The sequence below is a fragment of the Aliivibrio sp. SR45-2 genome, assembly GCF_963890165.1.
Taxonomy (GTDB): Bacteria; Pseudomonadota; Gammaproteobacteria; order Enterobacterales; family Vibrionaceae; genus Aliivibrio; species Aliivibrio salmonicida.
Window position 1 is genome coordinate 115,343 of sequence record NZ_CAWPRC010000111.1, and the last position, 115,343, is coordinate 230,685.

Annotated in this window: 97 protein-coding genes (1 of these 97 cut by a window edge); 47 read left to right on the plus strand and 50 right to left on the minus strand. The window is 39.8% G+C overall.

Annotated features, from left to right (window positions below):
- From proV to AACV33_RS05555, 4 genes are all read left to right on the plus strand, one after another.
- Positions 1-189: the 3' end of a glycine betaine/L-proline ABC transporter ATP-binding protein ProV gene (proV, locus tag AACV33_RS05540; RefSeq protein ID WP_017022608.1), read on the plus strand. 999 nt of this gene lie to the left of the window's left edge; the window shows 189 of its 1,188 coding nt (coding positions 1,000-1,188); its start codon lies beyond the left edge, outside the window; its stop codon occupies positions 187-189.
- A 4-nt stretch (positions 190-193) separates the two neighbouring features.
- On the plus strand, positions 194-1,279 hold the full coding sequence (gene proW / locus AACV33_RS05545; protein WP_023602667.1) for a glycine betaine/L-proline ABC transporter permease ProW: 1,086 nt from the start codon (positions 194-196) through the stop codon (positions 1,277-1,279).
- Between the two features lie 2 nt (positions 1,280-1,281).
- Positions 1,282-2,289 (plus strand): glycine betaine/L-proline ABC transporter substrate-binding protein ProX, encoded by a 1,008-nt coding sequence (gene proX / locus AACV33_RS05550; protein ID WP_023602668.1) that lies wholly within the window; start codon positions 1,282-1,284, stop codon positions 2,287-2,289.
- Positions 2,290-2,626: 337 nt separating this feature from the next.
- Entirely contained in the window at positions 2,627-3,286 is a 660-nt protein-coding gene (locus AACV33_RS05555) for a nitroreductase family protein (protein ID WP_182699152.1), read from the plus strand.
- 100 nt (positions 3,287-3,386) lie between these two features.
- On the opposite strand, the gene AACV33_RS05560 is transcribed toward AACV33_RS05555, so the two are convergent.
- Positions 3,387-4,316, minus strand: a complete 930-nt coding sequence (locus AACV33_RS05560; protein WP_182699153.1) for a Gfo/Idh/MocA family protein — start codon at positions 4,314-4,316, stop codon at positions 3,387-3,389.
- A gap of 162 nt (positions 4,317-4,478) precedes the next feature.
- On the opposite strand from AACV33_RS05560, the gene AACV33_RS05565 reads away from it, so the two are divergent.
- Complete coding sequence (locus AACV33_RS05565) at positions 4,479-5,165, plus strand: DNA-3-methyladenine glycosylase I (RefSeq protein ID WP_017022602.1); 687 nt, start codon at positions 4,479-4,481, stop codon at positions 5,163-5,165.
- A gap of 165 nt (positions 5,166-5,330) precedes the next feature.
- Here the strand turns inward: AACV33_RS05565 and dtpA are convergent, their stop codons facing one another.
- Positions 5,331-6,815 carry a dipeptide/tripeptide permease DtpA gene (dtpA, locus tag AACV33_RS05570; protein WP_023602671.1) on the minus strand — a complete coding sequence of 495 codons (1,485 nt, stop codon included), beginning with the start codon at positions 6,813-6,815 and terminating at the stop codon, positions 5,331-5,333.
- Positions 6,816-7,180: 365 nt separating this feature from the next.
- Positions 7,181-8,647 carry a peptide MFS transporter gene (locus tag AACV33_RS05575; RefSeq protein ID WP_182699154.1) on the minus strand — a complete coding sequence of 489 codons (1,467 nt, stop codon included), beginning with the start codon at positions 8,645-8,647 and terminating at the stop codon, positions 7,181-7,183.
- A 260-nt stretch (positions 8,648-8,907) separates the two neighbouring features.
- Here AACV33_RS05575 and AACV33_RS05580 point away from each other — a divergent pair, with 260 nt between their 5' ends.
- Both AACV33_RS05580 and AACV33_RS05585 read left to right on the plus strand, forming a co-directional pair.
- Positions 8,908-9,795, plus strand: a complete 888-nt coding sequence (locus tag AACV33_RS05580) for a LysR family transcriptional regulator (protein ID WP_182699155.1) — start codon at positions 8,908-8,910, stop codon at positions 9,793-9,795.
- 627 nt (positions 9,796-10,422) lie between these two features.
- Positions 10,423-10,908, plus strand: coding sequence for a hypothetical protein (locus AACV33_RS05585; protein WP_017022597.1), 486 nt, complete (start codon positions 10,423-10,425; stop codon positions 10,906-10,908).
- Here the strand turns inward: AACV33_RS05585 and AACV33_RS05590 are convergent.
- The 8 genes from AACV33_RS05590 to AACV33_RS05625 all read right to left on the minus strand — a co-directional run bounded on the left by AACV33_RS05590 (position 10,868) and on the right by AACV33_RS05625 (position 20,223).
- On the minus strand, positions 10,868-11,041 hold the full coding sequence (locus AACV33_RS05590) for a hypothetical protein (RefSeq protein WP_158007229.1): 174 nt from the start codon (positions 11,039-11,041) through the stop codon (positions 10,868-10,870). The two genes, AACV33_RS05585 and AACV33_RS05590, sit on opposite strands and share 41 nt — an antisense overlap.
- Positions 11,042-11,108: 67 nt before the next feature.
- Entirely contained in the window at positions 11,109-11,396 is a 288-nt protein-coding gene (locus tag AACV33_RS05595; protein WP_017022596.1) for a hypothetical protein, read from the minus strand.
- Positions 11,397-11,660: 264 nt separating this feature from the next.
- Complete coding sequence (locus AACV33_RS05600; protein WP_182699156.1) at positions 11,661-12,761, minus strand: ABC transporter permease; 1,101 nt, start codon at positions 12,759-12,761, stop codon at positions 11,661-11,663.
- Positions 12,758-13,684, minus strand: coding sequence for an ABC transporter ATP-binding protein (locus AACV33_RS05605; protein WP_023602675.1), 927 nt, complete (start codon positions 13,682-13,684; stop codon positions 12,758-12,760). The genes AACV33_RS05600 and AACV33_RS05605 overlap by 4 nt, the downstream gene beginning before the upstream one ends.
- Positions 13,677-14,639 carry an HlyD family secretion protein gene (locus AACV33_RS05610; RefSeq protein ID WP_017022593.1) on the minus strand — a complete coding sequence of 321 codons (963 nt, stop codon included), beginning with the start codon at positions 14,637-14,639 and terminating at the stop codon, positions 13,677-13,679. The genes AACV33_RS05605 and AACV33_RS05610 overlap by 8 nt, the downstream gene beginning before the upstream one ends.
- Before the next feature lie 160 nt (positions 14,640-14,799).
- The gene (locus AACV33_RS05615; RefSeq protein ID WP_023602677.1) at positions 14,800-16,686 is read right to left on the minus strand and encodes a methyl-accepting chemotaxis protein; all 1,887 of its coding nucleotides are present in this window, start codon (positions 16,684-16,686) and stop codon (positions 14,800-14,802) included.
- Positions 16,687-17,201: 515 nt separating this feature from the next.
- Positions 17,202-19,169 (minus strand): alkyl/aryl-sulfatase, encoded by a 1,968-nt coding sequence (locus AACV33_RS05620; RefSeq protein WP_023602678.1) that lies wholly within the window; start codon positions 19,167-19,169, stop codon positions 17,202-17,204.
- Positions 19,170-19,311: 142 nt separating this feature from the next.
- Positions 19,312-20,223, minus strand: a complete 912-nt coding sequence (locus tag AACV33_RS05625; RefSeq protein ID WP_017022591.1) for a LysR family transcriptional regulator — start codon at positions 20,221-20,223, stop codon at positions 19,312-19,314.
- 259 nt (positions 20,224-20,482) lie between these two features.
- Here AACV33_RS05625 and AACV33_RS05630 point away from each other — a divergent pair, with 259 nt between their 5' ends.
- The 3 genes from AACV33_RS05630 (at position 20,483) to AACV33_RS05640 (ending at position 24,963) form a co-directional block, all read left to right on the plus strand.
- Complete coding sequence (locus AACV33_RS05630) at positions 20,483-21,124, plus strand: hypothetical protein (protein ID WP_182699157.1); 642 nt, start codon at positions 20,483-20,485, stop codon at positions 21,122-21,124.
- Positions 21,125-21,290: 166 nt separating this feature from the next.
- Positions 21,291-23,699, plus strand: coding sequence for a beta-mannosidase (locus AACV33_RS05635; RefSeq protein WP_182699158.1), 2,409 nt, complete (start codon positions 21,291-21,293; stop codon positions 23,697-23,699).
- Between the two features lie 166 nt (positions 23,700-23,865).
- Positions 23,866-24,963, plus strand: a complete 1,098-nt coding sequence (locus AACV33_RS05640) for an alkene reductase (RefSeq protein ID WP_182699159.1) — start codon at positions 23,866-23,868, stop codon at positions 24,961-24,963.
- A gap of 59 nt (positions 24,964-25,022) precedes the next feature.
- On the opposite strand, the gene AACV33_RS05645 is transcribed toward AACV33_RS05640, so the two are convergent.
- The 6 genes from AACV33_RS05645 to AACV33_RS05670 form a co-directional block, all read right to left on the minus strand.
- On the minus strand, positions 25,023-25,961 hold the full coding sequence (locus AACV33_RS05645) for a LysR family transcriptional regulator (protein ID WP_182699160.1): 939 nt from the start codon (positions 25,959-25,961) through the stop codon (positions 25,023-25,025).
- A gap of 143 nt (positions 25,962-26,104) precedes the next feature.
- The gene (locus AACV33_RS05650; protein ID WP_017022586.1) at positions 26,105-26,779 is read right to left on the minus strand and encodes a hypothetical protein; all 675 of its coding nucleotides are present in this window, start codon (positions 26,777-26,779) and stop codon (positions 26,105-26,107) included.
- Positions 26,780-26,815: 36 nt separating this feature from the next.
- On the minus strand, positions 26,816-27,199 hold the full coding sequence (locus AACV33_RS05655; protein ID WP_017022585.1) for a DUF4345 domain-containing protein: 384 nt from the start codon (positions 27,197-27,199) through the stop codon (positions 26,816-26,818).
- A 120-nt stretch (positions 27,200-27,319) separates the two neighbouring features.
- Positions 27,320-28,816 carry an arylsulfatase gene (locus AACV33_RS05660; RefSeq protein ID WP_026025530.1) on the minus strand — a complete coding sequence of 499 codons (1,497 nt, stop codon included), beginning with the start codon at positions 28,814-28,816 and terminating at the stop codon, positions 27,320-27,322.
- Between the two features lie 203 nt (positions 28,817-29,019).
- Positions 29,020-30,390 (minus strand): NCS2 family permease, encoded by a 1,371-nt coding sequence (locus tag AACV33_RS05665; RefSeq protein ID WP_017022583.1) that lies wholly within the window; start codon positions 30,388-30,390, stop codon positions 29,020-29,022.
- Positions 30,391-30,637: 247 nt separating this feature from the next.
- Positions 30,638-31,558, minus strand: a complete 921-nt coding sequence (locus tag AACV33_RS05670) for a LysR family transcriptional regulator (RefSeq protein WP_182699161.1) — start codon at positions 31,556-31,558, stop codon at positions 30,638-30,640.
- A gap of 142 nt (positions 31,559-31,700) precedes the next feature.
- On the opposite strand from AACV33_RS05670, the gene AACV33_RS05675 reads away from it, so the two are divergent.
- From AACV33_RS05675 to AACV33_RS05685, 3 genes are all read left to right on the plus strand, one after another.
- Entirely contained in the window at positions 31,701-32,390 is a 690-nt protein-coding gene (locus tag AACV33_RS05675) for a type 1 glutamine amidotransferase domain-containing protein (RefSeq protein WP_182699162.1), read from the plus strand.
- Positions 32,391-32,429: 39 nt separating this feature from the next.
- Positions 32,430-33,041, plus strand: coding sequence for a glutathione S-transferase family protein (locus AACV33_RS05680; protein ID WP_182699163.1), 612 nt, complete (start codon positions 32,430-32,432; stop codon positions 33,039-33,041).
- Positions 33,042-33,160: 119 nt separating this feature from the next.
- Positions 33,161-35,008, plus strand: coding sequence for a M3 family metallopeptidase (locus tag AACV33_RS05685; RefSeq protein ID WP_182699164.1), 1,848 nt, complete (start codon positions 33,161-33,163; stop codon positions 35,006-35,008).
- Between the two features lie 77 nt (positions 35,009-35,085).
- Here the strand turns inward: AACV33_RS05685 and AACV33_RS05690 are convergent, their stop codons facing one another.
- The 6 genes from AACV33_RS05690 to AACV33_RS05715 all read right to left on the minus strand — a co-directional run bounded on the left by AACV33_RS05690 (position 35,086) and on the right by AACV33_RS05715 (position 41,385).
- A complete protein-coding gene (locus tag AACV33_RS05690; protein WP_182699165.1) occupies positions 35,086-35,682 on the minus strand; it encodes a nucleotidyltransferase family protein in 597 nt (198 codons plus the stop codon).
- A 4-nt stretch (positions 35,683-35,686) separates the two neighbouring features.
- Positions 35,687-35,908, minus strand: coding sequence for an XdhC family protein (locus AACV33_RS05695; protein WP_255458454.1), 222 nt, complete (start codon positions 35,906-35,908; stop codon positions 35,687-35,689).
- Positions 35,908-36,669, minus strand: coding sequence for an XdhC family protein (locus tag AACV33_RS05700; RefSeq protein WP_255458455.1), 762 nt, complete (start codon positions 36,667-36,669; stop codon positions 35,908-35,910). Before AACV33_RS05700 ends, AACV33_RS05695 begins: the two co-directional genes overlap by 1 nt.
- A 78-nt stretch (positions 36,670-36,747) precedes the next feature.
- Complete coding sequence (locus AACV33_RS05705) at positions 36,748-38,004, minus strand: cytochrome c (protein WP_017022576.1); 1,257 nt, start codon at positions 38,002-38,004, stop codon at positions 36,748-36,750.
- Positions 38,004-38,537: a (2Fe-2S)-binding protein gene (locus tag AACV33_RS05710; RefSeq protein WP_017022575.1), complete on the minus strand. Its 534-nt coding sequence runs from the start codon at positions 38,535-38,537 to the stop codon at positions 38,004-38,006. Before AACV33_RS05710 ends, AACV33_RS05705 begins: the two co-directional genes overlap by 1 nt.
- On the minus strand, positions 38,527-41,385 hold the full coding sequence (locus AACV33_RS05715) for a xanthine dehydrogenase family protein molybdopterin-binding subunit (protein ID WP_182699166.1): 2,859 nt from the start codon (positions 41,383-41,385) through the stop codon (positions 38,527-38,529). The genes AACV33_RS05710 and AACV33_RS05715 overlap by 11 nt, the downstream gene beginning before the upstream one ends.
- A gap of 550 nt (positions 41,386-41,935) precedes the next feature.
- Here AACV33_RS05715 and ggt point away from each other — a divergent pair.
- Complete coding sequence (gene ggt / locus AACV33_RS05720) at positions 41,936-43,690, plus strand: gamma-glutamyltransferase (RefSeq protein WP_182699167.1); 1,755 nt, start codon at positions 41,936-41,938, stop codon at positions 43,688-43,690.
- 189 nt (positions 43,691-43,879) lie between these two features.
- Entirely contained in the window at positions 43,880-44,974 is a 1,095-nt protein-coding gene (locus AACV33_RS05725; RefSeq protein WP_065611180.1) for a YdcF family protein, read from the plus strand.
- 113 nt (positions 44,975-45,087) lie between these two features.
- On the opposite strand, the gene napF is transcribed toward AACV33_RS05725, so the two are convergent.
- Both napF and AACV33_RS05735 read right to left on the minus strand, forming a co-directional pair.
- Entirely contained in the window at positions 45,088-45,642 is a 555-nt protein-coding gene (napF, locus tag AACV33_RS05730; protein WP_182699168.1) for a ferredoxin-type protein NapF, read from the minus strand.
- The gene (locus tag AACV33_RS05735) at positions 45,642-46,226 is read right to left on the minus strand and encodes a molecular chaperone TorD family protein (protein ID WP_182699169.1); all 585 of its coding nucleotides are present in this window, start codon (positions 46,224-46,226) and stop codon (positions 45,642-45,644) included. Before AACV33_RS05735 ends, napF begins: the two co-directional genes overlap by 1 nt.
- A gap of 342 nt (positions 46,227-46,568) precedes the next feature.
- On the opposite strand from AACV33_RS05735, the gene AACV33_RS05740 reads away from it, so the two are divergent.
- The 10 genes from AACV33_RS05740 to AACV33_RS05785 all read left to right on the plus strand — a co-directional run bounded on the left by AACV33_RS05740 (position 46,569) and on the right by AACV33_RS05785 (position 60,278).
- Positions 46,569-49,013 (plus strand): DmsA/YnfE/YnfF family dimethyl sulfoxide reductase, encoded by a 2,445-nt coding sequence (locus tag AACV33_RS05740; protein ID WP_023602699.1) that lies wholly within the window; start codon positions 46,569-46,571, stop codon positions 49,011-49,013.
- Between the two features lie 10 nt (positions 49,014-49,023).
- The gene (locus tag AACV33_RS05745) at positions 49,024-49,638 is read left to right on the plus strand and encodes a DMSO/selenate family reductase complex B subunit (protein WP_017022568.1); all 615 of its coding nucleotides are present in this window, start codon (positions 49,024-49,026) and stop codon (positions 49,636-49,638) included.
- A 1-nt stretch (position 49,639) separates the two neighbouring features.
- Positions 49,640-50,485: a dimethyl sulfoxide reductase anchor subunit family protein gene (locus AACV33_RS05750; RefSeq protein ID WP_017022567.1), complete on the plus strand. Its 846-nt coding sequence runs from the start codon at positions 49,640-49,642 to the stop codon at positions 50,483-50,485.
- A gap of 351 nt (positions 50,486-50,836) precedes the next feature.
- Positions 50,837-51,364 carry a pilus assembly FimT family protein gene (locus tag AACV33_RS05755; protein WP_182699170.1) on the plus strand — a complete coding sequence of 176 codons (528 nt, stop codon included), beginning with the start codon at positions 50,837-50,839 and terminating at the stop codon, positions 51,362-51,364.
- Positions 51,354-51,956: a type II secretion system protein gene (locus AACV33_RS05760; protein WP_182699171.1), complete on the plus strand. Its 603-nt coding sequence runs from the start codon at positions 51,354-51,356 to the stop codon at positions 51,954-51,956. The genes AACV33_RS05755 and AACV33_RS05760 overlap by 11 nt, the downstream gene beginning before the upstream one ends.
- Positions 51,956-52,753, plus strand: coding sequence for a PulJ/GspJ family protein (locus tag AACV33_RS05765; RefSeq protein WP_182699172.1), 798 nt, complete (start codon positions 51,956-51,958; stop codon positions 52,751-52,753). The genes AACV33_RS05760 and AACV33_RS05765 overlap by 1 nt, the downstream gene beginning before the upstream one ends.
- Entirely contained in the window at positions 52,725-53,156 is a 432-nt protein-coding gene (locus AACV33_RS05770; RefSeq protein WP_023602703.1) for a hypothetical protein, read from the plus strand. Before AACV33_RS05765 ends, AACV33_RS05770 begins: the two co-directional genes overlap by 29 nt.
- Positions 53,146-57,561 carry a DUF6701 domain-containing protein gene (locus AACV33_RS05775; RefSeq protein ID WP_182699173.1) on the plus strand — a complete coding sequence of 1,472 codons (4,416 nt, stop codon included), beginning with the start codon at positions 53,146-53,148 and terminating at the stop codon, positions 57,559-57,561. Before AACV33_RS05770 ends, AACV33_RS05775 begins: the two co-directional genes overlap by 11 nt.
- Before the next feature lie 61 nt (positions 57,562-57,622).
- A complete protein-coding gene (locus AACV33_RS05780) occupies positions 57,623-58,543 on the plus strand; it encodes a M14 family metallopeptidase (protein WP_182699174.1) in 921 nt (306 codons plus the stop codon).
- Between the two features lie 262 nt (positions 58,544-58,805).
- Positions 58,806-60,278 carry a peptide MFS transporter gene (locus AACV33_RS05785; protein ID WP_017022560.1) on the plus strand — a complete coding sequence of 491 codons (1,473 nt, stop codon included), beginning with the start codon at positions 58,806-58,808 and terminating at the stop codon, positions 60,276-60,278.
- Between the two features lie 72 nt (positions 60,279-60,350).
- Here AACV33_RS05785 and AACV33_RS05790 read toward each other — a convergent pair whose 3' ends face one another.
- Both AACV33_RS05790 and AACV33_RS05795 read right to left on the minus strand, forming a co-directional pair.
- A complete protein-coding gene (locus AACV33_RS05790) occupies positions 60,351-62,087 on the minus strand; it encodes an ATP-binding protein (protein ID WP_182699175.1) in 1,737 nt (578 codons plus the stop codon).
- Positions 62,088-62,103: 16 nt separating this feature from the next.
- Entirely contained in the window at positions 62,104-62,637 is a 534-nt protein-coding gene (locus AACV33_RS05795) for a heme NO-binding domain-containing protein (protein WP_017022558.1), read from the minus strand.
- Between the two features lie 206 nt (positions 62,638-62,843).
- On the opposite strand from AACV33_RS05795, the gene AACV33_RS05800 reads away from it, so the two are divergent.
- Both AACV33_RS05800 and AACV33_RS05805 read left to right on the plus strand, forming a co-directional pair.
- On the plus strand, positions 62,844-63,380 hold the full coding sequence (locus AACV33_RS05800) for a DUF924 family protein (protein ID WP_182699219.1): 537 nt from the start codon (positions 62,844-62,846) through the stop codon (positions 63,378-63,380).
- A gap of 121 nt (positions 63,381-63,501) precedes the next feature.
- Positions 63,502-65,622, plus strand: a complete 2,121-nt coding sequence (locus AACV33_RS05805; RefSeq protein ID WP_182699176.1) for a sensor domain-containing diguanylate cyclase — start codon at positions 63,502-63,504, stop codon at positions 65,620-65,622.
- A gap of 63 nt (positions 65,623-65,685) precedes the next feature.
- Here the strand turns inward: AACV33_RS05805 and AACV33_RS05810 are convergent, their stop codons facing one another.
- Entirely contained in the window at positions 65,686-67,659 is a 1,974-nt protein-coding gene (locus AACV33_RS05810; RefSeq protein WP_182699220.1) for an LTA synthase family protein, read from the minus strand.
- Between the two features lie 527 nt (positions 67,660-68,186).
- Between AACV33_RS05810 and AACV33_RS05815 the strand changes: the two genes are divergently transcribed.
- Entirely contained in the window at positions 68,187-68,474 is a 288-nt protein-coding gene (locus AACV33_RS05815) for a hypothetical protein (RefSeq protein ID WP_017022554.1), read from the plus strand.
- A gap of 108 nt (positions 68,475-68,582) precedes the next feature.
- Here the strand turns inward: AACV33_RS05815 and AACV33_RS05820 are convergent, their stop codons facing one another.
- From AACV33_RS05820 to AACV33_RS05835, 4 genes are all read right to left on the minus strand, one after another.
- Positions 68,583-69,209, minus strand: coding sequence for a porin family protein (locus tag AACV33_RS05820; protein ID WP_023602710.1), 627 nt, complete (start codon positions 69,207-69,209; stop codon positions 68,583-68,585).
- Between the two features lie 232 nt (positions 69,210-69,441).
- Positions 69,442-70,422, minus strand: coding sequence for a trypsin-like serine protease (locus tag AACV33_RS05825; RefSeq protein ID WP_182699177.1), 981 nt, complete (start codon positions 70,420-70,422; stop codon positions 69,442-69,444).
- 365 nt (positions 70,423-70,787) lie between these two features.
- Positions 70,788-71,582 carry an AraC family transcriptional regulator gene (locus AACV33_RS05830; RefSeq protein ID WP_023602711.1) on the minus strand — a complete coding sequence of 265 codons (795 nt, stop codon included), beginning with the start codon at positions 71,580-71,582 and terminating at the stop codon, positions 70,788-70,790.
- An 88-nt stretch (positions 71,583-71,670) separates the two neighbouring features.
- Positions 71,671-71,988 carry a DUF6506 family protein gene (locus AACV33_RS05835; protein ID WP_017022550.1) on the minus strand — a complete coding sequence of 106 codons (318 nt, stop codon included), beginning with the start codon at positions 71,986-71,988 and terminating at the stop codon, positions 71,671-71,673.
- Between the two features lie 302 nt (positions 71,989-72,290).
- On the opposite strand from AACV33_RS05835, the gene AACV33_RS05840 reads away from it, so the two are divergent.
- The 3 genes from AACV33_RS05840 (at position 72,291) to AACV33_RS05850 (ending at position 74,301) form a co-directional block, all read left to right on the plus strand.
- The gene (locus tag AACV33_RS05840) at positions 72,291-72,752 is read left to right on the plus strand and encodes a hypothetical protein (protein WP_096325288.1); all 462 of its coding nucleotides are present in this window, start codon (positions 72,291-72,293) and stop codon (positions 72,750-72,752) included.
- A gap of 151 nt (positions 72,753-72,903) precedes the next feature.
- Positions 72,904-73,083: a hypothetical protein gene (locus AACV33_RS05845; protein WP_083198970.1), complete on the plus strand. Its 180-nt coding sequence runs from the start codon at positions 72,904-72,906 to the stop codon at positions 73,081-73,083.
- A gap of 9 nt (positions 73,084-73,092) precedes the next feature.
- Positions 73,093-74,301, plus strand: a complete 1,209-nt coding sequence (locus AACV33_RS05850) for an MFS transporter (RefSeq protein ID WP_023602713.1) — start codon at positions 73,093-73,095, stop codon at positions 74,299-74,301.
- 63 nt (positions 74,302-74,364) lie between these two features.
- On the opposite strand, the gene AACV33_RS05855 is transcribed toward AACV33_RS05850, so the two are convergent.
- The 6 genes from AACV33_RS05855 to AACV33_RS05880 are packed head-to-tail and all read right to left on the minus strand — an operon-like array spanning position 74,365 to position 79,636.
- Entirely contained in the window at positions 74,365-75,111 is a 747-nt protein-coding gene (locus tag AACV33_RS05855) for a phosphatase (protein ID WP_182699178.1), read from the minus strand.
- 9 nt (positions 75,112-75,120) lie between these two features.
- Positions 75,121-75,855, minus strand: coding sequence for a nucleoside/nucleotide kinase family protein (locus tag AACV33_RS05860; protein ID WP_182699179.1), 735 nt, complete (start codon positions 75,853-75,855; stop codon positions 75,121-75,123).
- A 9-nt stretch (positions 75,856-75,864) separates the two neighbouring features.
- The gene (locus tag AACV33_RS05865) at positions 75,865-76,383 is read right to left on the minus strand and encodes an MltR family transcriptional regulator (RefSeq protein WP_023602716.1); all 519 of its coding nucleotides are present in this window, start codon (positions 76,381-76,383) and stop codon (positions 75,865-75,867) included.
- Between the two features lie 59 nt (positions 76,384-76,442).
- Entirely contained in the window at positions 76,443-77,714 is a 1,272-nt protein-coding gene (locus AACV33_RS05870) for a zinc-binding dehydrogenase (RefSeq protein WP_017021118.1), read from the minus strand.
- A 53-nt stretch (positions 77,715-77,767) separates the two neighbouring features.
- Positions 77,768-79,177 carry a PTS mannitol transporter subunit IICB gene (locus AACV33_RS05875; protein ID WP_017021119.1) on the minus strand — a complete coding sequence of 470 codons (1,410 nt, stop codon included), beginning with the start codon at positions 79,175-79,177 and terminating at the stop codon, positions 77,768-77,770.
- Between the two features lie 15 nt (positions 79,178-79,192).
- Positions 79,193-79,636, minus strand: coding sequence for a PTS sugar transporter subunit IIA (locus AACV33_RS05880; RefSeq protein ID WP_017021120.1), 444 nt, complete (start codon positions 79,634-79,636; stop codon positions 79,193-79,195).
- Positions 79,637-80,338: 702 nt separating this feature from the next.
- Here AACV33_RS05880 and AACV33_RS05885 point away from each other — a divergent pair.
- From AACV33_RS05885 to AACV33_RS05895, 3 genes are read left to right on the plus strand one after another with little or no spacing between them, the layout of a single operon-like run.
- Positions 80,339-82,522 carry a TonB-dependent receptor plug domain-containing protein gene (locus AACV33_RS05885; RefSeq protein WP_182699180.1) on the plus strand — a complete coding sequence of 728 codons (2,184 nt, stop codon included), beginning with the start codon at positions 80,339-80,341 and terminating at the stop codon, positions 82,520-82,522.
- A gap of 2 nt (positions 82,523-82,524) precedes the next feature.
- The gene (locus tag AACV33_RS05890; protein WP_017021123.1) at positions 82,525-83,112 is read left to right on the plus strand and encodes a YfiR family protein; all 588 of its coding nucleotides are present in this window, start codon (positions 82,525-82,527) and stop codon (positions 83,110-83,112) included.
- Positions 83,109-85,091 (plus strand): diguanylate cyclase domain-containing protein, encoded by a 1,983-nt coding sequence (locus AACV33_RS05895; RefSeq protein WP_182699181.1) that lies wholly within the window; start codon positions 83,109-83,111, stop codon positions 85,089-85,091. Before AACV33_RS05890 ends, AACV33_RS05895 begins: the two co-directional genes overlap by 4 nt.
- Before the next feature lie 114 nt (positions 85,092-85,205).
- Here AACV33_RS05895 and AACV33_RS05900 read toward each other — a convergent pair whose 3' ends face one another.
- Both AACV33_RS05900 and AACV33_RS05905 read right to left on the minus strand, forming a co-directional pair.
- Entirely contained in the window at positions 85,206-86,507 is a 1,302-nt protein-coding gene (locus AACV33_RS05900; protein WP_182699182.1) for a diguanylate cyclase domain-containing protein, read from the minus strand.
- A 104-nt stretch (positions 86,508-86,611) separates the two neighbouring features.
- The gene (locus tag AACV33_RS05905) at positions 86,612-87,502 is read right to left on the minus strand and encodes a LysR family transcriptional regulator (protein WP_182699183.1); all 891 of its coding nucleotides are present in this window, start codon (positions 87,500-87,502) and stop codon (positions 86,612-86,614) included.
- A gap of 162 nt (positions 87,503-87,664) precedes the next feature.
- On the opposite strand from AACV33_RS05905, the gene AACV33_RS05910 reads away from it, so the two are divergent.
- Entirely contained in the window at positions 87,665-88,384 is a 720-nt protein-coding gene (locus tag AACV33_RS05910; protein ID WP_017021128.1) for an SDR family oxidoreductase, read from the plus strand.
- A gap of 143 nt (positions 88,385-88,527) precedes the next feature.
- Here AACV33_RS05910 and AACV33_RS05915 read toward each other — a convergent pair whose 3' ends face one another.
- The 5 genes from AACV33_RS05915 to mngA form a co-directional block, all read right to left on the minus strand.
- A complete protein-coding gene (locus AACV33_RS05915; RefSeq protein WP_023602720.1) occupies positions 88,528-88,941 on the minus strand; it encodes a VF530 family protein in 414 nt (137 codons plus the stop codon).
- Between the two features lie 297 nt (positions 88,942-89,238).
- Positions 89,239-89,781, minus strand: a complete 543-nt coding sequence (locus AACV33_RS05920; protein ID WP_017021130.1) for a carboxymuconolactone decarboxylase family protein — start codon at positions 89,779-89,781, stop codon at positions 89,239-89,241.
- Between the two features lie 234 nt (positions 89,782-90,015).
- Positions 90,016-91,209, minus strand: coding sequence for a mannose-6-phosphate isomerase, class I (gene manA / locus AACV33_RS05925; protein ID WP_182699184.1), 1,194 nt, complete (start codon positions 91,207-91,209; stop codon positions 90,016-90,018).
- Between the two features lie 95 nt (positions 91,210-91,304).
- Complete coding sequence (gene mngB / locus AACV33_RS05930; protein WP_182699185.1) at positions 91,305-93,944, minus strand: mannosylglycerate hydrolase; 2,640 nt, start codon at positions 93,942-93,944, stop codon at positions 91,305-91,307.
- A gap of 184 nt (positions 93,945-94,128) precedes the next feature.
- The gene (mngA, locus tag AACV33_RS05935) at positions 94,129-96,087 is read right to left on the minus strand and encodes a PTS 2-O-a-mannosyl-D-glycerate transporter subunit IIABC (RefSeq protein ID WP_182699186.1); all 1,959 of its coding nucleotides are present in this window, start codon (positions 96,085-96,087) and stop codon (positions 94,129-94,131) included.
- Positions 96,088-96,314: 227 nt separating this feature from the next.
- On the opposite strand from mngA, the gene AACV33_RS05940 reads away from it, so the two are divergent.
- From AACV33_RS05940 to manA (AACV33_RS05980), 9 genes are all read left to right on the plus strand, one after another.
- Positions 96,315-97,028 (plus strand): GntR family transcriptional regulator, encoded by a 714-nt coding sequence (locus tag AACV33_RS05940; protein ID WP_060991947.1) that lies wholly within the window; start codon positions 96,315-96,317, stop codon positions 97,026-97,028.
- Positions 97,029-97,042: 14 nt separating this feature from the next.
- Positions 97,043-97,921 carry an AraC family transcriptional regulator gene (locus AACV33_RS05945; RefSeq protein WP_065611219.1) on the plus strand — a complete coding sequence of 293 codons (879 nt, stop codon included), beginning with the start codon at positions 97,043-97,045 and terminating at the stop codon, positions 97,919-97,921.
- 111 nt (positions 97,922-98,032) lie between these two features.
- Positions 98,033-98,887: a nuclear transport factor 2 family protein gene (locus AACV33_RS05950; protein ID WP_217491213.1), complete on the plus strand. Its 855-nt coding sequence runs from the start codon at positions 98,033-98,035 to the stop codon at positions 98,885-98,887.
- Positions 98,888-99,083: 196 nt separating this feature from the next.
- Entirely contained in the window at positions 99,084-99,236 is a 153-nt protein-coding gene (locus AACV33_RS05955) for a hypothetical protein (RefSeq protein ID WP_175365422.1), read from the plus strand.
- A gap of 360 nt (positions 99,237-99,596) precedes the next feature.
- On the plus strand, positions 99,597-100,991 hold the full coding sequence (gene uhpT / locus AACV33_RS05960; protein ID WP_065611223.1) for a hexose-6-phosphate:phosphate antiporter: 1,395 nt from the start codon (positions 99,597-99,599) through the stop codon (positions 100,989-100,991).
- 153 nt (positions 100,992-101,144) lie between these two features.
- Entirely contained in the window at positions 101,145-101,753 is a 609-nt protein-coding gene (gene uhpA, locus AACV33_RS05965) for a transcriptional regulator UhpA (protein ID WP_065611225.1), read from the plus strand.
- Positions 101,753-103,249, plus strand: coding sequence for a signal transduction histidine-protein kinase/phosphatase UhpB (uhpB, locus tag AACV33_RS05970; protein WP_182699187.1), 1,497 nt, complete (start codon positions 101,753-101,755; stop codon positions 103,247-103,249). Before uhpA ends, uhpB begins: the two co-directional genes overlap by 1 nt.
- Before the next feature lie 8 nt (positions 103,250-103,257).
- On the plus strand, positions 103,258-104,598 hold the full coding sequence (locus AACV33_RS05975; protein ID WP_182699188.1) for an MFS transporter: 1,341 nt from the start codon (positions 103,258-103,260) through the stop codon (positions 104,596-104,598).
- A 293-nt stretch (positions 104,599-104,891) separates the two neighbouring features.
- Positions 104,892-106,097, plus strand: a complete 1,206-nt coding sequence (gene manA, locus AACV33_RS05980; protein WP_182699189.1) for a mannose-6-phosphate isomerase, class I — start codon at positions 104,892-104,894, stop codon at positions 106,095-106,097.
- A 76-nt stretch (positions 106,098-106,173) separates the two neighbouring features.
- On the opposite strand, the gene AACV33_RS05985 is transcribed toward manA (AACV33_RS05980), so the two are convergent.
- Positions 106,174-107,238, minus strand: coding sequence for a DUF1254 domain-containing protein (locus AACV33_RS05985; RefSeq protein WP_182699190.1), 1,065 nt, complete (start codon positions 107,236-107,238; stop codon positions 106,174-106,176).
- 145 nt (positions 107,239-107,383) lie between these two features.
- Between AACV33_RS05985 and AACV33_RS05990 the strand changes: the two genes are divergently transcribed.
- Positions 107,384-108,334 carry a LysR family transcriptional regulator gene (locus tag AACV33_RS05990; RefSeq protein WP_182699191.1) on the plus strand — a complete coding sequence of 317 codons (951 nt, stop codon included), beginning with the start codon at positions 107,384-107,386 and terminating at the stop codon, positions 108,332-108,334.
- Between the two features lie 35 nt (positions 108,335-108,369).
- Here the strand turns inward: AACV33_RS05990 and AACV33_RS05995 are convergent, their stop codons facing one another.
- Positions 108,370-109,260, minus strand: a complete 891-nt coding sequence (locus AACV33_RS05995; RefSeq protein WP_182699192.1) for a helix-turn-helix domain-containing protein — start codon at positions 109,258-109,260, stop codon at positions 108,370-108,372.
- 190 nt (positions 109,261-109,450) lie between these two features.
- Between AACV33_RS05995 and AACV33_RS06000 the strand changes: the two genes are divergently transcribed.
- Positions 109,451-110,650: a sugar efflux transporter gene (locus tag AACV33_RS06000; RefSeq protein ID WP_182699193.1), complete on the plus strand. Its 1,200-nt coding sequence runs from the start codon at positions 109,451-109,453 to the stop codon at positions 110,648-110,650.
- Between the two features lie 57 nt (positions 110,651-110,707).
- On the opposite strand, the gene AACV33_RS06005 is transcribed toward AACV33_RS06000, so the two are convergent.
- Entirely contained in the window at positions 110,708-111,619 is a 912-nt protein-coding gene (locus AACV33_RS06005; protein ID WP_182699194.1) for a DMT family transporter, read from the minus strand.
- Between the two features lie 185 nt (positions 111,620-111,804).
- On the opposite strand from AACV33_RS06005, the gene AACV33_RS06010 reads away from it, so the two are divergent.
- A complete protein-coding gene (locus AACV33_RS06010) occupies positions 111,805-113,049 on the plus strand; it encodes an NADH:flavin oxidoreductase/NADH oxidase family protein (RefSeq protein WP_182699195.1) in 1,245 nt (414 codons plus the stop codon).
- Positions 113,050-113,554: 505 nt separating this feature from the next.
- On the opposite strand, the gene AACV33_RS06015 is transcribed toward AACV33_RS06010, so the two are convergent.
- Both AACV33_RS06015 and AACV33_RS06020 read right to left on the minus strand, forming a co-directional pair.
- Positions 113,555-114,064 carry a GNAT family N-acetyltransferase gene (locus AACV33_RS06015; RefSeq protein WP_017021149.1) on the minus strand — a complete coding sequence of 170 codons (510 nt, stop codon included), beginning with the start codon at positions 114,062-114,064 and terminating at the stop codon, positions 113,555-113,557.
- Between the two features lie 3 nt (positions 114,065-114,067).
- Positions 114,068-115,240, minus strand: coding sequence for a MerR family transcriptional regulator (locus AACV33_RS06020; protein ID WP_017021150.1), 1,173 nt, complete (start codon positions 115,238-115,240; stop codon positions 114,068-114,070).
- Positions 115,241-115,343 lie beyond the last annotated feature (103 nt).

Sequence of the window (115,343 nt, forward strand, 5' to 3'; positions counted from 1 at the left end):
AAACAGAAATCGTCTCTTGTTAGCGCACAATTGTCTGATGGTATAACACTGACACCAAATCAACCGATCAACGATATTTTAGGACAGGTGGCAAATGTGCCTTATTCCGTGCCTGTTGTTGACGAAAACGGCAATTATTTTGGTGTTGTGACGAAATCACGACTACTTCAGACGTTAGATAAGGGGTAGAACGATGTCATCTGAGCAAACAAACAGTGATCCATGGGCACAAACAGAGGCTCCACAAAGTGACCCTTGGGGTCAAACTGCAGACGCAACCTCAACAACGGCTGATTGGTTAAACAGTGAAACCGTTGATTCCATTCCTTTTGATCCTTTAAATCCCTTTGTAGAAGCGGTTCTTCCCGTCGATCACTGGGTTGAGTCAGGGCTAAATTGGATGGTAGAGCATGGACGTCCGCTGTTTCAAGCCATCCGTATTCCAATCGATTTTATTCTCAGCACATTTGAAACCGCATTAACCTCAACACCCGCGCCATTTATGCTCATTATCTTGTTCTTATTGGCATGGCAATTTTCGAATCTCAAGTTGGGTATATCAACCGCCGTGTCCTTAGTCTTTATTGGCCTTATCGGTGCTTGGTCGGAGGCAATGACGACTCTATCTCTGGTGATGACTTCTGTCTTCTTCTGTTTACTTATCGGATTACCGCTGGGGATTTGGCTCGCCAGAAGCAAAACGGCTGCGAAATTTATTCGCCCACTTTTAGATGCCATGCAAACCACACCCGCGTTCGTCTATCTGGTGCCAATTGTTATGTTATTTGGTATTGGTAACGTGCCAGGGGTTGTCGTTACGATAATCTTTGCATTGCCGCCCGTCGTTCGACTCACCATTCTAGGTATTCAACAAGTACCCGAAGAGTTAATTGAAGCGGGTCACTCTTTTGGTGCCAATAAAAAACAAATGTTGTATCGAATTCAGCTTCCTCTTGCCCTACCAACCATAATGGCCGGCGTTAACCAAACCTTGATGTTATCTCTGTCGATGGTGGTTATTGCATCAATGATTGCCGTTGGTGGCTTAGGACAAATGGTATTAAGAGGGATTGGTCGTTTAGACATGGGACTTGCCGCTGTCGGTGGTTTAGGTATTGTCATTCTCGCCATATTACTGGATAGAATCACTCAAGTACTTGGTGTGAATGCGGGTAATACGAAACTGCGTTGGTATCACATGGGGCCAGTCTCTATCGTATTGAAATTTTTTGCTCAAAAGAAAAAACCAGAACCAGAACTAAAACTTAAGGAGAAATAAGAATGATTAATTCATGGAAGAAAGCGCTAACGGTGGGTATCGTTTCTACACTCGCTTTATCAACCAACGTTTGGGCTGAAAAACTTCCTGGCGAAGGTGTGACGGTTCAAGCTCTTCAATCAACGGTTGCTGAAGAGACGTTCCAAACCTCGATTGTAAATCGCGCACTTGAAGAACTCGGCTATGATGTAAAACCAACAAAAGAGGTTGATTACAACGTTGCCTATACATCAATCGCAAAAGGCGACGCCACATTTTTAGCGGTTGGTTGGTTCCCACTTCATGCCGATAAATACAAGATGTCTGGTGGCGATGATAAATTCTATCGCCAAGGCCAATACGTTAGCGGTGCCGCTCAAGGTTACTTAATTGATAAGAAAACCGCTGAGAAATATGGCATCACAAACATTGGTCAATTAAAAGATCCTAAAATCGCTAAGTTGTTTGATGCTGATGGTGACGGCAAAGCCGATTTAACCGGTTGTAACCCGGGTTGGGGTTGTGAACTGGTTATTGAAAATCAGTTATCTGCCTACAAACTGAACGACACCGTAACGCATAATCAAGGTAATTACGCGGCAATCATTGCCGATACTATCTCTCGTTATAAAAACGGTGAATCCATTCTTTATTACACGTGGACACCTTACTGGGTAAGTGGCGTTCTTGTTCCGAATAAAGATGTAGTCTGGTTAGAAGTGCCTTTCTCTGCCCTACCTGGTGATCGTAAAGATATTGATACTACGTTGTCTAACGGCAAGAACTACGGTTTTGAAATGAACTCTATGCGTATTATTGCAAACAAAGAGTTTGCTGCTGAAAACCCATCAGCCGCTAAACTATTTGAAATCATGAAATTGAATATCAATGACGTGAGTGCTCAGAATATGATGATGAGCAAAGGCAAAAACAGCTCGGCTGATATCCAATCTCATGTGAACGGTTGGATAAAAGCAAATCAGAAACTGTTTGATTCTTGGATAGCCGAAGCGAAAAAAGCCGCAATGTAATCAATGGCTAGATCGTAACAGTAAGTGGTTACCTAGCATCAAACATTAAGTCACTAAACATTAAGTCATTAAACAAAGGCCATTAGCACACGCTACTGGCCTTTTTGATCTCTGAACCTTGAATATTCACCGCACCACAGAAGCAAACATCAAATTCGGCGATCTTTTTATACTGCACAATAAATAAACGAAACGTTATTATGGTATTTTTATTCCATAGTCATTGGATAAATACGCTATTTTTATCTTAACTAACATTGCTTATATTACTCCCATCAACAACGCGTTGGACGGATGTTCTGCCTTTCGCTTTTGTTTACAAATTTAGGAAGTAGATATGACTCACCCAATTATTGCCGATTTGAACTCTCGTTACACCGCTAAAAAATACGACGCAACTAAACGTATTTCAGCAGAAGACATGGATGTGATTAAAGAAGCGATTCGCTTATCTGCGTCTTCAATTAACTCTCAACCTTGGAAATTCATCGTTCTTGAAAGTGACGAAGCAAAAGAGCGTTTCCACGGTACGTTTGCGAACATGTTCCAGTTTAACCAACCGCATGCGAAAGAAGCGTCACACACTATTTTATTCGCACACAACCCTAAGTTCGATAAAGAACAATACCGTAAAGTGGTTGATGCTGAAGTAAGTTCTGGCCACCTTCCTGCTGAGCGTTACAACGACATGCTTGATGGTGCGTATGGTTTTGTTGAGCTGAATACAGATGAGTCTGGCTTTAACGGCAACTGGACTAAAGCTCAATCTTACATTGCTTTAGGTAACACACTGCATACGCTTGCTCGTATGGGTATTGCTTCAACGTCTATGGAAGGGGTTGATGCCGCACTAATTGGTGAAACATTCAAAGACGAGCTTAATGGCTATGTTTGTGATTTTGCCCTTGCTTTGGGCTACCACAAAGACGTTGAAGATTATAACTACGGTCTTCCAAAAGCACGTTTACCAATGGAAGATGTAATTACTGTTCTATAAGAATAGAAACAATAATTATAGAGAAGGTCAGACAGATGTCTGGCCTTTTTTGTATCTATCAATAACAGAACATTAGGCAATCATTACGAGCGCCCTCTTTCTATTTTATCTTATCTCGTATTTTTTGATAAATACACTCAGCTAATTGATGAGTCGCAATATTGCGATCTATCGTCTTACTCGCTAATGCCCCTTTCTCTACCACTTGAATCCAATCTTGGATCATGCGATCAAATCCTTTACTGCTCAGCATCGGCGTCCAATCTTGTAGTGTGAGTTTTTGCTCTGTACTGTTTTGCCATATTTTGCCTTCCACAAAAGAAGAAAATTCGTAAGCTTGATTTTCATAACTGGCAGAGACACGTTCTGTGGTAATACCAAAATGACGATCCATTGAGGCATGCAATAGGGTATTCCCTGCTTGCCATTGCACGTCCAATCTCGCCAATTTATTGCCCTGCATTTGATGGGTAATACTGAGATCATCAATACTCGATTGAGCATTTAAATTGATACTATCTAGAGGATGGATAAAATCATCAAAAATGAAAGTACGAAGTTCACCAGGCAATGCATGGCGATGTTTCTCCCAACGCAGCGAACGTAAATGACCTAGCTCACCTTTTGCTAGTTCAGGCAAATGTTGGTTATACAGTGGAATATGGCGACGGTTAAACCCAACATACAACGGTTGATTGTGCTTACCTGCCATAGCATAAAGTTTCTCAACGTCTTCTGCTGAGTCAGCAAGTGGCTTATCAACAAACGTAGGTACACCGTTTTTCAGGAAAAAAGACGCAATATCAGCATGCACTTTGGTTGCCGCGTGGATCATAACGGCATCTACCCCCATCGTTAACAGTTGTGGGTAATCTTCACAGATCTGATCAACTCGGTATTTTGAGGCCAACTGTTTTAATGTCTCAGAGTTTCGAGTGCAGAAGACAGGCTCTACCCCTTCGAGCTGAGTAATGATAGGCAAGTAGGCTTTTTGAGCTATATCCCCTAAACCGATGATTCCAATTTTCATTCTTATCCTTGTTTATATTAATCGCCTCTTTTCAGTATAATTTAAATTATTTTAACATTCTTAAGATGTTCACGTTATTAAGACAATATTCATCATAAGTCATACAAAAACACGCTTATTTATGCTTCAATCTATCCATTGTCTCCTCTACCTGAGAAAACCATGACGATTGAAAAGTTTGATTCTATTTATCAACGAGCGGCACAACGTAAAGGTGGAAAAGATCAACTGGAGTTACGACTTCATAAACCTCTTTCCCGTGAAGAACTTGCTGATATTCCCAATGACCGTTGGTTAGCCGCGTTTACTGAAAAGGTATTTCAGTGTGGTATCTCATGGGACGTCGTTCGTAAAAAGTGGCCTAATTTTGAAGAGGTCTTTTTCCAATTTCGCATTCAACCCTTATTACTTCAACCAGAAGAAACTTGGGAAGAAAAAGCCAGTGACCCACGAATTATTCGCCATTTAACCAAGGTGATGACTGTGCCAGCCAATGCCATGATGATTAACATTGCGAGTCTGAAAAATGGTTCATTTGGTAAGATGGTTGCAGAATGGCCAAGTGATGACATCATCGGACTTTGGGCCTATTTAAAGAAAAATGGAAAACGACTCGGAGGGAACACAGGAGCCTATGCGCTGCGTCAGATGGGTGTTGATACATTTATCATGTCATCGGACGTAGAAGGTTACTTACGCAGCTGTGACATCGTTGACAGCGGCCGTGATACGAAACGTGCACAGCAAGCGGCGAATAACGCGTTCAATCAATGGCAAAAAGAGTCTGGACGCAGCTTATCGGAGATCAGTCAAATTATAGCGTATAGCTGTGGTGATAATCGTATTTAACGGCTTATTAACGAGTACCTTATCCACTGGCCTACTTTTCTATTACTGATTTTCATCATAAAAAAAGCCAATTTGAATCACGCTTTTAAAGCGTTCTCAAATTGGCTTTTACTTTATTAGCCTAAATACATTAAGCCAATAATATCTTATACATTGTTCGCTTTATTATGCGTTGGCAGTATCTGATTGCTCAGTGGTTTCACCACGAATAATGCGAGTCAGTTTTGGTGCAATCAACAACGTAATCACTGCAACAACTGCTGTCGCGTAACCAATCTTACCAAATACATCACTGTAGATAGCCAGAGTTTGATTTGCATCCGTTAAACCTGCAGGTGCCGTTGTTAGTGTCGCAACCCAACCCGCAATAACGGCCGCAGTAGCAGAGGTTAAGAACCACATACCCATTGCAAAACCCATCATGCGTTGTGGAACAAGTTGTGCCACCATCGCAAGACCCAAGCCAGAAACAAGTAGCTCACCAACGGATTGGAACGCATAACAAACCACTAACCAGTTAGAGCTCATGATGCCATCTGCGTTAGCAAAGCTTGCACCGAATTTAAGAACAAGGAAAGACAATGCACACAGCACCATACCGAAAGCGAACTTGTAAGGCATGGCGAAACGCTCACCTAAGTTATTATAAGCAATGGCAAGTACTGGGCTAGCAATCATGATCCAGAATGGATTCAATGCTTGGAACTGTTCCGGAGCAACTGAAATACCAAACAAATTATGCTCGATATTATGAATCGCAAAGAAGTTTAATGAGGTTGGCATTTGGAAATAAAGAACAAAGAACACAACGCCTTGTAACATTAGGGCAAATGCCACCAACATTTTTGCACGTTCCAAACCTTGAATTTTAAACGCTTCCTTCATATAAAGAACAACAATCGTAACACCAACGACCACTAAGATTGCGTGAGCATAGAAAATGTTTTGCAATAATATTGAACATAAAAAGCTTAATGCTACCGCACCAACAACCACGCCTAAATAACGCCCTTTGTTTACAGGAGCAAGATCCGGTTCAGAACCGACGCCTTTCACCATACGAGAACACATTAAGAAGTTAATCACAGTAATGATCAAGCCAACAGCACTGACGCTAAACGCCATCCCGTAGCCAAATTTACTCGCAATCCACGGAGTCAGTAACATAGAGAAGAATGAACCAAGATTAATCGCCATGTAATACATCGTAAATGCACCATCTAAGCGTTGGTCATCTTTGTCATATACTTTTGCAAGCAAGCTTGATGGATTGGCTTTAAATAAACCATTACCCATTGTAATGAAACCCATCGCCACGTAAATCAAACCAGAGCCACCGATATTGCCTGCCGATGCAGAAATACCTAGTAACGCATAACCGATGGTGAGAATAAGAGCGCCGAGTGTAATTGTACGTTTTGTGCCAATGACTTTATCACCGACCCAACCACCAATGGCGACCGAACCAAAAATCAATGCAGAGAATGCCCCAAAGAGTACAAACGACTCTGATTCTGACATTCCTAAAATTTTAACGAGATAAACAGCTAAAATGGCTTGCATGCCATAGAAACCAAAGCGTTCCCAAAACTCTATTGAAAATATTAAATAGAATTGCTTCGGTTGCTTGAAAACATTCAAGTTAGACATAAGTAACTTCCTGTATGTGTTGTGATTGTATATTATTTTTTTTATATATATTTATGCATTACACAACCAACTTACTTACTTAACATTTACTTATCACTAGCCATAAATGGAATCTAATTTACCATTATTGATAAAAACAATAAAAACCTATTGAATCAAAAGATTACAGAATAAAATATAATGAAACATTTAGTAACAAATTATACTGACATTACGATGACACTCATCAGCAGTCGTTGATAAATAGGAAGTTGTTTGTTTTATAGACATAATTTTGAGGAAAGAAAATACGATTCATAAAAATGGCAGTAGATATAATCATCTACTGCCATTCATTTTACTAGTTATATTGTCGCTTATTAGACTTACATACCCGTTTGTTTACGATGTTTAAAATCAACTAATACGCCAAGAGCAAAGACACCAATAGTCACAAATAGAATACTTTGGAATACGTGATGATACTGTGTTGCAGAGACAATTAAATCTAATGCCCCGCCTTCTGATCCAGTGTCTGTCGCTGTAAATTGTGCAATATCTGCTGCCAGATAATTCGCCACAGAGCCACCTGCAAGCATGTAGATACCCGCTAATGTGCCCGTTGCTCCTTGTGGGTTCAATCGTGTAATTGCCGCAAGTGCCACAGGGTCAATGAACAACTCAGCAACGCCAATAAACAATAAACCAATCAATAACCAGACAAAGGTCGTTTCGCCACTCGCCATCGCCAATTTAGATGACAAGGTAATTAAGCTAAAACCTGCCGTCAGTAACAAAAGACCAATATTAAGCTTAGTTAATGTTCTTACTGAAATGCTTTTTGAATCAAGCATTTTCCATAACCATGCAACCGCCGCTCCCCCAACGATAACCGCAATAGGGTTAACTGATTGGAAAAAAGCAGTAGGAATAGTAAAACCGCCAACGTTTGTATTTACGTTACGCTCGATAAACAAGCTAATAGAACTGCCACCTTGTTGATCAAATGCCCAAAACACGGTACCAAACAGCATAAAGTACATAATTGAATTCAGCTTTTGACGATCTTCATGATGACTTTTACGGTACAAATTAATGATATGCACAAGAGACATCAAACAAATCACGGTTAAAATGTAACCCGCCCATAAATTTTTCAATACAAAAACCAAACCTAGGGTCGATAGCGCAACTAAAATAACCAGTAAGAACCAATGCGGGATCCCTGCCCATCTTTTCGTTAATGCACTCATATTCGGCTGTCTTACATGAGTAAAATACTTACGGCCAGTAGAAAAAACACACAAGCCAACAAGCATACCGATACCGGCTAATGAGAAACCAACATTCCAACCCCATTTCATCGCAGCAAAACCACATAAGATAGGAGAAATAACCGAACCGATATTGCCACCAATATAAGAAATAGAGAAACCCGCTTCACGCCCGTGCTCTTGTTCTTTGGTTTGGTACAACTCACCCAATAAACAACTTGAATTGGTTTTAAAGAAGCCGTAACCACAAATGATCAACGACAACGCTAAATACAGAGTCGTATGATCGCTACTTGGAAGACTCAATACAAAGTGTCCACTCACCATTAATAGGCTACCAATAACCACTGACCAGTAGTTACCTAAGTATTTATCCGCTAAATAGCCACCAATGATAGGTGTCACGTACACTAACGATGTATACGCACCATATAAGGCATACGCGTGTTGATCCGACATTAATAGCTTCTCAGTTAAGAAAAGAATCAATAAAGAACGCATACCGTAATAGCTAAAGAATTCCCACATTTGGATCGAAATAATATGAAATAACCCTTTAGGCTGTTTGATCGTATTCATCTGTTGTCCTGTCACTGTTGCATTAAATAAGTATCACTATCAATGATCGATACTTATTCATTAATATTGGGTAAACATACACAGCAACTTTCAAAACACCAAGAAAATTGCGGCAAATCCCGTGCAACATAAGTTTGCAAAAATAGACACTCGCTTATAACAGACATATTCTTCATTTAAAGAACACTATATTTGAGGTTGGTTAATCTAAAATTATCATATACTCTAAATATCATAACTTTCTATTATCGTAGGCATACATGTTAAATCCTCTTTGGTTACATACCTTTAAAACCTTAATTGAGGTGGGTCACTTCACCCAGACAGCCGAAAAACTCTATATGACTCAACCCGGAGTAAGCCAACACATCAAAAAATTAGAATCGGCTTGTGGTTATGCATTAATAAAACGAGAAAAGAAAAGTTTTGAATTAACAGAGCAAGGCCAAAGAGTGTATGAATATGCGTTGAAGACAGCCAAAGAAGAGTTAGAACTGTTGCAAGACCTCAGTTTTGATAACCCTTACTCTGGAGAATGTAAGTTAGCTTGTTCTGGTTCATTGGCACAATGGCTCTACCCTGCATTACTTTCATTACAAAAAGAGCATTCTGGATTATCTATTCATCTTGAGGCGGCCCCAAATCAAAAGATATTCGCAGACATGATGTCATCCAACATCGATTTAGGCATTGTTACCCACATTCCAAGTAAAAGCCTTTATCATAGCCAAGAAATAGGAACCGAGACATTATGTCTGATCTTGCCTAAAGCGTACCAAGGAAAAGAAATCACCGCCGATACCTTGCGTGAATGTGGTTTAATCTCTCACCCTGACTCCCTACATTATTTGTCTCTCTATTTTGATTTGTGCGGAGAACCGACGTTGGCAAACATGAATCTAAGTGAGCTGCCAAAAACAGGGTACGTAAATCAACTAAACCAAATATTATTGCCTGTATCAAAAGGGCTGGGATTTACGGTGTTACCAAAAAGTGCAGTAGAGAGCTTTATAGACAAAGATTCTTTATATATTGCGAAGGGAATGAATTCGGTAGAAGAAACACTCTATTTGGTACAAAAAAGGCATCGTAACTTATCTAAACGTTACGACACCATTCGTCATTTATTACAAACAAAACTTTCCTAGGTGGTGAATTATCACTCTTTCTTATTTAGCTCAAGTAAAAATCCAACGCCTAATACTGCGGTGATAATCGTCACCGCATAACTTATCCAAATAACCAATTCGGTTAACGGACTTAAACCCGCTTCAACCATAAAACATCACTCCTCCATGAGCGTACTTCTGTTTAACATCGTGCTTGTTTATTTCTTAGTTAGTGTACTCAAAAATAGGTACTCAATTTTGTGATCATAATCCTAAAAAACACTTATTGATAAAAAAGAAGATAATAACCGTGATTAATCTCTCGCTTATTTTTTCCTATTGAGTGTATTAACAATTACAGAAAACTGTTGTCTACCTCGAAACGGTCTTTATAACCTCCATTTTTGATTTGAAAAAAAGAAACTTACTTTCAATACTATTTATGTAACAAGTTAATACGGAAGAGAATTATGACGAAATTAGTATGCCCATGCTGTCATCAACATCAAGAATGGTTCTATAGTGAGACCCGTAGTGTTTGGCTTTGTATTTGCGGCCATGTGATTTTCATGGCGTAGTTCAAACATAACAAAAAAATAATGTGAGGTTCAATTTCCTTTATTAAACTTACTATTAAATAAAAACGTTTTTATTGTAGGTGGATAAATGAAATGGATTTCAATACCAATACTTGCCGTTTGGCTTTTTTGTCCATTCGCTAAAGCAGCGTCTCTCAGCATCGCCTTTTTAGGCTACAGTAATCATTATATTGATAATAATTACGATTATAATGAGAATCATGATTTAATCGGATTAAGCATAAATGATGGGTTCAGTATTGCTCATTTTACTAATTCTTATAACAACACATCCGTACTCGTTGGTTGGCGATTTAAAGTAGAGCAAGCCTTAAAAATTCAAGACTTGTCTATTTCAGCCGGTATTGTAACCGGTTTGGTTACTGGGTATGAAAAAGACCAAATCATCACTTACATCAACGAAAACATCAGTTTTTATTTGATACCTCAAATTATTCTCTCTTATCCCATCACCAAAAGCACATCTCTTTCTTTAGTTAATGGGATCATACCTGATACCCATGGCGTTATATTTATGCACCATCTTGAGTTATCTTTTGGCGATGTGTTCTAACTTTTTCGCTTGGGAAAATACAATCAATAATAGTTAACCCAGCAATATTACCCAATGGCTCTGAATGCCCTTGATAAGTAAAATTAGCTTGAGTAATTTTATATTCTGTCGATTCAAATAATACGTTATCCATGATGCCCTACCCATTCTATTTTTATCATTATTTAATACCAATCAACCACTTAATTACTTGATATTAATTAGCTTACTTTTTTACCAAATATCATTTTATAGATAGATTGGAAAAAAATAGCGACACTATAGCCAGCATCCGCTTTGCCATATTCATCAACAGCATAAATAAAATTAGAGTTAAATTTTTCAACCGCTTCTTTAGGCGTGTCAGCATAGATAGCATCATCTTCAACTTCAAAGCCTTGTTGCAAAAGCGCGGCTTTCTCTTTAATAAAAGAGTCAGAGGCCATATCAAGGTAGGTATAGTGCTTACGGTCACTATCAGGGATACAAAAAAATTGATACTTAGTCATATTCATTTCCTCAGTAAAATAAAACGTCTCAAAAGGGGAGTCAAATTGGCGTGATATTTTATTTACTGAATGAATAATTAGAAATTAATTCATACATAATTAAGATGAATATATAAAGAAATCACTCCACGAACAATGGGGAAAGTAATAAAAACGAGAGTAGCTCACATTATATATAACTATATTTAACAAAAAACGGCTCACCAAATTTAGATGAACCGTTTAATCAGATTAAATAATCCCCTTGGTACAAACAACGCTTTATTAATCTAAAGACTTTTTAAATCGCTTGGACGCGATAAATAAACCAATAACAGTGAAGATAATCATCCACAACGTATCTCGCCATAAATCCATCAAATCCGCTCCACGTAGAACAATGCCTCTGATCAATCTCATGAAGTGTGTCGCGGGTAAAATTTCAGCAATCCACTGAGCAATAACAGGCATGCCTTCATACGGAAACATAAAACCTGATAATAAAATCGAAGGCAATAAGATGAAGATAGTCATTTGCATTGCTTGAAGTTGTGTTTTCGCAATGGTCGAAATCACCAATCCAAGAGTTAAGCTTGCGGCAATAAACAATAATGTGCCTAATAAAATTTGGCTTAATGATCCATTAATCGGCACACCAAAAATTACATAACCTAAACCAAGAATAATGAAGACTTGAATTAAACCAACGAAGATATACGGAATAATTTTAGCAACCATCAACTCAAACGATCGTATTGGTGTCGTAATGAGTAGCTCTAAATTCCCTCTTTCTCTTTCTCGTACAATCGCAGAACTGGTAAAAAGCACCATCGTCATGGTTAAGATAACACCGAGTAGTCCAGGAACAATATTGACCGCAGATCGTCGACTTGGGTTATAGAACAAAGTGACTTCAAACGTTTTCGCATGAGCGCTGTTTCGCACATCAAAATCAAGATCCGTTAATGGCATGGTTTGTAAGCCAAGAATCGCCGCACTTATCATGGTGTCTGAGCCATCAACAATCCATTGCCCTAGCTCTCTTCCTTGCATCATCCGCTGAGTAATATCTTTTGGTAATACTAACGCAGCACGAACAATACCCTGTTGGATGGCTTTTTCTGCTTCTTCTACGGTTGGGTAATGTTGCTCAACGCTAACCACTTGAGTCACTTTCACCGATTCAGTGATCATTCGCCCAAAGGCACTTTCACTTTGATCAACAACCGCAACAGGTATGTCTCTAATGTCGGTATTAATCGCATAACCGAATAATAACAATTGAATCAAGGGGATCATAATAACCATGCCAAAGGTCAATTTATCTCGTGATAATTGACGAACCTCTTTAAGCATAATGGCTTTCATACGATTAAGTGATTTCATTGGCGTCCCTTCCCTGTCACGGTAACAAAGACATCTTCTAAACTTGGGCGCGCCCTATTCATCTCTGCGTCTTTTAACTCAGGAAATTCGGTTCTCAACCATAAAATAGGGTCACTCACACGTTGATGAATAAGCACTCGTAATCGTATTCCTAACTGAGCGGCGGATCTCACTTCATCTCGCTTTATTAACCTGTTTTTTAATACGCGTAAATTATCCGTTTTCACTTCAACAATATTCACCCCCATGTTTGCCATTAATGTTTCTGGCTCTCCATCGGCACGAATAACGCCAGATTCCATAATCGCTAACCGATGACAACGTTCCGCTTCATCCATGTAATGTGTCGTCACCAAAATAGTGGTGCCTTTATCGGACAGATCAAATAATTGCTCCCAAAATTCTCGACGATTTTCAGGATCCACCGCTGACGTTGGCTCATCTAAAAACAATAATTCGGGATCATGCATTGTCGCGGCCGCTAATGATAACCGCTGCTTCTGACCACCACTCATGCCCGATACCCGTTGTTTTCGGAGTTGGTCAAGACCGTAAGTAGCAAGTTGTTCTGTAATACGCGCGGCTAATAATCGTTTTTCCATTCCAAAAATTTGACCTATAAACTCTAGGTTTTCTTCCACACTTAAATCGTCATATAAAGAAAACTTTTGAGTCATGTAACCAATTTTCAAACGTAATGCCTCGGACTCTTTAGGGATACGTAAACCAAGTACATCAATATGGCCCGATGTAGGACTCAGTAATCCTGTTAGCGTGCGGATAGTGGTCGATTTACCGCATCCATTTGGTCCTAAAAAACCATAGATACTGCCTTTAGGGACGGATAAATTAATACCATCTATCGCGGTAAAATCACCAAATTTCTTTACCACATTGGTGGCTTTAATCGCGAAATCAGTCATTAGAGTCGTCCTTTTTCAAGATAACTTGAGCAGGAACCCCCGAAGGTAGAGAAGCCGCAGACTCGGGTAAATCGACTTCGGCTAAATACATCAAGTGCGATCGGTCTTCTTCAGTCAGTGCATAATAAGGAGTAAATGAAGGTTCAGACGCTACCCAGCGAACCGTACCTTTAAAGGGTAAATCAATGCCATCCACTGCCACTGAAAACGTTTTCCCCGGAATAAACCCAACACGATAAGAGGCAGGAACATACACTCTGGCATAAGGGATACGATTTGCTTGAATAACCGCCACAAACCCATTAACTGGAACGCGCTCACCTAAGTTGTACGGCAGATTATCTAAAATTCCATCACGTGTTGCGACAATGGTTAACTCATCTAATTTTTGCTGTTGTAACACCACTTCTGCTTTCATTGCATCAAGCTCTGCTTTGGCTTGATCGATGTCTTCTGGCCTTGCCCCTGAAGTCAGTTTGGAGAACTCTTCATTGGCAGAATTCAATGCCGCACGAGAAGAGTCCCGCGACGCTAAAGCCGCGTCTTTATTTGATTGACTCGTCAGTTTTTTCTTTACCAATTCAACCATTCGACGATAGGTCTTTTCAGCATCAATCAACTGGGCTTTTGCTTGATCAACTCGGGCTTGAGCAGACGCAATATCTTCAGGCCGCTCGCCATTGGTTAACCGCTGTAAATACGCTTGGGCTTTCGCCTTATTAGCAATAGCGTAAGCAAGAACTGCAGTTTGATTTTTTGTATCAAGTTGAACCAACACATCTCCAACTTTTACCACACTACCTTCTTTCATCGGTAATGCTCGGATAATCTCATTGGAGGTCGCAGAGAAGGTCACTCTGTCTCGTTCTAACGTTCCTAGGGCTTCATCACGCTGCTCAGGTCCACAACCTTGTAGTATCACCACGCAGATAAATCCTAATAATAATTTACGCATCCTTCTCTCTCCTGATATTAACTACTTACAGCTTAGTAAAAATAACGCCATCACTCAAAACAATCCCATCTTACTCCTAAAAAAAGCCCCATTGAATGTCTTCATTCAACGGGGCTAATTACAATGTCATTCTGTGATATAACAATATCTCAACCAGACATTAATATTTAAATAGATTGACCTGATTATTTAACTGCTTGGCAATTTCTCTTAACTCCAAAGAAAGCTGTTGAGAATTACTGGCTTCCGTCGACATTTGATCAGAAACATCATTCGCCGATTGAATATTTTGGCTCACTTCATCCGTCACTGTTCTTTGTTCTGCCGCTGCGTTTGAAATCTGCATTGCCATATCCGAAATCTGTTGGATTGAGAAGGAGATTTCTTCTAATGCGGTAGTCGCATTATTTGCATCATCAACACTTGATTGCGCAAATTTCTTACTCTCATCCATACTATGAACGGCACTTTTTGTGTTGCGCTGTAAGGTTTCAATCATATTTCTGATCTCATCCGTTGAACTGTGCGTTCTTTGTGATAAAACACGAACTTCATCGGCAACAACAGCAAAACCACGACCTTGCTCACCAGCACGCGCAGCCTCAATGGCGGCATTTAACGCTAATAGATTCGTTTGCTCTGCAATGTCTCGAATGGTCGACAAAATCATATTAATTTGTTGCGCGTTATTTTCTAGTTCTTGAATAATCCCTGATGCATTATCAACTTGATTTGCAAGGTTGGTGATCGATTCTTGATTACGAACAATCACTTGTTTGCCTTGTTCACAGCTCTCTGTTGAGTTTATTGCTGATTCTGCAGTCAGTTGGGCGTTGTTTGCAACTTCTTGAGCAGTGGCAGACATTTCATGCACTGCCGCCGCTATTTGTGTTATTTCATTTAATTGAACCACTAGGCTATCGTTGGTTTTACTCGCCACCTCTATACTCACTTTAGACTGTGAATTAAGCTCTAATGATGACGCTGCAATGTCTTGAATAATAATGTGAAGTTTATTAATAAATGCATTGACATGAATGGCCAGTTGACCAATTTCATCTTTTGAATCTACCTCAATTCTCTGAGTTAAATCGCCCTCACCTTTTGATAAATCTTCCATCGCTTTGCTTAATACTTTTAATGGCGCTAACGCTTGTTTAATCAAATACATAGCAAGAGAAGCTATGATGATAATTTGAAGTATAACCATCATGGCAGAATCACGAATCACACTGCGTACAGAGACAAACGCTAAATCTTTATCAACAACTGCAATAAAATACCAACCTGTTTGAGGAATTTCTGCTGCGGTGATAAAAGCATCTTGACCATTAACCACCACTTCGGTTGAGGAGTGATTACCCGACAACTGTTTAATCGTACTTAATGAAATATCACGTCCTAGAAGATTCACCGACTTCAATGCCATATTCTTTTCAGGATGTGCCACAAAGTTACCTTTACTGTCAATTAAGTACGCCGATACGCCTTCTTGATTGATGGATAACACATCATCCACAATACTTTGGATATTAATGTCCGATCCCATCACGCCACGAAGGCCGTTAATATTAAAAGCGTGAGCAATACTTACGACTAATTGACCTGTTCCGATATCAACGTACGGACTAGTTATAATTGGCTTTGATGACTGAAGTGCATTTTCATACCAATCACGACTGCGCGGATCATAGCCTTCTGGTGGTGCGTTTTTAGGATCGCTAACATAAAACTCCCCCGTAGATAATCCAGCATACGTTGTAGAGAATCGACCTGAACGTTGAGATTGCAAAAAGTAGCTGATAGGTTCTACTGAGTACTCAAATGCTTGCTCTGTCGCTTGCAGGATCTGAATTTTCCCATCAATCCATTTTTCAATACCAAGGACACTGGATTTTGTTATTGCTGCCGAAAATTGATTCACTGAACGATGCGTTTCAGACATGAGCTGACGACCTGTCATGTAAGTTTGCACTGAAGCCATAATTAATATGACAATGACAAACATAAGAGTTAACTTATTTTTAATCGAAATATTTTTGTACATGATTGAGCCTAATTTATATAAATTCTACTTAATACCAAGATAAATATAAAAACTCATATTCATCTCGATCTACATCAAAGCAATTACTCACGAAGCCTTATACTTAGAATCTTTATATTTAGTATAAAATCCCACAATATACTGCGAGCTGTATCGATAATAAGAAACTCAATACTGATTCAATATCACATTAAAAAAACACTTAGTAATCACATAAGATATTGTCTATTAAGGATAATTATCACCTACAAATAAGCAACATGACTAGTTAACATACAATATTAATTAGTGACCAATACACTCATAATTAGATCATGCCAGATATGAATCTTTACTATTTTTAACAGCTTTAATTTATTGTATTTCATTCTGTTTAATATAGCAAAATCTAATATTGCATAAAATAATGACTTATAAACAGAAAGGTTATTTAACGACATTATCTTTCGTCCATAAAAAAGCCCGATTGAATCCCTTCATTCAATCGGGCTTTTTATTATTTTATCGTTATTCTATTATGGGGTTACTACACCAAACCATAAATTGAATTGATCAAATACCGACATCAGTTGCTGGAATTTAGCTTGGTCAGAAACCGTAAATTCTCCCGCTTTCATTTCATCTTTCAATACTGATTTTTTCGACATCATGTTTTCAAACGCTTGACGCGATAACGTAATGTTCAAATCCGCATTATCAAACTGAGTATCTGTATAAGACTTCAATACTGAATTACTTAAATCCATTGAGTATTTACCATCGCCTTTAACATCAATATTTACTTTAATGTTCATGCCTTTTGCAACATCAGGTTTCACTGTCACACCAAGGTATTTCATGAACTGATTAAACGGCATGTTCACAGCGATTGCTGCTGTGTTTGGCGTTGCGACTGGTTTAATACCATTACGTAATTCTTTAGCACCGCCTAGATAATAGTTTCTCCAAGGACCAGACTCTGATTGATAGCCTAGTTGCTCCATTGCGTCCGCTTCTAAATAACGTGCATCCATATTGTTAGGATTTGCAAAAGTCACGTTATTTAACAGAGTCACCGCCCAACGGTATTCGCCTTTTTTGATTGCCGCTTCAGCAAGCTCAATGACTTTCTTCTCGCCACCTATCGCTTCAACGTATTTAGTGCCTTCTTCCGTTGGTGTTAATGGGTTTAGATTGGCTGGGTTACCGTCCCACCATGCGCCGAAGTAGTAATCGTAAGTCGCACGTGCATTATGAGAAACCGTACCGTAGTAACCACGGTTGTACCACTCTTTACCTAATGAATCTGGCAGTTTAATTTCTGCTGAGATTTCATTTGGCGTATACCCTTTGTTTGCAAGACGTAGCGTTTGGTCATGAACGTATTTATACATATCACGCGTTTTCGCTAACTGTCCTTTGATCTTCTCTTGACCCCATGTAGGCCAATGGTGCGAAGCAATCATGGTGTCTGCTTTGTCGCCATACGTATGTAATGCTTGGTCTACGTAAGTCGCCCACGAAGATGCATCACGTGTTTTTGCGCCACGCAATGTCGAAATGTTGTGGATAGTGTGCGTCATTACTTCCGCAGCCATCATGGTTTTGTATTCAGGGAAATAGAACATGAATTCAGAAGGCGCTTCTGATTCTTGAGCCATCATCACTTCTAGATCAACACCATCAATCGTCATTTCTTGACCAGTGTGCTCTGCAATTTCAGTTGGCTTAACAATACCAGGTGAACCTGATGACGTCGTCTTGCCTAAACCGCCATCAACCATGCCTTTATTGTTCGCATCAAGAAGGTTGCCATACATGTATGAAGAACGACGCGACATGGTGGTGCCTGCCATTAGATTTTCAGCAATAGAGTGCGTGAAAAAACCTTCTGGTGCTGCAATAGCCACATCACCATCATCAATGGCTTTTTGAGTTGTTACGCCTAAAATACCACCAAAATGGTCAACATGAGAGTGAGTGAAAATAACACCCGTTACTGGCAGGTTCTCTACTTTATCGCGTAATAATTTTAGACCTGCAGCAGCCGTTTCTGGTGAAATAAGCGGATCGATAACAATCCAACCATCATCACCACGAATGAACGACATCACTGATAAATCAAAACCACGAACTTGATAAACACCGTCTTTAACTTTAAATAAGCCATTGATGTTATTTAGTTTCGCTTGACGAAGAAGAGAAGGGTTAATGGTTTGAGTGTCTTTGTCTTGATTAATAAAATCAAACTTTGAGAAATCCCAAACGACATTGCCTTGCGCATCTTTAATTGTTTTTTCTGGCCATTTAGCAATGAAGCCACGAGAAGCATCTTCAAAATCCGATTTATTATCAAAATTTAAATATTGCTTTAATTGATCATTCTTTTGAATCGTGTAGGTCGTTGCTTCTTTTGGCTGACTGGTTGTTGGTGCAGCAAAAACAAAGGCAGGAGCCAGAGTAGCTACAACCGCCAGTGATATGATGGATTTTTTAAATGACATTAATAATCTCTCAATATGAGCGAACAATGCAATTTGTTCGTCGCTGGAGAAATAGTAGGGCTTATCAGCGAAACGATCGATAGCGTCACTGTTAAAAGTGGATTTAGTTATATTTAATCCAGAACCAAATAGATTAACTAATTCATAAATTCAATAGCGGTAAATGTTGAGTTACCTCTTCAAACGTTTTCTTTAACCACTGATGGCCGGTATCCGATTGCTGCGAATGGTGCCATGTCATATACACAGGAAGTGGCCGTGAATCAAACGGCAGTGGTAAAATGGTAAGTGGTAACATTGTAGAGAGCATCTTGGCATGCCAAACTCCAGTGACACACAACCAATCGGTTTGAGCCGCCATCATTATTGAGTTACAAATAGACCCACCGGTATAAGCTTCCTTTCTTTGAGGTAACTTTTCTTTTAATAGTGAATCCATGATGTAGTTATCCATCCTTTGAGTTTTCCACAAGAGATGTTGCTCTGCAAAAAATTGCTCTTGAGTAATACTGTCTTTGATTCTTGGGTGGTCTTTTCTACACACGACGACTAACGGTAATTCAAACAATAATTGATTATGATAACCATGCTCTTCAAGTGGCACCGTTGCTAAAATTAAATCCACCTTACGCATGCGTAAATCAGCCTGTCTGTCTTCCTCGTTTAAGTGTTCAATATCGGCTTTAAAATTCACATCAGGTGCACATTCATCACGATGTTTTATTAAGGGAGGAACAATCATCAAATCGAGATCTTTATGGCTGGAAATACGAAAGGTTCGCTGACTCGTTGCAGGATCAAACGCTTGACGAGATTTTGCACCATTCAATAATAAACTCAATGGTTCTTGAATTTCAGCGTGTAATTCAGTTGCAAAATTGGTGGGGACGATCCCTCTTCCTTGGCGGATAAATAATGGATCTTGATATTGTTCACGCAGTCGATTCAATGTATGGCTGACTGCTGGCGCCGTAATCCCTAAACTCACCGCCGCCTCATTCACACTTCGTGTGTTCATTACTATATCAAAGGTTTTGAGTAAATTTAGATCCATGAATTCCTACCACATCAATTATTTAGTGATCTAATTATAAGCAGTTTTACAATCAAAAATCTAACACTGCCTCAAGGTATTCTATTTCTGTCTCTTTTTGACAACCAAATAACCTTGTAAAAATAAAGTTTAATTTATAAGACTAGATAGCATTAGGTGATTATTTCCTACTCATCATATCGCTTCATTGTTAGCCTTAAAAGGTAACAACGGATTGTTAATCTCAATGACTATCATTCTTTTAAAAGAGGATAACGCTATGCTTGATCTCATGAATTATCTATCAAGCTCAGATATCAAAATCCATCATGATTTTGCCTCTTTTTTACGTCTTAATACGCTTCGTTTTAACTACTGCAATTCATCGTATCAATTGCCTCTTTCTTCAAAGCAACGTTTAGAACAATACCTTTCTTTAGGTCAACCATTTCTCGCGCCTTTTGGTGATATTAATCAAGCCGATACTTTGCTTGCTTTTTCATTTGGCGACAGCGCAGATGTGAATACTCAGCTCAGTGCATTGGCAAGTAACATTCAGCAATTACACCCTGATATTCATGTACAATTACAACAAGAAATAGCCCAGCATTACCCTAACGTTCATCAAGCCAGTGTGATTAAAAACAGTGACTACCAAACCACCGCAGACATTGCTCGTGAAGCACTAAAAAACATCGCATCGCGAGAGGTTATTGTGGTTGCTCAGTCTTGGCATGCAAAACGCTGTATCGATACATGCAAAGAACAAGGATGGAATGTTGTCGGCTTACGTTGCGTGGATGACTTTCCAGCGCAAGACCCACAACCTTGGGTTCGTAACCCATTAAATTGGTTAATAAAAGAAAGTCACAGAGAAGTCGCAACAGGACAAGAAATTAGTCAATACTTTCAGCTTTGTTAAACAATGAAACACTCGACAAAAATTTGCGGCAAGACTCTAATTTACATAATTTAACCCGGATAATTCACTCTTATCCGAGAGCATAATCACATTTTTTACCTTATCTCAGACATACACTTCCCTTCTATTCTTTCCTATATTATTAACGGCATCAGAAGGATTTTTTATGTCGCAGATTTCCCTTAATGGCGATTGGACACTCACCTCTCCTACGCATTCACATATTGCTATTCCAATGACCATTCCGGGTGATAATTATCACGCCTTATTTAACGCCAATATCATTGCTGACCCTTATCAAGAAACAAATGAAGAACACGTTCAATGGGTGAGAGAATGCGATTGGCATTTATCTCGTTCTTTCTCGATATCTCAAGACGATCTTAACGCTAAAGCATTGTTATTGACCCTCAGTCGATTAGATACCCTTGCCGATGTTTTTATTAATGGCGAGCAAGTATTAAGTAGCACCAACATGTTTCAGCAGCACCGTATTGATATCAAACCGTTTATCGTGCTTGGAGACAACATCATTGATGTTCATTTTGCACGTGTAAACGAAGAAGGAAAACAACGAGCACAGCAATTATCGATGCCTATTCCTTGGGCTGTTGGAAATAATAAAGTGCCTCACATGAACTTGATCCGCAAAACCCAATGCCACTCAGGTTGGGATTGGGGGATTTGTTTATTGGTGTCTGGCATTTATGACCCCGTTTACATTGATCCTATTAAACACATCACTTTGCATTCAGTTCATACAGAACAAATATGGCATCAAGGCAGTGTCGATGTCGGCGTAAGCATCAAGCATGATTTAATGTCAGGGCACGATATTACCGTTACGTTTGGAGAACGAATCCAAACCATTACCAGTCATGAACAAGGCGAAACCACGGTCATCTTCCCAATTGAAACCCCTGAACTTTGGTGGCCTTCCGGTTACGGTGAGCAACCTTTATATCCTCTAACGATAGAGCTCGATGGCCAATCAATTTCAAAAAAAATAGGCCTAAGACAATTAGCATTAAATAACAAAGCAGACGCGATTGGCTCGGCGATGGAATTTATTATTAATGGTTTTCCAATCAATTCAAAAGGCGCAAATTGGATCCCGATGGATGCCATGCCAAGCCTAGAGTCAGAAACTCGCTACCGTGACCTGTTAAGCAGTGCAAAAGACGCGAACATGAATATGATCCGCGTGTGGGGTGGCGGCCAGTACGAATCCGACACCTTCTATGAATTGTGTGATGAACTGGGATTAATGGTATGGCAAGACATGATGTTTGCCTGTTCACTGTATCCCTCTACTGATGCTTTCATGAAGGAAGTGGAACCGGAGATCCGTCAGCAAGTTCAGCGCTTAAAAGATCATGCCTCTATCGTACTTTGGTGTGGAGATAACGAAGTGATTGGCGCCATCGGCTGGTATGACGAATCGAAACATAATAAGACCACCTACACGGTTAATTATGATCGTCTAAACCGTAATATCGCGCAATGGATTGCAGAAGAAGACCCAAGCCGCCGTTTTTGGACGAGTTCGCCCTGCAATGGTGACATGGATTTTGGTGATGCATGGCACAATGATAACCGAGGAGACATGCACTTTTGGGATGTGTGGCACTCAGGAAAATCATTCAATGCGTACTTGGACATCAAACCACGTTTTTGCTCTGAATTTGGCTTTCAATCATGGCCTTCTTTTGCTGAAGTGAAACGCTTTGTGCCAGAATCAGACTGGAATGTCACTTCTCCCACGTTTGAGGGTCACCAAAAAAATGGGCGAGGAAATAGCATCATCACAGAAATGTTTACTCGTTATTTCCGCTTCCCATCCAACTTTGAGCAAATGCTGTATTTAAGCCAAGTTCAACAATCCATGGCGATTAAGACTGGCTGTGAATACTGGAGAGCCATCAGTCCTATTTGCCGTGGCATGCTGTATTGGCAATTAAACGATAATTGGCCAGTTAGTTCGTGGTCAAGCATTGAGTACAGTGGTCGTTGGAAGCAATTGCACTATCACGCCAAACGCTTTTTTGCGCCAACGTATGTGCCTTTTGAAGAAACAGACACTGAACTTCAGATCAGAGCTGTTAATGATAACCGCTTTGAACGTCATATTGATGGTACAGCTTACTGGATGGATTTTAACGGTGAAGTCCTCGGGCAATGGCCAATTAACTACTCTATCGAACCTGATGGCAACGATGTGATTTGGTCACTTTGCAAAGAAAAATTTCAAGTGAGTAAAAACAACAGCTTCTTCTTTGTCGAGATAGACGTCAATGGCGAACGCATTCAAAACACATGGTTTGCAACACCAAAACTCAAACAACTGACCATTAAAAAAGCGAACATTGAGGTTACTCAAGAAAGTGAACGTATTACACTTTGCTCTGATAATCCCGCTTTCTTTGTGCATTTAGAACACGACGGAAAAGGCCGTTTCAGTGATTCAAGTTTTACGTTATTACCGAATACCCCAATCACTATAAATTACTTAGGGGATGACATCGAAACAGTAACCAAAACCTTACGTGTTTATGATTTATCAAACAGCTATTAATAGGCATTAGCGTTAAAAAAGAGGTGACATTTGATGTCGCCTCTTTTTATTGATAATAATATATTATGATAACCAGAACAAATCATAATTATCAGTTTTTATCGTTCTCCCTTATTCTCTTCTCATAGTAATAATTCATACCCCGTTCGTTTGCAGGAGTTTCATTATGAGTAACGCATTATTTTCATTGGTTCAATTAGGCCAACACACATTATCAAACCGTATTGTTATGCCTCCAATGACTCGTTCACGCGCAAGCCAACCTGGTGATAGTGCTAACGATATAATGGCAACTTATTATGCACAACGTGCCTCTGCGGGTCTTATCATTTCAGAAGGTACTCAAATCTCTGAAATGGGTAAAGGCTACGCATGGACTCCTGGTATTTACACACAAGAACAAATCGCCGGTTGGAAAAAAACGACCGATGCTGTACACGCAAAAGGCGGTGTAATATTTGCGCAGCTTTGGCATGTAGGCCGCGTAACTCACCCTGATAATATTGGCGGAGAACAACCGATTTCATCTTCCGCTATCAAAGCAGAAAATGTGAAAGTCTTCATCGATAATGGTACGGATGCACCCGGCTTTGTGGATGTTGTAGAGCCACGAGAAATGACAAAAAAAGACATTAATAATGTCATTGAACAATATCGCCAAGCGGCATTGAATGCAATTGAAGCGGGTTTTGATGGCATTGAGTTACACGCGGCAAATGGGTATTTAATTAATCAATTTATTGATTCAGAAGCGAACAATAGAACGGATGAATATGGCGGAAGCCTAGGAAAACGTTTACGCTTTTTAGATGAAGTTGTGACCGTATTAGTTGAAGCCATTGGTGCTGATCGCGTAGGGGTTCGTTTAGCGCCACTAACAACATTAAATGGTACGGTTGATGCAAATCCAATCGCAACCTACACCGCTGCAGCTGCCTTATTAAATACGCACGAAATTGTCTATTTACACATTGCAGAAGTGGATTGGGATGATGCTCCTGAAACGCCAATTTCATTTAAACAAGCGCTTCGTGATGCTTATAAAGGCATTCTAATTTACGCGGGTCGTTACAAAACAGAAACGGCACATACTGCAATTGAAGAAGGCTTTGCCGATATGATTGGTTTTGGTCGTCCATTTGTTTCGAATCCAGATCTACCTGAACGTATTAAGCACAATTACCCATTAGCAATGCATAATCCAGATACATTATTTGGCGGTACCGAAAAAGGATTAACGGATTACCCAATCTACGGCAAATAAATTTCATCGCATATAAAAAAGCCAATGATATTATTCATTGGCTTTTTTATTCTCGTTCTTTACGCTTCGCTTGAATACTCAGCTTTCACTTTATCAATAATTAATTCTCTAAACCAACGATGAGAATGGTCAAAGTCAAAATGCTTATGCCACATTAATACATAGCATCCGGGTTCCATTTCAATAGGCCCAGGTAGTATTTTTAAAGGTGAGTTTTTTAGCATGTGGTCGACGTATTTTGCTGGCGCACATAAGATCAAATCACTGCGTTCACACAACTCCATTGCTGAGTGAAAATCCGTTAAATTGACGGCAATATCACGTTTAAGGTGTTGTATATTAAGAATATCATCCAATAACCATTGTTCTATCCCACCAAAAACGACCTGTAAATGACGGTACTTTAAAAAAGTATCAAGATTCCATTCTTCTTGAAATAAAGGATGGTCTTCACGTACCAAACATACGGCATGATCTCTAACTAATTCAACACAGTTCAATTCTTTTGGAATGTTTTCCATGTGCCATTTAGAGCGACGATCCCATTCCCAACAACTGATTGCCATGTCAATTTCACAACGTAATAACTGATCTAGACTATCACGACGCCATGTTTTCGCATGTACGTTCACTTGCGGTGCTTGCTTCAATACCGAAGGCATAAAATAAGGGTAAGTAAGAGAATAAGCGGGCTCTACCATATGAATATCAAAGGTACGCTTACTCTCACTTGGTTCAAAATGATTAGGCCGAGTAAATAACTCTAAATGTTGAAGAACTTGACGTAATTCTGGAGCGAGTTGCTTTGCTCTTGGCGTTGCTCTTAATCCATAAGAGGTTCGCTCAAACAGTGGGTCATCAAACACTTCTCGTAGTTTCGCCAATTGTTTACTCACGGCAGATTGGCTCAAATGCAATCGTAATGCAGCGGCGGTTACGCTCTGTTCTTCTAACAACACTTCTAACGTATTCAGTAAATTATAATCGAACTGCAACACAGGTTATTCCACCAATTTATTCATTATCACTGTGATAAAATATCCAGTGCATGTAAACACGCCTCGCCATCATAATGCCTTGTATCTGAACTCCGATTGTAAAGTTAACGTGATATATGCCTTCCGCAGTAAAAGTAACTCAGTCACTTAACCAAGTTGACCATGTCTTTTGATGTATATCGATGGCAGCCACCGACATCATCATTTTTTAATGCTAAATCGAGCATACACTTCGCAACAATCTCGCCTTTAATCGGTTTATAATTTAATAAAAAACCTTTCATCAATGGCTTAACTATCTTCATTATCCCTTGTAATAACACTTCATCAGGGCGCGTTTTTGATCTCGTTCCCGCTAAGGGACCCGGTTGCATAAACGTGACATTTTTAAAACCAATCGCCGTTACTTGATCTTCCATTTCACCTTTGCATTTCAAATAATGCGAAAGCGCCGAGCTTGACGATCCAATGCAAGAAACGACATAAATACGCTCAACACCAACATCATGCATAGATTGTGCAACGTCCACCACCAAAGAGACATCAATCGCTTTCAATGCCGCTTTGCTGCCTGCTTTCTTCATCGTTGTGCCTAACGTGATAAAACCAATACTAGGAGCATTGTCTTTGACTTGCTCTTTATTAAACGTTAAATCGGGACTAACTAATTGAGTCAATTTAGAGCATGCATCTTCAAGCGGCCGACGAGTAAGGCTATACACATGGTTAACCGCCTCGCTTTTTAAGGTAAAGCTCAATAAATCATGACCTATTAATCCCGTTGAACCCGCAATTATTATCGATGATAGTTCCTGCATAGCATTTCCTTACTCAACACATCGTTGAGAATAGAATCACACAGCATTTTTCTCTGTGTTTTTAATCAGAATAACCCCTAGAATACCAAATCCAAACTCTAAAAACAGATAGAAAAGCAACAATCCATTTGGCATCCCATCAAGAGCAATACTTAATAAACGTCCAAACGCCAAGCCCACCATAAAAACAACCAAGCTATACAAGGCTGGTAATTGGTACTTTTGATTAAATGCTCCCACTAACCAAAGCATAGCAAATCCTAAATACAATCCCATAACAGCACGGAAGATATGCGTGACATTAATTGATGTTGGGTCAATATCAAATAAAAAAGGAAGTGATTGTGCTGGCATTAATCCATAAGCAAGCGCGATGACGAATAAGCCAGAAGACGCTGAAAGTAAAAATAATCGATTCATATTTTATATCCCATATATTGTATGCATTACTCTATGCATAAAAAAAGTGCATTTACATTCTTAATCACAATGAAAAAAAACATACCTACACCTTTACTGTCATTTATTTACGCTGATGAATTAGTTACCCACACCACCTGAAATTACGGTATCTGAAGTAACCGGCGGCCATTGTTTAAACGTTTCTAAATGCTGACCGACAGCGGCTTGAGCAGGGCCAAATGCCCACATTTTTTGTCCCATCCATTTAAGATACATCCCCGATTCTTCAGCAGCTCGCTCGTAAGGATCACGACGTAAATTAAATAATAATGGGGCATTTAATTCTTCTTTTGGTCCACTCCAGCCATGATTTTGCACAACAAAGTGCGCTTTCCAATCACCAACTCGTACCGCTTGTAGCTTATCTCTTTCATAATAAAACAGTTCTTTACGATTCGATTCGCCCTCATTGGTTAGCATGTCCATTTGGTTATACCCATCCAAATGGCCTTTAAACCCTTTATATCCCTTAAGCATTTTTTCTTTTAGATCAGCGGGTCCACCCGCCGCTTCGATTAAGGTTGGCAATAAATCCATGCCATCAAACATGCCATTGTTTACTGTATTTTTCGGAATTTTATTTGGCCATTGAATTAAGAATGGCGCACGAACACCGCCCTCCCATGTTGTGCCTTTCTCACCGTGGAAAGGCGTCATGCCACCGTCTGGCCATGTCATAATTTCAGGGCCATTATCGGCAGTAAAAATAATAATGGTGTTATCTAAAATACCTAATTCTTCAATCTTAGCCAGCACCTCTCCAACATGATCATCTAAGTCTTTCATAACGACTTCTTGTAACCCCCATCCGTTTTGACCTAACATTTTTTCGTATTTAGGCGAAAGATGAGTCCATACATGGCCTCTCGATGGGCAATACCAAGTAAAGAAAGGTTGATCATTTTTTACGGCTTTTTCGATAAAGTTAATGGTATGTTTATTTACTTCATCATCTAACGTTCTCATTCGCTCGATTGATAATCGCCCATCGTCTTTAATGGTTTGATTGCCTTTACCATCTGAAGTCGAGTGAATTACGTTTCGTGGGGCAAACTTCTGAAACGCTTCGTCTTTTGGCCAATCTGGATCTTCGGTGTATTCCATCGCGTTGAGGTGATATAACCATCCCCAATACTCATCAAAACCATGCATGGTTGGTAGAAATTCATCTCTATCCCCAAGATGGTTTTTACCAAATTGACCTGTTGTATAACCAAGGGTTTTTAATACTTCAGGAAGTGTTGGCGTGTCTTGATTTAAGCCTACAGGACCGCCGGGTAAACCAACGGAGTGCATCCCTGTTCTTACGGGTAATTGTCCTGTCAAAAAGGCAGAGCGACCAGCGGTACAAGACGGTTGAGCGTAATAGTCGGTGAGTAGCATTCCTTTCTCAGCAATACTGTCAATGTTTGGTGTGTCACTGCTCATTACGCCATTGTGATAAGCACTGAGGTTTGAGATACCGATATCATCGGTAAAAATAACAAATATATTGGGCTTTTCTTGCGCGGCATTCGCTACTAATGAAAATGAAAGTGCAGCGGTCACCGACAATTTCTTGAACATCCTATTCATAATGATTCCTTATCTTTAATTACTTCATTGTTACCATTAATCACTCTTGAAAGTGCTTTGCTCTGGTACAAGTCTCTGATCTAAAAGATAGGACACGCTTAAAAAATAAACCAATTTAATACTACTGTTTTTATTACACGCATAAAAAAACGGATGCGATTAAGCATCCGTTTTTCAATCATCATCGTTTGTTATATTAAGCGTTAAATAGCCCAACCACCGACATAAAACACAATCAAAGCGATCGTAATTGACACAATACCTACGTTTAGTTTCTTAAACTCACCAGCAAAAATGCGTCCAACAACCAGAGTAGTAAAGCCAATCATGATGCCAGTTACGATGTTTGCAGACAGAATAATAAATACGGCACAAACAAGGCCAGATAATGCATCAACAGAATCGTCAAAATCCAATTTAGACACATTACTCAGCATTAATAAACCCACGTACATTAATGCCGGAGCCGTTGCATAAACAGGAACCAAGTAACTGACTGGTGATAAGAAAATCATTGCTAAGAACAACACGCCCACAACCGCAGCCGTTAAACCTGTTTTACCACCCGCAGCCGTACCCGCAGCCGATTCAATATAAACAGCAGCAGGTGCTCCACCAACAACCGCTGCAACAATTGAACTTGCAGAATCCGCCGTTAGTGCTTTGCCACCATTAATGATTTGTCCGTTTTCATCCAATAAGTTCGCTTGACCTGCCAGTGCTCGGATAGTCCCTGTTGCATCAAATACCGCCGTCATAACTAGAGCAATAACAACAGGAAGAATCGCAGGCGTTAACGCCCCCATGATGTCCATCGAACCAATCAATGAACCACCATCGGCCGTTTCCAAACTTGGTAATGCAAAGAAACCATTATAAATCACGTTTGGATCGAAGATTAAACCGATAATAGAAATACCGACAATCACTAATAAAATACCACCGGGAACGCGTTTTTTCTCTAAACCAAAAATAGCAGCAAGACCAAGTACCGACATCATGACAGAGAACGACGTAATATCGCCTAGCATAATAGGTAAACCTGCATGTGCATTTTTAACAATAAGTCCTGTGCCATCCGCAGCAATTAATAAAAGGAATAAACCAATACCAATACCAGTACCATGGGCAATCCCAACAGGCAGATTACTTAATATCCATTGTCGAACGCCAGTTACCGTAATAAGCGTAAACAACACACCCATAATAAAGATAGCACCAAGTGCAACAGGAATGCTGACGCCTTGTCCTAATACCAAGCTAAATGCAGTGAAGGCGGTTAAAGAGATAGCACAACCAATCGCCATTGGTAAGTTAACCCACAAGCCCATCAATAATGAGCCAAATGCAGCAACCAAACACGTCGCCACAAACACAGCGCCCGAGTCAAATCCTGCGGCACCTAACATACTTGGTACAACAATAACCGAATACACCATCGCTAAGAACGTCGTTAATCCTGCGATCATCTCTGTTTTTACCGTACTACCGCGTTCTGATATCTTAAAGAAACCATCAAGCTTTTTATCTACGTTTGATTGTGGTGCTGTATTCTGTGCATTGTCCTGAGACATGGGAACATTCCTTACTAATAAGCGTTAAGATGCTGTCATTTTCTGGGCGCATTCTTGCACAAACTGAGAGAAATATAAATAAGCAATCGTTACCGTCACAACATTACAATCAGTTACCATTCATAGTTAAGTAAATGAAACCGAAGTAATTTATGTACTTTTCACACTAAAAACGCCTAAAATTCAACCCAAAATAAATCTAGCTTATTTATAACTATTCTTATTAATTAACTATCTGTGTTCAATATTATCCCAATAACATTGAACTTCTCGGATGGGTACTATCAAAATATTGAATTAAGAAATCCAACAATAAACGCACTTTTTTAGAATCCGTTGCCCCGGGTGGGTATACGCCATACACTTCAATATCGGCCAGTTCATAATCATCTAACACCGTTTGTAACGTGCCTTCTTTTATTTTAGGCATCGCATCATACACAGGTATTCGTCCTAAGCCGTGTCCACCCTCAACAAAAGCGGTTCGTGCTGCGGCATTATTGGTGGTGATGTCACCACTCATTTTAATGCGATAGGATCTTGTCCCTTTTGTCAGCTCTAGCGTTGGTGAACCCAATTTATACATCACCCAGTTGTGCTGTTCTAATTCAGCAGGAGTAAACGGTTTACCACAGCGAGTTAAATAACTTGGGGACGCACACAAGCAAGTCGGTAAAGAAGAGAGCTTACGTGCTTTTAAGCCAGAATCAGGCAATTCAGCTCCTCGAATCGCCAAATCAATCCCTTCTTGAATGATATTAACCACCTCATCAGACAAAATAAGATCTAATTCAATCTTAGGAAACTGCGCTTTAAACACGTTCAATGCAGGGACAATTACCTGCAATCCCATGTTCACAGGACAGGTAATTTTTAATACCCCTTCAGGCTCATTTTTATAGTTTTCCATTTTCTGATTCGCAAATTGTGCTTGATCTGAGATTAACCGACAACTGCTGTAAAATTCAATTCCCACATCGGTGAGTGACAAACTTCGCGTCGAGCGATTGATTAATGTCACTCCTAAGTTCGTTTCTAATTTCTTAATGTGATAGCTGACTACGGTACGTGATAATTCCAACTGTTTTGCTGCCGCACTAAAGCTGCCCTGATCCACCACATGCGTGAATACCACCATGCTTTTTAGTTGTTCAAACGACAATTTCATTGTTATCTCACCTTATTAGTCGAATTATTGAATCAATGTAATCAAATTAATCTGCATTGTCTAACTGAGGTTTACACTCTATATTTTATCCATGCCTTGATTCATCTCTTCAAGGATCACTAATAATTAAAGGAATAGAATAATGACTACACCTAAAAAACGAATTTTAATGGTTCTGACTTCACATTCTGACCTTGGTAATACTGGCGAGAAAACAGGATTTTGGATTGAAGAGTTTGCGGCACCTTATTACGTATTTCTTGATGCCGGAATTGACATTACACTGGCCTCTCCGCTAGGTGGACAACCGCCTATCGATCCAAACAGTGAATTAGAAAACTTTCAAACGGACGCCACTCGTCGTTTTGATAACGATGAATCAGCACAACAGACGTTAGCAAGCACTCACACGTTAAGCGATATCAAAGCTGACGATTACGATGCTGTATTCTACCCTGGTGGTCACGGGCCATTATGGGATCTGGTTGATGATAAAAACTCAATCGCTCTTATTGAAACGCTATTAAATAGCAATAAACCCGTTGCTGCTGTCTGTCACGCCGGTGCGGTATTATTGAATGCAAAAGACACCGCAGGTCAATCAATAGTAAAAGATAAAGCAGTAACAGGGTTCAGTAACACAGAAGAAGCCGCCGTTGCCTTAACAGACATTGTGCCGTTCTTATTAGAAGATGAGCTTAAGAAACAAGGCGGTGATTATCAAAAAGTCAGTGATTGGGCACCCTTTGTTATTCAAGATGGCCTTATCATTACAGGGCAAAACCCAGCAAGTTCTGAAAGCACGGCTGAAAAGTTGTTACTTGCTCTATAGAATCCAATAATTACCATGATTAAAAGATAGGGTATCAATATGATTACACTGCATCACCTGAATCAATCTCGTTCAAAACGCATTATTTGGTTATTAGAAGAGTTGGGCGTAGATTATCAGATTAAAGGCTACCAAAGAGATAAAGTCACTCACCTTGCCCCACAAGAGTTGAAAGACATTCATCCACTTGGTAAATCCCCTGTCATTGAAGATAATGGATTAATTATTGCGGAATCGGGGGCCATTACTGAATATTTAATTAATAAGTACAATACTCAGCTAGCACCAAAAGCAGGCAGTAATGATTATGTCGAATATTCACAATGGATGCACTTTGCTGAAAGCTCAGCCATGCTTCCATTACTACTGACCCTCTTTGTTGAGAAAGACGGCGCTGAAATGAACTTCTTACCGGCTTATGCCAGAGCAGAAACGAGTAAAGTGCTTAACTATTTTGAATCTTCACTCGTCAATAAACGCTACCTTGTAGGTGATACTTTATCTGGTGCAGATATCATGATGTCGTTCATTGTTGATATTCTAAAGCAGCGCGGACAGCTTGGTTTGTTTCCTAATATCAGCGCTTATTCTGAACAATTAGAGACGCATCCCGCACTAAATAAAGCCGACCAATTAGAAGCACAATATTAAGCTTCATTTATTAAGCTCAATCTAATTACAGATTGAGCTCTTTTCATTTTAATCTCCTCATCTCTATACCATCTATGTCATAATAATCCTTTGCATACGCTGTATTTAAAGGGACGAAAATGACTGCCACTACTTATCTTAATGACTTAAACCAACGTTATTTATCGATTCATCGCACCAAAGAAAACTTCTTTTGGGATACCTACATGGGTTTGAGCGATGATCACCAAGGCTCTACGGAAGCAGAAACCACATGGACGAACTTTTTAAGTAATGCTGAGCAAATCTCCGCAGTTAAAGAACAAATCATACTGGCTGAATCAATCACTGATAATAAAGAAAAAACACAAACCTTGATTGGTTTAAAAGGCTGGTTAGCAACATTTGAATCTCACGCAATAGAATCAAAACAAGCTCAACAGTTAAAAACAGAACTGATCAAATTTGAAGCGGGTCTATTTGAGAAAAAACAAAACCACACCATGACGTATGTAAACGAAGAAGGTGAAACGGTTGAAGGCTCTCTTCCTGTACTCGCTTCTATTGTTCGCACCAGCGCTAATGCCGCCACACGCCAATCTGCTCATCAAGCGTTTCTTGGTTTAGAGCAATGGTTACTGCAAAATGGATTTATTGAATTAATCAAACTGCGTAATAAATTCGCACGATCTCAAGGGTTTGATACTTTCTTTGATTACTCGGTAACAAAAAAAGAAAAAATGAGCGCAGATGAACTGTTTACTATTTTAGATGACTTTGAAAAACGCACACGCGATTGTCATCAAAACAGCTTAGACCAACTTGCCGCAAACAAAGGAAGTGAATCACTGCTCGCACACAACTTTGTGTTCTCGTTTGCTGGCGATGTGATGCGAGAGTTAGACCCTTACGTACCATTTTCAAAATCATTACGTCGTTGGGTTGAATCGTTTGGTCGCCTAAATATAGAATTCTCAGGCGCAGAATTAACCCTTGATCTACTCGACCGTAAAGGCAAATACCCGAATGGTTTTTGTCATGGTCCTATTCCATCATTTTACGATCAAGACCAATGGATCGCCGCTAAGGTTAACTTCACTAGCAACGCAAAACCAGACCAAATTGGCAGCGGCTACGATGGCATGAATACCTTATTCCATGAAGGGGGACACGCCGCGCATTTCTCTAACGTAAAAATGAACGCTCCGTGTTTCTCGCAAGAATTCTCACCAACGTCAATGGCCTATGCAGAAACGCAATCTATGTTTTGTGACAGCTTATTAGCTGATGCTGATTGGTTAAAACAATACGCGTTAGATACCGATGGAAAACCAGTGCCTGACGATATCATTAAAGCGATGATCGACAGTAAACAACCATTTAAAGCGTACCAAGAGCGCAGTATTTTAGTGGTACCGTATTTTGAACGTACGTTATACCAGCTAAGCGATTCAGACTTAACCCCTGAAAACATCACCAAGTTAGCTCGTACTTCTGAGAAAAAAATACTTGGATTAGAATGCAGCCCTCGCCCATTAATGGCGATTCCTCACTTAGTGTCTGATGAAGCTTCGTGTGCTTATCATGGTTACTTATTAGCGCACATGGCGGTCTATCAAACTCGTGCATACTTTACTAAGAAATTTGGTTTCTTGGCGGATAACCCAAAAATCGGGCCTTTGCTGGCTAAGCACTATTGGAATGCAGGCAACAGCGTAAATCATAATGATTCTATTGTTGCCCTTACTGGTGAAGGGTTTAATGCTAAATACTTAGCGGATGAATGTAATCTATCGGTAGAAGATGCTTGGAAAGCAGAACAACAAAAGATTGCAGACATGAACACACGTACTCAAGCTAACATTTCGCCATTACATGCCAATATCACGGTGATTGATGGGGCTAACACTTTGGCAAGTAACGCTGAATCAAATGCAAAAATGTGTGATGAATTTGAAGCGTATATTATGAAAACGTACGGCTGCTAGCCTTATATTAATCACGATATAATCAATCCGTTTATCTAGCCTCGCTGGTAAACGGATTTTTTATGCGTATTCATTGATCACTCTGTACGTTGCCATTCCTGTAAGTCTTCAGGGGTATCAATATCAAAAAGAATACCGATATCATCAACTTCTACAGTCATTAAATTCGCTCTGTTTTTCTTAATCACTGAGCTCGCGCCTTTTTCTCCGGTTAATAAACAGAGAGCGTTAAGGTAACTCGAACCAAAACACACTGGGTGACCAAAGCATCCATTAATATTAGGTCTCACAATCTTATTTTTCTGAGCCATCGAGAGTATGGAGCGATAACTGTCGTCTTTAATATTCGGCATATCCGCCAAACAAACCGAAATACTCAAATAAGAATCACAGTATTTATGATTAACGTACTGAGATCCGACCGAAATACTGGTGCCTAACGAAATATCGTCATTTGGCGCGGCGACCAGTTCAGCCTTTTGATCGATAAATAAGCTTTTAATCATCTCATCGTGATGTCGATGTACCACAACCACAAGATCAAAGTGTTCTTTCATCACGGCGTAAGTCTGCATCAATAACGGCGTCGCACCTGCTAACCGCTTATCACCATTAAATCGTGTCGACCACCCAGCAGCCAATAACAAACCAATATGACGGGGAAAACGAGCCATATGCTTACCTTTGTAAATAACGCTGCTGAGTGACATGAGCAAGAATGGATAAGGCGATTTCCATGGGGGTTTTACTGCCAATATCCAGCCCTATTGGCGCATGTAATTTGGCAATGTCTTGTTCTGATAATTCACAGATACGCTGTAAACGCTCTTTCCTCTTAACACTGTTATTGTGAGAGCCCATTGCCCCAAGATAAAATGCATCCGATTCAAATGCCGTCATCAATCCAACGTCATCAATCCAACGTCATCAATCCGAGGATCATGAGCTAAAGCCAATATTGCAGTTGTACTCGTCGTATTTTCTTCAACAAACATATCGGGAGATCGCCAACAAACATCCACGCCGCCGACATCAGAGGTAAAATGCCACGATGCTGCAAGCTCTTCACGCATATCACATATTTGAACTTTATAACCCGCCAGTAAACCTAATTTTGCCACTAAATAACTGACTTCACCGATACCTAGAATCAATAATTGCCATACTTGACTGTAATTACACATGATCTCATGCTCATTAATATCAATACTTTGTTCATTAAAATTCGTATCAACATTCACCTCATAATGTTCAGAACGCCGACTGATGACTCGCTGATAAGCCACTTTATTCTTTGCCGCACCTAACCATTCTGTCAGATGATGTATCGTCTCGGTTGTAGGTCTAAGGCATTCAACAATTAATTCTATTGTCCCACCACAAGGCAGTTCTACTACTTTCCCACTGGATAAATCATTACCATAAGTAAACAAACTTACGTTCTCTGTAAAATGCCCTTTGGCTAACATTTTTACAAACTCGTCTTCTAAGCAACCGCCAGAAATAGACCCCGAACGAACATGACCATCAGTGGAAAATAAAGATCCTATCGGCCGAGGAGAAGACCCATAAGTCGCTGAAATCGTACATAACCACGCGGTTTTATCTTGCGCCAACCATTTCACTGTTTTCTGAATAACATCAATATCACTAAACTGCATATCACCCAACCAAATTGGCTATAACGTAAAATAAAAAGGCGAATAGCGTTTCATTCTATTCGCCCTTGTCGATATTAATTAATGTAAATCAACTTTCATGTTTTCACGAATTGTCGACATATCTAAGGTCGTCATATCACCCGCTTGTTCGCTCCAAGTCACCCGTAAATAATTAATCAAATCTTTCATTTCTTCATCATTTAATTCTGTTGCATAGCTTGGCATCGCATAAAAACTCGAGGTGACTTTATAGTGTTGCCCCTCAATGCCATTTAATAATATGGATGCCACATTGTAGGGACTCTTTCTATCAATCGTCGCATTTCCGGCCATAGCAGGCGTCACATTCGGTACTCCGCTACCCTCTTGGCCATGGCAACCCGCACAATACGCCATATAAGTTTTATAACCTGGTAATGCTTTATCATGCCCTTTATTGGTTAATGCCTTCGCTTTTATATCATCGTCATTATCAAGTAAATACGTTGATACTGACCTTAAATCTTCTTCTGTTAATTTACTGTAACTGTGGTAAACCACGGGGTACATTCCCCCAAAAACCGTTCCTTTACGAGAGTAACCATTGACAAACAAATTGGTTAGATCGTCGTGTGTCCAGTTTTGCCTATTAAGCTCTTCAGGCGTAATATTAGGCGCTTCAAAGCTTCCTAACACTTCCCCCTCAAAGTGTTTGTCTTGCTCCATCGCAAAAACAACATTACGGGGAGTATGACATTCGCCACAATGGCCTAACACATTGACAAGGTAGTCGCCTCTGTTCCAGCGTTCACTTTTAGTCGGATTTGGTTTGAAATGTTCATCTTTATTATTGAGTAAATTCCATCCCTTCAAACCCATTCGAATATTAAAGGGAAAACTGATCCCCAACTCTTTATTTTCTTTATTTACGGGTTTCACTTGCATGAAATACGCATACAATGCTTTGGTGTCTTCATCAGATAATCCATGATACGAAGTGTACGGCATTGCAGGGTATAAATTTCCTTTTGGAGCAACCCCGTTATGCATCACATCATAAAAATCATCGTAACTATAGTTACCAATCCCCGTTTCTTTGTCTGATGTAATGTTTGTGGAATATACAATACCAAATGGAGTATCAAAAGGTAATCCGCCAGCAAACTCTTGTCCACCAACCTCGGTATGACAGGCTACGCAATCCCCTATTTTAACCAAATAGGCTCCTTGTTCTACCGCTTCTACTGCGTCTTTTTCTGCGGCGGCATGTACGTTAACCGTTAATAATAATGCTGAAAAAAAAGAAACAACAGGCATTAATATACTCTTCGGGGTTCTTAGTTTAGATACATTCATTACACCGTTAATCCTTTTGTATTTAAAATTAAGTCACGAACTCCTTCGTAATATTTAACATAGCCCGTGCAGCGACAAATATGATCATTGAGAGCTTCTTCAATCACGCTTTCCACTTGATCTTTGGCAATCGGTTTCTTTTCTAAACGCTCGATTAATGCGGTGGTTTCATTAATAAATCCAGAAGTACACCATCCACATTGGAACGAGAAATGCTCCAAAAATGTTTTTTGTACTGGCGTTAATTTGGTAATTTCGCCCGCTGAATTTCGTTCGGCATGCCCTTCGATAGTACGAATTTTTTTGCCTTCAAAACGCTCAACCCCATTAATGCAAGTACGAACCACTTCACTTACGCCATTCTTTCCTTCAACAATGACAGTACATGCATGACATACACCGACACCACAACCAAACTTAGTCCCCGTGAGATTTAAATATTCATGTAAGAACTCAATCATCATGGTGCCTTCAGCAACATCAACAGCACCTGTTGACTTATCGTTCACGGTCATCTGGATTTTAACTGTCATTTAATGCACCCTTAATTTTCATTGCTGTCATTGGTAAATCATAAAATCGGACATTCGTCGCTTGATACACCGCTTCCACTAACGCAGGTACAATCGGGATCATCACCACTTCGCCAATCCCTTTACTTGGGTCTGTTTTAGACAGTGGAGGCAAAATGGTATGGCTTTGATTCCATACTCCCACCTGTTTTGCTTTTGGAACGTGATAACGATTTAAATTCCAAGTCCCATTGCCTGCCCCTTCTTCTAACGGCGGAAGTTCTTCATATAACGCATGACCGATCCCCATAGCTAAACCACCTTGAATTTGCCCTTCAACAAGCTCATTCACAATCACTTTTCCCGCTTCTAACCACGTATGGCTATTAAGAATATCAACCTCACCCGTTGATTCATTCACAGAGACTTCAACAATCGTTGCACAAGGCGCATAGTAAGTAACCATTGCATTATTCAGCTCTGCTTTTGGGTAGAACATATTTGAACGGGTCAAAAGATGGAATCCGTTTGATCCCATTAACGCCTTGCGTTCTTTTGATGCGCCTTCGCCGTATTGAACCGCCAAACCGTCGGCTTCTATATGTATGCTATTACCTAACACCTCAAAATCAGCATCTGCCCACGCCCAACGATTAAAGGCATGAACCATTGCCCCTGTGACTAACCCATTTTGGTGTGCGTATTCAGCTAACATAGATAAAGGCAAAGCAGGATAACCAGCGGCACTTAGTTTACCCTCGGTCCATTCACCTGCACTTGAATCATCAAGATTAGTATTGGCGTATGAACTGTTAAAGAAATTCTTTTTCCAAATCGCCACTGCGGCAGGCCACAACGCATGTTCATAAATAACATTGGCGGCAAGACGAGTCGCGTGCGTTTGATAAAAAGCAGACATGGACGCAGATGATGCCATTCCTTTTACAGGCGTCCATCGTGGGTCTGGCGTCATTTCATCTTGCTGAACTTGAGAAATGAAATACGGGTTATACGTTTGGAACTGTTCTAGTGCATCCCAAATATCAGTCTCTGCCAACCTAACAACACTAGCACGACGACCTAATTCATCACTCACAACTTCGGCTTGTGATGTTTGCGTTCCGGTCCCCATTTCCATAGAGCAGATATCGACTTCAATTTTCCCTTCTTTTGTCAGAAAAACAGCGGCACTCGGCGCTGCCGCCCCCGTTCCATAGTCTTTAGTTACTATTCCAAAACCAACCCCGTATTTTTTACCCGGGTTTTGTGCATCAAAATTCTGCTTAGCCGCCGCTTGATTAACCCAAATAGGATGATTTATTGCCGATTCTAAAATCTCTTGATAACGTAAAGCCCCATTTGGTATTGCACCTTGTGTATTACGCTGACCAGACACCATTACATTTGCTTGTCTCAATTTAATCGCATCAACACCGAGATCTGACGCCATTTCATTCATCATTGATTCCATCGTTGCCATCGATTGCAAAGTACCGTAGCCACGCATAGAGCCACTTGTCGGATTTGCTGACGCATGAGCCACCGCTTTGATGTCATTTTTCGGAATGTAATAAATGCCTTGCATCCCTGTCGCACCCACCATAGTGACAGATCCAGTAAAATTGACTCGCCCACCACCATCAACGTCTATATCTGATTTAAGCGCTTGTATTTTTAGTGTTTTTTTATCAACCGCTAAACGATTATTCATTTTGAATGGATGACGTTTTAGGCCTGATTGAAATTGTTCAAAACGATTGTTTGCGACATGAATTGGCTTGTCTGAATACATCGCCGCGACAAGACCATAATAAGGAAAGATCGAGTGATCTTTTGCACCAAAGCCACCGCCAATAAAGGGCGAATGAACCACAAGGTGTTTCACTTTTCCTTTTAACGGACTGCTCGCTAGCATATGTACTGCTTGCTCTTGGAAATCTTGCGGAGACTGGCTGGTGATCACGGTATGGAACGTGCCCTCTTTAGGGTCAAACCAACCATTAAACGCTTCTGGTTCTAGCATCATTGGTTCAATAATTTGAGTGGTGTACTCTTTTTCAAGCACGAGCCAATCTTCATTCTTTTTGTGTTCTGTTATTTCATTATTAATTTCATTCGCGTAATACATTCCACGCTCAGACACATCACCATTCACATTTTTTAGTGTCGGCCATATCGCTTTATGCGCTTTGTAATTAGGAAAGAAAATACCGTCCTGCAATGGACTGTATTTATCTTCATCATTAGGATTATCGCCTTCAACACGAATTATTCGCCAGCTACTTTGGGGATCAGAACTTGCGGAGAAATAAGGAGTTTCTTTGCCGTATTGAACCACATTAAGACCAAACTCAAGCATCGATTTGGCTTTTTTATACGCTGGAAAATCATCAAATAATAAAATAGCGACAGCATGACCAAAATAATGCGCAGTTTGCCCTTCACTAAGCAACATATCTGCACCAAAAAAAACAGGTAACTCTATGCTGTCTTTACGCAAGTCATCGGCAGTAATCACCTTACTGGGTTGTGCATTCGCGGGCAAAGACGACAGATCAATGCCAGTGAACACATGAGTCGCATCACTTGCTCGTAAAATAAAACCATACCCTTGTTGGTCTGGCCATCCCGGCATATCTATGGCTCGATAATCTCGCCCATAAATTTTTTCGCCAGTCACTTTCGCTACGCCATCTAATCTAAATTTAGGCGTCTCACCATCATGCCATTCGCGTAATAATTCAGGTGACAATATTGATGATTCGACGCTGCCCATCTTGGCTAATAAAGGCGCAGAATACACAGCGACACCACCAATAACGCAGCGTTTAATAAAAGATCGTCGAGTTGAACTTAGATTTAATTCCATTTTTTATGATGCCGTTTAATATTCTAGATACTTTAAAGCTAGCATATAATATAAAAAAGAGGCCAATAAATAGCCTATTGGTGAAGCCAGATCTCGTCCTTGTAACATTTACTTACCACTCATTATGCAGCTAGAGAGCAAACGCGAAATCAAATTAATTATTTTAAAATCAAAAGGTTAACTTGCGAACTTTTGTAATCAAAGCACTTAATTTGATTATTCCCTTTCATAGGCACGTTTCCCCATCAAAGTCATCCTCATTTTAATTAACCATTATCTAACATATTGACATTATTATAATAACTTGAAAAATCCCCCGATGTCACTTCGTCATACCTAACGACGATGACATTCACGTCTGCTCATTATTCATAATCAAATCGGTAATAGGATGACAAATTCACTCTATTTTATCGTTTAAAATGTGAGCATAAACCAAGAACAATCACGACTCATTCGACAGCCCTCTCTTCCTCTGCCAATCTTTCCCTGCTTTAATTTTTTAGATCAACTTTTACCTACCTCCAATTGATACGATTAAGGAATATCTATGCAGTGGAAAGCATCAACTCTCGCGTTATTGATTTCAGCCTCACTTATTACTCCAGCCTCGTTCGCCGCGCAAAGTACCGATAACATTGCCCCCGAAGCCGCAACAGGTCTTACTCAACAGAATTTGGTTGAGGGAAAAGAATGGATGATCGCTTCTGCTAACCATTATGCGAGTGAAGCCGGCGCTGAAATGCTACGTAAAGGCGGTAACGCGATTGATGCCATGGTCGCCACACAATTGGTACTAGGATTGGTCGAACCGCAATCATCAGGGATCGGCGGTGGTGCATTTTTGGTTTATTGGGATGCAAAAAAGAAAGCCCTTACCACCTTTGATGGTAGAGAAACAGCACCATTAGAAGTGACACCACAACTTTTTCAAGATGATAAAGGCCAACCACTGAAGTTTTATGATGCCGTTGTTGGCGGTCGTTCAGTCGGCACTCCGGGAACCATAAAATTGATGTGGGATACCCATCAAAAATTAGGCAAACTAGATTGGAAAACACTCTTTGAACCGGCCATAAAACTCGCTAAAGACGGATTTACGGTAAGCCCACGTTTAGCGACTTTAGTGAAGAATGACCAAGAATATCTACAACGTTCTCCAGCCGCTAAAACCTACTTCTTCAACCAAGACGGTTCCCCGATCACCGCTGGACAGGATCTTAAAAACCCAGATTACGCAAAAACGCTGCAAGCCATTTCAGATAACGGAGCGGTGGCCTTCTACCAAGGAGATATTGCCAAACGTATTGTAAATACCGTCAGAAATGAAACCGCTAACCCCGGCGTCCTTAATCTTATTGATTTCACCGCGTATCAAGTAAAAGAACGTGAGCCCGTGTGTGCGCCTTATCGCCAATACTCTATTTGTGGTATGGGTCCTCCGAGCTCAGGGGCGTTAACTCTGGGACAAATACTGGGCATGTTAAGTCATTACCCCCTATCAGACATGGGTAAAGACGATGTACAGAGTTGGAAATTACTTGGTGATGCTTCGCGTTTAGCGTTCGCTGACCGAGGAAAATACATGGCCGACAGTGATTATGTGCCAATGCCAACACAAGGATTATTAGATAACGATTATTTAAAAAAACGCGCTGAATTACTCAAAGGGAAAGAGGCATTAACGGAAACCTCGGCAGGCTCACCACCTTGGTCTCATGCCCACAATTACGCATTAGATGAAGCGATTGAATTGCCTTCAACCAGTCATTTCTCCATTGTCGATAAAGACCGTAATGTGGTTTCAATTACTACGACCATCGAGAATGGCTTTGGCTCTCGTTTAATGGTCGGCGGTTTCTTATTAAATAATGAATTAACCGATTTCTCTTTCCGCAGCCAAGTTGATGGCGTACCTATTGCAAACCGCATTGAGCCGGGGAAACGTCCACGTTCATCTATGGCACCCACCATTGTCATGGAAAACAACAAACCTTACATGGCGATAGGCTCTCCGGGTGGCAGTCAAATTATCGGATACGTAGCAAAAACATTGGTCGCTCATCTTGATTGGGATCTGAACTTACAGCAAGCCATTGATTTGCCGAACATGAACAATCGCTTTGGGGCATTTGAAATTGAAAAAGACACAGCAGCAGAGGCGTGGGGTCCTAAACTAGAAAAACTCGGGTTTACGATCCAAGTAAAAGAGTTAAATTCAGGGGTCCAAGCCATTAAATTACAAGGTGATTCATTAATTGGTGCGGCAGATCCTCGTCGAGAAGGAAAAGTCATCGCTCAATAAACCACAGCAAAGTGTAACAACCTCATTAAAGTAGGGTATTTTTCGCCCTACTTTTCTTATCTCATGTGATGCTAGTTCATACTATTGGCATTCTGTTCACATCAATAAAACTGAATACGATTGCGGTCACAATACCCATCATTATCAACCTTTAGGATAACGTCATTGTTGAACACTTTGGAATGAATAATGAAACGTACTCTATTAACCCTTTCACTTGCAGTTATCTTCTCTGGCTCACTTTATTCTGCAAATGTTGATGCGGCTTTAGACACCGTGCAACCACAAGCTGACTACACAGAAATGACGTCACAACGTCAAGTGGTTGATCAGCTACTTAATGATGCTTATCAAGTCTTCAAAAACCCATCTCGTATTTCTCATGCAGGGTTCACGGCAAAAATGCCAAGCAATATGGAGATGATCACCAATCGTCTGCTTGAAGCTTATCAACTTGAACCTTACAGAACTGATTTACTTTTCTCTGCCGCCAATGCTCAAATCTATAACAGCAATGTTGATCGTGCAATTGAACTTTTCACGCAAATTTTAACCGTCGCTCCTGATGATGTCGATGCACATTCTTACTTAGTGATTTGGCAAAATTTTAAAGGCAACAAAAGTGAAGTCGGTCGTCATTTAAATGCACTTGAATCACTGAATCCGGGTCGTGTTGCTGATTTGAAAAAAATCATGTCTACCGTAGACAGAATTGTTGCCACACCACTTAGCAATACCATCAAAAAGCAAGCGAAAGGAAACAACGCCATTATCACCTTGGGTTACGCCCTTAATCCTGATGGCAGCATGAACCCTATTTTAATTGACCGCTTAAATGCCACATTAGACATGGCGAAAAAGAACCCTGATGCTTACATTGTCGTCACCGGTGGGGTGCCTAAAAACCACAAAACCGAAGGCAAATTAATGGCCGATTGGTTAGTAAAAAATGGCATTGATTCATCTCGAATCATTGAAGATAACTACGCACGAAGCACGGTAGAAAATGCGCTGTACGGCAGTTATGCGTTGGCTCGACACAAGATTGATCACGCTACCATCATAAGCTCAGCAAGCCATGTACGCCGTGGGCAAACTTTATTTGAAGTAGCAAGCTGGCACACCGGCCCTAAAGGGATCACATTTGATACTTATTCTGCTAATGATAAGCCATTAGAAGAATTAAAAGTTCCTACCGATGGTGAATTACTGGGTATCTACCGCGATGCATTACGTGTTTATGGCATGTGGAGCTACCGCTCATATCCATTAGAGCAGCGTTAATTGCAATAAATCGCTTATCTAATGATAAATAAAAAAAGGTGACCTATTATGGGTCACCTTTTTTGCTAATTATGCATTTCCTGCCTGAATTCAAGACGGCTAATGGTTTGGTATTAAGGCATAACAAACGCCATTTGTACCGCACCAATAAAGCACGCTGAGCGACACAAACCACAACCATCGCATAAGGAAGTGTCTACCTTCGGTAATTTTCTTAGTTCAATTACAATCGCCTTTTGTGGACAAGCATCAGCACACACCTCACAACCGCCAGAAAGCTTATTATTACAACTTGACGTAAATTGTGGTCTCAGGTTGATCATTCTATTTTGATCACTTAATGCGCCTGAACTACACACCGATTTACACTCACCACAGTAGGTGCAATGATTGTAATCCAAATTAAGTTGGGGCCGATTATCGACCATTTCGATAATATGCTGAGTACACGCAGAGCTGCATTTATCGCACGATTGACACAGCTCAAGAAACACCCCCTCATCCACCGCATAAGGAGGGCGAGGAACGCTTGGCTTCACTGTATTTTGAGATGACTCTTTTAACGACTTATTTGCCCCAGACAATAGCCCACGAAATAATCCTCGGCGACTGACTGTATTATGCTCTAAATAAGAACGATAATAGTTTTCATCTCTTTTATCTTTCATTAAAAATACAGCTTATAATTATGCGGTATTATATTTAACTCTTTCTGTAATAACGCTAACCATTCAAAAGCAACGCAAGCTAACGAGGTGTAGATTTCTGTTTTTCCATTTTTCTTTACTAATTCTAAATAATGGTATGCCCATGGTAATAAATGCTCCGATAATAATTCTATTATTATTTCTTCATTTTTATCTTGTTCAATCATCATCGCCATTGCGAGTAAAGAAAGTCCAAACTGATCTTCTGGTTCTCTCATTCCTGTATTTAATTCAATATCGTTAGCTAATAAAAACTGACGAAATCGCAATGTAGAATCACCAAAGATGACTTGCTCTCTATCTAAATACACAGATCCCCAAGGCGGAGCAGGCATCACATCACAACCTTCAAACAAGGCTTGAAAGTCGCTGTTAATGTCATCTTTTGAAGTAGATTCATAGGCTTGAATGAAATCAGAAAATCCAGTTTCATTCAGATCTTCACTTTTTTTTATCGCCTCTATGTATTGCACATTATTCTGGTGGCTTAATGGGTAATAGAAAAAACTTCCTAATAATTTGGCAACAACAATTACATTTTCCATAAAATCTCATTACATAAATAATGTTAACTAATTAAGGAAAGCCTACGCTAAGGCTTATTTTTTTAATTTGTTCTGACGCAACTTTTATATCAGTTATGAATTTAAATTTCGCCAGTAATCACAATTAATAATTCTCTTAATAGTGAGATTAACTCCAAAAATTGAGAATATATATTCATTCGTTTACTGCAGTTACTTTTATTGATCAAAAACAAAGTTCACTACTGATAAAAAAGAAACTATACATGAGTACCTATAAGTAGGTAGTTAATCGGAATGATAATAGTTTTCATATAAACAAAATATATCATCGTGCAGATATAATATAGAGAATGTCGAGCCATGAAATTAAAATTAAAACAATTATTAACACCAAAAATCAGTCGTCGTAACTTCGTTAAGTCGGGATCGGTTCTTGGTGGTTTTGCTGCAATTACGAGTGGAATTACTCTCCCTTTTGCATCACGTTCAGCCAATGCAGAGACGCCAACACTTCCTACTGAAGACAAAGTAGTGTGGAGCGCATGTACAGTGAACTGTGGTAGCCGTTGCCCACTTCGTATGCACGTCTCTGATGGTGAAATTAAGTGGGTTGAAACCGATAATACTGGTAACGACGAATATGGAAATCATCAAGTAAGAGCCTGTTTACGAGGGCGCTCTATGCGTCGTCGTGTTTATAATCCTGACCGTTTAAAATACCCAATGAAGCGTATTGGCGCCCGTGGAGAAGGTAAATTTAAACGCATCACTTGGGATGAAGCTTTTACTGAAATCGCTGGTAACATTAACCGCATTAAAAAAGAATACGGCAACGAAGCTATTTACCTAAACTACGGTACGGGTACATTAGGCGGTACAGTCACTAAATCATGGCCTCCGGGTGGCAGTTTAATCGCCCGTTTAATGAATTTAAATGGCGGTTACTTAAACCATTATGGTGATTACTCTTCTGCACAAATTGCTGAGGGTTTAAGTCACACGTATGGGGGTTGGGCAAACAACAACTCACCATCCGATTTAGAAAACACGAAACTTATCGTTCAGTTTGGTAATAACCCTGCTGAAACTCGTATGTCTGGTGGCGGTGTTATTCATCACTTCATGGAAGGCAAAGAAAGATCAAACGCGCGTTTAATCGTGATTGATCCTCGTTATACCGATACGGCTGGTGGTCGTGAAGATCAGTGGATCCCTATTCGTCCCGGTACTGATACCGCATTCATTGCAGCAATGGCGCATGTGATGATCGAAGAAGAGCTGATTGACCAAGCGTTCTTAGACACATACTGCGTAGGCTTTGATTCAACAACATTGCCAAAATCAGCACCGGCAAACAGTGATTATAAATCATACATCCTTGGTTTAGGCGCGGATGGTGTAGAAAAAACACCAAAATGGGCATCAACAATCACTGGTATCCCTGAAGACATTATCATCAAAACGGCTCGTGAAATTGGCTCAACAAAACCTTGTGCCATTATTCAAGGTTGGGGGATCCAACGTACTGCCAATGGTGAAATCGCTTCTCGTGCTATCGCAATGCTGTCGTTATTAACGGGTAATGTGGGCATTAATGGCGGTGGCAGTGGTGCTCGTGAAGGCAGTTCAAGCATTCCGTTTGTACGTTTCCCTACACTACAAAATCCTATTGAAACCTCTATTCCAATGTTCCTTTGGACCGATGCGATTACTCGTGGTCCAGAAATGACAGCAATCAAAGATGGTATTCGCGGTAAAGATAAGCTCGATGTGCCTATCAAGTTTATTTGGAACTACGCAGGCAACTGTATTATCAACCAACACTCTGATATCAACCGCACGCACACCATCTTACAAGATGATAAAGCCTGTGAAATGATCGTTGTTGTCGATAACCACATGACCTCATCGGCGAAATACGCCGATATCGTATTACCGGATTTAACAACCTCTGAGCAATCTGATTTCTGTATGGATGCCTCTGCCGGTAATATGCCTTATTTCATTTTTGCCTCTCAAGCCATCAAACCTCAATTTGAAGCAAAAAGCATCTATGACATTTGTACTGGCCTTGCCGATAAATTAGGTGTGAAAGAAGCCTTTACTGAAGGACGAGATCAAGAAGGATGGTTACGTCATCTTTACCAATTAACTCGCGCTCAAGATCCAAGTCTTCCTGAATTTGATGCAATGCGAGAGCAAGGGATCTACAAACGCAAAGTAGAAGAACATTACGTCGCTTATAAAGAGTTCCGTAATGATCCTGAAGCAAACCCGCTTTCTACGCCATCAGGAAAAATTGAAATTTATTCTGAAAAACTGGCCGAACTCGCAAGCACATGGACATTAGAAAGCGATGAAGTGATTCATCCTCTGCCTATCTATGTCCCTAACTTCGAAGGGTATGAAGATTCAAAAACAGGTAACTATCCTCTGCAATTAACTGGCTTCCATTATAAAGCTCGTGCGCACTCAACCTACGGGAACGTAAGTCTACTAAAAGACGCGGCACCGCAAGAAATGTGGATGAACCCAATGGATGCACAAGGCCGAGGCATCAAAAATGGCGATTTAATCCGTATTTTTAATGACCGTGGTGAATTGCACATTGCTGTAAAAGTCACTCCGCGCATGATGCCAGGTGTTGTTGCATTAGGTGAAGGCGCTTGGTATGCACCAGATGGACAAAAAGTGGACCACGGTGGTTGTATCAACGTACTGACAACACAACGCCCTAGCCCATTGGCAAAAGGCAATCCACAGCACACCAACTTGGTGGATGTACAACTGGTTAAAAAGGCATAAGGGTTAAATAATGAAACAATACGGCTTTTATATCGATTCAAGTAAGTGTACTGGTTGTAAAACATGCCAACTTTCTTGTAAAGACAACAAAGATTTAGATGTGGGTGTTAACTTTCGTCGTGTCTATGAATACGCAGGAGGTGATTGGCTAAAAGAAGGCGAAATTTATCGCCAAAGCGTCTATTCATACTACCTTTCAATTGCGTGTAATCATTGTGATGAACCCGCTTGTACTAAAGTATGTCCATCAGGTGCGATGCACAAACGTGAAGATGGCTTTGTTGTGGTTGACGAAGAAATCTGTATCGGCTGTAAATACTGCACCATGGCATGCCCTTATGGTGCCCCTCAGTACAATGAAGAAAAAGGTCACATGACGAAATGTGATGGTTGTTATGAGCGTGTTGGCCAAGGCTTAGAACCAATTTGTGTGGGATCTTGTCCATTACGCGCATTAGAGTTCGGCCCAATTGCTGAACTGCGTGAAAAATACGGCACGAATGCCGATGTCGCACCATTACCATCATCATTGATTACAAAGCCTAACATTGTAATTAAACCGAACCGTAATGCTCGTCCAACTGACGATAAAACCGGTCACCTAGCAAATCCGAAGGAGGTATAACATGGCTTGGCATGAATGGCCGTTGATTTTATTCACGGTACTCTCACAAACTGCTGTCGGTGCTTTCTTAGTATTAGGCTGTGTGACCTTAAGTGGTAAGTTATCACAAGATGAAGACACACGCTTACACCGTAATATGTTCTTCCTTTGGGTATTAATGGGCCTTGGTTTAATGGCGTCAATAATGCACCTCGGTAGCCCATTTAGGGCATTTAATGCACTTAATCGTGTTGGTAGCTCATGGCTATCAAATGAAATATTTGCGTCTAGTGTGTTCTTTGCGGCTGGCGGTTTTTACTGGTTATTAAAAGTCATGAAGAAGGGCTCTGAAGGTGTTCATAAATCGTTGTTGCTGATTTCAATGTTGGTTGGTGTTGGGTTCATGTACGCGATGATTAAGGTATACCTTATCAATACGGTACCGACATGGAACAGCGCTTACACTCCACTGATGTTCGTTTTAACCATGACAATTTCAGGTCTGTTTTTTGCTCATACACTCCTTGTCGGAACAAAACATAAGCATCGTGATCTAGACAATACGCTGCCAACATTTGCTGCGATAGCCTTAGCAATTAGCTTAATAGTAACAATTAGCCAAATGATCGAATTAAGCCATATTAGCTCAGCGATTGTTGCCGCATCCGATTTAATCCCAAATATGATGACGCTGCAAATTCTTCGTATTGGTTTATTATTTGCTGGCTTTGCGTTGATGTTTGCTCCTCGCTTAATCTCAAGTAAACCATCATTACCAATGATGCTGTTAAGCTTTGGTTGTGTATTGATCTCTGAATTAATCAACCGCGGTGTCTTTTATGGATTACACATGTCTATAGGCATGTAATTCGCTCTTAAAACACATCCAATTTAATGGCAATAATGATTTTTCATTGTTGCCATTTTTATTTAATCATTAACATAAATCGCTGACATCCAACAATAAACGATCCACCACGTTGAATATTTTCATTGGCTTTTACCCATTTCTATGAGTTCAAATGAAACAGAAAAAAACATTCATCAAATTTATTTGGTTTGACTCGTAAATAATCACCATGAATACAGGATTACTTTACATTGCATATACATAAAAATAAGAAATAACCTACTTAGTTAGCTCTTATTTCACTTCTATTAAAAACTTTTATCCGTACACTCTCCCTTCTTCATACGGTTAATATTTTGTAACGAAAAAATGCCTCGTAACCATACACATGGATTTACTTTGATTGAGCTTATTACGGTTATCGTTTTGATCTCAATTGTTTCTCTTAGTGCTAACAGCTATTTCTCTGGAATTAGTAGTGTTTCTGCACAAACGTTGAAAACAGAATTACTCCACTCTCTGCGTTTAACGCAAATTCGAGCAATGAATCGAAATGGCTATTGCAACCGTTGGTTGGTTGACGCTCACAGAGCACAGCAGATCAGTCTCGATCAATTATCAGGCCATTGTTCAACCGCGTTTCCTAATACCCAAAAGAATGATGAATATCTTGAAAACCAAGACGTCACTTATGTCGCTGCGTTATCAAACTATGATGCCGAATTTGCATTGCAAGTGGACTCAAACTTCATCACGTTAACATCTCCTCATGCTTTAGATTTTGATTCAATGGGAAGAGTGCGCCAGTGCCAAGATAATCGATGCAAAATTTTCATTTATGGTAAATCAACTCAGCAGATATGCATTGAAACAGAAGGCTATATTCATGCGTGCTAATCAGCAAACAGGCTTCAGTTTACTCTCTATTATTCTCTCGATTATTCTCATTAGTTTTGCCCTAATGACATTGACCATTCTTCTTTTTCCTCGCGCTGAAGACAGTGTAAAACTCATTCATTCAACCAAAGCCTCTGAATTAGGTGCCGCGGTAATGGATGAAATCATTGGGCGTAAATACGATGAAAACAGTGGCCCTAATGGTGGGATCCCTGAGTGCAACAGCCAATCAGGCAAGATTTGCTCCCTCGCGAAAACAAAAGTCATTAATGGCATACCTCAATGTGACGATAGCTTAGGTAAAACCTGCTTAGGACCAGACCCCGACGAAATCATTAATGGTGTCCCTGATCGAGCCTTATTTAATGATGTTGATGACTTTGATGGCTTATCTGGCAGTGTTAAAAATGTCTTAGGTGATGATTTAGGCGATATTTACCCTAATTTCTCCATTTCAATTTCTGTGTTTTATGACGCAAATTTAGATGCTATCCCCGATAAGGTCAGTGGAAACAGTAAACGTATCGTGGTTGATGTGATTGATCCAAGCGGCCAACATTATTTGTTCTCCGTCATTAGAGGGAATTTCTAATGCGTCGTATATCGAATGGCTTCACGCTGATTGAAATGATCATCTCAATCGTATTGCTTGCGGTCGTTGGCCTCTCTCTAGGCGCCATCATCCAACAAAGCATGACCATGTATGCAAGCACAACCGATCGCGAAGAATTACTGCTTCAAGGACGCTTTGTGACTGAACGCATGCACAAAGAAATCCGTGACGCGGTGCCAAACAGCTTACAAGTCAACATGGCCACCACATGCATTGAATGGCTTCCCGTTATCAATACCGCGGTTTATGAAGATTTACCATTGGCTCCAATGCATTCAGATAGCTTGCGATTACTGCCAGAACGAACCTTAAATCCAGGGGATCACCTCGTTGTGATGCCAATATCGGCAACAGAGTTATTAGCACCACCCACATCGTCAGACAAAAACCGAGTGGCTGAAGTCGCACAAAATATTCCTTTTATCGCAGGTGATGGCGCAAGAATGGTAAACGTGCCCTTAACTCAAGAAACCACCTTTCAAGCCAATTCACCAGCGCATCGCTTATATGTCTATCGAACGCCTCTTGCTTATTGCTTAGAAGGGAATCAACTGTATCGATATTCCGATTATCCATTATCTCGTACGTCCCTTTCTCCCGCGGCATTAGTCAATGGAAAGCGTCAATTAATGGCGGAAAATATAAAGAGTGCTGATTTTGACGTTCTACATCCCTCGCTAGTGCGCAATGGATTAGTGAAACTGCAATTTATCTTTAGTGATAATAATGAAGAGGTGAGATTGGACCATGATGTTCTTATCTTCAACACGCCCTAGCCGCTCGCAAGGTTCTGCTTTAATTCTTACGGTTTTCATTCTTGTGGTTGTGGCTTTTCTTGCCTTGATGATGATGAAAAATCAATTAAAAGTAAGTACTCATACCGTAACGGCCGTGATGGGAACACGGACAAATATGGCAGCGCAATCTGCAATACAAATGGACATTAGTGCATTTTATATGTCAAACGCAGGCAGCTGTTTTACGGCTCAAAAAGCCCCTGTTACCTATAATTTTAAAGGCGACGGGTTATCCCAATGCAGAGCAACCGTTACGTGTTCAACCAATGGCACGTTAGATTCAGGGATTGTTGTTCATCAACTCGAAAGCACTGCTCAATGTAAATTTGGCTCTACCACCTTACAGCGTATTATTGAAGTAGGTATTCGCGATGCAAATTAATTTATCCTCAAAATTTTCTCTTGTTTCACTGGCTTTTGGTTTATGTATGATGTCTTTGACAGTACAAGCCTTTCAAAATATTGATCGTGATACTTATTTTCCGGGGATTGCTCAAGGGCACAGAAGTTATTATGAAAATTGTCCAGGATCCCAATTAGAGCTCAATGGGGCTGTCAAAATTAATGAGACTCAAGGCAATCGCTTACATTTTTGTTCAAGCAACAAAGGGGCGGGCTTACCTAATGATAGTTGTGATGACGGTGCTGGTGGTTATCAAGCTTGTGAAATTACAGGCTACAACGTGCCTTCTTTAGCGCTAGGCACGTTTCAAATAGAACCAATCAATAGAAACAAAGTATGTAATTCAGGAAGCAAAGAATATAAAGCAAAAAAATACAACCATGTCGAAATCCGTAACACTTGCCAAGCACGCCTTAGCAATCCAAATAAAGTAATCTACATAACGAAATTAGATCTTGAAGATGATGCAAAGCTCACGCTCACCTCTGGGGATTATTGGGTTCAACAAATCTCAACAAGTGGCGATGCTCATATCAGCATTTCTGGCGACGTTCGTTTATTTGTTCATGATAATTTACTTCTCAATAACGATACAAAAATCACCCTTGAACAAGATGCGTCGTTCACCATTGTTGGCTTTAATAACATACAATTAAATGATAATTCATCCTTAGAAGGAGACGTGTATGCAAATCACCTTCTTTCACTCAATAATAACAGTTCAATTCTCGGCCGTGTAACGAGCAAAAAATTGTTCATGGAAGGATCGAGTCGAATTAATAACGCCACAATACCGCCAGACCCAACGCCACACCCTGTTTTATCTCTTCGTTTAGATGAAGATTATTGGAATGGAACTTATGGTGAAGTCATCGACAGTTCTGGAAATGGGTTTAACGGTACGACTAAAAATTCACCACAACCGAAAAAAGACAACCCCGCTCTTCCTGTTGATTTCAACAAGCTAGGAACCTGTGGCTACGGTGACTTTAACCATAACCAAGCGCAATACATTGAAGTCCCTCACAACAGTAAACTCTCTAATGAAGATGTCATCACGGTCAGTGCATGGATAAACCCAAGATCATACCCACGAAATGATCTTTACACCATTGTATCTAAAAATGGCAATTACGAATTTCACCTCAATGCTCGTGGACAAGTCAATTGGTACTGGGAATTAAAAAACACCAACTACACAATGAACCTGACGACTAGAGAAAGTATTCCAAAAAATCAGTGGTCTCATGTCGCTATTCGTTACAATGCTCACAGTCGAGACAAAGCCACTATTTTCATTAACGGACAAGAGAAAGGTGCCATTGTTGAAAATGTATCACCATTAAAGCACTTAAAAGAAAATACTCAGCCTGTTCAAATTGGTAATGACTACGATTTATCCCGTACTTTTGATGGCTTGATCGATGAAGTAAATGTCTTTGACCAAGCGCTTAGTAACCAACAAATAGTGCAACTGTACGAGCAAAGACACCCTTGCCCTGACAATGTACTGCCCACCTGTTATGAAGACAATTTTAATAACGGCAACTTAAACACAAACTGGATAACGAGCGCCAGTAGCGGTAACTTTATCCCAAGAATCATTAATGGGCGCTTGCAACTAACACAAGCGGTAAGAGCACAATCCACCGCATCGTCTTACCAATACCTTTACCCTGCGCTTGGCAACAAGATTGAGGTCGAATTTGATTACATGGCGTATGGCCACAGTAATGGTGCCGATGGTCTTGCTATCGTATTCTCTGACGCTAACATCACTCCACAAGCGGGGGCGTTTGGTGGTCCTTTAGGCTACGGATTTAAAAATAACTCAGAAGCCGTAAAACCTGGTTTCACGGGAGGTTGGCTCGGTATTGGTCTCGATGAATACGGTAACTATTCTAAAGAAGGCGGGTCAAGAAACCATAACTCGAATTCGACCTCTCAATCTGTGGTACTTCGTGGATCTGGTCAAAATTACTCAGGCTATAACTACATTAGCGGTAATCGAGTCAGTCCGGACATCGACAATAATAACGGCAACAGTCAAACACACCGTTACCGTATTACTATCGATTCAAGAAATAATAATACGGCCAATGTCACCGTGGAACGAAGTGTTCAATGGAAAGGAGATAGCCCTCGATTTAGTACCATCATTGGTCCAATTAACGTATTAAGTAATCAATATAACCAAGCCGCAATTCCTGAAAACTTCATCATGTCACTGACTGGCTCGACAGGTAAGTTATACAATACGCATGAGATCGATAATTTTAAAGTCTGTGCCTTATATTCCAAACCAATGGGACAACAAATTGATCACTTTGAATTTAACCATCCCGGTCAAGGCTCAACCTGTGATGTGTCAGATGTCACTTTACGAGCATGCGCCGACGCCTCATGTTCGACTTTATTTACCGACGAGGTAGACGTCACGTTAAACACTTCAAATTTAGGGGGTGACGGTTACTGGTTAAATGGCAATAACATCACCATGCGTAACGGGGTTGCTAATTTATCTATAGGAAAACAAACCCAAGGTAATGTAACCCTTGGAGTGGTGAGCTCTGAGCCATCAACCAAACCATTCAGTCAAACCCTGTGCAGCATTAATGGCCAATCACTCAGTGAGAACAATTGTTCGTTGTCATTCAAACCTGAAGGACTAACGGTGATCGTGCCAGATAAGCAAGCGAACAAGCCCGTAATAGCGACAATCAAGGGTTGTGGTAGCAGCTTCTATGGCGCCAAAAACCTCCAAGTATGGTCTGATTACATCAATCCAACAGCGGCGCATATTATTGGCTCACCAAAGGTGTCTGCCGTCTCGAATAATGCATGGAAAACCATCAGTACCACAGAATCCTCAGCAACGGCAGTGACCTTAAATTTCATTAACAATGAAGCTCGTTTGCCTTTGAATTATTCGGATGCAGGACAATTGCAATTAAACGTAAAGCACACCTTACCTCAACAACAAACAATCAAAGGCAGCGATGCTTTTGTAAGCTTCCCCGTTGGATTGAGTGCGTACGTTTCGAATGCCAACAACTCAACCGCCAACAGTACTTGTTTGTCTGAAAATATTACTTGTCGCGTGTTCGCTCATGCGGCGGAAGAATTTAACTTAAACGTGACAGCTCGCGCATGGGAATCGGATACTGACACCAACATTTCAAACAATCTAAGCACCCCAAATTATGCTCAGAGTATGTTGTTATTGGATCACACCTTAATTGCTCCTTCAGCACTTTCTGGTGGAAATCTCGGGAATCTGCTCACGAATGTTTATGATCATATTGCCTCAAACGGCAGTATTAATCGCATTAAAGAAAGCATCAGTGAAGTGGGTGTGTTTGATATTACCGTTACGCCACCAGAGGGTTACCTTGGCAGTAACGCTTTTACAATAAAACCCGCCTCAACAGGGTCAATTGGTCGATTTACGCCAGCCTATTTTTCAATGTTTGCCGAACAACCTAGCATTACGGATACCTGTAAAACCTATACCTACATGGGGCAAACTTTTATGTTTGATGATCTCCCTACGCTTGAGTTAACGCCGTTATCTCAAACTGGCGGTCAACTACAGAACTACAGCATTGACACATGGTGGCGATACCACAATAACTGGGATTTACGAACTTATGTCGCAGCACCATCAGGCATTGAAGTGATTGATAGCGATAGCCCTTCTATTCTTGGTATTCAAGCCGGTATGGCCAAACCCGGAAAAATAGTTAAGCTTTATAAGCAAAATAAAATGCAGCTACAAGAGGCAGAATTGCGCTATAACAAGCCGTTTTCACCGCATTCACCAACGTTAGACAGCATTACCTTAGCGTTAACCGCTGAGGATCTAAAAGACTCAGATGATATCTGCTATAAACTGAATGCCGCAGGAAATTGCCTAGATTACACGTTCCCAGCAACCTCATCTCATCACCAAGAATGGGGACGCATTACCATGGAAGATTCTTATGGTTCAGATCTCACCCCGCTTGAATCAAGGATCAGAACTGAGTCTTATGTGGGAGGACGATTTGAACAAAATACAGACACCTGTACCGTGCTTGATTTATCTAACTTCACTTTTGATGTCGGCACTAACCCTGCAGCATTACCTGTAGGAAAAGGCACGACTTCGGCAAGTTTGAGTGATACAGATGTCACTAATGGAGTCACAAGCATGACCTTTTCTGCCCCTGGTAATGGCAATCAAGGACAAATAATACCGACCTTGTCGCTATTGACCCTACCTTGGTTGCAGCAAGATGCCGATCAAAACGATTCTTTTGAAAGCACCATCAAAGCACTTATTCATTTTGGTATTTACCGAGGAAGTGATCGTATTATATGGAGCCGTGAACAACTTAATTAAGTGCTACTATACGTATGTTTGTTTAACGGCATAAACACCACATAATAATGAAGGAATGATCATGAAGAACGAATCCACTTACCCAATTGGAACACCCGGTACCGCTTGGAATGACGCAGAAAAAGCCGAGTGGCTTGCGACCATGACAGTAAAGCGTTCTTATCAAGAAGAAGTGGCAACAAAAATTAACGCGCTTTCTGACCGTTTTGACGTCTCTCAATACGGAGCATTATCTTATGATGAAGCACGCTTCCCACTTCTTTGCATTAAAACCCGCCAATGGGATAGCTCAAAACCAACCATCCTAATTACAGGTGGTGTACACGGTTATGAAACATCAGGGGTGCATGGTGCATTGCAATTTGTCGATACCAAAGCCGAGCACTATTCTCACTGGTTTAATGTATTAGTGGCCCCTTGTGTTAGCCCATGGGGTTATGAAGTGATTAACCGTTGGAACCCAACCGCAACGGACCCAAACCGTTCATTTTATGACAACAGCCCAGCGGAAGAATCGGCAGCCGTCATGGCGCTCGTTCAACGTATGGGTGGCAATATTTTTGCTCACATTGATCTTCACGAAACCACAGACAGTGATGAAACCGAGTTTCGCCCAGCGTTATCGGCTCGTGATGGTTTAGAGTACATTGAAGGATCCATTCCTGATGGCTTCTACACCGTAGGTGATACCGACAAGCCGTCTCCTGACTTTCAAAAAGCGATCATTGACTCAGTACGCACCGTAACGCACATTGCCCCACCTGATGAAAATAACCAAATCATCGGATCAGATGTCGTTCAAAACGGTGTGATTAATTACCCAACCAAAAAATTGGGGTTATGCGCAGGCTTAACAAATGCTGACTTTGTATCAACAACCGAAGTGTACCCAGACAGCGATAAAGTAACAGACCAAGAATGCAATGATGCTCAAGTCGCCGCGATTGTTGGCGGTTTAGACTATTTATTAGCCTTACAATAATAATTTCGTTCTAACATTAATAAAAATAATGAGTCCTTCTCAAAATTCAACTTTTGAAGGATTCATCTATTACCCCTTCTTTTATTGTGCGTACTTTGCACGCTCACGACATAAAATAAACACATAGCCCGCTTTATAAAATATAACCCCAAACAAAACCCAGTTTACAAGAGTTTCCGCACTGCATTTTTAAGAACAGCGTACTTTGTTACATAATTTTAATGGTAAAATAAAAAGAAGAATCATCTTAAAGAGAATACTTATGTGGAATAAACTAAATAAATCCATGATGTTTTGCCAAATGATGTTTGGCTTATCATTTTATGGCGTAATGGTCATTTTAACGCGCTTCTTTCTTGAAGAGTTAAATTACAGTGAAGCCGATACCATGATGGTTGTGGGCGCGTTTTCTTCTATCGGTCCATTGTTTGCTATTGCTGGTGGCTTTATTGCTGATAAATTTTTAGGGGCTTACCGTTCATTAACGATCAGTTACCTTGGCTTTTCTGTTGGCTACCTTTTGCTTGTTCTTGGATCTTACACTACGAATGTACCAATGGCATTATGCGGCATCGCACTTGCCAGCTACGCTCGTGGACTCATGTCACCATCATATCCTAGTCTTTACCGACGTACTTTTGATACTCAAGAGCACTTTGAAAACTGCTACCCAGTAAACTATTCAGTAAACAACGTTGGCGCACTATTAGGGCAATATCTATTCCCAATGTTTGTTTTAGTTCTTGGCTTCCATGGAAGCTTCTTGTTATCTGCAATTTTGGCTTTCTTTGCCCTAGCAACCTTAGTGATTTTCCGTAAATCATTATTAACCGTTGGCGCTGAGATTGATCAAAAACCAGTAAGCACAAAAAACTGGATTGCCTTTCTAGTCACTTCGGCAGCAATGATTGCCTTGGTTTTCTTCATGTTCTCAAACATGGATATTGGCCAGAATATCGTTTATGCCATTGGTCTAGCAGCCATTGGTTATTTCATTGCATTAATGATGAAATCTGAAAAATCAGACGCATTAAAAATGGGCACAATTTTGATCATGACCGTATTAACAACGGCTTTCTTTGTGTACTACGGTCAAATGATGACATCAATGACCATGGTAACGATCAATACCATGCGTGGTGATCTGTTCAACTTAATCCCAATTGCACCAGAAGCGTCAATGGCAATGAATCCACTATGGTGTATTGTTGCTGGTCCTGTGATTGCAATGCTTTTTTCTTCACTTGAGAAACGTAACATTCATTTTTCAACCGCAACCAAGATTGGTTTTGCCTTTATTCTCACCGCCATTGCGTTTGGTATTTTAACCATGGCAGTAATGGGCGTGGGTGAAGATGCTATTATCCGTCCAGAAATTTTCTTAGTCATTCACTTCTTCCAAGCGTTTGCAGAAGTTATCGTGGGTAGCTTAGTGGTTGCGTTTATCTTATCTGTTGCGCCAAAACACATTGAAAACTTCTCAGTAAGTTTGTTTTCAGTAGCGATTGCGCTAAGTGGTATTGTTGGTGCGGTATTCTCAACGTCTATCGCTCAAGAAAAAGGGCAAGTGATCACTCAAGAGTTTATCCAAACTGTCTACGGTAATTACTTCCAACTGCTGACAATTCTTGCGGTTGTTATGGTCGCCGTTGCCTTTATTGCTTCATTCATCATTCGTAAAATGCTTGAAAGCAGCAAACAAGCAGAAGCGGCATTATCAGAATCTAATGCGTAACCATTAAAACAATAAAAAGCCCTATCGTCATCACGGCGATAGGGCTTTTTTATTCTAATAAACAGTCAAAAATTAAGACGAGACAAGTCGAACACTCCAAACTTTTAACATCTTTTCTAGCTCTTTTGCTTTATAGGGCTTATGCAAAATATCGTCCATTCCGGCCTCTATACAACTTGCCATTTCAGTTGACGTTGTTCCTGCTGTCAGAGCAATGATGGGCTTTGTGTAGCCTTGTTCGCGTAATCGTCTTGTCGTTTCAAACCCGTCCATCACTGGCATTCGACAATCCATTAAAATCACATCAACCACTTCATTCTCTAAAAAAGCTAAGGCTTGTTGCCCATCGTTCGCAAAGTAAGGATGTATATCTAGTTTAGTCAGCATCATACTTAAGATCACTTGATTCATCTTAATGTCTTCAACCGCAAGTACCGACAAGCCTCCAATAGAATGGCTGATATCAAACGCTTCCTGCTCTTTGACTTCCGTTTCATACGTAGGAATTAATGGGATCTCAACAGAAAAAACGGAGCCTTTCCCTAATTCACTTTCAAGCGTTAATGTTCCTTCCATCTTATCAATTAAGGATTTACAAATAGACAATCCAAGACCTGTTCCTTCAAATTGTCGTTGACTGGAATTATCGACTTGAGTAAAGGGATCAAATAACGTGGATTGCTTATCTAATGGAATACCGCAACCACTGTCAGACACCGTAAAACATAAGGCATTGTCTTTCCAAGAAGCAGAAAATCGGATCTCACCTTCTTTTGTAAACTTAATTGCGTTCCCAATAAGGTTCACCAATATTTGTTGGATACGGTCAATATCTCCAGATAATCCATCCGGTAAGGTATTCTCAACATCAACCACAAACTCTAATCTTTTTTCTTCAATTTGATGTAAGAACATTTGCTCAATCGTCTGAATCAATATTTGAGGTGAAAACTGGGTAATACTTAATTGAAACATACCTGCATTCATTTTACTGAAGTCGAGTAAATCATTAATGATCACTCTAAGCATTTCACCCGCTTGATGAATCGTCATTAAAAGTGTTTGTTGATACTGAGTAATATTCGTGTCTTCCATCAACTCAGCCGAGCCTAGCAGACCATTAAGCGGAGTTCTTAGCTCGTGATTTATCATCGCAACAAAATCACGGGTCGCTTGCTCTGAGTTCTCAGCTCTCTGCTTTTCTTTTATTGTGTTTTCAAGTAACTGCTGACGCACAAACGCGGCACTTAACATCTCTGAAAATAAACAAAACTGCTTTTCAATGGTTTGATGCCACGTTTTGCTTGGCGGAGTGTTAAACGTAAACTGCAACGCCCCACAGCGTTCATCATTTTGGTGTAAATAAACTAAGATATGAACCGTATCTTCACTCCAATTAAACTCGGAAGTTGAGTGTGGAAGATCGTGATACTCACCTACCTCACCGGCATTTAAAACAGATTGAACATTGTCACTTAACGTTGGTGCGACCGTTAATCGCAAAGAGGCAATCCCCTCAATGCTAACTAAATCATCCAATAAACGTTGCAGTAATGTGCTCGATGGCGCTTCTTGTAAAAACGCTTGATTGTAATCAAGAAGAATCGCATCGAGGTATCCTTTGAATTGAAGCAAAGCCACGTCTTTCTCTGCCTTTTCTTGCACAATTAACAGCGTTTCTTCAACTAACTGTTTCGCAATAAAAAGCTCATGACTCTTTTGTTCAAGCAAGCCTTCCGCGGCCTTACGAGACGCTTTTTCTCGTTGGATTTTCCGATTTAATAATTCAATCATTTTATCGTTATCCATAATTACCTCTTAAACATTACTGCTTTTTTAAGGTAAAACGAACTTGAGATCCGTCTTCTTGAATTGGTATCATTTGTATATCAATTTTTTCATTGAAGAACTCTGCACACCCTTGAATTAAACCAAAACAAACATGAGAGAAGCAGCGAGCAGAAATGTAGTCCATCACCATTTCAGATTCAGTACTAGAGATAAAGGTAAATTGAGGGGGGTTTGCATCAGAGTAAAGTTTCTTAACTTCTACATGAATGTAGTTTTCTACTTGTTTAATAAATTCAAACGTCGATGACGATTTGCCTTTTAAACCAGGCATACTGTCAAACAAGGTTAAAAATACCGACTTACCATACACTTCTTGTAAATCTTCAATGCTAATGCCCGTCAATTTACTCAATGAAATAATCAATTTAACTAAGTCTTTATGATCATAGGTTCCAACCGAAGTGTAAGCCCCTTCATCATTATTTTGATCAAGCATTTCTTGGCAGATTTCTAAACCAAACGTGTCTTCTACTAACTCTAAAAATTCTGAAAATATAATTCCTTTCATGTCACATCCTTTTTATTGCCTTGATACTATTTTATTTTCTTATTCTAAGCTTAGATAAAAATAGAGTAAGAAGGTAACCATAAGGGTGTATTTATTCTGTTTTTTTCATTTACTAGACATAAAACCAGTTATACATAATGAAAATGAAAGACAGTAATATTCCAAGTTATACTTTACACACTCACCCAACAGGCAAAGAAGGTATTATGTATCAAGAAATCATCAAATTTTGGTTTGAAGAACTAGAGCCTAAAGATTGGTTTGTCGGTAACGAACAACTCGATAAACAAATACAGCAGCGCTTTTTAGCATTACTACAACAAGCCTCTCACGCCGAACTGTTCTCTTGGCGAGCCGATCCTCTAGGACGTCTCGCTGAAATTATCGTTCTTGACCAATTTTCTCGTAATATTTATCGCAACACGCCTCAGGCTTTCTCTCAAGATCCGCTTGCTTTAGCCCTAGCCCAAGAAGCCATTTCGATTGGCGCAGACAAGATGTTATCAGAAGAGCAACGCAGCTTTCTTTATATGCCTTACATGCACAGTGAATCGAAAGTCATTCATGATGAAGCCGTCATTCTTTTTAAATCACTACATCGAGAAGGCAATTATGAGTTTGAGTTAAAACACAAAAAAATCATTGATCGCTTTGGCCGCTACCCTCACCGGAACACGATATTAGGTAGAAAAAGTACAGCAGAAGAAATTGAGTTTCTTTCAGAACCCGGCTCCAGTTTTTAATTGATTAAACACTCAACAGTTAATCTCTAAATCGTGTTAATCCTATCCTATTGACCCATTATCACTTGCTGTAGAATACTCAGTACCGTAAAGTAACAACTCAATAGCAACGGGGCACAATATGCGTGATCATGTTTATTCTCAAATCATGGGAATAGTCACCAGAATACAACATTATCCTGGTGTGAGCGGCTTAGAAAAAGCAAAACAAAAGATTAAGCTTATCTGCTTAGATCTCGCTTCACCGTGCCCACCAAGTATTACCTCTTTTTTAGAGGCATACACGCACGACAGACACGATGAAATAGACAAGGCTATTCACGCTTACACGGCGTGTTTAGCTTCATTAACTGACGATGAAATACTGCTTAGAGTCTACATTAATGCCATGTTGGCCTCACTTTATATTGATGCTGAACAATACGCTTCTGCGTACGATCTTTATAAAGAAGTCCTTGAAAATATACACCTACTTGACGATAACATTCGCTCATTGGTGTATTGCAATATCAGCGACATGTATCTTTGTTTAGAGCAATACACACAAGCCGTTAATTATGCCAAGCAAGGGATTTCTGCCTCTAACAACGCCAATCATCAACTCAACTTGGCTATTTGTTTACTCAATCTTGGTTATGCTTATGGACATTTACAACATTTTGATGATGCCATTGGGTTTATTCATCAAGCAAAAAACATTGCCAAAACACAAGAAAACAAACGTATTTTAGCGCTGTCTTATGGGTACTTAGCACAAATAATGGCAAAGCAAAAACACGCAGACCAAGATAAAATCATGACGTATTTTGAGCAATCTGAGCTGATTTACATCCATATTCACGACAAACATAATCGCTTAGAAAATAATATTTTCTTTGCTAAATACCTTGAAAGTATCAATCAAAACGAAAAAGCATTGGCGTTATGTCACAAGATACAATTACAAGTAAATTCAAATAATAACTATGGATTTTATAGCATTTTTACTGATACCTTAGAAAAATTACATCAAAAATCACAGCAATGGGATGCCTTAATTGCCACTCAACAACAGCATATTTTTGCTGCAGAAAAAGCATTAAGTCAGTTTAAAAAACACGAAAATAATGCCCTAATTAAAAATGTCGATCGGATTGAAGACAGTCAGAATCAACAGGTTTTAGCACACATGCAGGAACACATGGGGGCAATCACAGAGATTGGTCAATACATTGCTACGACAACCGATTTAAAGGGCTCACTGAATAACATACTAACCAAAATCAATACCATTCTACCCACCTTTGAATTTGGGATAGCGCTGTACGATAAAGAAAAAGACCTTCTAGATTATCGTTATTTTGTAGATACAAACAAACTGGTACCTCAGCTAACAATTGACTGTAAAAAATACAAAACGGTTGGCACGTACGTCATTAAGAATCGAACTACTGTCCATTTAAATACGGTAACGGACGACTCTTTAGCACCTTTTGTTGATCATGAGCAGCGTAAAGAAAAAGATTTAGTTAAGCGTGATAATAGCAGAGAGGTTCACTCTATTATTCTGACGCCTATTATCTTAAAAGATGATGTGCTTGGTTTATTGTCTGTTCAGCACCCATCAGCAAATCAATACCATCAACATCACCGTCATTTGATTGAACATTTAGCGAGTTTTATTGCGGTATCTCTTGAAAATCTAAAACAAAGAGAACGATTAGAAAAAGCCAATGAAACGCTGGATAAGCTATCAAGAACCGATCCTTTAACAGGGCTTTATAACCGTTATCAATTAGATAAGATAACTCCCTCATTGTGTAAAACGGCGTTAGACGAACAGAAACAAATCTCAGTCTTAATGTTGGACTTAGATGATTACAAGAAATACAACGATGTGCATGGACACTTAGAAGGGGATGACGCATTAAGAACGCTTAGCCACTTAATACAACACGCATTCCATCATCAGAATGATTATTTATTCCGCTACGGTGGTGATGAGTTTTTGATTATTTGTTTTGATCAATCCTCTGATCTCATTAAGGAAAAAATTGAAGTCTTACGTAATGAGCTGTATGCAAAGAACCTAAGTAATCCGGAATCACGATATTCTGATCGTTTAAGCTTATCAATTGGCGGAATTAATACCCAACTTCAGTATGGGTCAGAATTAAATGATGTAAATAAGCTTTTTCAAAAAGCGGACGAACAATTGTACGCAGTAAAAGAGGCAGGTAGAAACAGCTACTTACTCATATAAAAGAACAAAAAAATGGCCTTCTCTCTCATAAAGAAGGACATTTTTGATTAAACCATTATTATATTATTGATTACTTTCTGATTGTAAAACCTGATTAAATTGTTCGGTGCTTGGCATGCCATACAAGTTTTTATTGTAAGCAAGACTTCCCCACAAACCATACGCTTTCGCTAACTCTTGAACCCTTTGACTCACCTCTACTGGCGTCTGTTTTTTCGTCACAAAATCGTAATCATAAGCAACGGGGTCATTTTCAGGGGTTAACACCACCAAATTATCTCGCGTTAAATAACCAAAATTATTCGCAAACTGCATCATTGCTCGTTCATTATCACGAGCTAATGGTTTTGTTAAATCGTGTCCAATCATTGGAGACAATGCCGGAACCCCCATTAATGATAATAGCGTTGATGGCATATCCATATTGCTCGCTAAACGTTCATCTTCACGAGGTTTGATGTCTTTCCCTATAATTAGTGCCGGAATACGGAATCGGTCAACAGGGATTAGCTCAGACGCACTGACACGAGAATCATGATCCGCAATAATAAGAAACACCGTATTATCCCAATACTCTGATTTCTTCGCTTTTTCAAAGAACTTCCCTAACGCATAGTCTGAATATTGAACGGTATTGTTTCGTGTATTTTTCTTTTCGTCATATTGCTTAATACGACCATCTGGATACTCAAATGGGCTGTGATTACTTGACGTAAAAACAAGACTAAAGAACGGTTTTCCTTCTTTGTTAAGCTCGGTTAACTGCTTATCAGCCATCTTATACAAATCTTCATCCGACGCCCCCCAAGAGCCCTTAAACACAGGATTACTATAATCTTTCTCATCAACAATTCGTTGGAATCCGTTACCTAAGAAAAAGCTTTTCATGTTATCAAAATGGCTTTCACCACCATAAATAAATTGAGTCGTATACCCTTGTTGAGAAAGTAACCCAGCAATATTAAAGAAACCCGTTTGGCTTTTACTTAACTTAACAACAGCACGAGATGGTGTAGGAGGAAAGCCCGTTGTTACCGCTTCAATCCCCCGAACAGAGCGTGTTCCAGTGGCGTACATTTGGTTGAAACTCCACCCCTCGGTTAATAATTTATCAAGGTTTGGGGTTAATGGTAATCCTCCGAGTCCACCAACAAAGCGAGCCCCCAAGCTTTCTTGCAATAAAATAACCAAGTTCCGTTTAGGTCCTTTATAACTTGCAGGGTTGAAATTTAATGTGGTTGAATCATCGATATATTTCCCCGAAATACCTGAAGACTGTCTAACTAAATCAACAATTTCTTTATCCGACATTTTGCCATAATACGCTTTTGCATTTTTTTCAGAACTCATGTTCTTTATTGCAAAAATGACAGAATAAGAAGAGTTCAACACTAAGTCATTCATTAGCGGATCCGTTGAAAATGAAACCGCAGCGGGGTTTAAAGGTCGATGTCCTAACGATGAACGAGCCCCCATAACACTGACGACAATAACAAGAGCTGCAATTAAAGGGCGCCAATAAAAGGCTGGCATTCTATTATTTCTTACGGCATAACCACTTAATTTCCAACCAAAAAACAACGTCAAAAATGAACCGATAACACCAATAGCCAACTCTAATTTATAACCAGACCAAAGCATACTAAAGACTTCTTTTGGATAAATTAAATACTCAACAAATAATCGATTGGGTCTTAAGTCATATTCTTGAATAAAAGGAACCGTTGCCAACTCCATATAGACAAAAATCCATAATCCAGCAACAAGCCAAATACGCAATATAATTGTCCAGATCCGCCCAACGATACCCGTTGTTGGAAGCAAAGCCGATAACGCCGCTGGTAAAATAAATAACCAACATAAACTGGCAATATCAACACGTAACCCTTGCAAGAAAATAGGTCCCCATCCAGACGCATCAGAGACTCGCTCATGAAGCCAAACGGAAAGTCCTAACCGACTTAATGTTAAAATAACAATAATTGTCACACAAAATATTAATACTGGCTTTAAGCCACACAAACTTATTTTTCGCATAGTTACTTTATCCATAACCTTTTCATTGTAATTTAAACCCAATATTGTTGTATCGAATTAATAATATAAAAAAACACTCAACATAATTAGCAGCACCTAAACAATCTTAATCAACAGTATGCTATTGACACTTCTATTCAATAGATTGTATGGCATTAAATTTATCAATAAGTTCAATGCTATCATTACTTATATTAATTAATCGTGAGTGAACACAGAGTGAATTATCGAATAACAATTAATCAATTTTATGATTATATTTCATTGTTTTAATGATAATGAGCAAAAATCTATCACCAGCAGGAGGTATTACGACTTACCACCGTTTATTTTATGATGTTTCTATTCAGTCAATAATTCATACACTCAAAGAAAAGTAGATATCTTATAGATTTAATATATCCATTTTAAATTAAGCATAATGTACATATTAAAATAGTAATAATGCCTAGCCTTTCAGTGAATTTTTCATTTCGACTTTTGATATGATCATTATTTAAACAATATAATTATTTTGGAGAGCAACTATGTATCAAGAACAAGCCGAAGCCTTCTTGGCAAATCAACCACCTGAAGCATTAGCTACTGGTGAATTATTTGTAATAAAAAATACAATAAAAAGGTATGTCTCTGGGCCAAATAGAGCTCGGCTAATGAGGTTAGCAAACTCTGTGCTTGGGAATTTATGCACAAGAGCTAATGCCGGAAATATTGATAGGATTCGTGCATTATTTCAATCAATGGTACAAATGATAAAATCAGGAAATATTGGATTGTTTGAGAATGAAATTACTCGTTCAAAAACTGAATTTTAAAATAATAAACAAATTACTATTTCCACTCCCCGACTCTAATAAGAACAATAACGGTCATAAAAAATAAAGGCGATGCTGTTAAGCACCGCCTTTAGTTAGATTAAAAATCTAGAAGGTATACGTTGCACTCATGTACAGAGAGCTTAAGTTAAGAAAGTGATCTTCAGAAATTGTAGTATTAGAATAATGATAAGTTACTTCGTTCTCCATGAAGAATAAGTCGGCTTCATAACCCACTCTGAAACTAAGAACATTCAATCGAGGTGGGGTATATTCAACGCCTGCGCCATAATGAAATCCAACAAATTTATCTTTATTGAAAACCTTAACCGATTGATTAATATCAACCGACGATAAACCCGTTATACCAAAAACTCGTAAGCCATTACGAAACGTATAACCCACATTTGCCGCGATGGATAACGATTCTGGTGACCAACTGTATACCGTTTTATTCCCAGTCCCTAATAAAGGAGCTGCGAAGTTAATATCACCATATCTGGTGTATTGAGCTTCGATGGCAACCACTCTGTTGAACTGATAACCGGCAATAAACTTAAAGGTATTTCCATCCTCTTCACCTTCAAGTACATCATCACCCAATAAATCATCAAAATCATTTAGCGTGGTCGTCCCAACACCAACACCGGCATAAAACCGTCGAACGTCTTTAGCTTGAGAAAAAGTAGCAATAAATAACGTGCTTAAAATAACTAATGTGTTAATAAATTTCATATTATTAATAAAATCCAAATCAGCATATATTGTCAATTAAAGAAGGGGAAGATCCTCAATATAAATGACGAACAATGCGTAAATAATATACATAATGAGTAATCCAACGAGCTATCGAGTATTATATTTTTACCGCTAAAAATAATAACGAACCTAGATAAAACGGAGAATAAATAGACATCTTCGCTCTTTATATTAGATGTTAACGATCTAACTAAAGAATGACTCTTTCTTAGTTCTCAGGGAAGACGATTGCATTCTGATCAGAACGCGTTTGAATGTCTTTAACGGTATCAACAATCCACTCAAAAATACCAGGTCGAGTAAATCCTGCATAATAAGTAGCAACGTTCATTATTTGACTGTAAGTATCCGTCCCCGTACTCACAACACCGTAAATCTTACCTCCATAAATAAGCGGACCACCGCTGTCTCCTCTGAAGGTTGAGTATTTGGTTTCGACCGTACCAAACTCATTCATTGACCATCGCTTATCAGACGGATCAAGCGGTGGATTTTCTATTGCTATCGAGTGTGAGTTTTGCACATAAAATCCAAATTCAACCCATCTTTCATGCGATGCTTCACGCCAATTACAATTGACTACACTAGAGAACGGGTATTCCTGTGTAAAATATTCACGAGAAAAATACACAGAATCAGGGCAATAGCGCATGAATGCTTCTCTTACATAATCAGGTGTATTACTCTTTGCTACAACACGTGCGGGAACTGGCATTTGTTTTAAGTTTGATGTTGAATAACCAATTGGGTACACCTCTGCACCGAGTTTAATAGAGCCAGAAGCAACAGGTAACCAGGTGGCCTCATCAGGCATGCTTTCTAACTCTAGAATCGCAATATCATCAAATTTACTTCGATCATATTTCCCGTTAGGGCTATAAATATGCGTGGCAGTGTAGTCATTAACAACCTTAACTTTAATGCCATTATGTGCATAATCCTCCCCTCTTGAGTGCAATAAATACACATAACTGCCTATCGAGCTAACTGGCACACAATGCGCCGCAGTTAGCACGGTTCTCGGTGCTATTAGCGTTCCACTACAGTGAGCATCTTTTAAATACACTATATAAGGCGCATCACTCGCCTCAACATCATTCCCTTCAACAGCAAGAGATAATGGTGAATACATTCCCCCCAATAACGAGCATAAAGCAAGAGAAGATAATCTACTTTTTTTATTGTTCATAATTTTGTCCTTTAAATAAAAACCCTACACATTGTTAATGAGTACGATCAGTTTATTTTTATTGATTATTTCTTTTGATAATCATAATTATTTCGAATAGCAAGCGATAAAGTAATAACTCTAAATAAGATATGTTCTAATATAAAATGAGTATTTAGAGTAAATTAACGTTCTTATCCTTATATTAATCGAGTGATAAGTTCATACTCAGTGATAGTGAGTAAAACTTAGATTTAAGTAACATTGAATAAAAAATAATATAATTCATCTAAAAAGTGAATATATACTTATTATTAATATGGTATTTAGCAGTATAAAATCTCGATTATTTATATCTAACCAAATAACTAACGATTGAACCGTTATTACTTATTGTAGTGATTCAACATAAAATTGGCTTTTATGAGGTACTTTTTAGGCGACATACCCGTAAAGTACCGGAACTCTTTAATAAAGTGTGGCTGATCGTAATACCCATTATCTAAGGCAATGTCGACATAATTATTACTTGTCCCGTTAAGTTGTGTACGTAATGTGGATTGAAATCGAGCAGTACGCTCAAAATACTTAGCATCAACACCAGTATACAACTTAAATTTACGCTGAAGGGTTCGCTTACTCATATTAACTTCTAATTGTAATCCGCTTATACCTTGGTGATTCTGTTGATAATATGTTTTATCAATAGCCCAAGTAATACCAGATGACGTAGTAAGTTTAGGATTGAGAAAACCAATAAACCATGACTCAAGTAACTGTATTTTATCGAGATCATTAACCTTCATAATGAGGCGTTCAATTAAGCTCTCTGGCAAAAACTGGTACATATCGATAATTTTATCTGACAATTCATCCATCGGAATACCAAAGATAGAATAACACCCACTAGAACGAAATCTCACTGAAATAAGTTTACTTCCCCCAGTAGTTTCAAATTTAAACGTCGCTCTTCGTGGACAAACAAGTAAACTTTGCCCCATTAATAATTGATGATGAAATGGGTGTGAAATAACCAATGGTTCACCAAGATTAATTAATAGTTCAGCCCCTGTGCCGGGTAAAATATCAGGTACATAAGGATGGTGCGTACTTTGCCATAACCAATAATGCGCAATAAAAGGAGAAAGTAACGGTTTCGGTTTAATGCGAATAATATGCAAAAGAATAAACTGCCAGATTAGATCGATATAAAGTAATGCGGATAGTAATGTAAATCACCTTAACAGTAAATGATAACGCTAATAATAACTATTTAGGTAAAAATAATGCGTCTCCACTGACGTTACCTAAACAGGGATGATGATCAAAACGAACCACTCCAATAGGCATACGTCCTGCGACTGCTTTCGCTATTTCAGCAACACCTTGCTGACCAAAACCACCACACAGTTCAATGGCTCTAATGCCTTCTTTTTCAAGCCCATCAATAGAGTCACACGCTTCTTGATAGCTTGATACCGCGAGTGTTTTCACGTGAACTTCTGGCGTTAACACCCATGACGAATTGGTGTCTACCTTCGTTTCTGGAGCAATAAAAATGAATGCGGCTTTAAATATTGTTGTCATGTCTTGTTCCTCTCTGTAATTTCCGATGATAATACGAATAATTACACTGGCAATATTGTAAAAATACGCCAAAAAGAAATGATTCACATAAAATAATTAATCGAATTTCAATCAAAAAAACAAAGGTATTGCCTTGTTAAGTCTTTTCTATCAATAGTTAAGTCTAAATAAGTGATAATTATAAAAATACTGGCATTGTTATTAAAATCAAGACACCTAATGCTCTAGATAACACGGCATTAGCTCTATAGACTTAACGTATAGACTGTTGATAAACAGACACCACCTTATTTAAGAGCATCATGCTAATGAAAGCCGTATTACCTTTAATACCCTTATTTACGTTATTAACAAGCTGCCAGCAAGATATTAAAAATACAACCGGGGTATGTTCGGCGAATCAATACCTTCTTTCTCTTCCTCAAGATATTGATACCTATCGACATGACATGGCGATTTATGCACAACAAGGCGGAGAGCTTCCTCTTCATTCTGTGGTGTTTGATAATACTTGTATCGATGCAACATCATTAAAAGATCTAACACAACAAAGTGCTCAAGCGATCTTTGCAGACAGTTTTAAAGAAGCGGGACAAGTCACTCATTTTGAAATAAAGAACAACGTGGCTTATGTTGAACTAAAAGCAAACAACGATGGCTTTCCTGGTATTACGGCAACATTAGCCGCGGTAAACCCAATAATACGTAGAAACCTATTATTAAACAGCCAAATTGAAAATGTGATTTTTCCTTCTATGAAGTAATGCTTTCACCCACTCAAGAAAAAACACTCGCCTCCCGTTATTCAGGTTAACTATGCAAAATATGCATAGCGATCCTTACAAATAGTCATTTGCTTCATTAACTCCCTTTCCCTACTATTCGCGCTCTTATTTTTAACCCTAAGAGCGCAGCATGTTTTCACAATCCATTTTCGCTCAATTGTTGAGAATGACCATTCTATTAGTACTAACTCTAATTGTTGTTCACCATTATCAACCCTTACTCGATCTTCTCGCCGAGCAAGCCGTTAATAGTGGCTGTCATCAACAAACAGGCAGTATGGATAGTCATCACTCTCATCATCACCATTAAGAGCACATTATGAGTATTTTTCGCTTTCCACCATTAGTATGGCTTGGGATCGGGATTCTAATTATCAGTCTAGGGATCAGACAATCATTTGGCATTTTTATGATGCCAATTTCCGAGCACTTCCAAACGGGTCGTGAATTTTTTAGCTTTGCTATCGCATTACAAAATTTATTGTTCGGCGTTTTTCAACCTTTCGTTGGCATGGCAGCTGATAAATGGGGATCACAACGCATTATTATTATTGGGTCGATTTCTTATGCTCTGGGTTTAATCTTAACCTCTCTAGCCACAGAACCAAGCATGCTCTACCTTTCTTTAGGCGCACTTGTTGGCTTAGGGCTAAGTGCCACAAGCTATGTGATTATTTTAGGTACGGTAGCAAAAGTGGTTCCTGCTGAACACGCTGCAAAAGCCTTTGGGTTAACCACAGCGGCAGGATCATTTGGTATGTTTGCGATGATCCCTGGTGCTCAAACGTTATTGCATAACTTTAATTGGCAATTTGCAATGCAAGCTTTTGCAATGCTATCTACGTTAATTGTCGCCTTTGCGATCTTCATGAAAACAGACAAACCAAGTGCTCAACAGACCATAGAAGAAAACCATCAAACGTTAACCGAAGCCTTAAAAGAAGCCTTCGCCAATAAAAGCTATTGGTTGATTCACGCTGGTTTCTTTGTTTGTGGCTTTCATGTGATGTTCATTGCGACTCATTTACCAAGCTACCTTGCTGATAAACATCTACCGGCATCAAGCGCAGCAATGGCATTGGCTTATGTCGGTATTTTCAATATCTTCGGGTCTTACTTTTGGGGTGTTATGGGGGATAAGTACAGCAAGCGCCACGTAATGTCGGCACTCTACTTTATGCGTACTGTCGTGATTGGGGCATTTGTAACACTTCCGGTTACTGAGCATACCGCCGCTATTTTTGGCGGTGCGATTGGGTTTTGTTGGTTAGGCACAGTGCCATTAACCTCAGGCTTAGTTCGCCAAATGTTTGGGGCTCGCTACCTTTCAACGCTCTACGGGTTAGTGTTTTTTACTCATCAAGTAGGGAGTTTTTTAGGCGCGTGGGCTGGAGGTCGGATTTATGATTACTATGGCTCTTATGAACCCATCTGGTGGTCAACGGTTGTATTGGCTTTCTGCGCAGCATTAATTCATTTACCAATCAACGATCGCCCTGTCGCGAGATTACAAATGAAAACCGCCTAATAAACCGAGTCATTACATTTAAATCAGCCTGCTATTTACAAAAAATAACAGGCTGATTTTATATCAATACAACGCTTCAAACTCTGGAATAACGGCCTTTCCTCGACGCAATAAAAAATCAAGAAAACGAGCCGTTGATGTGGTCAGTATTTTTTCATCTTCAACATCGTATTTTTCAAGTAACGCAACCGCCAAATCTAACTGTGCGATTTCCTCACAAAAGTGGGCATCCGATCCTGTCGTAAAGTACACGCCAATCTCTTTACCGATAGCCACAATCTTATCGCAACGAACATCACTGCCTTTGCGGCTCTTTCCTGTTAACGACGTATTGTTCACCTCGATTGCCACGGTGTATTCTTTCGCACATCGCAACACTTTTTCAATATCAAAAGGGTAATTAGGATTTCCTAAATGACCTAAAACATCAACACGCCCACTCTTAATCACATGAATAAGCGCCGCAGTATGTTCTTTCTCATTTGTTGGAGCAAAAACAGGTTCATGCAAACTTGCTATCACCCAATCTAAATGCTGATCAGAAGAGGTTGGGAGATCTATCTCCCCTTCGATATTAATTATATTGGCTTCGACACCACGAATAATACCTACCTGATGAAGAAAGCGGGGTAAAATTCGTTGATTGTTGAAAAACCAATAATGAGGGGCTCCGGGCATCTCTGGTGCATGATCCGTCGTACAAAGAAGTGCTAACCCTTTACTCTGCGCCGACTGCGCATTTTCAATGATCGTGCTATAAGCATGACCACTAGCAAGAGTATGAGTATGGGTATCTACAACAATATTCATGACGCTCTCCTATTGGATATCAAATGAGCCATTTTTATTCATGTATAAACTCAAATCAGCACGAACGGATTGAGTTAATACTTTATTGACATTAATGGCGTCCGAACTTTCATAAAAAGTGATGGCATCTTCTTCTGATACACCGCCTCTTATTTTTCGATTCACTAAACGTTCCTTAAGAAAGTCCGCATCGGTATCAATAAAGACGGTAAAATCAGCGAGTTTGTATAAATCACACCACACAGGTTCATTCAGTAAAAGCCAATTGCCCTCAACCACCACAATATTTTTATCCACTTGAATCGCATCATCAACGGGATCGTGTAAATTACGATCATAATATGGCCATTTTGGGGAACGGGCTTTTAACTGCTTTAATTTATCAATAAGATCGGTCAAATTAAACGTTTCAGACGCCCCTTTAATGCGCCTAAGGGATATCGTTTCATCGTTTCGTCGAATGGTATTACTTTCTAAAATTTCATTCGTGTAATGAAACCCATCAAAAGGAAGGACTTGTAATGGCTCTAATTGAGGAGATTGTTGAGATAAGTATTCCCAAAATGCGGCTAATGTTGATTTTCCACTGCCAGGAGGCGCACACAAAAAGACAATGACTCTTTCTTCTTGTTCTTGATATAAGCGCGTAAATTTCTCGACTAAAGGTTTATGAATTTTAGCGATGTCTTTATTCGAAAAAAAAGCTTCTGTATCAAAACCGCTAACGTTTAAGTTCACTTTCATTGCGAAACCTTACTTCGTAACTTCCTCTTCTATTTTTTCTAGCAACATTTCACAAGACAGTTTAAGCACTGTTTTGATCAGAGATTCATATCTCATTTGAGAAAAAACTTCAAAAGAAGAAAACTTTAATTGATTGATCGATTCAATATAAAAGCTATCTTGCTGTGTAGAGAGCACCGCTTGATTCGCAATAAAGTCATATATCATGTCATCATTAAATAATATATTGCTTGATTGGCTTTGTGCGTATTCTAAAACTTGGCCATACAACCCGATATCGGCGTAGGTTTCTAAAGAAATTCTACCCATCGCAAAGATCAGTTTCGATATCACATCAGTGGTAACTAATGGACCATCTTCTTTTAAAAGTGGCCCCACAGCATATTCCATCACTAATTTGTCTTGAACAAAGACGCTTGGAAGTAATGCTTTTAGCTTGAGGTTAATTAACTTGTTTGAAACTTGGAGAAAACAGGTCGCGTTCTCGCATTCATCCAATTTTTCTAACAATTCAACTTTTTGTGACAACGTCAAAACCTCTCTATTTATATGGCAACCTAAAAGGCTACCATATAAGTTCCTTATAACTAAACCGTTAAGTTCACATCATAAAACTCTAATAATGCCTTTTCAGCGCATTCACTCCAAACGTAATTATTTTTCGCTAAGATAACGTCTAACTCTGCAAAAAACGGGTCTTGTTCAGCTAAAGATTTAAAATTATCAATCGCAGTTAACGGCAAATCAATATGTGGATAAATCAGTTTTTTCCCTCCGGGGATAGTCAGCTGATTTAAAATAGTATGGGGAGCCGCTTGCAGTCCACCAACGTGTGTGATCATAAACGATGGATTAATTTTACTTTCAGAAGAAAGCGCTAAAGACTCCAACATATCCCCTTTTGAACCACCCGATGTACCGACGATATGTGTCGATTCATAATGAACATTATAAAAATTAAATGGCACTTTAAATTCTTTATCTGTTGGGCCAGCAAAAAAGTTCAAACACCCATCATTACCTAATAATGAGTCCGCTTGCTCTAATACTTGAGCTACCGCGGCGTATACCATGACATCATCATAGCCTTGATCATCGTTCAGGGATTTTAGATAAGCGACGGGATCATCCATCTCAATGGTATTCACGTAAATCAACTCAATCCCTTGTGCTTTTGCTGCACTGACCGGAATAAGTATCTCTGCACGCGACAGACGATCTTCATCAATATCAGTGACAACAATACGTCTCGGCTTCACAGGACCATTAATCGCATAATCAATCGCTCCAATTCCCATTGGGCCAGCGCACGCTAATAGTGCTAACGTCCCGCCCTCTTTGATGCCCATTTCATGTTCATAGATGTATTGCGTGGTGTGATAACTCGCATGAAACGCACCAATAATGCATGACATTGGTTCGGCAAGAGAAGCATCAGCATAATAAGACCCTTGATAAGGAAGCACGCAGCCTAGTTCAATGGCAATGTTAGGAATAATCGAATAGGTGGCATTCCCACCAAACGTTTCATAGCTGTAGCCTGCTGAATATCCCGTAGGCAATCCCATTGCAGGTTGAAGTACAAATGATTGACCCGCCGTAAATTGGTCTTTTAAATTGCTCCCTACCTCAACAATAATACCGGCATATTCATGGCCAGTAATCACTGGTACATCACTGATATTTTCAGGTACACGTTTATGCTCACTACCAAGCAATGCCGCTTTATAGGTAGATAGACAGATACTGTTTGATATATTTTTTACTAATAATTCATCCGCCGAAATTTGTGGTAAGTCGAACGTTCTTAATTGGATGTTTTTTTCACCGCAAATAACCGCTGCCGTTGTTTGAACCATGATAGTGTCTCCAAATGAAGGGGCGTTACCCACCCCTCAAAAATTAAATTAGGTTATGCCTGTTGCTGCTCAATTTTATTCAGTAGCTCATTGAGTGCAGGGTCATTTAAGAAGTTAGTAATCGTAATTACGGGCAGTCCTGTTGCTTTTATCGCTCGATCTTTTAGGCTTTCATGCGTGACCACCACATCGGCATTACTTGGTACTTTTTCTATCGCAAAATGTTTAACTTCAATGTCATAGCCTGCTTGAACCAATTTTCGCTTAAAGGTCGATGCCCCCATCGCACTTGATCCCATTCCAGCATCACAAGCAAACGCAACAAACTGAATTGGTGTCGTCTCTGTTTTTTCGGTTATTATTTGAGTTGTAGGTTGTGCTTTGCCTTCTGCTTTCATTTCTTTCATCCCAACAACCGATTCTTCGAACTCTTCTTCTGACTCTGTTTTATTGCTGATTTTCAGAATCGCACTAGCCACTAAGAAAGAAACAATCGTCGCTGTTGCAACCCCGGCAATCGTCGCCATAAAGCCGCCTTTTGGTGTTAAAGCCAAATAAGAGAAGATAGAACCCGGACTCGGCCCAGCCACTAAACCTGCATCAAGCATATTAAAGGTTGCAATGCCCGTTGCCGCACCCGCAATTACCGCCAAAATCATGATTGGTTTCATTAACACATATGGAAAATACAGCTCATGAATACCACCAAAGAAATGAATAATGATGGCACTAGGCGCAGAACGTTTACTCAAGCCTTGACCAAATTTAGCAAAAGCCAATAGCAGACCTAAACCGGGACCTGGATTTGATGCCACCATGAAAAAGATGGATTTACCGGTTTCAGCCGCCGCTTGAAGGCCAAGGGGATAATAGATCCCTTGATCGATGGCGTTATTTAGAAATAACACTTTTGCAGGTTCATTAATCACCGCCAGTAGAGGTAAGTAGCCTGTCGCAACCAAGGCTTCAATCCCTGATTTCACAAACAGATTCGCCGCCGTCACCGCAGGGCCTACAATTTCATACGCAAGTAGGCAAAAAATCATACCAATAATGCCTAACGAGAAATTGTTCACTACCATTTCAAACCCTGATGGGATTTTATGTTCAATTTTTTTATCAAACTGCACAATAGCCCAAGCACTTAACGGCCCCATGATCATTGCGCCAACAAACATAGGAATATCTGCACCAACAATGACGCCCATCGTACCGATAGCTCCGGCAACCGCACCGCGCTTATCACCAACAAGTTGACCACCGGTATAACCAATAAGCAAAGGCAGTAAATAAGTAATCATTGGTCCAACAATCTCACCAAACTGCTCGTTCGGTAACCATCCTGTTGGAATAAATAAAGCCGTGATAAAGCCCCAAGCAATAAAGGCTCCAATATTTGGCAATACCATGGCAGTTAAATACCCACCAAAGGCTTGCACTTTTGCTCTCGTATTCATTGTCACGTAATATTCCTTCTACTAATAAGAGCTAATAATATTGAGGATTTCATCTTTCGAAGAGGCCCCAATTAATTTAGTAATACTGTCTTCATCCACCAACATTTCACTGAGTGCTTGAATCACTTCAATATGAGTATCCGAATCGGTGGCAGCAAGAGTGAATAAGATATTTGCAGGCCCTTGGTCAGAACCAAAATCAATCGCGTTTGGAAAAATATGGATACCTAGCCCAGTCTTTAATACACCAGACTCAGGACGAGCGTGAGGCATTGCTATCCCTGGACAAAGAACATAATAAGGGCCATTATCAATCGTTGATTGAATGATCGCGTCAGCGTAATCAGCAGTGACATACCCTTTCGCTTCTAAGTAACAAGTGGTTGTTTTCACTGCCTCTTCCCACGTATAACTTTGGTCATTAACAACATCAATGAGATCATGGTCAATTAAATCGTATAGCATGAGGTGCCCTTATGGTTTGTTTTATTGATATAGCTATTATTAATAAATATAGGGAGGCAGGGCAACAGCGTGGATTTCGTGATGAGGATCTCGCAAAGCATCGAGTCAATCAGAATAAAAGAATCGTGCTCACAATATTGATACGTAAATTTATTACAAATTTTAGTTAAGAAACAATTCAAGCCCTTAAATTAGACAGCGCACACAATTACGATAAAAAAATATAAAACAGTAATCGTGATCTGCAATAACAAACGCCAATTGACAGTTAATTAACTGTGATATAAGTCATTTAGTAATAATGAGAAAACGAGATGATCCCTCATTGAAATTGTGACTTGCCTCACTATTTTTCCCTTTCGAGATAACACCTGTATTTTTACCACCATAAATACGAGGTAAATAATCACTTAATATCAACACTCTTTTTTTCCTAATCTCTGTTCTAACAAAACACGTAAATATTGACGGAAAAACACTCAAATAAATCGACTTGTTTACCGTCGTTTTCCCTAATATTCCCCGCATCAAAACTACTACCACTTTATGGCTAAATTAATTTCTTGTTTTTAGACGCAAGTAATAAAATTCATTTCACATGACTATCTTAATTTTGAGAAAGAAGTCAAAATATTAACAGGACTATTTACTTTTTCGGTAAATATCATGTCGATATGAATGAATACTCACAGAAGAGCCACCATGCAGAATCTATCCCGCTTTGTTTTTTTTCCTCTTTTAATTACGCTCTTATCGCCATCATTAATGGCCGTTGAACAATACGATGAATTAGACGCTTTACTTAACATGCCTCTTGATTCTCTCGCTGAGACTAAAATCATCACCGCCACCAAAACCTCTCTCAGTTTGTCAGAAGTGCCCGCTTCGGTGCACGTTATTACCTCAAAGGAAATCGAGCGATCATCGGCTCGATCTATTGCGGATGTACTGGTTTTAGCGCCTGGGCTTCATGTAACTAAATACTCAGACTACGATTGGACGGTATCTTCTCGCAGTAAAAACCAAGGTGAAAATAATACACTGCTTGTTATGATTGATGGCCGAAGTGCCGTAAACCCAATGTATTCAGGGGTTAATTGGGATTTATTACCCGTCAGTCTGGATAATATTGATCGCATCGAAGTCGTTTTAGGGCCAGTAGGAACGATGTGGGGAGGCAATGCCGTCAATGGTGTTGTAAACATCATTACCAAAGACGCAGAAAATGCCCCTAAAGCACAAATAAGCGCTTCTGTCGGTAATTATGACTATAGAGAATATAAGGCACACCACCGTGCTCAAATAAGTGAAAACACCCACTTATCTGGCTATGTTGAACTCTTAGATCATTCTCCATTTACTGATGAGGATTCTCGCTTTGACGATCTTCGTCATTTAGAAGTAAAAACAGAACGCTTTGGTCTGCGTGCTGATTATCAAAACCAACAAGATACGGTTTCAGTTCAATTTGGGGGTATTCGATCACGTGAAGATTATCAGTGGTTATATTATACACCCGCCTTTTTAAACCCCTCATCACATCAAGATGACGGTGATATTTTTATCACAGAAATGCTATCTCAAGAATTTTTTGCTGGTGCTCAATATTTGCATGATGCCGGTAACGGAAATCAATGGGATAACCAAGCATGGCTGACGTACAGTGATTCCGACAGCACCAATGAACCGGCGAGCTTTACTCGGGTTGAACTCGATAGTCGATACACTTTTAATGTTCAACAATGGGGTATCGTTACTCTTGGGGCTAATGCGCGATTGGTTGACGAAAAATACGCTCAATTCACCCAAGAAGAACAGTATTTATCTCCTTATGTTCGTACTATTGATGAGCACGACTTTCTAAACCAAAACTACGCTTTATACGTAAACTGGACCGTTGAACTCACTGACTCAACCGAAATCACTCTAGGTAATCGTTGGCAATACGACAACATCACTGAGGAAGTGTACTCACAGCCTCAAGTTCGTGCATTACAAAAACTCACCGACAATCAGCGTTTATGGGCTGGGTGGGGACGCGCGATCATTACTCCATCACGTTTAGAACGAGACACTCAATTTCAAGAAAACCAATACTGCAGTAGTTGTGCATATACCGAAGACTCAAATGGAAATCGAGATTATTATGATTACTTATTGTCTTATCATTACTTAGGTAACCGTGATCTAAAAATGGAAACGGTGGATACTTATGAGATTGGTTATCGCTATTGGCAAGACAACGACGTTCAATTCAATGTAAGCCTTTTTTACAGCCAACATGACAACGTTCGTGCGTATCAAGGATTAGGTGGCAACCGATATCTCACCGCAGACAGCTCTGAGCACTCTAGTGGTACAATCATTGATGATATGTTTGCTCAATTGATTGATCCATTATCTCAAGAAACCATCGGTGGTGAATTAAGCGTACAATGGCGACCTCATCGCACTCTACAAGTGAATGCGAATTACAGCTACAAAGAAATAGAGGGGAGTTGTGCAGGATCAATTTGTGGTAATAATGAGCTACCAATCTTAGATCTTGAAAATACCCCAAATCATTATGCCACCTTACACATTATGTGGGATATTCATCCAACGATATGGGTAGCTTCAGTAGTAAACTATGTCTCTGAATCTAATCCAGATGACGCCTTACGAGAAATAGATGACCTGAATTTTGAGGATCCAACTCGTTCGGTCTGGCCAGAACTCATCACTTGGGATGTCTCTGCCAACTGGCAACATACCGAACATTGGCCAAGTTTCACTTTTAGTGTTGAAAACCTATTCAATGACCAAGTAAAAGAATATCCTGAACAATTTTCGCCTTTTGCAAATGGCACTCAATATTACCTTGATATAAGTTGGAACTTTACTTAACGATGACGAAAAACAAAGCACATAACCCTCAATATAGATCCTCTTATGCCCCTTTGCATAAGTTGTGGGTGTGCTTTGTCTTTGCTTTTTCACTGTTCATGGCCAGCTTTACTCTTCAAGCAAACGAATCCGATGTGAAGGATCACAATTTAAAGGCCGTTTACCTATTTCGATTCGCCTTTTTAACCAACTGGAATGAATTTATCCCGACTGATAAACGCTATAATTTCTGTGCAGAATCGCTCTCTGATGTAAGTAATACATTAAAAAAATTGATTGATACCAAACCGGATAACGCCACATTCATCGCTTTCAATGTCTCTCAATCAAGTGAGCTAAGCCGCTGCCATATTGTTTATACGATTCAAAAAGACCCTCAAAAAATTGCCATGCTAAAAAAACAAATGCCTCATGCATTACTGGTTGGCGAAGGGAAGGAATTCATTCAAGCGGGTGGGATGATTGCGTTTATTAAACGTAATAACCGCATAAAACCGTTAATTAATATAGAGCAAGTGACACTCGCCGGATTATCATTACGCTCTCAGCTTTTGTCTGTCTCAGATATTGTTAAGGAGGAAACACGATGAGAAATCATTCGTTTGCTGCTTTACCGTTGCGTAAAAAAATCATTTATCCTATTTGGTCAATTTTAACACTGGGCGTTTTTATTCTCGGGGTCAGTGTTGCTCATTTTATGGGCGTAACCCAAACAAAAAATCTACAAGTAAGAGCCTCTATTTTAGCTCAAGGGGTAGCGAGCAACTTATCTGGCGCACTCATCTTTGATGATAAAAAAACAGGGATGGATCAAATGGATTCACTCGCGTTTGATCCTGAAGTTATCGCAGCAAGAGTTCGTTCATTAGACGACGATGCTTTTGCGGTATTAGATCGCCTACCAAGCGACTGCCAATGGGTTAATAATCAACTCAGTTGTTCTGATTCGTTCTTCTTTTCAATCTCTCATCCCATCACTCTTAAAGGCGATGTATTAGGTACGCTGGACGTCTGGTTTTCAAAAGACAATATTATTGAACAACGCTATCAAATCGTCATGATTTTCCTGTTTATTACCATTTGTCTTTCTGCGTTAGCATTAGTATTTGCTCATCAGCTGCATCGCCTAGTGACCACACCTCTATTGTCGATCTTAATTTCAATGCAAGATGTTATCGCGCAAGGGGTTACCTCACATAGATTGCCAGTAAAACACCTTGATGAACTAGGAAAGGTAACGCATTGTTTTAATGATATGTTGGATAATTTGGCCAGCCGAGATTTTCAATTAAACCAAGCATTCCAAAAATTAGAAGATAAAAACCATTACATTAATCAAGTACTCGACTCTCTTGACCAAGGCCTTCTAATGATAACCCCCGAGCGTAATGTGACTTATTACAATCCTGCGGCTCGCCATTTATTGCCTCAGATTGAGATTGAAAATAACACCACCGTACTTGCTATTAATGAACTTCACATTGAACGATTATTGTCCGATTTTGAACCCGTTTGTCGTTTAGCTGCACTGTTAAGTCACATTGAAAATCATCAACGTCTCTTGCCTTTGGAGTTCCGTCATAAAGCGACAGGTCAACAATATCAAGTATCGACATACCCTATTTCAGGAGAGCGACACTCACTGGTTCACATTGAAGACATCAGTGCTCGTTACCTTGTTGAACAGCGCCAACGCATGGCCGAAATGATTTTTGACCAAAACCCAAGCTCATTAATCGTTCTATCGAGAAGATTATGTGTCGAAGCACTTAACACCGCTTTTATTCGTTATTTTGGAGAAATTAAAAGCCTGCATGATTTACGTATTCGTGAGCCTTTTGCCCTATCGAGAAAAGAATTAACGTTGTTACTTAAACAAGGCTTTCTGAAAATAAATGCGGATATTTTAAGTGATTCCTCCCCGACCAGTAAAATCAAAAAATCGATGTGGCTACCTTGTCTTATCACGATAAAAGTAATTAAAAACAGTAATAATAAAATCGATTCTTTTGTGGTTTCGTTTAACGATCAAACTCAAATTTTAGAACTAAAACGTTTAAATTATCAAACCAATCACGATCTGTTAACAGGGTTAGCCAACCGACAGAACGCATATAAACAACTTCTCATGGCACGAGAAAAGCACAACTCGGTCTATATATTATTTCTCGATCTTGATGGATTCAAAGCCGTCAATGATACTTTCGGCCACCACTCTGGTGATGAGCTATTAAAGATCACCGCTCAACGGTTAAGTAATTGTGTCTCTCAACGAGATATTGTCGCCCGATTATCAGGTGATGAGTTCTTGCTAGGTATTTTTTTAAACGGGGATCACTCCAATAATGATCAAGCCATTCGTTCTATCATTAATCGATTATTAACCTCGGTAAATCGGACGATAACACTTAAAGATGCGAAGCCTCAAATATCTGCCAGTATTGGGGTTTATCATTGGGAAGCAACAGATAAAACAAATTTAGAGTCTGCCTTACAAAAAGCAGATAAGGCCATGTATAAAGCCAAATTATTAGGTAAGAACGGATTCTGTTTTGCGGAAAATGAGTAACGAAGTTCCTACATCACAAAGAATAAGCATAAAAAAGCCCACCATCGAGCTAACAATAATGTCAGTTAAAGGTGGGCTTATCGCATTACCTAAAAACCCAAAAGCACCACGAATTTAGTCACTTTCTCTTTTAAGCATGCTTATATCAAACTCTTTATAGCTACCGGTGTTCTCATTTTTTGCTTTATACATCGCAATGTCGGCAAACTTCATTAAATCATCTCCATTCATTGCATCATCAGGATAAACAGCAATCCCAATACTCGGAGAGATTATCATCGAATGACCCTCAATTTTAGTAGGAAACTTAAACTGGTCCAATAGTTTATTGCCCAATCGTTTCACACCAGAAGGTTGAGAAATGTCTTGAGCAATAATTAAAAATTCATCGCCCCCTAAACGAAACACACCATCTTTAGAGCGAACGGTTTCGATCAGTAATTTCGCCGTTTCTTTTAACACCTCATCGCCGACCTGATGACCAAGCGTGTCATTTATTTGCTTAAATTTATTCAAATCAATAAAGTACACGGCCACTTTTGTTTCTGTTTTTTCACCATGATGCAGGGCGTATTGCAGTTCAGTACTTACCATGCTGCGGTTTTTCAGCCCGGTTAATTCATCATGATGCGCCTTATAAGCAAGCACTTCGGTTTTCTCATGGACAGCTTCATTCATCTTAAAGAACGCCATCAATAGATGGCCCATTTCATTTTTTTCAACTACATCTGAAATATCTAACTTCTCACCTGCACGCATTTTTTCGGTACTAGAGAGTAATAAATTAAGGGGATCAAACAAGTTGCGTTTCATGAAGAAAATCGTCGCTATCGCAAGACACACTAAAAAGACAATCTGTATTTTAATCAAGGTAACTAACTGACTTCGGCTTTCTTTAAAATCGCCTTTTCTTTTTTCTAACAGCAACAATTCAATATTCGTAAACTTGGTTAAATCGCTTCTTAAGTCGTCCATGTACTCTTTACCACGGTCTTCTTTGACGATTTTCAGCGCTTGAGATAAATTATCGTACTGCACCAATTCAACAGTCAGCGCTAATTCGTCAAATTTTAACCTCATAGATTGCTCAATATGCTCAAGTGTCAACTGTTGTTCTTGATTGTCTTTCGTTAACATTTTAAGTTCTTGAAAGATTTTTTGAGCGTCAGACATGCCAGTATAATACGGTTCTAAATAGGTAATCTCTTGAGTTATCAGAAAACCTCTTTGCCCCGTTTCTGCGTCTTTCATACTACTGAGCAGTTTTTCAGAATTTGTAATAACATCATGGGTATGAATTACCCAGAGCAGTTTTTCATCACCATACGACTCTAATTTAAACGTTAAAACAGAGCTAACGATAGAAATTGAAAACAAAATAAAAAGGAATAAAGCTAATTTAACGCGAACACCCATACTACCATCCTGGTAACAAACACTTAATTATCCATTACCTAAATAGTAGCACTATCGATAATAGTGACAATAATTCTTTTCAATAAAGGGCTCAACCTCATGTTTTATTGTGATAAATAATCATAAACAAAATCGATGAAGGTTCTGATGCGCTTAGGTTGATAACGATCTCGATGATAAAGCGCAGAGAAATCCACACTCGGGATCACCCACTCTTCAAACACTTGCTCTAATTTTCCATCATCCAATTCTTGCTGACAATAAATCAACGGCACTCGAATAATTCCGTTCCCCGCCAATGCACCAGCGACTAATACTCGACCATTTTTACACTGTAAATTGCCTTTTACTGTGACGTCATAATGCTCGTTGGTTTGCATAGATTGAAAGTGCCACTTACGCACAGATCCCGTCAAGCAATGATGTTGATTCAACTCTTTAGGATGCAATGGTCGCCCTCGTCTTGTTAAATATTCAGGACTTGCCAACGTTCCCATGTCAATCACAAGTAACTTTTTAGCCACAAATCCCGAGTCGTCTAACGATCCCATGCGAAAGGCGATATCAAACTCTTCTTCAATCAAATCGACTCGATTACTACTGAAATCTAAACTAATCGAAACCTCTGGGTATTGCTGCATAAATGCGTTAATCACTTCGGCAATCACCACTTCCCCAATATGACCACCCACACAATTTACTTTTATCTCTCCTTGCACTTTTTCTACATCATCAACGGCAGATAAAAGCGCTTGGTCTATAGTATGAAGGGCTTGTTCACATTGATAATAGAAATGCTTTCCGGCCTCCGTCAAACGTAACGTACGAGTGGTTCGTATTAATAACGTTACTCCCATGTGTTTTTCTAAACTGCTTATTTGTCTTGAAACATGAGAGCGGGAGACATCAAGCGTATCCGCCGCTTTAGTAAAGTTCCCTAAACGAGCAATAAGTACAAATGAGCGAATATCAGTAAGATTAATTTGATTGATCATAAAGCCACCACAAATAGATAAGCTTCTATTGTTGCAGTACAGCAACAGAGTTTCAAGTAAATAGCTATATATCAACAATAAAGTTTTACTTATTATACCTCCATCGCAGCAAAACAGAGTTCTGGCTTTGACTGCTTATCCAATCATTAAAGGAAAGATAAAATGAAAAAATTAGTTGTTATTACAGGCGCAAGTTCTGGTATTGGTGAAGCAATCGCTCGTCGTTTAAGCGATGAAGGTCACCCTCTTCTTCTTCTTGCTCGTCGTATTGACCGCCTTGAAGCACTTAACCTGCCAAACTCTTTATCAGTAAAAGTAGACGTAACAGACAAAGCGTCTTTTGATGCGGCAATCGCTCTAGGTGAAGAAAAATTTGGTCCTGTTGATGCCCTAATCAACAACGCTGGTGCGATGCTTCTTGGTCAAATCGACACTCAAGATGCCCAAGAGTGGAAAACCATGTTTGATGTGAACGTTATTGGTCTTCTAAATGGCATGCAAGCGGTTCTAGCACCAATGATGGAACGCAATACAGGTACTATCATCAACATCAGTTCTATTGCTGGTAAGAAAACGTTCCCAAGCCATGCGGCTTACTGTGGTACTAAGTTTGCGGTTCACGCTATCTCTGAAAATGTACGTGAAGAAGTGGCATTATCAAACGTTCGTGTTACAACAATTGCACCAGGTGCGGTTGAGACTGAGCTTTTGTCTCATACGTCTTCTCAAGAAATTAAAGACGGTTACGGTGAGTGGAAAGAAAGCATGGGTGGCGTATTAGCCGCTGATGATATTGCTCGTGCAGTCTCTTTTGCATACCAACAACCTCAAAACGTATGTATCCGTGAGATTGCTTTGGCACCGACTAAGCAGCAACCATAGTAAGTACTTATTCACTTAGCGAGAATTTCGTTAAATAATAAGCACAAAAAAGCCAAACTTGGATTACCCAGTTTGGCTTTTTTATTTTATATCTAGTGAGAAACCATCTTCGATTAACGGCGGTTCACTTCACTGCAATTCTCTTAACGGCGGTAGTTACCACCACGGTTTTGAGAACGCGCTTGGTGTGCTGACGCTGATTTCGCTTGAGAAAGAAGAATAGATTCAATCGTCAATTCCATTGGTTCACGAGGCTCAAGGCCATGAGGAAACGTGCGTGAACGAGGAGGCATTTCATATTCAAGATCAGACGCTTTTGGCATACGCTTCAAACGGTATAAGTAGAAGTTTTCAACCTTCTCTCTTGCCCATTGTGTTTTTTTCAAATACTTCACGCTGCTCACAATAGACGGGTTTGTATTGAAACAGTTTAAACGCATTGCGGTATCTAGAATTTCCCATCCGTAATGATCAACCAACTCTTGCAATAAGATTTCTAACTTAAGACCGTGTAATGGGTTGTTCTGTTGCAGTTCAATTCTTTCTTCTTCAGTCATAACGAATTCCTAAGTGTTGATTGTTCAATCGGGGGCAATAAGCGGCGGATTATACCGTGTTATCACTTTAAATATAGTCTTTCACAAGATTATTGTCCCATTTTGATCGAGATAACCATCCCCAAAAGGCAAAAACCCCCCAATCAATAAAATCGATTGAGGGATCCACATAACAGTATGTAATTTACACCATTAATTCTTTCAGTATTTCTTTATACCCTTCAACTGGGTACGCTCCAGTAACCGTATTTTCTTGATTAAGAAAACAGCTCTCACTCCAGAAACACCAGTGACAACTTACCATTCAAACTTTTTGAATGCTGTATCCAATGGTGTTTTCGCTACGTGGTTAGTGTAGTTGCTGATCACTTTTTGAGACAACCCTAAAATAATTTCTAATACTTGTTGATGACCATAACCGGCTGCGTAAAACGCCTCCAATTCTTCCGCAGGAATATTGCCGCGATGACGAACAATGCTTAATGTTGCATCTTGCAACGCTTGCAGTTTTTCTGTTGGCATCGCTTCTCTATTACGCAATGCTTCTGTTAATGCAGGGTCTACATTCATTGAGTGAGCAATCCCTGTATGGGCCGGAACGCAATAAGTACAATCATGTTCAACATTGATGCTTTGCCATACAACCGTTAGCTCTTCAGCATCAAATGAGGTATTTACAAACGCTTGATGCAATTGTTGATACGCTTGAAGTACGCTCGGAGCTTCAGAAAGAACACCAAATAAGTTAGGTATTCTGCCCATTTGTTTTTGTGCACCCTCTAACATTTTTTTGCTGCCTTCAGGAGCCGATTCAATAGTATGTACTGTAAATGTAGTCATGATTATCTCTCTTTTAAACAATTATAAATTCAATATTTGAGGCTGCTGCCCTTCGAGTTGAAATAACTATAATCACAATTGAACGATTGTTCAAGCTATTTTGAACGATTGTTCAAGCTATTTTTGTAGCGATCTAATAAAAACAATAATTCACCAATTAAAACAATACACTACCGTATTAATAATAAAAAAGACCTCTAAAAATAGAGGCCTTTAATAACAAAGAGATACGTATTAGTTATAAGCCCGCGCCAGTGTGCCTTTTCCTTTACTGCTATAAACATCTGCGTTATTACACACAAAGACCGATTGTCCCGCGTGTAGTGTAATCACCGAATCGTCACTTTCAATAATCACTTCCCCTTCAATACAAAAGAGAATTTCAGCACCACGAACATATTGTTCAGCACTCTCTTCAACCACTTCGATAATTTCAAAACCAAAATCATCAACAGGGATCGGGTAACTCTGTTTACGCTCTTTTTTTATCGGGTGTAAACGAATGTCATCAAATGAAATAGAGTGGAACTCGGTATGAGAAATCAGCTCTTCAATGTCCATGTGTTTCGGCGTTAACCCAGCTCTTAATACATTGTCAGAGTTCGCCATGATCTCTAAACCTGTGCCTTGGACATAAGCATGAGGCGTTGCTGCATGTAAAAACATCGCTTCACCTGGCTCTAGTTCAATCACATTCAGCATTAATGGCGAAAACAACCCGATATCGTCAGAAAATTCTTCACTAAATTCCGCAACCATACCAAATGCTTCACGCGCTACTTTGGTTTTGGCTTTAATATCAGAGCCCTCTATCAGTTGCCCTAATGCATCGGCTTTTTTCTGACCAGTCAAGCTCATTACCGTAGTAAAGAAAGCTTGTAAGCCACTGCTTGTTGGCGAGCCTTTTAATTGAGCGACCGCTTCTGATAATACGGAGACATTCGCTTGCTCAAAGATAGACATCATTTCAGCAATAGGACGAAAACCATTCATTGCTCTATAAAACGTCAGTGCATATACCAACTCTGGTTTATGATTCGCATCTTTGTAATTACGGTTAAATGCACCCAGCTCAATACCTTGTTGGTTTTCTTTCTCAAAACCTAACTTTGCATCGCTCAACTTTGGATGAACTTGCACCGATAATGGCTTATCTGCGGCTAATACTTTAAATAAATAAGGTAAATCACCAAAACGTTGATGCGTATAACGACCTAATGTTTCAATCGGGTATTTTTTTATTAGATCTGACAGCAACTCACCTGTTTCTTCCACTTTTGAACAACCGTTTGGATGTGCTCCCATCCAAATTTCTGCTTGAGGTTCACCTGCTTTATTTTCTATGCCAAACAATTGTTGAATAGATGTCTGACTGCCCCATGCATAATTTTGAATCACATTGTCTAACTTAAATAAATTTGCTTGCATCGTACTACCTAAAAACCAGTCACAAGTGTTAGAAATCTATTGGCCTTCTCTGCAAAACAATAAAAAGAGAGAAGGCAAATACATTATGAATAGAACTAGAAAGTCACCTTAAAGGATTTTGCTTGGCAGGGGGCGACCACTCCAAAACGCTCAACTTGAGTTTCTGTTGCTAATGCTTTCTCATCCATTTGAACTTCAGACCACATCATTACATTTTGAGTAAAGCTCACGCCGTCTTCTACTTCACCCACTTCCGCAGGGTTGTAGACTCTCAAAATTAATGCATCAGAATCTTCTGCTTTTTTCAGCACACTTAATACCGCGCCTTTTTTCTCTTTCTCTAATAAGCTGAACGTTAATGGCAGATTTTGTTCACCAACATTAAGCTTCATTGCGTTATATGGGATCTTGTTGTAACACTGAATTGGCGTCACGTTATCACGCGCTTCTGCCATAATATTTGCCTCAACGTGATTACCAGAAAAACCAAATAACGTGAACTGACAAACAATCTTGCCGCGAATTTGTGAATCTGGTGTTGGGATCTTAATACCCGATGGACGACCTGGACGAGTAAGTAAATTTTCTTTACCTAACACGCCAACCCCTCTAAATAACGTCAATGCTAACGTGTCACGCTGCTCACGATTTGAAGCAATCACTTCAAATTCACGCAGACCATTGGTCATTACGGCCATGCCTGCGGTGCCATTTTCAAGCGCTGCAAAATTCATTAGCTGATAAATAGGGACTGGTGCTTCTTTCCACTTTTCTTCTTCCCACACTTCCATCGCAGGATCATTTGTTGGACGTGTAATAACCCCAAATTGATTATCTGCAACCACGGTATCGGTAGTGAATGAGGTTGGAATAAGCACACGAACTCGGTGATCATCCGCTTGGTTATTTAACTCCATTCGAACTTCAATACGACGAGAACCTTGCTTCAATACCACTTGGCAATCCATATCAACGAATGCATCTTGATTAGCACGAGACTCACGCGCTTCTAAGTTAGTCGGCACTTGCATACGTAATTTAATTGAAGCAACTGACTGATAACCTTCATGTTTAATACTTGTTTCTGCGGTAAATTCGTCAGAGTGAATCAACCATTCTTCACGAGAAGGTGAATAATCGTATTCATCACCATCATCAGAGCCGTCTTCTAAACGCAACACTTGCTCAAACAGCTCCTTGGTTTCTTTATCAAAAATACTCAATGTGCCGTTGCTGTTCACGTCAATGCGATAGAATTCATTCTCCATGACGTTGCCTTTCTGTGCCGCGACTTTTTGCTTACCTTTCTCATTCCCTTGAATGTGTAAAGTAGTAAAGCCCATTGCAGGAACGTGTTGGTTTATTTGAATATCGTATTCAATGAATGGGTCGTAGTTACCGTAATGCACAATTTGACGGTCAATTTTACCTGGGTCAATCTCACGTTGGTCTTGAATGAAGTACTCAACTTGATTGCCTTCATTATCAAAAATAGAAAACTCTTGAGCACGAATAGTAATTGTTGTGTTGATCACTTCTTCACGAACGTAAGGCGATAAGTTGAAGAACGCTAATTTATCACAACCTTCACGAGCAGGCATGTGATCAACAATTTTACGTTTGTAGAAATTAATCAGATTGCTCGCCATGTCATCCGCAAGAATGTAGCGGTTTAAAATCTCAGCGTGAACCTTGTCTGAACAACAACAGCCAATCGAGTCATGCGCATGGTTTTTCATGCTTTCTTTCCACATTTTCTCGATCAAACCGTGGTGATATTCAAACCCTAATGTCCATGCAATAGACGCTAATGGCTCAAGAATATTGACGATCTTATTCTCGACTTCAGCATGAATAAGTTTAATGTCCATACGTGTTGATGAAATACTGCGGTGAACACGCATGTACTTGCCATCATTAAACTCGCCTTTAATGGTATCAAGTTGATCACGCATGCCTTCGATTTTTTCAAACACATCTTCAAAGCGGCTCATCATAAATTCACGATCAGGGTAAGCCGAACGCAATGTGTCCATCACTTCAAAAATGTTGTTTTGAATTGGCATTTGGTCGTGGCCGTTTGGCAACAAAATGTCTTTGGTTACTGACGCATTTTCTAATACGTTAAAATAAGTATCTAGTCGGCTGCGTAGTGCTTCTTCATCTTCAGGTAAGTACTTACCAATCGCATAGCCCAGTGGTAACACTTGTGCCGTCACTTCACTGCCATCGTTTGACTGCCATAAAAATTCTGTTTTATTTGTTCCGTGACGCTCAGAGCAACCACGCCAAAACATGGTGCGATTGATGCCAAAACCGTTATAGATCATTGGTAATTGAGAGCTCATTGAGAATGAATCAGGCAGGTAACCAATCTTCATTGGGTTGCCTAATTCTAAACAATCACGCAGACCATACATCATGTTTCGTACAATGGATTCACCAGAAACTTGCATCGTATCCGTTTGAGAATACCAAGGGCCAACAATCAATTTATCGGCTTGAACCAGCGCTTTCACTCGTTCTTTGTGTTCTGGTTTAATCGCAAAGTAATCTTCTAATAACGCGGTTTGACCATCTAATACGTAGTATTTGTAGTCTGGATCCGTTTCCAGACGGGTCATGATTTCTTCCATGTTATTAAGAAGAAGAATGCGAGACTCTTCTGTTGTGAAATACCATTCACGATCCCAGTGCATGTGTGGAGTAATATGAACGCGTGATGTAGTAGTCATAATTTTTTACCTGATTTTCTCGCCGCTTTACAGCCGCAATAATGAAATTAATGTCGTTTAAATAAATCGAGTGTGGAGCCTCTCTCATTTAAAACCCCGTGATGTATCGATAACGTCGGAGGTTTAGATGAGAGGAGTATCGAGAAACTTTAGGGGGAAACCCGATACTCCAATCGTTTTATCGTTAGTTCTGAGTTGCTGCTGTTACTTTTTCAGACTTTTGCAATTCAAGCTTTCCCTTCTTTACTGCGTGGCCTCTCCACATAATAAGAATTGATGTTGAAATCACCGTACCAATCAGAGCTGCGCCGAGCCAAACTGCTGCCGCCATGAATGAGCCTAAGCCACCATCTTGTAATAAGAAGAGCGAGAAGATGCCTGCACCCGGTGTAGATAAACCAACACCTGCGGCACCAACCATTGCACCAGTTACAATAGAACCCACAAGGAATGAACCGATAACACGAATTGGATCTTCAATCGCCATTGGAATCGCACCTTCAGTAATACCCGCAAGGCCAAGTAGCCATGTTGATTTACCCGTTTCAATTTCAAAATCTTTAAACAAACGAGGCGCTATCATGGTTGACGCCGTTACCGTAAAGGCTGACACCATTTTTACTGAACCGAAGATGGCGTAAGGGCCATAAACACCATTAGCCATTGCACCTAAACAGAAGGCATAAGCGGCTTTATTAACAGGACCACCTAAATCGAATGAAACGAAACACCCTAGCACTGCACCAAGTAAAATGGCATTAGTACCTGACAAACCATTTAGCCAATCCGTTAAACCTTGGTTTAAAAACGCAACAGGCTTACCAATAACGAATAACATTAAACTACCAACGACCAAAGTACCGATCACAGGATAAAGATAAAACGTAAGGAAACCGTTGAATGCAGGGGCTAGGCGAATATTTTCTTTCACCCAACGCATCACGTAGCCAGCTAATAAGCCACCAACAACACCACCAAGGAAACCCGCACCAATCAAGTTAGCCGCAAGACCCGCAGCAAAACCTGGACCTAACGCCGGTTTATCTGCAAGAGAATAAGCCGTGTACGCTGCCAGTACTGGAACCATTAGCGTGCCAAGCAAGCCACCACCTAATTTACGGTACATCCATAACCATGAACCATCCGTCGCGTACAGTTCTTGTAAGTCAAAAATTTGAGCAATAAGAACAGCAACCGCAAGCACTGTACCGCCAGCGATGATCAATGGTACGGCAAATGAAATACCGCTTAGTAAGGCTTGTTTTAATTCTGTTTTCAGAGGTAACTTTTTAGGTTTATCGTCCGTTGCTTTCACAAAATCAGCAGAACGCCCTTTTTTACCTTCTTCTATCGCGTCATTAAGAATGCGTTCGGCATGACGAATAGGCTCTGCAACTGGTGTTTCAACTCGTGGAATACCCTTGAATCGCTCAACGTCTTTAATCGCAACTTCCGCTGCAAAAACACACGCGACGGCTTTATTCAGTTGCTCGGCAGTAATACGATCTTCAATACCATTTGCGCCTTGTTTTTCAACATGGACGTTATAACCAAGCTTTTTCCCTGCTTTTTCAAGGTATTCCGCAGCCATATACGTGTGTGCAATGCCTGCTGGGCACGCGGTTACACATACAATTGTCGGTGAATTTGTATCTAAGTTGTATGATTCAATTTCTTTTTCTTTATGCCCATCAAACAGAGCAAAAATCTCTTCTGCTGTGCTCGCATTTAATACGGCTTCACGAACGTCATCATCCACTAAGGTTGTGGTTAATTCTGTTAGTAAATGCATGTGAGTAGAACCCGCTTCTGCATTAGGAATCGCAATTAAGAAAATAAGGTTTACGTCTTCGTCCTCATCTTCATCAACGCCTTTCCATTTTAGATCTCGCGTTAAAGTTGCGACAGCAAATGCCGCTTCTTTTACGGCATCAGTTTTGCCATGAGGTACTGCTAGCCCTTCACCCAACGCGGTTGGGCCTTCTGCTTCACGAGCAAATACAGCCTCTAAATATTCATCTTTATTATGTAACTTGCCTTGTTGTTCTAATTGGTCAGCAAGTGCATAAATCGCTTCTTCTCTGCTATTAAATGTAGTTTGCAGATTAATGAGCGACTTATTTGTAAGAGTAGTCAGTTTCATAACCTTTGTCCCATGTCACGAATGAGTGTTTGTATTTGGTAACGAAGACAATAATACCTTTTTAATACAACTTATCTGTGACAACTATCACAATCACCACAACTTGTATTAAAAAGGTATTACTTACACATTAAATACAAATTGGCATTAACACTTGTCTTATTACCTTTTATTCGTATGATACAAGTTAGTCTAGACAATTTTTACAGTAAAATTACGAGGTTTTAATGGCAAGGCTCCCAATGTATCGTCAAATTGCTGATGCTATCCGAGAGAAGATAAGCCAAGGTGAATATAAAGTCGGTGAAGCACTTCCAAGTGAAGCACAATTACGAGAACTGTTTTCTGTTAGCCGAGTGACCATCCGTCAAGCATTAAAACTATTAATAGAAAATGATGAACTCGAAAGTGTGCAAGGCAGTGGCACTTACGTAAAAGAGAACAAAGTAAATTACGATATTTACCAACAATCGAGCTTTCAAGAAAAGTGGGCACATTTAGATGTGGCGACTCACAGCGATGTATTGGCGTTTGAGATCCAAAAAGCATCACTCGTAATGGCAGAGCATTTAGATATTGCAGAGAATGAACACATGTTTTACGTAAAGCGTGTGCGTTATATTGATAACAATCCGATTGCTGTCGAAGAAACGTGGTTACCTGTTGCTCTCTTCCCGGATCTGTCTTACCAAGTCATGCAACAGTCTAAATACGATTTTATTGAAAACACGAAAGGGTTAACGATTGATCGCAGTGAGCAAGAACTAGTGCCAATTCTGCCAAGTAAAGATATTGCCGATTATCTGAATACGGAAGAAGGCGTGCCTATTATTGAAAAACGCAGCCGAGGCTATTTAAAGGGTGACATCGTTTTTGAATACAGCCGTAACTTTATCTCGCCAAGAGATTACAAATTTACCTTAGTTGCAAAACGTCACTGATAAAAAGGACAGTTATGAATATCCCTAATGTTGGTTTTAATCACAACAAAAGCAATAATGCTGAATTAGAGATCATCGAACTGTCTTCTTTGTATGAAAGAACTTCCCTTTCTCATGATCCGGAAGCTCCGCACCGCGTGTCTTTTTTCATGTTCCTTTATATTGAGGAAGGTGAAGGTATTCACATGGTGGATTTTCAAGAATACCCTTTCCGTGCCGGCTCGATGATATTTGTGCAACGTGAGCAAGTTCATGCGTTTGATTTGTCATCAAAACCAAAAGGCAAAGTGTTGCTATTTACCCAAGCCTTTCTTGATAACGTCCATACCAATATGCGTTTGCCAAATTACACCCCAACGCACCTTAATCAACAACACACTCCATTGCTTTGTCTAGACGCAGTAAACAATAAGCGCAGCCAAACGTTAATTAATGAGATAACCACCGAGATCAAATTAGACAATTCAGACCCCTTGCTTATTATGTATTTATTCTCTGCATTGGCTCTGTTGCTGCACCGCTTACGCCCTGAAATGCGTCACGATAAATTATCGACAGAACAAAGCCTCAAACTCGCTCGCTTCTTTACCCTAATGCAAAAACACTTTGAGCACATCCGTGATGCCAATTGGTACGCAAACCAAATTAACACTACGTATAAAACGTTAAACCAAGTGTGCAAAGTCGCCACTGGGTTAACCGCGAAACAGATGATAGATGCCTTTACTCTAATTGAAATGAAACGACGTTTAATAGTAACTAGCGCCCCTTCTCAACAAATCGCCTATGATTTTGGCTTTGAGGACGCCAGTAACTTTATAAAATACTTTAAAAAACAAACCACCCTCACCCCTAGTCAATTTCAAAAGAAATACACCACACCTAAGTTGTAAGTTTATCGGGTTCGATATTCACCATTTTTAAGCCCATATCCACTCTGCACAGCCCGTTGGAATGTCTCTATTATTGTTCTCAAGCCAACAGAGGATAACAAAATGAAGAACATGACAACTAAAATCAAACACACTGTATTAGCAACAAGTATTTTAAGCCTAGCCGCATGTGCAAACACAGACACGCCAGAACAATTAACCAATAAAGACAAAGCGGTTGCGGTGATTTCAAGCATTGAAACGGGTAATCCAGAGGCCATTAACTACATTAATCCAAACAAATACATTCAGCATAACCTTGCGGTTGGAGATGGTTTAACAGGTTTTGGGGAAGTATTACAGCAATTACCAAAAGGGAGCGCCAAAGCCAATGTCGTGCGTGCTCTGCAAGATGGGGATTACGTAATAACTCAAACTGAATACAATTTCTTTGGACCAAAAGTGGGCTTTGATGTGTTCCGCTTTGAAGAGGGAAAAATTGTCGAACATTGGGATAACTTACAAGAGTTAATGCCTAAAAACGCCAGTGGACGCACGCAATTAGATGGCACAACTACCATAACGGATTTGGATAAAACAGAAGAAAACAAAGCGATTGTGGCTGATTTCGTAAACACCATTTTAATGAATGGCGACATGGCGAAAATTAACCAATTTATTGAAAATGAAGACGACGCTTATTTACAGCACAACCCTAATATTGCTGATGGCCTGAGTGGCTTAGGCAAGGCGTTAGGTGAATTGGCAAAAGCAAATATGCCAATGTCATACAGCCAAAATCATAAAGTTCTTGGTGAGGGTAACTTTGTGCTCTCCATCAGTGAAGGGACATTCATGAACAAACACGTGGCTTTTTATGACTTATTCCGCCTAGATAACGGCAAGATCGTAGAACATTGGGACACGGTTGAAGCCATTCCTGAAAAAACAGAATGGAAAAACACTAACGGAAAATTTGGATTTTAATCAAGATAGCTAGCCAATAAAAAGCCTCAATTTAAAGGATGAAAGAGCCTCTCTTTCATCCTTTTTTATGATTAAAGTTGACCAATAGCAGCACTCAATAGTTAATTAAATCTAAACGCTTGTTTTTAATTATTAAATTTAATTAAACCAATAAAACAGATAACCTCTTTTTACTGATTACTTAAGAGGACGTGTTATGTGCGATTTAAATGAAGATTTTGAAGACTTAGAAATCAACTTCACCCCATCAGAAATTAGAATGCTCGGCTGGGATGACAAAGAATGGATCATCGAAAGTATTACTTTTATAGCATCAATCTGCATGATTATTTATTTCTTTCTTTTCTGAATTTAACCATCAAATTCAATATTTTAAATATTAAAACATTCCCCTAATAGAATCATTATATGTTCTTTGAACAATTGAATTTGATGTTATTCAACTTAAATATTGACGATTTTCCATTTAATAAATAACCAACTAACTCACTGCAATGACTTCATTTCCTCTTTATGCCCAACAATGTGACTCTTTTCACGCTTTCTATACACCTCGTTAATTTCTAAGAATTTTTCCTAGTCATTCTAAGACCCTCTCTCATGCAAGCCTCCTCTCCACTCTCTACTATTTCAACCAATTCAATAAATAAAGAACGCATTGAGGATTAACTCCTCATGCATACCCTCATACATTATAAGAGAGTTCACAATGTTAAAGTTCCTAGAACAGGTTAGAAAACCGACACTAGATCTTCCGGTAGAAGTCAGAAGAAAGATGTGGTTTAAACCTTTCCTACAATCTTACTTGGTCGTGTTTATTGGTTATCTAACCATGTATCTGATTCGTAAAAACTTCAATGTCGCACAAAACGACATGATTTCAACTTACGGATTGTCGATGACAGAACTTGGCTTAATTGGCCTTGGATTTTCAATCACTTACGGCATTGGTAAAACGGTTGTTTCCTATTATGCCGATGGTAAAAACACCAAACAATTCTTGCCTTTCATGCTTATTCTTTCTGGCTTAGCGATGCTAGGATTCAGTTTCAGCATGGGTGGCGGCAGTGCCAGTTTATTCATGATGGTTGCCTTTTATGCTTTGAGTGGTTTCTTCCAGAGTACAGGTGGCCCATCAAGTTATTCCACGATCACTAAATGGACGCCACGTAATAAACGCGGTTCATATTTAGGCCTGTGGAACATGTCCCATAATGTCGGTGGTGCTGGTGCTGCTGGTGTCGCTCTATTTGGTGCTAACTACTTTTTTAATGGCAGCGTTGTTGGTATGTTCGTTTTTCCTTCTATTATCGCGATCATCGTTGGTTTTATTGGGATGCGCTTTGGTAATGATTCTCCAGAAGCTTACGGTTTAGGTACGGTAGAAGAGCTTTTTGACGAAGAAATCAGTGAAGAAGATACCATCGCTGAAGAAAACCACATGACGAAAAAAGAGATCTTTGTTGAGTACGTACTTAAAAACAAAGTGATCTGGTTACTCTGCTTCGCTAACATTTTCTTATACATTGTTCGTATCGGTATCGATCAATGGTCAACCGTGTACGCATACCAAGAACTTGGCCTATCAAAAGAAACCGCTATCACAGGCTTCACTTTGTTTGAAGTTGGAGCACTTGTTGGCACGCTAATGTGGGGCTATTTATCCGATCTCGCTAATGGCCGCCGTGCTTTGGTGGCTTGTGTCTCTCTTGGTTTTATCATTGTATCGCTTGAGTTCTATCAAAATGCAACCAGTGAGTTCATGTACCTTGGGTCACTCTTTATACTTGGTTTCTTAGTGTTTGGTCCTCAACTATTGATTGGTGTTGCTGCTGTTGGTTTTGTTCCGAAAAAAGCGATCAGTGTTGCTGATGGCGTAAAAGGCACTTTTGCTTACCTAATTGGTGACAGCTTTGCAAAACTAGGTCTTGGTATGATTGCCGATGGCACGCCTATCTTCGGCTTAACTGGCTGGGAAGGTACTTTCGCCGCATTAGATACCTCCGCCGCGATTTGTATTGTCTTACTTCTTTTCGTCGCTATAGCTGAAGAGAAAAAGATCCGCCACGCCAAAAAACTGCACTTAGCTGCACAACAAGCGTAATCAATTTTCGCGCGCTTAACTTACGTAAAGCGCACGAGATCATACAAATCATCCGATCAATTAAGTATCATTATTCTGTCTTAATATTGATTCTCTTATCGCTCCTATCACTGGAGTTTATTCCGTTTCTCACTCTACACTCTGGTTAATATCATGATTAATGTTGCACTTGTTGATGACCATGTCATTGTCCGTTCTGGTTTCGCCCAATTACTCAGCCTAGAATCTGATATCTCTGTGGTAGGTGAATTCAGCTCTGCAGCAGAAGCTCGCCGCGGGCTTCCGAGTTGTCATCCAGATGTCGTTATCCTAGATATTTCAATGCAAGATGAAAGTGGTTTAAGCCTGCTCGAAGATATTCCCTCTGGCATCGCCAGTATTATGCTTAGTGTGCACGACTCTCCCGCTATGGTTGAAAAGTCTTTAGAACTGGGCGCAAAAGGCTATTTAAGTAAACGTTGCAGTCCTGATGAACTGATCCAAGCCGTTCGAACAGGAGCAAACGGGGGGTGTTACCTTACTCCTGATATTGCAATAAAACTCGCCACACCAGTAAAAAGGAACACATCACTCAGCCAGCTAACTCGTCGAGAAAACGAAGTGTGTCAATTACTAGCTAATGGACTAGATGTTAAGTCTATCGCAACAAAATTGGGGCTAAGCCATAAAACCGTCCATGTTCACCGTGCCAATGCAATGGATAAATTGAGCGTTAAAAACAACGTTGAGTTAGCCAAACTGTTCTCTCAAGACGCTTACTAATGCGAACTTATTTAGCCACTTCTGTTTGTGGCATTTTTATGGCTGGTTGTTCATGGTTTTGTTTATGGGTCATTGCCTACTATTTCATTAATGACCCAGAACTCGCTATTTTACTGTTTCCTTTTTCTTTACGATTAGGGATAGCACTGCACACACGGGCAAAATACTGGCCTGCTATTTATATTGCAGAATGGGGGCTGACGATTGCTCTCGCTCTCTTACTTAATGAGCCTCAGTGGCTAACCGTTCTCATTGCCAGCACATTAAGTATTCCAATAACTCTATTAGCTAAACGCTATTACTACGGTGATCAGAATCGCCATCTATTGGTCATGACAAGCGTCATCATCATCATGGCTTTTATTAATCTTTCTGCCGTTGGTTTCCATGTCTCTTCGATTTATATGGTGTGGCTCGTCAGTATCACTGGCGGTTTAATGTTGGTTCCTATGTGTTATTTAGTCTGGAATTACCTTTTCCAAAACAAATGGGCACCACTCAGTTCTTACTTAATAAATACCGTTGTTGAATTTAAAATTCGTCATATTTCGCTGTATAGCCTGTTATTTATTGCCAGTATTGTTATACAGACGAGCTTGCCTGAAGAGTTAAGACGCTTTGCTCCTTTTTGTATGGCGATCCCTATTATATTGCTTGCTGTTCGTTACGGTTGGCAAGGTGCATTATTAGCCACACTCTTCAATAGCGTCGCATTAATAGCAGCCCATAGTGGCGTATCTAAATTAGAAATTACCGACTTACTATTATCTCTTTCTGCACAAACCATTACAGGTATATTGCTTGGTTTAGCGGTGCAAAAACAGAAAGATTTAAACCATAAATTACGCAGTGAGCTCTCTCGTAATCAAAACCTATCTCGTCAATTAATTACTGCTGAAGAATCGGTTCGTCGTGATATTGCTCGTGAATTACATGATGAGATTGGCCAGAATATTACCGCAATACGAACTCAGGCAAACATCATAAAACGTATTGATGCCGCCGAGATGAGTGTTCGTTGTGCTGATACGATAGAAACACTTTCCTTAAATGTATATGACACCACTAAACGATTATTAACGAAACTAAGACCAAAGATGTTGGATGATCTCGATCTCAAAGAGTCCGTAGAACAACTGATCCGAGAAATGGAATTTTCTGATCATGGCGTTGATATAAACTTAAATTGGCAAGGTGATTACCTGTGTTTAAGTGACACACTCAAAGTCACCATTTTTCGTTTATGTCAGGAATCATTAAACAACGCTTATAAATATGCAGAGGCCAGTGAGATCCACATTACGTTGATATTAGATAGCCAAGTGACCCTCTTAATTTCTGATAATGGCATTGGTTTTAAAGCACAAGATTTAATGAACGGAATGGGGGTTCGCGGTATGCAAGAACGGGTTCAAGCTCTTGGAGGAAAGATGGTAATTAACTCAAACACCCCGCTTTCTGGTACTAAAATCAGCATTGCATTACCTAAAGTGTGAGTATAAATATGTTTGGATTTTTACGCTCGACGACTTCAAATTCCACGCCATTGAGTGAGGAAAAGATTAATCAAAGCTATCGTTACTGGCGCTTGCATATCATGCTAGGAATGTACGTAGGTTATGCCGGATTTTACTTTACTCGTAAAACCTTCAACTATGCCGCCCCAGCGATGATCACCGATTTGGGCTTAGATAAAGGGGACATAGGCTTAATTGGCACCCTTTTCTATATCACTTATGGTCTATCAAAATTTATCTCTGGCACGATTTCGGATCGCTCAAACCCTCGCTATTTTATGGGCATTGGCCTGATAGCGACGGGGATTATTAATATCGCGTTTGGTTTTTCTAGCTCTTTAATGGCCTTTATCTCTCTTTGGATGTTGAACGCATGGTTTCAAGGGTGGGGATGGCCTTCATGTTCCAAACTTCTAACGACGTGGTACTCACGATCAGAGCGAGGGTTTCGCTGGGCAACATGGAACACCGCACATAATATTGGTGGTGCGCTTATCCCAATTTTGGTTGGTTATCTTACTTTGCATTATAGCTGGCGTGCTGGCTTTATTTGGCCCGGAGTCATAGGCATTGTTATTGGTTTAATCGTTTGTTGGCGTTTACGTGATAAGCCAACAACCATGGGATTACCTAGCGTAGGACAATGGCGAAATGACCCTTTAGAATTAGCGCAAGAGAACCATGGGCAAGGGTTAAGCTACCGAGAGATATTAAAAACCTATGTATTTAGCAATAAGTATATTTGGTTACTCGCTTTTAGTTATGTGTTGGTTTATATCGTGAGAACCGCTGTTAATGATTGGGGAAATTTATATCTAACTGAAGAGCATAACTACAGTTTAATCAATGCTAACGCTGCGTTATCCCTATTTGAAATTGGTGGATTTATTGGATCGCTCGTTGCCGGTTGGGGGTCTGATAAGTTGTTTGCAGGCAACCGTGGACCAATGAATATCTTGTTTGCGATTGGGATTTTCTTATCGGTGTCTGCATTGTGGCTGATGCCTTTGACTAACTTTGTTTTTCAAGCCGCCGGGCTTTTCTGTATAGGATTTTTTGTCTTTGGCCCTCAAATGTTAATTGGTATGGCAGCAGCAGAATGCTCGCACAAAGATTCCGCAGGAGCAGCGACTGGTTTTGTTGGTCTCTTCGCTTATATGGGGGCGGCATTATCTGGTTATCCATTGGCTCTCATTTTAGAAACCTATGGCTGGACAGGCTTCTTCGTTACTATTTCGACGTGCGCTGCTGTAATAGGGCTTCTTCTTTTACCTTTCTTACAAGCTCAATCACCCCAGAAAACAATGGATACAAAACCTCGTTTATAAACACTCCATCACAATTACACCAACTTGAGTATATAGTTACAGACTTGCGATTTACTCAAGTTGGACAATAAGAATGACATAAGACATTACGCTCTTAATTCTACATCACATCAGCAATGTGACTCTTTTCACGCTTTTTATATCTCCACCCCATTTCTAAGAATTTTTCCTAACAATTCTAAGACCCTATCTCATGTGTAGGCTCTTTGTCTTCTCTAGTATTTCAGCTAACCCAATACCACTGAAATCACTTTCTTCCGAACCAATTCGAAGAGTCAACTACGGAAAAATTCATGTCATCAAACCATTTATCACTTCAGTCCTTCTTCCTAATGGAAAACAAAATTCAAAACTATGCATGGGGAAGTTCCTCTTCTATTCATGAGCTATTTGGTTTTGAAAATGAATCACAACAACCACAAGCTGAAGTATGGATGGGAACTCACCCTAAAGGTTGTTCAATGGTGATCTTTGATCAACATCCAATGCCTTTATCAGAGCTAATCAATTCCAATAAATCGGCTTATTTATCTTCTGATATTGCCCAAAAATTTGATGACCTACCTTTTTTATTTAAAATTCTAGCGGCAGATAAAGCGTTATCAATTCAGGTGCATCCAAATAAGAGCCAAGCAGAGAAGGGATTTGAACAAGAAGAACAAGCAGGGATCCCGCTCACGGCCGATCACCGAAACTATAAAGATGCGAATCATAAACCAGAATTGATTTACGCACTCACTGACTACCAAGCGATGAATGGGTTTCGTACATACGATGAGATCATGGGATTCTTTGCTGCCTTGCGTATTTTTGAGTTAACAGACCTAGTGGAGGATTTTAGTCACACACTTACCCCACAAGGATTAAAGACATTTTTCAGCGGTTTATTAACCCTAAGTGAGCAGAGAAAACACAACGTATTAGATCAACTACTGACCTACGCCAAAGCTCATCAAAATCAAACTGAATTTGCCTTAATCATAGAATTAAGCCATCAATACCCTAATGATGTTGGGCTCTTATCTCCACTGCTTCTTAATGTAATCACGTTACAATCAGGCGAGGCCATGTATTTAAGTGCTAATACACCACACGCTTACATAAAAGGAACGGGGTTAGAGATAATGGCAAATTCCGACAATGTATTACGAGCAGGACTAACACCAAAACACATTGATGTGAATGAACTTGTCGAATGTACTCACTTTCACCCCATTGCCTTTGATGAACTGATTTTGTCACCGAAAAAAGAAGGGGTCTGCGATAACTACGGCATTCCAGTGAATGACTTTAATTTCAGCATTATCCATTCGCCAAAAGAGACCAACGTTGAGAACCACGGTGCTGAAATATTAATGGCAATAGACAGTGATTTAGAATTACGCAGTCCGAATGGGGAAACAATGGTATTGGCTAAGGGGCAATCTGTTTTTATCCCAGCTTATATTAGTAATTGCATATTAAGCAGTAATGGTCGTATAGCCAGAGCTTTTAATTGAGAATTACGTAAAACAAAACCATAAAAAACCGCTAGAAGGTATCTAGCGGCTTATGATTTAATTCACTTTATATCAACTATTTCGCTTTCACTGTTGGTAAAATACGGTAACCATCGACTCGAACTTTATCGCTTGGTTGGTAATGGCGAATACCTAAGTTAAATACACCCGAATCGTTCGCGGTTTCAATATTATTTGGGGCATCTGCACCACAACCAAAGCTGACGGTGTAAGTCCCATCTTTATTTACTGTTGCGGTATTAGAGCTTACGTTCGCTACATCGTTAAACATAAAGCCTGACTTGTCATAAACCGTGATAGACCAAAACGCTTTGTTTTTAGGATCTTCAAACGTTGCTTGATAACACGTATCCGCAGGGTAGTTACCTGATACTTCATAGATATTATCTATCATTTGAGCACCGCCCCAACCAATAGCCGCACCTACTTCGTACTTTTCTTGAGTAAATAAGGTATTCGATTCATCATCAATATCAGTAAACATGCCTATTAACGCATCACTGCCATCACGCTCGTTAATCATTGGCATTTTTGCTTTTAGCGCATCTTCAACTTGTTTAAAAGACGCTTGATTCACGCTCTCAGAGGTAAATGGTTCAGCACTTTTCGCATTAATTTGCATTTGATCTTGGTACATTTCCGCTTCTTTTTCAGTAAACGTTGCATCAAGGCGGATCACTAAATAAAGGTGCTTACCAGTATGCGTTGATAACTCAAACGTACCCGCCCCGTAATACATAGGTTGAATGCGGTGATCTTCAGTAATTGGCTGAACAGACATATATTTACCTGCAGGTAGCTCTGGCATGGTCACTGTTGCCCCTTTTGATACGTCGACCACGGCCATTGAATAATAGGTATCACGATTCATTCGAACTACTGGCTGCTCATCGGTTGGCGTAAGCTCACGCTTATGCAAAAACTTATTTATGCCAACCAAATCTTGGTTTTTAAGCATTTGGTGAGATGTTTCATACGCTGGGTACATCTCTGCGGTTACGACTGCGCCATCGTTAGCAAAAAATTCATTTAAGCTCTCTGCTGATTGAGCAGCAGATACGCCAGTCGCCGTAACCATTGCACTCAGTAAAACACTTTTAGTTATTAGGGGAAATTTCATTTAATCGTTCCTAAGCGGTTATTCAATTCTGTTGGATTGATTAAAGAATAGACTCTAAATGGCATTTATAGAAATCATAAGATCACATAACTGATATGCTATTATGTAATATCATTGTTTGTTATTAATACAATTAAGGGGACGTATGAAAACACTGGAACAAGAACTTTCTCGAATTGATCTCAACCTACTCGTTTCTCTTAGTGTATTAATCAAAGAAAAAAATGTGTCACGAGCGGCAGAAAAACTCTATCTTTCCCAGCCAGCAATGAGTCGAATTTTAGGCCGCCTTAGAGACCTATTTGATGATCCTCTTTTTTATCGTGAATCAAATGGCTTACAACCTACCGCTAAAACACTAGAGTTAGAGTCGCAACTTGATGAGATTTTATTTTCGCTTGATGGCTTAGTAAACAGCACCACTTTTTCCGCTGAGTTATGTGAAAAAGCCTTTCGCATATCAACACCACCACTAATGAGTAAACTGCTTACCGCACCATTAGCCAAAGCTATTTATGATATTGCCCCTAAAGTCACCCTTGAAGAATACCCATCAGCAATTGACCCTATTTTATTACTCAAAGAAGGCCATGTTGATTTCTCCATACACATCCAAGATACCGTTATCAATGATGAATACCACTCAGAAAAGATTGGTTATACCTACCCTGTCATTTATGGCGCTTTAAACCACCCTTTATTGCAAAGAGAAAGCATCACCATTGATGATTGTCTTGAATATTCTTTTGTGGATTTATCACTCGATATTCGATCAACAGGGGAATACCTTAATCCACTCGATGCAGAGCTGATAAAGCAAGGTAAAAAGAGAAGCGTCGCCCTAAGATCAGGACAACTATCAACATTAATCGAATCCATTAAAGACACAAACAGGCTTATCATTGGCGGGCATTTACTAGAACAAGACTCAACATTAGGGGATAAATTTACCGTGATAAAAGCCTTTAATAGTGAGCCTTACATGGTAAACATTAACTTAATTGAGCACCGAAGAACGCTTACTAGTCCATCTCATTGTTGGTTAAAATCCATTATTATCGAATCGATTAGATCTACTTTCTCTAACCAAAAATAATCAACCCTTCGATAAGATCGTACTGATGTATCATGCTAATTAAATCGGCGTCGAAACTCTGTCGGCGTCATATTTTTTAGCTCTTTAAATTGGCGATTGAAGTTAGATATATTTTTGAAACCCGTTTTCTCAGCCACTAAAGTAACCGGTAAGTTAGTGCTTGCTAACAGTTCACACGATTTTCCTATTCGATATTGTTTTAAATGATCTGAAAAACTCATCCCATAATGCTTCTCGAACATTCGATATGCCGAGCTTTCACTCATGTGCAGATTTTTACACAAATCAGATATTTTTATTCCCTCGCCATAGTAGTTTTCAATATAACGAGACGCTCGCTCAATTCGTTGATGCAGTTCAGAGTCTTCTGTTACCTGTTTAATTCGATAAGGTGTAGCGGATAATTTTTTTGCGGCAATATCATCCGAAAGACTGATCAGCACTTCTATTATTTTTATCGCTTGATAGTGGCGTTCTAAGTGTTTCGCGTCATTTAATAGCTCGGCCACTTTACGTGTAATATCCGTACTAAAAGAAAGCCCATACGCGGAATTATCCAGTAAACGCTTAATGTTTCTGGCTTCCGGTAATACGACTTGCAGGCGCTCAACCCAATGATGAGCAAACCACACAATAACCGTGTGATGATTATCATGCCTTTCTGGTTTTACACTTCTTCCGGCCACCATGTGCGGTAACCCCGGGCCATAAAGCAATAGAGTATTGTGATTGATTTCCCCTATCGCATCTCCCGCAAAATAACTGCCTTGAAATGCCTCTTCAGGATCAAGATACAGCACCAATTCATACTCAGAGTGATAATGCCAAGAGCAAGTAAATTCATCCTCTTTCGCACTGCAATAAAACTCATTAAATAACCAATCAAAGCTGGGTTGGTTTTGTATGTGTTCTTTAAATGGTTTCATTACTAATCTCACTATTTTGTAGAGTTTCAGGCTAGCGCGATAAGCCTTATCTGTCAAAGGCGGGCTATAAAATGAATGAATAGTATCAGAGGTAGCTTGAATAACATCAATCGCCCCCTCAACATTAAGTAGACTAGCCGTAAATTAAATCACCTAACCAAAAACAAGTTTCGTATGTTGGAGTTTCACTATGTATAAAGATAGAACCTCATTGCTGTTCATTTTTACCGCCTTTGTCACCGGGCTTTGTGGTGCCTTTTTTTATCCACTATCAAGTCTGTTTATTGTTGAAGAACTTGGCGCATCACCAATGATGCTAAGTCTGTATATGACGCTTGCGGTAAGTAGTTCGGTCGTTGTTTCTCACTTTATTGCTAAACGCTCAGACAGCCATTGGAATCGAAAAACTATTCTAATTGTGTCATTACTTAGTTACCTAATTTTGGTCTCTAGTTTTACCGTAGTACGTGATTATTGGTTGGCTATCACGGTTGCTGTTGTATTTGGTAGCGTAAGTGGTGCTTCTTTTGGGCAGTTGTTTGCGTTAGGTCGAGAATATGGCGATAGATACGTCGCTAACAGCACCAGTTTTTTAGCAACGATGAGAGCAGGCCTTGCGATTGCATGGGTCTTTGGCCCTCCAGCTGCTTTTATGCTTAAAGCACAATTTGGATTCAGTGCAGCCTTTGCAGTTTCGGCCATTACCGTCGCCGCCGCCGTATTAGTGATTGCGAAATTCATTCCCGATAATGTCGTAACAAAAGAAGAAAGAGCTACCGTGGTTGAACATAAACCTCTTGGTCGAATGGTTCTCTTATATTGTCTTATCATCGTGTGTGCGTTTTCTGCTAATAACCTATACATCACCAGTATGCCTCTGTATCTTTCACAAGAATTAAAAGTGAATGTCAGTTGGCTAGGATTGATGTTTGGAATGGCTGCCGCCTGTGAAATTCCCGTCATGCTTGCTGCGGGGAAAATGGCCGAGAAAATGGGCACCATTCGAGTGATGATATTAGGTGTCATCTCTGGTGCACTGTTCTTTCTTGTTATGCTTTCACAAACGAGCTTTACCTCTATGCTTATTGCTCAAGTATTAAATGGCTTTTTCATTGGTGTCTGTGCAACGTTAGGTATGGTGGCATTGCAAGATATGATGAAAGATCGATTAGGCACCGCATCTACCCTGTTCTCAAACATGCTGAATATCAGTGTGTTGGTATCAAGCGTAGCGGTTGGTATCGTGGGTGAATTATATAATTACTACAGCGCATTGTATTTGTGCTTTGTAGGTGCGGTAATTGCCGCGGTGTTATTGGTGGTGTTTGAGATGCTAGAGAAGAAACAAAGAGTAGTGCCTGAGGGGGGATGTAGAGTTAAACGAGTTTAGAACGAGGGGTAATAACTGATTTGTTATTACCCCAAAATAGCGAATCAAATAAGGTCATTATTTTCTTGATTCACTTTGTTCAGAAATAGAAACAGGCTGTTTACCAAATACATTGATTAGCGCACCCGTAATAATCAAACCACCACCAAGATACGTCCACATTGATGGCATTTCATTAAATACCCAAACACCTAATAACGCAGAAAACACAACCTGAACATAAGAATAGGCAGATGCTTTACCCGCCGCTTGGGTTTGCATGGCTTTGGTCAATCCATATTGTCCAATTTGCGTAAAAATACCGATTAAAATCAGGATCATGGTAAGGAATAAACTTGGCCATACAAAATCATTCCAAATCAGCACACTTGAGATAGGTAACGCTACTAATGGGAAATAAAATATGATCACTGAGCTGTCTTCTGTTTGACTTAATTTTCTCACAATCACATAAGCTATCGAGCTTCCCAACGCACCACATAACGCAAGTATCACGCTAAAAACAGGTAATTCATTCGAGCTTCCACTGCTCATGCCTGGTTGAACCATAACAAACAAGCCAACAAGACAAAAAGCAATGCATATCATGGTTGATTTTTGAATATATTCTTTCAAAAACAATACGCCAAGTAATGCCGTAAATATAGGGTGAACATATTGCAATATCGTCGCTTCCGCCAAAGGTAAGGTTGTCACCGCATAGTAAACACACATAAGCGCAACTGTGCCTACCGAACCACGAGCAAGAAGTAAGGGTTTATTGTGCCCCCATATCGAAATTCCTTTCCGTTTCACATCTAAATAACTAATGGTCAAAGAAACAAGAGCCCTCGCTGCAACAATTTCAAATACTGGAATGCCATCATTACTCACATATTTTACGCACGCCGACATAAGCGCAAATCCAAGAGCAGAAAGAAACATAAATCTAACCCCTACCGGGATCAGTGAAAAAGAAAACGTAGGCATAAGAACAACAATCAAATTTAGGAGGTAGTGAATGATAACGCAATTTACTCATCGCACCCAAAGCTCTTGTTCAATCAAATAGACATCGACGCTATGTTCTCAGAGACGCTAGATACTCGGAACCATCAATAAAATAGGGCATACTTAACTCATCATACAAAAAGAATATAACAGTAAGAGCAAACATGAATTCAATTACTCTCAGTAATCCTTTTACCCTTTCTAAAGGCCAAGTCATTAAGAATCGTCTGTTCAAATCGGCGATGAGTGAGCAACTTGGCGATAAGCAACACAACCCTACTTCTGACTTAGCGACCCTATATCAGCGTTGGGCCAACGGTGGTATTGGTTTATCTATTACTGGCAACGTAATGGTAGATAGAAGCGCACTTGGCGAGCCTAAAAATGTAGTTTTGGATGAGAAAAGTAACTTAGCATTATTTAGTGAATGGGCAAATGCAGGCAAACAAAACGACTCACAAATATGGATGCAGCTTAACCATCCCGGTAAACAAATTCCTAAATTCTTATGCGCTGATCCTGTGGCCCCATCTGCACTATCATTAGGCCGTGGATTAGAAAAAAGCTTTAATACTCCGCGAGCACTGAACGATAGCGAGATCCATGACATTATTAATAAATTTGCCCTCAGTGCAAAATTGTCAAAACAAGCGGGCTTTAGCGGCGTACAAATTCATGGGGCTCATGGTTATCTTGTCAGTCAATTTTTATCCGCAAGACACAACCAACGCGATGACAAATGGGGTGGTTCGTTAGAAAACCGCCTTCGCTTTGTACTGGAAGTATATCGTGCCATTCGTAAAGAAGTTGGCGATGATTTCCCAGTTGGAATTAAACTTAATAGTGCTGATTTTATGAAAGGCGGCTTCACTGAAGAAGAGTCGATGCAAGTTGTGCAAACTCTGAGTGATAACGGTATCGATTTGATCGAAATCTCAGGCGGAACTTATGAGAGTCCATCAATGATGGGAGATAAAGATAAACAAGCGCCAGTAAAAGAAAGCACCATTAAACGTGAAGCTTATTTTATGGATTACATGGAAAAAGTGAGAAAGCTAGTGAGCACACCGTTAGTCGTTACTGGTGGATTTCGTTCTGCACAAGCGATGAATGAAGCATTAAACACCTCAACAACCGATTTTATTGGCATTGCACGAACCATGGCAGTTGATCCTGATTTTCCTAATAAACTCATTGAAAACCCAAACCATGGAATGCCGCTAACCGTACCGACGACAGGCAAACCTGCGCTTGATAAAATAGGAATGGTTGGATTGGTGTGGTACGAACACCAAATGTGGCGCATTGCCGCAGGGAAAAATGCCGATCCTAAATTAAGCGCGCTTGGTGTGGTGTTTAAAACGATCTTAAGTGCAGGCTGGCACGCGTTTAAAAAGCGCAGAGCGTAGGTTGTAAAGCACATGAAATAACAGAACTTTGATTCATTGAATTTATACAAACAGTAGCGAATACAACAGAATCCAAATAATCCAGAAGTGGGGGGGATCATCTTCTAGAGAATATTCATCCTCACCAACAGTGCTTCTAGATATACAACGGTCGGTGATAATCTCACTCGTTATTGCCCCATTTCGAGTTAAAGCAATTGCTCAATGGCAGATCGTGCTGCTGAAATCATAAAACTTTCCCTCATGACTGGTAGCTAAAGAACCGTACTTAAATACTCCCAGAACTGCGCAGAAAAAGGTCTTCGTATCCAAACTCCAACCGTGAATGAATATAAGTGATGTTGTCACTCTCAATAGCACGATATGCCATTTGTTCTGCTTCATTTGATATAGCAAAACCAACCTTAGATACTGCGTTATTATCTAAAGCATTCACACCATTTACTGAATGAAGGACAACAATATAACTGTCAAAATAAAACGAATAATAATTTCTCTTTATTTATTATTCGTCAAAGAAAGCAGAGTGGTAAGCCACTTCTCCAGTTGGAATCTTATGAGCTAGCGATAGAGCAAGGAAATACTCTGATGGAACCCCTGGCAGTATAAGATTTGATTGTGGCTCAAATCCAAATCGGCCATAATATTTTGGCTCACCCAGTAACACCACCCCCTCAACACCTTGCGCTTTAAGTTGTGATAAACCTTCACGAATAAGTGTACCACCGATACCTTCACCTTGACGCTCAGGGATCACGGATACAGGGCCTATGCCATACCAAAAAGAGTCTTCTCCATTTACACAAATCGGTGAAAAAGCAATATGACCAATGATGCCAGTGTCATCTTCAGCAACTAGAGATAGTGTTAATGCTTTAGCGTCACGTAACCTATTGATGATCAGGTGTTCTGTTGGCTTAGCTTCTGGTTCATGATGTGGATGATTCTTAAACGCTCGATAAGTAAGTGATTCAATTTCAGTAATGTCTGAATTAGTTTCTGCTCTAATTTTCATATTTTAACCTTTGTTTTTTAGTACAAATACTTGGTAACCATATTGACCTAAGTATTGAGCATGTATCTGTAGTTCTTTGCGTAAGTCAGTGAGTGCATTGGAAATGAAGTCCTCATCTTCAACCTGAGTGATCTTTTGTTGCAACGGTTCTAGGTAGTTGCGCCATGACTGCTCACTCTGTGTAAAGCTATCGATAACCTCATAACCTGCTTTCACCATTTCTTTAATCCGTTGCTCACTCGTCGTCATTTCTGGATAGTTTTGTTGCCAAAATTCTACGGCTTCGGCATCTGGATTATCAGTTAACCAAACCAAATCACTAAGAATTAAGTAGCCATCGCTTTTTAGAAATGACTTCCACTCTTTTAGTGCTTGTTTGACTCCCATAATATAGGCACTGCCTTCTGCCCAAAGCACATCAAATTCCCCCTTAGAAAATGGTATGGCCATCATGCTGGCACAAGTTGTTGTTATTCGATGTTCAAGAACGTTTTCTTTAATTTTCTTTTTAAGGCAGCTTAAACCATACTCATCATTATCGAGTGCTGTTAAATTAAAAGTTGAGTTTTTAGCCAAAAAAGTTGTTGTGACTCCTTTACCACAGCCAATCTCAAGTACATCGCCAGATCTAATTGGTATCGATCTTAGTGCTTTAAGAGAGTCGCCATCATCACCGGGTCCCAGTAAGTCTAGCCCTAGGAAAATAGCTTCAAAATCAGCCATGTATTGTTCATGTTTATTCATATCTTTGGACAACCATTTTAGTCTCAGTGCCTGTTTTTCACTAAAGCCCTGTTTCATTAACCATTCTAGGTGTGCTGACGGAGCTTCTTTTTCTATTGACTGGTGCCAGTCCTTCATAGAGTTCATTCCAAGCATTGAGGAAAGAAGCTCTCTTGCTTTTTGTTTTTGAGCGATGTCTTCATTCAATACATTAAGTCTATGAAGTAGCAGCTCTCTGTCGATTTGAGCCTTCAAGCATGCTTGACACTCTTTTAAGGTTAGTCCGCCAGCTTGTAGTTGCTGTAATAGTTTTACACGTTGAACATCTTTGTCGGTATAGCAGCGATACCCATTGCTCTGCCGTATGGCAGAAATCAATTTGAGTTTTTCGTAATAAAGCAAAGTCGAACGGCTCAATCCAACTTTTTGTGCCAATTCAGAAATACGATACATGGATTCCCCTCTCATTTATGAGTGAACTATAAACTATGAAGCTTTAGACAGGTCAATATTTATTTTGGCAGAAATTTGAAAATAATCTTGGTAGTCAGAATGA

Coding starts and splice junctions, on each gene's coding strand:
- proW (WP_023602667.1), top strand. CDS start 194: ATGTCATCTGAGCAAACAAACAGTGATCCATGGGCACAAACAGAGGCT.
- proX (WP_023602668.1), top strand. CDS start 1,282: ATGATTAATTCATGGAAGAAAGCGCTAACGGTGGGTATCGTTTCTACA.
- AACV33_RS05555 (WP_182699152.1), top strand. CDS start 2,627: ATGACTCACCCAATTATTGCCGATTTGAACTCTCGTTACACCGCTAAA.
- AACV33_RS05560 (WP_182699153.1), bottom strand. CDS start 4,316: ATGAAAATTGGAATCATCGGTTTAGGGGATATAGCTCAAAAAGCCTAC.
- AACV33_RS05565 (WP_017022602.1), top strand. CDS start 4,479: ATGACGATTGAAAAGTTTGATTCTATTTATCAACGAGCGGCACAACGT.
- dtpA (WP_023602671.1), bottom strand. CDS start 6,815: ATGTCTAACTTGAATGTTTTCAAGCAACCGAAGCAATTCTATTTAATA.
- AACV33_RS05575 (WP_182699154.1), bottom strand. CDS start 8,647: ATGAATACGATCAAACAGCCTAAAGGGTTATTTCATATTATTTCGATC.
- AACV33_RS05580 (WP_182699155.1), top strand. CDS start 8,908: ATGTTAAATCCTCTTTGGTTACATACCTTTAAAACCTTAATTGAGGTG.
- AACV33_RS05585 (WP_017022597.1), top strand. CDS start 10,423: ATGAAATGGATTTCAATACCAATACTTGCCGTTTGGCTTTTTTGTCCA.
- AACV33_RS05590 (WP_158007229.1), bottom strand. CDS start 11,041: ATGGATAACGTATTATTTGAATCGACAGAATATAAAATTACTCAAGCT.
- AACV33_RS05595 (WP_017022596.1), bottom strand. CDS start 11,396: ATGACTAAGTATCAATTTTTTTGTATCCCTGATAGTGACCGTAAGCAC.
- AACV33_RS05600 (WP_182699156.1), bottom strand. CDS start 12,761: ATGAAATCACTTAATCGTATGAAAGCCATTATGCTTAAAGAGGTTCGT.
- AACV33_RS05605 (WP_023602675.1), bottom strand. CDS start 13,684: ATGACTGATTTCGCGATTAAAGCCACCAATGTGGTAAAGAAATTTGGT.
- AACV33_RS05610 (WP_017022593.1), bottom strand. CDS start 14,639: ATGCGTAAATTATTATTAGGATTTATCTGCGTGGTGATACTACAAGGT.
- AACV33_RS05615 (WP_023602677.1), bottom strand. CDS start 16,686: ATGTACAAAAATATTTCGATTAAAAATAAGTTAACTCTTATGTTTGTC.
- AACV33_RS05620 (WP_023602678.1), bottom strand. CDS start 19,169: ATGTCATTTAAAAAATCCATCATATCACTGGCGGTTGTAGCTACTCTG.
- AACV33_RS05625 (WP_017022591.1), bottom strand. CDS start 20,223: ATGGATCTAAATTTACTCAAAACCTTTGATATAGTAATGAACACACGA.
- AACV33_RS05630 (WP_182699157.1), top strand. CDS start 20,483: ATGCTTGATCTCATGAATTATCTATCAAGCTCAGATATCAAAATCCAT.
- AACV33_RS05635 (WP_182699158.1), top strand. CDS start 21,291: ATGTCGCAGATTTCCCTTAATGGCGATTGGACACTCACCTCTCCTACG.
- AACV33_RS05640 (WP_182699159.1), top strand. CDS start 23,866: ATGAGTAACGCATTATTTTCATTGGTTCAATTAGGCCAACACACATTA.
- AACV33_RS05650 (WP_017022586.1), bottom strand. CDS start 26,779: ATGCAGGAACTATCATCGATAATAATTGCGGGTTCAACGGGATTAATA.
- AACV33_RS05655 (WP_017022585.1), bottom strand. CDS start 27,199: ATGAATCGATTATTTTTACTTTCAGCGTCTTCTGGCTTATTCGTCATC.
- AACV33_RS05660 (WP_026025530.1), bottom strand. CDS start 28,816: ATGAATAGGATGTTCAAGAAATTGTCGGTGACCGCTGCACTTTCATTT.
- AACV33_RS05665 (WP_017022583.1), bottom strand. CDS start 30,390: ATGTCTCAGGACAATGCACAGAATACAGCACCACAATCAAACGTAGAT.
- AACV33_RS05670 (WP_182699161.1), bottom strand. CDS start 31,558: ATGAAATTGTCGTTTGAACAACTAAAAAGCATGGTGGTATTCACGCAT.
- AACV33_RS05675 (WP_182699162.1), top strand. CDS start 31,701: ATGACTACACCTAAAAAACGAATTTTAATGGTTCTGACTTCACATTCT.
- AACV33_RS05680 (WP_182699163.1), top strand. CDS start 32,430: ATGATTACACTGCATCACCTGAATCAATCTCGTTCAAAACGCATTATT.
- AACV33_RS05685 (WP_182699164.1), top strand. CDS start 33,161: ATGACTGCCACTACTTATCTTAATGACTTAAACCAACGTTATTTATCG.
- AACV33_RS05690 (WP_182699165.1), bottom strand. CDS start 35,682: ATGGCTCGTTTTCCCCGTCATATTGGTTTGTTATTGGCTGCTGGGTGG.
- AACV33_RS05695 (WP_255458454.1), bottom strand. CDS start 35,908: ATGACGGCATTTGAATCGGATGCATTTTATCTTGGGGCAATGGGCTCT.
- AACV33_RS05700 (WP_255458455.1), bottom strand. CDS start 36,669: ATGCAGTTTAGTGATATTGATGTTATTCAGAAAACAGTGAAATGGTTG.
- AACV33_RS05705 (WP_017022576.1), bottom strand. CDS start 38,004: ATGAATGTATCTAAACTAAGAACCCCGAAGAGTATATTAATGCCTGTT.
- AACV33_RS05710 (WP_017022575.1), bottom strand. CDS start 38,537: ATGACAGTTAAAATCCAGATGACCGTGAACGATAAGTCAACAGGTGCT.
- AACV33_RS05715 (WP_182699166.1), bottom strand. CDS start 41,385: ATGGAATTAAATCTAAGTTCAACTCGACGATCTTTTATTAAACGCTGC.
- ggt (WP_182699167.1), top strand. CDS start 41,936: ATGCAGTGGAAAGCATCAACTCTCGCGTTATTGATTTCAGCCTCACTT.
- AACV33_RS05725 (WP_065611180.1), top strand. CDS start 43,880: ATGAAACGTACTCTATTAACCCTTTCACTTGCAGTTATCTTCTCTGGC.
- napF (WP_182699168.1), bottom strand. CDS start 45,642: ATGAAAGATAAAAGAGATGAAAACTATTATCGTTCTTATTTAGAGCAT.
- AACV33_RS05735 (WP_182699169.1), bottom strand. CDS start 46,226: ATGGAAAATGTAATTGTTGTTGCCAAATTATTAGGAAGTTTTTTCTAT.
- AACV33_RS05740 (WP_023602699.1), top strand. CDS start 46,569: ATGAAATTAAAATTAAAACAATTATTAACACCAAAAATCAGTCGTCGT.
- AACV33_RS05745 (WP_017022568.1), top strand. CDS start 49,024: ATGAAACAATACGGCTTTTATATCGATTCAAGTAAGTGTACTGGTTGT.
- AACV33_RS05750 (WP_017022567.1), top strand. CDS start 49,640: ATGGCTTGGCATGAATGGCCGTTGATTTTATTCACGGTACTCTCACAA.
- AACV33_RS05755 (WP_182699170.1), top strand. CDS start 50,837: ATGCCTCGTAACCATACACATGGATTTACTTTGATTGAGCTTATTACG.
- AACV33_RS05760 (WP_182699171.1), top strand. CDS start 51,354: ATGCGTGCTAATCAGCAAACAGGCTTCAGTTTACTCTCTATTATTCTC.
- AACV33_RS05765 (WP_182699172.1), top strand. CDS start 51,956: ATGCGTCGTATATCGAATGGCTTCACGCTGATTGAAATGATCATCTCA.
- AACV33_RS05770 (WP_023602703.1), top strand. CDS start 52,725: ATGATGTTCTTATCTTCAACACGCCCTAGCCGCTCGCAAGGTTCTGCT.
- AACV33_RS05775 (WP_182699173.1), top strand. CDS start 53,146: ATGCAAATTAATTTATCCTCAAAATTTTCTCTTGTTTCACTGGCTTTT.
- AACV33_RS05780 (WP_182699174.1), top strand. CDS start 57,623: ATGAAGAACGAATCCACTTACCCAATTGGAACACCCGGTACCGCTTGG.
- AACV33_RS05785 (WP_017022560.1), top strand. CDS start 58,806: ATGTGGAATAAACTAAATAAATCCATGATGTTTTGCCAAATGATGTTT.
- AACV33_RS05790 (WP_182699175.1), bottom strand. CDS start 62,087: ATGGATAACGATAAAATGATTGAATTATTAAATCGGAAAATCCAACGA.
- AACV33_RS05795 (WP_017022558.1), bottom strand. CDS start 62,637: ATGAAAGGAATTATATTTTCAGAATTTTTAGAGTTAGTAGAAGACACG.
- AACV33_RS05800 (WP_182699219.1), top strand. CDS start 62,844: ATGTATCAAGAAATCATCAAATTTTGGTTTGAAGAACTAGAGCCTAAA.
- AACV33_RS05805 (WP_182699176.1), top strand. CDS start 63,502: ATGCGTGATCATGTTTATTCTCAAATCATGGGAATAGTCACCAGAATA.
- AACV33_RS05810 (WP_182699220.1), bottom strand. CDS start 67,659: ATGCGAAAAATAAGTTTGTGTGGCTTAAAGCCAGTATTAATATTTTGT.
- AACV33_RS05815 (WP_017022554.1), top strand. CDS start 68,187: ATGTATCAAGAACAAGCCGAAGCCTTCTTGGCAAATCAACCACCTGAA.
- AACV33_RS05820 (WP_023602710.1), bottom strand. CDS start 69,209: ATGAAATTTATTAACACATTAGTTATTTTAAGCACGTTATTTATTGCT.
- AACV33_RS05825 (WP_182699177.1), bottom strand. CDS start 70,422: ATGAACAATAAAAAAAGTAGATTATCTTCTCTTGCTTTATGCTCGTTA.
- AACV33_RS05835 (WP_017022550.1), bottom strand. CDS start 71,988: ATGACAACAATATTTAAAGCCGCATTCATTTTTATTGCTCCAGAAACG.
- AACV33_RS05840 (WP_096325288.1), top strand. CDS start 72,291: ATGCTAATGAAAGCCGTATTACCTTTAATACCCTTATTTACGTTATTA.
- AACV33_RS05845 (WP_083198970.1), top strand. CDS start 72,904: ATGTTTTCACAATCCATTTTCGCTCAATTGTTGAGAATGACCATTCTA.
- AACV33_RS05850 (WP_023602713.1), top strand. CDS start 73,093: ATGAGTATTTTTCGCTTTCCACCATTAGTATGGCTTGGGATCGGGATT.
- AACV33_RS05855 (WP_182699178.1), bottom strand. CDS start 75,111: ATGAATATTGTTGTAGATACCCATACTCATACTCTTGCTAGTGGTCAT.
- AACV33_RS05860 (WP_182699179.1), bottom strand. CDS start 75,855: ATGAAAGTGAACTTAAACGTTAGCGGTTTTGATACAGAAGCTTTTTTT.
- AACV33_RS05870 (WP_017021118.1), bottom strand. CDS start 77,714: ATGGTTCAAACAACGGCAGCGGTTATTTGCGGTGAAAAAAACATCCAA.
- AACV33_RS05880 (WP_017021120.1), bottom strand. CDS start 79,636: ATGCTATACGATTTAATTGACCATGATCTCATTGATGTTGTTAATGAC.
- AACV33_RS05885 (WP_182699180.1), top strand. CDS start 80,339: ATGCAGAATCTATCCCGCTTTGTTTTTTTTCCTCTTTTAATTACGCTC.
- AACV33_RS05890 (WP_017021123.1), top strand. CDS start 82,525: ATGACGAAAAACAAAGCACATAACCCTCAATATAGATCCTCTTATGCC.
- AACV33_RS05895 (WP_182699181.1), top strand. CDS start 83,109: ATGAGAAATCATTCGTTTGCTGCTTTACCGTTGCGTAAAAAAATCATT.
- AACV33_RS05900 (WP_182699182.1), bottom strand. CDS start 86,507: ATGGGTGTTCGCGTTAAATTAGCTTTATTCCTTTTTATTTTGTTTTCA.
- AACV33_RS05905 (WP_182699183.1), bottom strand. CDS start 87,502: ATGATCAATCAAATTAATCTTACTGATATTCGCTCATTTGTACTTATT.
- AACV33_RS05910 (WP_017021128.1), top strand. CDS start 87,665: ATGAAAAAATTAGTTGTTATTACAGGCGCAAGTTCTGGTATTGGTGAA.
- AACV33_RS05915 (WP_023602720.1), bottom strand. CDS start 88,941: ATGACTGAAGAAGAAAGAATTGAACTGCAACAGAACAACCCATTACAC.
- AACV33_RS05920 (WP_017021130.1), bottom strand. CDS start 89,781: ATGACTACATTTACAGTACATACTATTGAATCGGCTCCTGAAGGCAGC.
- manA (WP_182699184.1), bottom strand. CDS start 91,209: ATGCAAGCAAATTTATTTAAGTTAGACAATGTGATTCAAAATTATGCA.
- mngB (WP_182699185.1), bottom strand. CDS start 93,944: ATGACTACTACATCACGCGTTCATATTACTCCACACATGCACTGGGAT.
- mngA (WP_182699186.1), bottom strand. CDS start 96,087: ATGAAACTGACTACTCTTACAAATAAGTCGCTCATTAATCTGCAAACT.
- AACV33_RS05940 (WP_060991947.1), top strand. CDS start 96,315: ATGGCAAGGCTCCCAATGTATCGTCAAATTGCTGATGCTATCCGAGAG.
- AACV33_RS05945 (WP_065611219.1), top strand. CDS start 97,043: ATGAATATCCCTAATGTTGGTTTTAATCACAACAAAAGCAATAATGCT.
- AACV33_RS05950 (WP_217491213.1), top strand. CDS start 98,033: ATGACAACTAAAATCAAACACACTGTATTAGCAACAAGTATTTTAAGC.
- AACV33_RS05955 (WP_175365422.1), top strand. CDS start 99,084: ATGTGCGATTTAAATGAAGATTTTGAAGACTTAGAAATCAACTTCACC.
- uhpT (WP_065611223.1), top strand. CDS start 99,597: ATGTTAAAGTTCCTAGAACAGGTTAGAAAACCGACACTAGATCTTCCG.
- uhpA (WP_065611225.1), top strand. CDS start 101,145: ATGATTAATGTTGCACTTGTTGATGACCATGTCATTGTCCGTTCTGGT.
- uhpB (WP_182699187.1), top strand. CDS start 101,753: ATGCGAACTTATTTAGCCACTTCTGTTTGTGGCATTTTTATGGCTGGT.
- AACV33_RS05975 (WP_182699188.1), top strand. CDS start 103,258: ATGTTTGGATTTTTACGCTCGACGACTTCAAATTCCACGCCATTGAGT.
- manA (WP_182699189.1), top strand. CDS start 104,892: ATGTCATCAAACCATTTATCACTTCAGTCCTTCTTCCTAATGGAAAAC.
- AACV33_RS05985 (WP_182699190.1), bottom strand. CDS start 107,238: ATGAAATTTCCCCTAATAACTAAAAGTGTTTTACTGAGTGCAATGGTT.
- AACV33_RS05990 (WP_182699191.1), top strand. CDS start 107,384: ATGAAAACACTGGAACAAGAACTTTCTCGAATTGATCTCAACCTACTC.
- AACV33_RS05995 (WP_182699192.1), bottom strand. CDS start 109,260: ATGAAACCATTTAAAGAACACATACAAAACCAACCCAGCTTTGATTGG.
- AACV33_RS06000 (WP_182699193.1), top strand. CDS start 109,451: ATGTATAAAGATAGAACCTCATTGCTGTTCATTTTTACCGCCTTTGTC.
- AACV33_RS06005 (WP_182699194.1), bottom strand. CDS start 111,619: ATGCCTACGTTTTCTTTTTCACTGATCCCGGTAGGGGTTAGATTTATG.
- AACV33_RS06010 (WP_182699195.1), top strand. CDS start 111,805: ATGAATTCAATTACTCTCAGTAATCCTTTTACCCTTTCTAAAGGCCAA.
- AACV33_RS06015 (WP_017021149.1), bottom strand. CDS start 114,064: ATGAAAATTAGAGCAGAAACTAATTCAGACATTACTGAAATTGAATCA.
- AACV33_RS06020 (WP_017021150.1), bottom strand. CDS start 115,240: ATGTATCGTATTTCTGAATTGGCACAAAAAGTTGGATTGAGCCGTTCG.